We start from the raw sequence: 115343 nt of genomic DNA on the forward strand, positions 1-115343 counted from the left end.
GTCGTCCCGGAAGGCGAAGCGCTTGGTGAACTTGCGGAACAGGTCCCAGCATTCGTCGGCGTCGTTGCGGGTCAGCAGCGCGTGCACGGTGTCGTTCACGGCTTCGATGGAGTCGCCGTACTCCAGATACGCGGTGGTGTCCGAGTGCATCAGCAGATGCCCGTCCTCCTCCTCGATCGCGTCGAGGCGGGACATCCACTGCAGATGGACGTCCTGGAGGCGGTCCATGTCGGCCTTCTGACCGCCGTTGAGCAGCCAGGCGGCCTGGAAGGTGGCGGTGCCCGCCCCGGAGTTGACCGGGGTGTCACCGAAGCGCTTGGCGCCGATCAGCAGCAGCTCGTGGTTGCCCATGAGGGCCTTGCAGTAGCCGCCGGCGGCCGCGGCCTCGGCGGACAGCCGCATCACCAGGTCGATGACGCCGATGCCGTCGGGACCGCGGTCGGTGAAGTCGCCGAGGAACCAGAGGCGGGCGTTGCCCGCGGCCCAGTTGCCGTCGACGTCGATCAGCCCCTGTTCGCGCAGGGCGGCCAGGAGTTCGTCGAGGTAGCCGTGGACGTCGCCGACGACGAAGAGCGGGCCGAGGCCGTCCGGCAGGGGTGCCGGAGCGGGGTCGCTCTCCACCCGGACCTGCACGGTGTCCCCCCGGTTGATCACCGGGAGGTCGCGTGCCGTCGGGGTGTAGCCCTCGGGAGGCTCGTCGTCCGGGAAGACGTTCCCCGGGTGGATCTCCGCGGGCGCCTCCGCCGGGTGCGCGGTCACGGGAGGGTGTGGGGGCTGCGGCGGTGGCGGAGGCATCTCGACAGGTGGGGGCGGCGGGGGGACCGGCGCGGACTGTGCGGGAGCCTGCGCGTACGGAGGCACCCGGAAGTCACGCAACGTCTCCGTCCGCTCGGGTCCCTGACCGGCCCCCTGAGTCATCGACCCCTCCACCACCGTCGCGCCGCCGTACACCGTGGGACCCCCCTGGTCGGGCGGGGATCCGTGGTGTCGTGCGCCCATCATAGGAATGCGGCTCGTGCTGTGTGACGCACCAGGGGTGGTGAATCCCGGCGCGGCCCTGGTTCACCGGTGGTTATGTCCCCAATGTGTTGGTCTAGTCCTTGTCGGCATCGCTGTCGGGGCTCCTGTCGGGCACGTTGGGATCCTGGCCGAGTCCCCTGCGCGGTTCCGCGACGGGGGAGCGCGGGGGACTGACGGTCGTCCGCGGCGACCGACGCTGCGACGACGTGCGGACGATGAGTTCGGTCGGTATCACCTGCTCGATCGGGTGACCGTGGTCAATGCCTTCGATGGCGTCGATGAGCAGTTGGACCACGGCCGTGCCGATGCGCCGCGGCTTGAGCGAGAGGGTGGTGATGGGCGGTTCGGTGGTCGCGTACACGGTGGACTCGCTGCAGCAGACGAGCAGCAGGTCCTCGGGCACCCGCAGTCCGTATCTGCGGGCGGCCGCCAGCAGATCGGTGCCGTTGGGGTCGAACAGTCCGTACACGGCGTCCGGACGGTCCGGGCGGGCGAGCAGCCGGTCGGCCGCGACGGCGCCCGCGCACGGATCGTGGGCGGGGTAGGACTCGTAGACGGGGTCCTGCCCGACCCGCTCGCACCAGCTCAGATACGCCTCGGTGGAGAGCCGGGTGTAGGTGTCGGTGGTGGTTCCGGTGAGGAGGCCGATCCGGCGGGCGCCGGCGTCGGCGAGATGGTCGAGCAGTTCGAGGACGGCGGCCTCGTGGTCGTTGTCGACCCAGGCGGTCACCGGCAGCGAACCCGCCGGACGGCCGTCGGAGACCACCGGGAGGCCCTGGCGGACCAGCTCGGTGACCACGGGGTCCTGGTCGGAGGGGTCGATCACGACGGTGCCGTCGAGAGCGACGTTCGACCAGACGTCCGCGGGGCTGCGGCGTGAGGTGGCGGGGAGGATGACGAGGGCGTACCCGCGCGCGAGTGCGGCGGATGTCGCTGCCCTCGCCATCTCGGCGAAATAGGCGAACTCGGTGAAGGTGAAAGGTTCATCCCCGTACGTCGTGACGGTCAGGCCGATGAGGCCCGACTTTCCGGTACGGAGCGTGCGGGCCGCTGCGGATGGGCGATAGCCCAGCCGGTCTGCGACCTCGCGGACGTGGCGGCGGGTGGCGTCGGGGAGCCGGCCCTTGCCGTTGAGCGCGTCGGAGACGGTCGTGATGGAGACACCGGCGGCGGCGGCCACGTCCCGAATGCCCGCCCGCCCCAGCCGGCGACCGGTCGACCGGCTCACCTGGTGCTTCCCTGCTGCTGTCATGGCGAGCCGATAGTAGGGCGAGGGGAGACAGTTGGCCCGGGTGCATATGCACGCGTTGACAGACACGTTTCTGCATGGTCATTAGCGGCTAATGGCCTTGGTTCGCAAGGAAGTTGGAGGCAGTAGCGTTCTGGTGACGGTCATCGATCGGTGGGCAGCTGGCGAATGCCCGATGTTTCGAAGAGGTCTCAACTCACCTGCACGAGGGATGCGCGCCACGGCGCGAGCCACCGGCGCACGGCTTCAACAGGGAGCGCTCCCCCTGCCGTGTGCCGACGTTTCCCGGGGCCCGGCGGACGCGGCCGCCCGCCCCCGGAGGATGCCCACGGCTCTTCGCAGGGGCGCCGAATCCTCATAAGGTGAGCAGTATTCGTACGGACGGACTGGTCGAGGAGGACCTGCGGTGAGCGAGACGAGCCCCAAGCTGCGCGCCGAGCTGGACGGCATCCCCACCTACAAGCCCGGCAGGCCCGCGGCCGCCGGCGGTCCGGTCGCGTACAAGCTGTCCTCCAACGAGAACCCGTACCCGCCGCTGCCGGGTGTGATGGAGAGCGCCGTCGCCGCCGCCGGGAGCTTCAACCGCTACCCCGACATGGCGTGCACCGGTCTGATGAACGAGCTGGCGGACCGCTTCGGCGTGCCGCTCACCCACCTCGCCACCGGCACTGGCTCGGTCGGGGTCGCCCAGCAGCTGCTCCAGGCCACCTCCGGCCCCGGGGACGAGGTCATCTACGCCTGGCGTTCCTTCGAGGCGTACCCGATCATCACCCAGATCAGCGGAGCGACGTCCGTACAGGTGCCGCTGACCTCCGGTGATGTGCACGATCTGGACGCCATGGCCGAGGCGGTCACCGACCGGACTCGGCTGATCTTCGTCTGCAACCCGAACAACCCGACCGGCACCGTGGTCCGCCGTGCGGAGCTGGAACGATTCCTCGACCGGGTGCCCTCCGACGTGCTGGTGGTCCTGGACGAGGCGTACAAGGAGTTCGTCCGCGACGTCGAGGTGCCGGACGGGCTGGAGATCTACCGCGACCGGCCGAACGTGGCGGTGCTGCGCACCTTCTCCAAGGCGTACGGGCTCGCCGGGCTGCGGATCGGCTTCGCCGTCGCCCATGAGCCGGTGGCCGCGGCGCTGCGCAAGACGGCCGTCCCCTTCGGTGTCAGCCAGCTCGCCCAGGACGCCGCGGTCGCCTCGCTGCGCGCCGAGGACGAACTGCTCGGCCGGGTGGGCGCGCTGGTCGGCGAGCGCGCCCGGGTGTACGAGGGTCTGGTCGGCCAGGGCTGGACCGTGCCGGAGACGCAGGCGAACTTCGTCTGGCTGCGCCTGGGCGAGCGGACGGTGGAGTTCGCGCAGGCATGTGAGGCGGCGGGCGTGGTGGTCCGGCCGTTCGCGGGCGAGGGCGTGCGGGTCACGATCGGCGAGACCGAGGCCAACGACCTTTTCCTGAAGGTGGCCGAGGGCTTCCGCAAGGCGTCCTAGGACTGCCCCGCCCTTCCGGCCGGGGAGCCGCAGACGCCGTCAGCCCCGGATCAGGTCCGCGTGGCCTCCGGGTCCCCGGCCGGGTCCTGGAGGCGGTCCACGCGGATGCGGTCGCCGGTGCGGACCGTCGCGAGCAGTCGGGGATCCCCGTCGACGCGACCGACGATGTTGCACGCGTTCGCCAGACGGCATTCGTCAGCGCGTGAGACCGGTGTCGGGCCGTAGGGCAGCGCCAGCGCGCCCCCCTCGGTCCAGAACGCGACCGTGCCCGGCTCGACGACCTCGCGTGCGCCGGCCTCCAGCGCGGGGGAGAGCGGGGTCTCGAAGTAGACCTCCTCACCCCAGGTCCTGGCGGTGGAGACGAGCGGGAGCGCCCCCGCGAGCGCCGCGCTCGTGGGGGTTTCGTCGATGGTGGCGGTGAGCTGCCCGCCGGGCCATGAGATCCGTATCCGCATGAGCTGAGATTCAACAAGATGTTGAATTCGCCGGGAAGAGGCGTCTCACCAGGCGTCGCCGCGAGCCTCGCCCGCGCAGGGGTACCCCCGATTGAAGATCCCGGACGCGTGTGCGACATAATGCTTGTGAATGTGAACGCGTTCACAAGCGTGTCCCGCTTCATCCCGTAATCGGTGGGATCAGAGGGGCAAAGCGCCGCTGTGATCACGGCGATGTAAGGAGATGACGTTGTGAATCTGGCTCTGGCGCCGGAAACACTGGCGCGATGGCAGTTCGGCATCACCACCGTCTACCACTTCCTCTTCGTCCCGCTCACGATCTCGCTCGCCGCGCTCACCGCGGGGCTGCAGACCGCGTGGGTGCGGACCGAGAACGAGAAGTACCTCAGGGCGACGAAGTTCTGGGGCAAGCTCTTCCTGATCAACATCGCGATGGGTGTCGTCACCGGCATCGTCCAGGAGTTCCAGTTCGGCATGAACTGGTCCGACTACTCGCGGTTCGTGGGTGACATCTTCGGCGCCCCCCTCGCCTTCGAGGCGCTCATCGCCTTCTTCTTCGAGTCGACCTTCATCGGGCTGTGGATCTTCGGCTGGGACAAGCTGCCGAAGAAGATCCACCTCGCCTGCATCTGGATGGTCTCAATCGGCACCATCCTCTCCTCGTACTTCATCCTGGCGGCCAACTCCTGGATGCAGCACCCGGTCGGCTACAGGATCAACAAGGCCAGCGGGCGCGCGGAGCTCACCGACTTCTGGCAGGTGCTGACGCAGGACACCACCCTGGTCGTCGTCTTCCACACGCTCACCGCGGCCTTCCTCACCGGCGGCGCATTCATGGTCGGCATCTCCGCCATCCACCTGCGCCGCAAGAAGCACATCCCGGTGATGCGCACCTCGCTGCGGCTCGGCCTGGTCACGCTGGTGGTGGGCGGACTGCTCACAGCCGTCAGCGGCGACCAGCTCGGCAAGGTCATGTTCAAGCAGCAGCCCATGAAGATGGCCGCCGCCGAGGCGCTCTGGGACGGCGAGAAGTCGGCGCCCTTCTCGATATTCGCCTACGGGGACGTGGCCAAGGGGCACAACAGCGTCGAGATCTCGGTCCCGGGCGTGCTCTCCTTCCTCGCCGACAACAACTTCTCCTCCTACGTCCCCGGCATCAACGACGTGAACAAGCAGGAGCAGCAGAAGTACGGCCCCGGTGACTACCGGCCCAACATCCCGGTCACCTTCTGGGGCTTCCGCTGGATGATCGGCTTCGGGATGGCGTCCTTCACCATCGGCGCTCTCGGCCTCTGGCTCACCCGCAGGAAGTTCCTGCTGGCACCCGGGCTGCGGACCGGTGACGACGAGGTCCCGCACCTGGTCCTCTTCCGGAACAAGGCGCTCGGCACCCGGCTGACCGGCTGGTACTGGTTCATCGCCATCTGGACCCTCGGCTTCCCGCTGATCGCCAACTCCTGGGGCTGGATCTTCACCGAGATGGGCCGCCAGCCCTGGGTGGTCTACGGCGTGCTGCGCACCAGGGACGCGGTCTCCCCCGGTGTCTCCCAGGGGGAGGTCCTCACCTCGATGATCGTCTTCACCCTGCTCTACGCCGTGCTCGCGGTGATCGAGGTGCGGTTGCTCGTGAAGTACGTCAAGGCCGGACCGCCCGAGCTCACCGAGTCCGACCTGAACCCGCCCACCAGGATCGGCGGGGACGACCGTGACCCCGACCGGCCGATGGCCTTCTCGTACTGAGGCTGAGGAGACAGAGGCATGGAACTCCACGACGTCTGGTTCGTACTCATCGCCGTCCTGTGGACCGGCTACTTCTTCCTGGAGGGCTTCGACTTCGGAGTCGGCGTCCTCACGAAGCTGCTGGCCCGTGACCGCCCCGAGAAGCGGGTCCTGATCAACACGATCGGGCCGGTCTGGGACGGAAACGAGGTGTGGCTGCTCACCGCCGGCGGCGCGACCTTCGCCGCCTTCCCCGAGTGGTACGCCACGCTCTTCTCGGGCTTCTACCTGCCGCTGCTGATCATCCTCGTGTGCCTGATCGTGCGCGGTGTGGGCTTCGAGTACCGGGCGAAGCGGCCCGAGGAGAAGTGGCAGCGCAACTGGGAGGAGGCCATCTTCTGGACCTCGCTCATCCCGGCGTTCCTGTGGGGCGTGGCCTTCGGCAACATCGTGCGCGGAGTGAAGATCGACGCCCACAAGGAGTACGTGGGCACCTTCTGGGACCTGCTCAACGGGTACTCGATCCTCGGCGGGCTGGTGACACTGTTCCTGTTCACCTTCCACGGCTCGGTCTTCACCTCCCTGAAGACCGTCGGAGAGATCCGCGAGCGGTCGCGGGCGCTGGCACTGAAGCTGGGACTGGTAACCGCCGTGCTGGCGCTCGCCTTCCTTCTCTGGACGCAGGCCTCGCGCGGTGACGCCAAGAGCATGGTCGCGATGGTGATCGCGGTCCTCGCCCTGCTCGGGGCGATCGCAGCGATCAAGGCCGGCCGTGAAGGATGGTCGTTCGCCCTGTCCGGCATCACCATCGCGGCGGCCGTCGCGATGCTCTTCCTGTCGCTCTTCCCGAACGTCATGCCGTCCTCGCTGCACGACGAGTGGAACCTCACGGTCTCCAACGCCTCGTCCACCCCGTACACGCTGAAGATCATGACCTGGTGCGCGGGTATCGCGACCCCGGTGGTGCTGCTCTACCAGAGCTGGACGTACTGGGTCTTCCGCAAGCGGATCGGCACCCAGCACATCGCCGACGCGCACTGAGCCCGCCCGGAGGCGGTGTTTCACGTGAAACACCGCCCCTACGGAGGGTGTGTTTCACGTGAAACACACCCCCTCCCCCGGCCCCCTGACCCTGCGAGGGGATGTTTCACGTGAAACCGATCGACCCACGACTGTTCCGATACGCCCGGGCCACCCGTGCCTTCCTCGCTGCCGTGGTCGTTCTCGGCCTGATCGGCGCGGGGCTGGTCATCGCCCAGGCGATGCTCATCGCCGAGATCGTGGTGGGGGCGTTCCAGGACGAGCTCGGTGCCGGGGGGTTGCGGACGCCCCTGCTGCTGCTCGGAGCGGTCGCGGCCGGACGGGGGCTGGTGTCCTGGCTGACCGAGCTCGCGGCCCACCGGGCGAGCGCGGCGGTCAAGTCGGAGCTGCGGGGGAGGCTGCTGGAGCGAGCCGCACGGCTGGGTCCGGAGTGGCTGGGCGGGCAGCGGACCGGGTCACTGGTCACGCTCGCCACGCGCGGGGTGGACGCGCTCGACGACTACTTCTCGCGCTATCTGCCGCAGTTGGGGCTTGCCGTCGTGGTGCCCGTGGCGGTGCTTGCCAGGATCGTCACCGAGGACTGGGTGTCGGCGGCGACCATCGTCGTCACCCTGCCGCTCATCCCGCTGTTCATGGCGCTCATCGGCTGGGCGACCCAGGCGCAGACGGACCGCCAGTGGCAGCTTCTCTCCCGGCTGTCGGGGCACTTCCTGGACGTGGTCGCCGGGCTGCCCACGCTGAAGGTGTTCGGGCGGGCCAAGGCGCAGGCCGAGTCGATCCGGAAGATCACCTCCGAGTACCGCCTGGCCACGCTGAAGACCCTGCGGCTCGCGTTCCTGTCGTCGTTCGCCCTGGAACTCCTGGCGACGCTCTCGGTGGCGCTGGTGGCCGTCGGCATCGGTATGCGCCTGGTCCATGGCGACATGGACCTCTACACCGGACTGGTGATCCTGGTCCTCGCACCCGAGGCGTATCTGCCGCTGCGGCAGGTGGGCGCGCAGTACCACGCGGCGGCCGAGGGGCTGTCGGCCGCGGAGGAGATCTTCGCGGTCCTGGAGACGCCGGTGCCCGAGGGCGGGACGGGTGCGGTGCCGTCCGGGCCGGTGCGGATCGAGGTCGACGGCGTGACGGTCCGCCACCAGGGCCGCGTCGAGCCGTCGTTGGCGGCTGCCTCGCTGACCGTGGAGCCGGGCCGCACGGTGGCGCTGACCGGGCCGAGCGGGGCCGGGAAGTCGACCCTCCTCGGCGCGATCCTGGGGTTCGTGGCGCCGGACGAGGGGCGGATCCGGATCTCCGGCACCGATCTGGGCGCGCTCTCTCTGGAGCAGTGGCGCGAGCGGGTCGCCTGGGTGCCGCAGCGGCCGCATCTGTTCGCGGGGACGATCGCGGAGAACGTCCGTGTCGCCCGGCCGGACGCGGACGACACGGCGGTACGGGACGCCCTGCGGGACGCGGGAGCCCTGGAGTTCGTGACCTCGCTGCCCGAAGGTCTGGCCACCGAGCTCGGGGAAGGCGGCGCGGGCCTCTCGGCCGGGCAGCGCCAGCGGCTGGCACTGGCCAGGGCGTTCCTCGCGGACCGGCCGGTGCTGCTGCTCGACGAGCCCACGGCCGCGCTGGACGGCGCGACCGAGGCGGGCATCGTGGACGCGGTACGGCGACTGTCGGCGGGCCGCACCGTGCTGCTGGTGGTCCACCGCCCCGCCCTCCTCGCGCTCGCGGACCATGTGGTGGAGCTGCGGCCCGGCACAGGCGCCCGGGCGGTGGCAGGGGATGCGACGGGCGGACGGCGTGACGCGGTCGCCACGGCCTCCCCCGTCGACGTCCCCGAACCGGCCGCCGAGGCTTCCGCCCCTGCCTCCGCCGCCTCCCACGACGTGCTCGCGCGCGTACGCGCCGCCGCCGGGGGACTGCGGGGGCGCCTGGCCCTGGCACTGGTGCTGGGCGCGTTGGCTCTCGGGTCGGCCGTCGGCCTGATGGGCGTGTCCGGGTGGCTCATCTCGCGCGCCTCCGAGCAGCCGCCGGTGCTGTATCTGATGGTGGCCGTGACGGCGACCCGGGCGTTCGGCATCGGTCGTGCGGTGGTCCGGTACGCCGAGCGGCTGGTCTCGCACGACGCCGTCCTGCGGATGCTCGCGGAGGTGCGCGTCGCGGTCTACCGCGGGCTGGAGCGGATCGCCCCGGCGGGGCTGCGCTCGGCTCGGCGCGGCGATCTGCTGTCCCGGCTGGTGGCCGATGTGGACGAACTGCAGGACTACTGGCTGCGCTGGGCGCTGCCCGCCGCCGTGGCCGTGCTGGTCTCGGCGGTCAGTGCCGGATTCACCGCCTGGCTGCTTCCCGAGGCCGGGCTGGTACTGGCGATCGGACTGCTGGTCGCCGGGGTGGCCGTACCGGTGGTCAGCGGCGCCTGCGCACGCCGCGCCGAGCGCCAACTGGCCGCCGCGCGCGGCATGCTGGCCACCCGGGTGGCCGATCTGCTCACCGGCACGGGGGAGTTGACGGTGGCCGGCGTCCTCGGCCGCCGCACCCGGGAGGTGAAGGACGCCGACTCGGTGCTCACCCGGATCGCGTCGAGGACCGCTGCCGCCACCGCGCTCGGCGGCGGTCTCTCCGCGCTGACCTGCGGACTCACCGTGGTGGCCGCCGCCCTCGTCGGAGTGCACGCGGTCGCCGCCGGTCGGCTGGACGGGGTGCGGCTCGCCGTCGTGGTCCTGGTTCCGCTGGCCGCCTTCGAGGCCGTCAGCGGGTTGCCGCTCGCCGTACAGGCCCGCGGGCGGGTGCGGCGGAGCGCGGAGCGGGTGTACGAGGTGCTGGACGCTCCCGTACCGGTACGGGAGCCGGAACACCCGGCCCCCGCGCCCGCGTCGCCCTTCCCCGTGGAGGTGCGGGGACTGGCCGCCCGCTACGAAGGACAGACCCGGGACGCGCTGAGCGACTTCACACTGACGCTCACCCCGGGCAGGCGTGTCGCCGTCGTCGGGACCTCCGGGTCCGGCAAGACCACGCTCGCCCAGGTCCTGCTGCGCTTCCTGGACGCGCGCGAGGGCACCTACCGGATCGGCGGAACGGACGCTTCGGCCCTCGCGGGTGACGATGTCCGCCGGCTGGTCGGACTATGCGCGCAGGACGCACACATCTTCGACAGCTCCGTACGCGAGAACCTGCGGCTCGCCCGTACCGGCGCGGACGAGGACGCGATGCGCGACGCGCTGGCCGCGGCCCGGCTGCTCGACTGGGTGGACTCCCTGCCCGATGGCCTCGACACACTTGTGGGGGAGCACGGCGCCCGGCTCTCGGGCGGCCAGCGTCAGCGGCTCGCGCTGGCCCGTGCGCTTCTGGCCGACTTCCCGGTGCTCGTCCTGGACGAGCCGGCCGAGCATTTGGACCTGGCGACGGCCGACGCGCTCACGGCGGATCTGCTGCGGGCCACGGAGGGCCGGACGACCGTGCTGATCACCCACCGGCTGCGCGGCCTCGACGCCGTGGACGAGGTGGTGGTCCTCTCCGAGGGCCGGGTCGTGCAGCGGGGAGCGTACGACGAACTCGCCCTGGTCGACGGCGAGCTGCGGCGGATGCTGGAGCGCGAGCGCGCCGGTGACCTCCTTCAGCAGGCGCGACCGTCCTGACTCCGTTCACGGCTCCACGCCTCCGCCCGACAACTCGACTTTCCTCGCGAAATGGGACTAACTAGGCTCAGGGCATGCCAGTGCCGGATCCGAAGGACTCCCAGGACCGCCAGGACGCCAGGGGCATCGAGGACACCACCCAGGACATCGAGGGCGACGAACTGGAGGCGGCGACCCTGGCCACCCGAAGCCTTCAGGGGCTGTCCACCGAGCTCACCGCGCGCGTACCGCAATTGCTGGAGGCGATGCGTTCCGTCGGTACCGGCCTGGAACTGCGCTCGACCCTCGACCGGATCTGCGAGACCGCCGCCGAGCTGGCCGACGCCAGGTACGCGGCGATCGGGGTCGTCGACGAGACCGGCACGGGGCTCTCCGACTTCGTGACGTACGGCGTCGGCTTCGAGGAGGCCGCTGCCATCGGGCGGCGCCCGGACGGCCACCGGGGGCTGCTCGGCCGGCTGATCGAGCACCCCGAGCCGCTGCGGCTCAAGGACCTCTCCGCCCACCCGCACGCGGCCGGGTTCCCCGCGCACCACCCGCCGATGCGGACGTTCCTCGGGGTACCCATCCAGGTGCAGGGCGAGGTCTTCGGGAACCTGTACCTCGCCGAGAAGAGAGGCGGGGCCGAGTTCAACGACTACGACCTGCACATGGTCCGGGTGCTGGCCACCGAGGCGGGGATCGCCATCGGCAACGCCCGGCTGTACGAGGCGGCGCGGCAGCGTGAGCGGTGGATCGACGGATCGGTCGCCGTCACCACCGCGCTGCTCTCGGGGGGTGACGCCGACGACGCCCTGGAGGTCGTCGCGGAGCAGGCCCGCCACCTCGCGGACTCCGCCGCCGGAATCGTGCTGCTGCCCGCCGAGGAGGGCGGCCTGGAGATCGTCGCGGTCTCCACCGACGACCCCGGCTCGGTGCTCGGCGTGGTGATCCCACCGGAGAGTCCGGTGGTCGCCACGCTCCTGGAGGGCGAGGCGGTCTTCATGGACGACGCGGCGACCGACGACCGGATGATCACCAAGCTCGCCGAGCGGTACGGCCCGAGCATGATGCTTCCGCTGCACAGTGGTGGCCGGGTGCTGGGCGCGCTCGCCACCCCGCGCGCACGGGGAGGCCGCCCGTTCAGCGAAGTGGAACGGACACTGGCGACCCAGTTCGCCTCGCAGGCGGCGCTCGCGCTGATGATGGCCGAGGCGCAGCGCGACCGGGAGCGGCTCGCCGTGTACGAGGACCGCGACCGGATCGCCCGGGACCTCCACGACCTGGTCATCCAACGGCTGTTCGCCACCGGGATGATGCTGGAGGGCGCCCAGCGCAAGTCGGTCGTCCCCGAGGTGCAGCGCGGCGTCGGCAAGGCCGTCGACGAGCTGGACGTGACGATCCAGGAGATCCGCACGGCGATCTTCGCGCTCCAGCAGGGACCCGCTGAGGTGCCGTCCGGGCTGCGTACCCGGGTCCTGCGGGAGATCAACATGGCGGCGGTGCCGCTCGGGTTCAAGCCCGCGCACCGCTTCGTCGGCCCGGTGGACGCACTCGTCGGCGAGGTGACCGGCAAAAACCTCATCGCCTCCCTGCGCGAGGTGCTGTCCAACGCCTTCCGTCACGCCGAGGCCTCGTCCATCGAGGTCGTCGTGGACGCCACCGTGCAGCTCCCGGACGGGAGTCCGGGCGTGCGGCTCACCGTCGCGGACAACGGCGTCGGCATCCCCGAGGACGGCCGCCGCAGCGGTCTGCGCAACCTCCGGCGGCGGGCGGAAGCGCTGGGCGGGTCCAGTACGTACGGACCGGGCACCGGGAAGGACGGTCGCGGGACGACAGTGGTGTGGGAGGCGCCGCTCTAGGGGCGGGACAAGGTCCGTCTCACCTCCGCTACCGAGGGGCTGAGAGCCGCTTCCTTGTCGCGTCTGTACGCCAGTCGGGGGGAGCGGTCCCCGGGCCAGAGGTGTGTTTCACGTGAAACACACCTCGGCCGCGCGACGATCCGGACATGCGTCTCGGACATCTGTGCAGGGCTCTCGCGCTGGTCCTGTGTGCGCTCGCCGGGCCGCTCACCTCTGCCGCCAGGGCCGCCGACGAGCCCGATGTGCCCCGTACCAGCGCGACGGTGGCGCGGCTCTTTCTGGATGCCGCTCATGTGACCACCGCGTATGAGCAGGGCAGACGCGCGGCGGAGGAGCAGCGGACCAAGGCCGAGCGGCTCGACCGGCTGCTCGCCGACCGGCGGCGTGATCTCGTACGGCTCCACGACGACATGGGCCGGGTGGCCCGTGCGCAGTACCGCACCGGCGGGGACATCGCCTACACCGCACAGCTGTTGCTCGCCGACGATCCGGAGGAGCTGATGCGAGGTCAGCGGCTCGCCTGGCAGGCGGACATGGCGGTGACCCGGCTGTATGGGAAGGCGCGCCGCGCGGAAGGGCGGCTCACGTCCGCCCAGCGCCGGGCCCAGAACGCCTGGCGTGACCTCGCGGACCGCAGGGATCAGCTGGAACACATCAAGAAGTCCCTCTCCGGGCGCCTGGAGGAGGCGCGCTGGGAGCTCCAGGGGGAGGCCGACCGGAGCGTCGCGGCGGGTCAGTGCCGTGGTGCGGTACGCCTGGAGGAGCCGTCCGGCTCGCGCCCCACGAGCGCGTGGACGGCCCCCGTGGAGACGTACCGGCTGTCGGCGGGCTTCGACAGCGCGGGCGAGCACTGGGCCCAGCGGCACACGGGCCAGGACTTCGCGGTGGACATCGGTACCCCGGTACGGGCCGTCGGCGCGGGCCGGGTCGTCTCCGTGTCGTGCGGCGGCGGCTTCGGGATCGAGGTGGTCATCGGGCACCCCGGCGGCTACTACTCGCAGTACGCGCATCTGGCGGCGGCCGCGGTGGACCAGGGAGAGCGCGTGAGCACCGGACAGTGGATCGGCCAGGCCGGCACCACCGGCAACTCGACCGGTCCTCACCTGCACTTCGAGATCCGGCTCACTCCGGAGATGGGCTCGGCGGTCGATCCGGTGCGCTGGCTGAGCGAGCGCGGGGTGCCCCTGGGCAGCAACGCCGCCGAGCCGGATCCGGACGGGTCGTGACACCGGCGGACGGGTCGTGACACCGGCGGTCCGGGTCGTGGCAGCGACGCTCAGAGCGAGGCGAGGATCCGCTCGATGACGACCGCCACACCGTCGTCGTTGTTGGCGACCGTGTGACCGGAGGCAGCGGCCACCACGTCGGGGTGGGCGTTGCCCATGGCGTACGAGGTGCCCGCCCAGGTGAGCATCTCGACGTCGTTGGGCATGTCACCGAAGGCGACAACCTCGGAGGGGAGGATGCCGCGCTCGGCGCAGCAGAGTTCGAGCGTGGAGGCCTTGGAGACGCCGGGGCCGCTGATCTCCAGAAGTGCGGTGGGGCTGGAACGGGTGATCTCGGCGCACGCGCCGACGGCCTTGCGGGCCAGGGCCAGGAAGTCGTCGGGCGGCAGCTCGGGGTGGTGGGCGAGCAGCTTCAGGATGGGCTCGGCGGCCGTGTCGGCGTCGTCGGCCAGCAGTTCCTCGGCGGGCGCGATGCTGCCGGCGGCGTTCATCAGCATCGGCGGGTAGGCGAGCTCGTGGTGGAGTCCGCCGGTCTGCTCGACGGCGAAGGAGGTGCCGGGGACGGCGGCGCGGAGGATCTCGACGACCTCCATGGCGGCCGCGCGCTCCAGCGGACGGACCTTGACGAACCGGTGCTCCCCGATGCCGTCGTGCAGATCGACCACGACGGCGCCGTTGCCACAGATGGCCAGGCCGTGACCCTGGACATGATCGCTGACGACGTCCATCCAGCGGACCGGGCGGCCGGTGACGAAGAAGACCTCGATGCCCGCCTCCTCGGCGGCCGCGAGCGCCGCGACCGTACGCTCCGAGACGGATTTGTCGTCGCGCAGCAGCGTGCCGTCCAGGTCGGTCGCGATGAGCCGGGGGACGGCGGGGGCGTCATGCCCGGCGCGGGCGGGCTCGATAGCTGAGGTCACAGATCCCATTCTCCTGTACACGGGTGCACGGGCGTGCGGGGGAGCGCACATGTGAGTGGGTGCTCTGGGGCGTGCGGGGCGCAGGAGGCGCAGGAGACGTCGGAAGGCCCGGAGCTCTCCGCCCACCCTCTGCCGTTCCTCTGCGGCCCTTGTGCCGGGCCTGTAGGCCCGCCGACGCGCTGCCTCGGCGCTGCCTGCGGCCCTCCCCGCCTCCACCCGGTGAGCGTGTGTGACCAAAGGGGCGCCTGCGGGACGCCGGGAGTGTCAGAGCCAGCCGTTAGTGTCGTAGGCATGCGTCTGAGCACTGTGATTCTTCCGGTACGCCGCTGGCACGACGGCGGTCGCGACGAGTGGCTGCGCGCCGAGGAGCTGGGCTTCCACACCGCGTACACCTACGATCACCTGTCCTGGCGGACCTTCCGCGACGGCCCGTGGTTCGGCGCGGTGCCCACGCTGACCGCCGCGGCCGCCGCCACCACGCGGATGCGGCTCGGCACACTGGTCACCTCGCCGAACTTCCGGCATCCGGTGACCCTCGCCAAGGACCTGATAACCCTCGACGACGTCTCGAACGGCCGGATCACGCTCGGGATCGGCGCCGGTGGCAACGGCTTCGACGCCACCGCTCTGGGCCAGCAGGCGTGGACGCCGCGCGAGCGGGCCGACCGTTTCGCCGAGTTCGTGCCGCTGCTCGACCGTCTGCTGACCGAGGAAGCGGTGACATCCGAGGGCGCTGTGTACGCGGCGGTCGAGGCACGCAACATCCCCGGCTGTGTGCAGCGGCCGCGACTGCCGTTCGCCGTGGCGGCGACCGGCCCGCGCGGGCTGAAGCTGGCGGCGCGCCACGGGCAGGCGTGGGTGACCACCGGTGACCCCAAGCTCTTCGAGTCCGGCACGCCCGAGCAGTCGGTGGAGGCGATCCGGGGCCAGATCAAGAAGCTCGGCGAGGCCTGTGACGCCATCGGCCGCGATGTGGACGAGCTGGACAAGATCCTGCTCACCGGTTTCACACCGGAGCCCCGGCGGGTGCTGGAGTCGCTCGACGCCTTTGTGGACTTCGCCGGCCGGCACTTCGAGCTCGGCGTGACGGAGATCGTCCTGCACGCCCCGATCCCGGACTCGGTCTTCGCGGCGGACCGTAAGGTGTTCGAGCAGATCGCCATGGAGGGGCTGGCACAACTGCGCTGAGGCGACGGCGGGGGCGTTGGCGCCGCTCCCTCGTATCGTCTCCCGCTCCTGTGCCCGCAGGGCTTCCGGTGGCTCAGCTCTTGGCGCGTACGCGGCTGCTCAGCCAGGACGAGAGCGTGCCGCCGAGGACCAGTTCCTTGTACGTCTCGTCGCCGGGCAACGGCACCACCAGCCACCACCCGGGCGGGAAGAAGCGGCCCTTGACGTACGCCAGGTCGCCGTAGACCGACCGGAGGAAGGCGGGCACGGCGTCGCGCGGCACGTCGTGGAACTCGACTCCGTCGACGGTGATCTTCGCGTCGTCCTCCGCGAAGAGCTGCACGGCGACGGCGGGTGAGCCGCCCAGCTCGACGAAGGCCTCGTGCGGAAGAGAGCCGTCCGGGTCCTGGACGGTGAACGCCCCGGCCGATGTGCGGCGCGAGGACCGGTCGGCGCCTATGTCGTGGGAGACCTCCACGGCGAGGTGGTGGGCGCGGGCGACCTCGTGGATCGCGGCGACGGCGCTCTCGGTGCTGGGAAGACGCGGGTGTGCCATGCCGTCGATCATCTCAGCCGAGGGGCCCGGCACGGCCGGTTTCCGTCGCCGGGCAGCCCGGCACGTACCTCGCGGCGGGGCCCTCAGGACGCGTCGCCCTCATGACGTGTCCCTCCACCAGACCGTGTCGACACGTCTTTGCGTACGGCTCTGACGACAGAGTGACGACAGAGCCGTCCGGGGAGACGTTCACTCAGGAAGGCGCAGGTACGCGGGCGGTACGGCGTCGGTGAGCCACACCCCGTTGGCGCTGAGGTGGAAGACGTGGCCGTCGCGCCGCATCGCCGCCGCGTCGACGCTCAGGACGACGGGACGGCCGCGCCGGGCGCCGACCCGGGTCGCCGTCTCGCGGTCGGCGGAGAGATGTACGTGGTGGCGGGCCATCGGCCGCAGCCCTTCGGCCCGGATCGCGTCCAGGCTGCGGGCGACGGTGCCGTGGTAGAGGTACGCGGGCGGTTCGGCGGCCGGGAGGCCCAGGTCGACGGCGATCGTGTGGCCCTGACTGGCCCGGATCCGGTCGCCCTCGATCGCGAAGCGGCGCTTGTCATTGACGGCGACCACGTGGTCGAGCTCGGCGCGGGAGATGGGGAAGTGGTGCGCTGCCGCCGCCCGCAGCAGGAGGTCGATCTCGACCCAGCCGTGCGGATCGAGGGTGAGCCCGAGGCGTTCGGGCTGGTGGCGCAGGTGTTTCGACAGGTACTTGGACACCTTCACGGTGCGTCTGTCGTCCGGTGTTTCGGCCATGCCGTCAGAGTGCCGGGCGCGAAGCGCCCCGGCACCCCAATTTTTCCCATCGGCTTCCCGTCGGACTTTTACTGCCTGCCTTTCCCGTCGGCGTGACGGCGGCCCCGCCGTCACGCCTTGAGCTGCTCCGCCGCCCAACGGGCCCACTCCTCGTGCATCGCGCTGAGCCTCTTGCCGTACTCCAGGGCCAGGCGGCCGTGAACGGAGAGCGGGTCGTCGTCCCACTCGATCGAGGCCTCCGCCTCCTCCAGGCCGGCCCGCTGGCGGGAGGCGCGCTCGGCCTCGGTCAGCAGGTACGTCCTCGCCTCCAGTGGGGTGAGAAGGCCCAGGAAGAAGACCCGCAGGAGGGAGTCGCTGCGGCGGCTGCGGGAGGGCTCGGTCTCGGTGAGCCAGTGACGCAGCTCGGCCCGGCCCGGATCGGTGATCGCGTACTCCTTGCGGCCCCTGGGGCCCTCGGCCGCCACCTCGACCAACCCTGAGTCGGCGAGCTTGCCCAGCTCGCCGTACACCTGGCTCTGGGTCGCCGACCAGACGTGGGAGAGCGAGGTCTCGAACAGTTTCATCAGGTCGTAGCCGCTGGCCGGACGTTCGGCCAGCAGCCCCAGGACCGCGTGACGAAGACTCATGGCCCCCACTCTACATTCCACTCTTGACACGTCAATTTAGGAACCTCTACCTTTGACGTGTCGAAGTTGGAATGTGGAGCGGGTGGAAGCCCGATGAAGGGGGACTCCCATGAACTACCTGCGCGGATTCATCCCGTGGATCGTTTTCGCCGCCGTCGGCAGCGAGCACTGGCAGTGGGGCGCGGTCGCCGCCCTCGTCGCGGGAGCCTGGTTGTTCTCCGTCGACCGCAAGCGCGGCGCGACGTCCGACTCGCTGATCCTGGAACAGTCGACCATCGCCTTCTTCGCGGTGCTGGGCATCGTGGCGTTCGCGGCACCGGACAGTGGCCTGCGGGAGTACGGCGGGGCGCTGGCCACCGGGTGGCTGGCTCTCACCGCGTGGGCGACGCTGGCCGTCCGGCGGCCCTTCACCACCGGTATAGCCAAGCGGCAGGCGCCGCGCGAGCTGTGGAACAACCCGGTGTTCCTCCGCGTCAACGTGGTGCTGACCGCCGCATGGGCCGCCGCCTTCACCGTTACCGCTGTCGCGCTCGCGCTCGTCCACGCCGAGTCGCTGGGGAGCGCCGCCGCGATAGCCGTGCAGGTTGCCGGGTTCGCCATACCCGCCCTCTTCACCGCCAAGTACCCGGAGCGCGCCCGGCGTGCCGCCCAGGCCCTCAAAGTGAGCACGATCACGTCATGACGACGGTCAGTGAGGTTTGATCCACAGACAAGTGCGGTTATCCACAGGGCTTGTGACTATTCTGTGGACAACTGGGCGCCCGCGAGGGCGTCCAACGTACGGGACTGAACCTCTCGTTCGGCCGCCGCGGCGATGAACGCGGCGACGTTCTCCGGACCGACCAATGCCCGCACGGCCCGGACGGTGTGGGCGGGCAGGGTGACCGGCCCGGGATCGGGGTCGGCCGGGACTGCCGGGTCCGTGGCACCGAGATGGAGCTGGAGGTGCCGGGTGGCGAACAGGCGCATGGCCCGCGCCAGTTCGGCGTCCACGGTCTGCTGGGCGAGCGGGCGCAGCCGGCGCACCAGACCGGCGGCCTCCGCGGCATCCGCGTCGGTGGGCGGACGGTGGCCCAGATAGCGGGCGAAGACGTGCTCGGTGGTGAAGTCGAGGAAACGGGCCGCGATGTGCTCCACCTGGCCGCGCAGCTCCCGCAGATGCCCGGAGATGGCGTCCAGGGGGACTCCGGCGGCGTGCAGCTCGGCGGCGACCGCCAGCTCCTGAGGGCTGGGGACCAGGAACTCGTGGTCATTGCCGGGAATGCGCTCCAGGATGCCCAGCTCGACCGCCTCCGCGACGGCCTCGTCATCGGGTTCACCGCCGAATGTGGCGTCGAGATCGTCCCGGGAGATGCGGGCGGCCTCCTCGTCGGTCCAGGGGCCGTTGACCTCGGCGACCAGGCCGAGGACACCGCCGAGGCCGCGGCCTGCGTCCCAGGCCTCCAGAAGCTCCTTGATGGAGGCGAGGGTGTAACCGCGGTCGAGCAGATCGGCGATCTGGCGCAGCCGGGCCAGATGGGCCTCGCCGTACACATTGGAACGGCCGCGCCGTTCGGGCCTGGGCAGCAGGCCGCGGTCCTGGTAGGCGCGGATCGTGCGGACCGTGGCGCCGCTCGCATGGGCCAGGTCCTCGATGCGGTACTCACAGGACGAGGGAAGGGGGTGCGACACGGCTTGCTGCGGCGCGTGCAGAGCGGACTGCTGGACCGGCACGGAGGTGGGCCCCGCGGCGCGGGGCACCTCCCCGGCCGCACCCGGCCCCGTAGACCCGCCCGGGCCCGTCGACCCGCCCGGGCCCGTCGACCCGCCCGGGCCCGTCGACCCGCCCGTATCCGGCGCCCCCGACCCGCCCGTACCTGGCCCCCGCGACCCGCCCGGTCCCGTCGACCCACCCGGTGCCGGTGGCGTGCCCCGTGCCGCCGATGGCTCTGTTGCTGGCTGCCCGGACAAAACCGTCTCCCTCTACCCCAGGGCGGCGCGGCCCACCGCACCCGCTGCCGCACGGGCCGCCGGCGAGGTCGCGAGATATTCGACGGCCTTGCGCAGGGAGCCCTCCTGCGAGGGATGGTACGACCGACGGAAGTAACGGGGTATGGCCGCGCCGAGCTCCTTCCAGCTGGGCAGCAGTCCGCGCCGTACCGCCCGGTTGTGCTCGCGCAGCGAGTAGCGAAGACGACCGGCCAGCTGGGGATCGTGCCGGATCAGATAGGAGGTGCCCCACGCCCACAGCCAGAGCAGCACCGGTGCGACCACCGCCATGCCCTCCAGCCGGCGGACGTAGCGGGACAGGCCCTCGCCGCCGCAGTGCTGGTACATGTCGAACGCGACGGCGCGGTGCTCGACTTCCTCGGCGCCGTGCCAGCGGAGCAGGTCGAGCATGACCGGGTCCGACCCGGCCCGGTCCAGGGCCTCGGCGTGCAGCACCCAGTCCCCCAGGACCGCGGTGAACTGCTCGATGGCGGCGATCAGCGAGAGCCGGAAGCGCAGCCACTCCCGGGCCGGTATCGGCGCGCCGAAAGGAGGGCGCTCACCGAGGAGCCCGTCGAAGAGGAAGTCGACGTGGCGGGTGTAGGCCCCGGTGTCGAGGCGCTGCTCGGCGAGGTGGTCCAGGACATGGGCGTGCTGGACGCTGTGAGTGGCCTCCTGGCCCATGAACCCCTTGACGTCCCTCAGCAGCACCGGGTCGGTGACCAGCGGAAGGGCTTCCTTGAAGACCTTCACGAACCACCGCTCGCCCGCCGGAAGGAGCAGATGCAGGACGTTGATGACATGGGTGGCGGTGGGCTCGTCCGGTATCCAGTGCAGGGGAGTCTTGTGCCAGTCGAACGAGACCCGTCGCGGGGTGATCCCATAGTGCTCCTTCGCGCCGTCCAGGTGCTCCGTGCTCACAGCGGGGGCTCCAGCCGGGCGATGGCCCGCAGGGTGCGGGGCGCGAAGCGGGACATGAGGTGGGCGCCGCGGGCCTCGGGCGTCACCGGCACCACGGCCTGGTTCTTCGCCACCGCGCGCAGGATCGCCGTGGCGACCTTCTCCGGCGGGTAGTTGCGCAGGCCGTACAGCCGGGCGGACTTCTTCTGGCGGCGCTTCTCCTCGGTCTCGTCGACCCCGGCGAAGCGGGCGGTGGAGGTGATGTTGGTGTTGACGAAGCCGGGGCAGATGGCGCTGACGCCGATGCCCTGGCCGGCGAGCTCGGCGCGCAGGCACTCGCTGAGCATCAGCACCGCCGCCTTGGTGGTGGAGTAGGCGGGGAGCGCCTTGGAGGGCTGGAAGGCGGCGGCCGAGGCGGTGTTGACGATGTGGCCGCCCTGGCCGCGGTCGGCCATCTGCTTGCCGAAGATCCGGCAGCCGTGGATGACGCCCCACAGATTGACGTCGAGGACCTTCTTCCAGTCCTCGGTGGTGGTGTCGAAGAACGAGCCGGAGAGGCCGATGCCGGCGTTGTTCACCAGGACGTCGACGACGCCGTACTCGGCGGCGACCTTCTCGGCGAGCTTCTCCATGGCCTGCTCGTCGCTGACGTCGACCGTCTCGGCCCAGGCCTGGGGGGCGCCGATGAGCCGGGACAGGTCGGCGGTCCGGGCCGCCCCCTCCGCGTCGCGGTCCACGGCGACGATCCGCGCCCCGGCCTCCGCGAACGCGAAGGCGGTGGCCCGGCCGATGCCGCTGGCGGCGCCGGTGACCAGGACCAGCTGGCCGCCGAAGCGGTCCGCGTACGGGCCGGTGGCCACGGCGTCCTTGGCCGGGACGCCGTCCTCGTTGGCGGTGACGAACTCGGTGATCCAGGCGGCCAGCCGGTCGGGGCGGGTCCGCGGGACCCAGTGCTTGGCGGGCAGCGTGCGGCGGACCAGCTGGGGCGCCCACCGCTCCAGGTCGTCGTAGAGCCGCTCGGAGAGAAAGGCGTCGCCGGTCGGGGTGATCAGCTGCACCGGCACGTGCGCGTACGCGTCGGCGCGGGGGCGGCGCAGCCGGGCGCGGATGTTGTCCCGGTAGAGCCATGCACCGTGCGCCGCGTCCTGGGCCAGGGAGGCCGTGGGGTAGTCGCCGGTCGGGACCTTCTCCACCCGTGCGAGGATCGCCGGCCACCGCTTGCCGAGCGGGCCGCGCCAGGCGAGCTCCGGGAGCACGGGCGTGTGCAGCATGTACACGTACCAGGACTTGGCGCCCTGGCCGAGGAGCTGGCCGACCCGGCGCGGGGTGGGCCGCGTCATCCGGCGCTTGATCCAGTGGCCGAAGTGGTCGAGGGACGGGCCGGACATCGAGGTGAAGGAGGCGATCCTGCCCTCGGTGCGCTTGACCGTGGCGAACTCCCACGCCTGTACGGACCCCCAGTCGTGGCCGACCAGGTGCACCGGCCGGTCCGGGCTCACCGCGTCGGCGACCGCCAGGAAGTCGTCGGTGAGCTTCTCCAGGGTGAAGCCGCCGCGCAGTGGGACCGGAGCGGTCGAGCGGCCATGGCCCCGTACGTCGTACAGCACGACGTGGAAGCGCTCCGCCAGCCGGACGGCGACCTGCGACCACACCTCCTTGCTGTCCGGATAGCCGTGGACGAGCACCACGGTCGGCTGCTCCGGGTCGCCGAGTTCGGCGACGCACAGCTCGATCCCTCCGGTGCGCACCCAGCGCTCGCGCGCGCCCTCCATGCCGTTGTCCGCCCGCTCTCCCACGCTCACGCCGCCTTCTCCTCGGCCCAGCGCCGCACATGCGGCAGATCGTCGTCCAGCCAGAACGCGCTCTGTTCGGGGTCCTTGGAGTCGGTGACGACCAGGATCTCCTCGAACTTCGCGCCCGTACCCCGGAATCCCAGGTGCGGCTCGACCGCCCACAGCCCCGGCCGGGGCGGGTGGTCGGAGAACCTGTAGGGGCTCCACAGCGGCGACCAGCCGTCGCGGTGGCCGTGCAGCGCGTCGCTCGCCAGGCCCTTGAGGGACTGGGTGCCGAACCCGAAGAGGTGCGGCGACCAGCGGCGCTCCTTGACCTGGTCGACCTTGTGGGCGATCACGCCGAAGGGATAGGCGCGGTGGCGGTTGGCGTAGCCCTGGCGGACCATGAGCCGGTCCACGTCCTCGTAGATCTCCCGCAGCGGCCGCCGTTCGCGCACCTCGCGCAGGATGAGCGCGCGATGCGCCTCCAGATCCGCGAGGAGCCGGTCGTGCACGGGGTTGAGGCCCAGACAGCCCGAATAGCCGATGTCGGCCGTGAAGCCCTTGTAGACCGGGGCCATGTCGAGGATGAACGGCATCCCCGCCTCCAGCCTCCGGTTGGTGGGGAAGAACTGGAGCGGGACACGGAAGTTCACGAACGCCGTGCGGTCCCCGAACCAGGCGAACGGCAGGTGGAACCAGTCCCGTACACCGCGCTCGCGCAGCCACTCCCGCTGCATCCGGGCCGCCTCGCGCTCGGTGACACCCGGCTTGAGCTGGGCCGCGACGGCCTCCGCGCACTCATAGGCGAGCCGCTGCACTTCCCTGAACCCGCTGAGCCGCCCGTCGGGTTCCGTTCTGACCGCCGTTGGCATCGCTCCCACACCCCTGTCGCCGTACGCGTGCGTAACTTGACATTGATGAATGTGACAATGCCCGGCGGCTACGTCAAGGGTTTCTGCCCCCGCCTGTGGACGACGGAGGCGTTGTGGACAACTCCGTCCCCCGTTCGTCGGCGAGCCCCTGATGCCCGTCCCTCTTCCGTAGGGGACACCCGGGTGCGCGTACCTCTGGAGTCGGACATGGATCCAGCCGCCTGGTCTGACGATCGGTGTGGCCTGCGCCACTACCGTCGAAGTGTGAATGTGATCGCGACCGAAAGCCTGAGCAAGCGGTTCCCCCGGGTGACCGCGCTTGACCGGCTCTCCCTGGACATCGGACCCGGTGTGACCGGCCTGGTGGGTTCCAACGGAGCCGGCAAGTCGACGTTGATCAAGATCCTCCTCGGCCTCTCCCCGGCTACGGAGGGCACCGCCGCGGTGCTCGGCCTCGACGTCGCCACCAGCGGCGGGGCGATCCGCGAACGCGTCGGCTACATGCCGGAGCACGACTGTCTGCCGCCCGACGTCTCGGCGACCGAATTCGTCGTGCACATGGCGCGGATGTCGGGGCTGCCGGTGACCGCCGCCCGTGAGCGCACCGCCGACACCCTGCGCCACGTCGGCCTCTACGAGGAGCGGTACCGCCCCATCGGCGGCTACTCGACCGGGATGAAGCAGCGCGTCAAACTCGCGCAGGCGCTCGTCCACGACCCCCAGCTGGTCCTGCTGGACGAGCCGACCAACGGGCTCGACCCGGTCGGCCGCGACGAGATGCTCGGCCTGATCCGCCGCATCCACACCGACTTCGGCATCTCCGTCCTGGTCACCTCGCACCTCCTGGGTGAGCTGGAGCGCACCTGCGACCACGTGGTGGTCATCGACGGCGGCAAACTGCTGCGGTCCAGCTCCACCAGCGACTTCACCCAGACCACCACCACCCTCGCCGTCGAGGTCACCGACTCCGACGCGCACCCGGACGGCACCGAGGCCGTGCGCGCTGCGCTCGCCGCGGCCGGTGTCACCCTCCACGCGGGCGTGGAGGAGGGCCTGCCGGGCGCCGGACACATCCTGCTGGTGGAGGCGGCGGGCGAGGAGACGTACGACGTGGTGCGCGACACCGTCGCCGGGCTCGGCCTCGGGCTCGTGCGGATGGAGCAGCGCCGCCACCACATCGCGGAGGTCTTCAAGACCCCGGCGCAGGCCACGGAGCCGGCCCCCGAGCGCGCCGCCGCCCGGGCGACGACCGCCGCCGGACAGCAGAACGGAGGCGGCAGCCATGGCAGCTGAGACCGCAGGGACGCGGATGACACAGAACCAGCCTGGCCAGAACCGGCCGGGCCAAGACCAGCCGGGCCAGAACCGGACGGCCCAGACCCAGATCCACAACATCGGCTACCGCGGTTACGACGGCCCACGGCTGGGCCGGGCGTACGCACGGCGCTCGCTCTTCTCGCAGTCGCTGCGCGGGGCGTACGGACTGGGCCGCAGCGCCAAGTCCAAGGTGCTGCCGATGTTGCTCTTCGCGGTGATGTGCCTGCCCGCGGCCATCATGGTCGCGGTCGCCGTCGCCACCAAGGCCAACGACCTGCCGGTGGACTACACCCGCAACGCGATCCTGATGCAGGCCGTCATCGGCCTGTTCATCGCCGCGCAGGCACCCCAGACCGTCTCGCGCGACCTGCGCTTCCGCACTGTGCCGCTGTACTTCTCACGCCCCATCGAGCGCGTGGACTACGTGCTCGCCAAGTTCGCGGCGATGGCCTCGGCGCTGTTCATCCTGACGGCGGCACCGCTCGTCGTGCTCTACGTGGGCGCGCTGCTCGCCAAACTCGACTTCGCGGACCAGACCAAGGGGTTCGCCCAAGGACTGGTCTCCGTGGCACTGCTCTCGCTCCTGTTCGCCGGCATCGGCCTGGTGGTCTCCGCGCTCACCCCCCGCCGCGGCTTCGGCGTCGCCGCCGTCATCGCGGTGCTGACCATCACCTACGGGGCGGTCTCCGCGGTCCAGGGCGTCGCCTTCGACCAGCAGTCCACCGGGGCCATCAAGTGGTTCGGCCTCTTCTCCCCCATCACGCTCATCGACGGGGTGCAGACCGCCTTCCTCGGCGCGACCTCGGCCTTCCCGGGGCGTGAGGGACCGGGCACCGGGGCAGGTGCGGTCTATCTCCTCGTCGTCCTCGCGCTGATCGCCGGCTCGTACGCCGTCCTGATGCGCCGCTACCGGAAGGTCGGACTGTGACGACCATCGACATCGACCACACCTCGCGCTGGTTCGGCAACGTGGTGGCCGTCAACGACGTCACCATGTCGATCGGCCCCGGCGTGACCGGACTGCTCGGCCCCAACGGTGCCGGGAAGTCCACGCTCATCAACATGATGGGCGGCTTCCTCGCCCCCTCGACGGGAAGCGTGACGCTCGACGGGCGCCCCATCTGGCGCAACGAGGAGGTCTACCGGCGGATCGGCATCGTCCCCGAGCGGGAGGCGATGTACGACTTCCTGACCGGCCGCGAGTTCGTCGTCGCCAACGCCGAACTGCACGGACTCGGGGCGAAGGAGGCCCAGCGGGCGCTCGCCACGGTCGAGATGGAGTACGCGCAGGACCGCAAGATCCAGACGTACAGCAAGGGCATGCGCCAGCGCGTGAAGATGGCGTCCGCGCTGGTCCACGACCCGTCGGTGCTGCTGCTCGACGAGCCGTTCAACGGCATGGACCCGCGCCAGCGCATGCAGCTGATGGACCTGCTGCGGCGGATGGGCGCCGAGGGCCGTACGGTCCTGTTCTCCTCGCACATCCTCGAAGAGGTCGAGCAGCTCGCCGCGCACATCGAGGTGATCGTGGCCGGACGGCACGCGGCGAGCGGCGACTTCCGCAGGATCCGCCGGCTGATGACCGACCGGCCGCACCGCTATCTCATCCGCTCCAGCGACGACCGCGCGCTCGCCGCCGCGCTGATCGCCGACCCCTCGACGGCCGGGATCGAGGTGGACCTCAAGGAGGGCGCGCTGCGCGTCCAGGCGGTCGACTTCGGGCGGTTCACGACGCTGCTCCCGCAGGTCGCGCAGGCGCACGGCATCCGTCTGCTGACGGTCTCGCCGTCCGACGAGTCGCTCGAATCCGTCTTCTCCTACCTCGTAGCGGCCTGAAAGGAGCTGTGAGCGTCATGTACAACCCCACAGTCGCCCGGCTCACCTACCGGGCCCTGCTCGGCCGCCGCCGGGCCGCCATCCTCTGCGTGCTGCCGGTGCTGCTGATCGTCATCGCGGCGGCGGTACGGTCCTTCAGCGGCGCCGACGACCAGGTCGCGGCCAACCTCCTGGGCGGCTTCGCGCTGGCCACGATGGTCCCGCTGATCGGCGTCATCGCGGGCACCGGAGCCATCGGGCCCGAGATCGACGACGGCTCGATCGTCTATCTGCTGGCCAAGCCGGTGAAACGGCCGACGATCATCTTCACCAAGCTGATCGTGGCGGTCGCGGTGACCATGGTCTTCTCGGCCGTCCCCACCTTCGTCGCCGGAATGATCCTCAACGGCAACGGCCAGCAGATCGCCGTCGCCTACACCGTCGCGGCCCTGGTCGCCTCGATCGCGTACGCGGCGGTCTTCCTGCTGCTCGGCACGGTCACCCGGCACGCGGTGGTCTTCGGCCTGGTCTACGCGCTGGTCTGGGAGAGCCTGTTCGGCAATCTGGTGCCGGGCGCGCGCACCCTGAGCGTCCAGCAGTGGTCGCTCGCCCTCGCGGAGCGGATCGGCACGAACGGCTTCATCACCTCGGACGTGGGCCTGCCCGCCGCGGTCGTCCTGCTGAGCGCGGCCACGGTCCTGGCGACCTGGTACGCGGGCCAGAAGCTGCGGACGCTGAAGCTGGCCGGGGAGGAGTGAGCCACGCCGGACGCGGGGGTCCGGGGCGGCGCCCGGCCGGACAGGGCCCCCGTGGGTCTCCGGCCGGGCGACGCTCCGTTCGTCCACCCGCCTCGCTGTCGCGCCCTCTCGGGCCGGTTCGGGCCATCATCGAGGGATGACGACGCTCCGCGGTCCCGGCACGCGACGGCCTCCCGAGCCGGCCCGGCCGGTGCGGGCCTGGGCGCGCTCCTCGCCGGGGACGCACATCTGGCTGCTGGTCATCGCGATCACCAGCGTCGTCCTCGAACTCTCCAGCCGGGACGTCGGGCACTATCTGCTGCACCGCAACAGCAGCAACATCCACGAGCTCACCCGGCACCCCGCCCAGTCGCTGTTCACCAGTGCCTTCTGGATTGAGAACCCGTCCTCGTTCCTGCTGTACCTCGCCCTCTTCGAGCTCGTGCACGCGCCCGTGGAGCGCTGGATCGGTACGTTGCGGTGGGTGGCGGCGGTCGCGGGCGCGCATGTCGCCGCCACGCTGATCAGCCAGCAGATGGTGCTGTGGAGCATCCGCAACCACGAGGTGCCCAGGCGGATGGTGCACGTCGTGGACATCGGGGTCAGCTACGGGCTCGCCGCCTCGGCCGGGCTGCTGGTGTACCGGCTGCCGCGGCCGTGGCGGTGGTTCTATCTCGCGTGCGTGGTCGCGTTCTTCGGTGTTCCGCTGCTGACCGGGGGCACCTACACGGACATCGGCCACGCGGTCTCGCTGGCCATCGGACTGGCCTGCTGGCCGCTGACCCGAGGTAAATCAGTGGCTTCGAACGGGCGTGCGGTGCACAGTGGTTGAGGGCCCCAGGGCGACCACTTCGAGCGCGCTACGGCGCGGGTCACCTTGGGGTACGGGGATCGGTAAGGGGCGTCCACCCATGGTGGACGCCCCTTACTTCTGCGCGTTACCTCAGCGAGTTGCTTCCGCGAGCCCCTCCGGGCGAGCTGCCCCACACGAGCCGCGCCCGCGCGTCGCGACGGCGAGCTCACGCGCCCAGCAACTGCTCCAGTACCACCGCGATCCCGTCGTCGTCGTTGGACGCCGTGATCTCGTGCGCGACGGCCTTCAGCTCGTCGTGGGCGTTGGCCATGGCGACCCCGTGCTCGGCCCAGGCGAACATCGGGATGTCGTTGGGCATGTCGCCGAAGGCGATGGTGTCCGTCTTGCGGCAGCCCAGCCGGCGTGCCGCGAGCGACAGGCCCGTCGCCTTGCTCAGACCCAGCGGAAGCAGCTCCACCACGCCCTCGCCCGCCATCACCACGTCGACCAGGCTGCCGACCACCTGGCGGGCGGTCCGCGCCAGCTCGTCGTCGCCGAGCCGCGGGTGCTGGATGTAGACCTTGTTCAGCGGCGCCGACCACAACTCGCCGATCCGGTCGAAGGCGACGACCGGCAGCGGGCCCTCCTGGACCCGGTAGCCGGGGCCGACCAGCACCTCGCCGTCGAGCCCGTCCCGGCTCGCGGCCAGCGCCAGCGGGCCCACCTCGGCCTCTATCTTCGACAGCGCGAGCCCCGCCAGCTGGCGGTCGAGCGTCACCGAGGTGAGCAGCCGGTGCTCGCCCGCGTGGTAGACCTGCGCGCCCTGGCCGCACACCGCGAGGCCCTGGTAGCCCAGGTCGTCCAGGATGTGCCGGGTCCAGGGCACCGCTCGGCCGGTCACCACGATGTGGGCCGCGCCCGCCGCGGTGGCCGCGGCGAGCGCCTCACGGGTGCGCCGGGAGACCGTCCCGTCGGAGCGCAGCAGCGTCCCGTCCAGATCGGTCGCGATCAGCTTGTACGGGAGGGGCTTTCCCGGGGCGGTGCTCACTTGGCGAGGGGCTCCAGCACCTCGCGGCCGCCCAGGTACGGGCGGAGCACGGCCGGGACCCGCACCGAGCCGTCGGCCTGCTGGTGATTCTCCAGGATCGCCACGATCGTGCGCGGCACCGCGCAGAGCGTGCCGTTCAGCGTGGCCAGCGGCTGGACCTTGTTCTTGCCGTCGCTGGTGTCGCGCATGCGCACCGACAGGCGCCGGGCCTGGAAGCCGTCGCAGTTGGAGGCCGAGGTCAGCTCGCGGTACTTGCCCTGGGTGGGGATCCACGCCTCGCAGTCGTACTTGCGCGAGGCCGAGGCACCGAGGTCACCGGTGGCCACGTCGATCACCTGGAAGGGCAGTTCGAGGCCGGTCAGCCACTGCTTCTCCCAGTCCAGGAGGCGCTTGTGCTCGTTCTGGGCGTCCTCGGGGTGGACGTACGAGAACATCTCGACCTTGTCGAACTGGTGGACGCGGAAGATGCCCCGGGTGTCCTTGCCGTACGTACCGGCCTCGCGGCGGAAGCACGGCGAGAAGCCCGCGTAGCGCAGCGGCAGCTTCTCCGCGTCGATGATCTCGTCCATGTGGTACGCGGCGAGCGGGACCTCGGAGGTGCCGACCAGGTAGTAGTCGTCCTTCTCCAGGTGGTACACGTTCTCCGCGGCCTGGCCGAGGAAGCCGGTGCCCTCCATGGCGCGCGGGCGGACCAGCGCCGGGGTGAGCATCGGGATGAAGCCGGCCTCGGTGGCCTGGGCGATCGCCGCGTTGACGAGGGCGAGCTCCAGGAGCGCGCCGACGCCCGTCAGGTAGTAGAAGCGCGAGCCGGAGACCTTCGCGCCGCGCTCGACGTCGATGGCGCCGAGCGCCTCGCCGAGCTCCAGGTGGTCCTTGGGCGTGAAGCCCTCGGCCGCGAAGTCGCGGATGGTGCCATGCGTCTCCAGGACGACGAAGTCCTCCTCGCCGCCGACCGGCACGTCCTCGTGGACGATGTTGCCCAGCTGGAGCAGGAGCTGCTTGGCCGCCTCGTCCGCCTCGTTCTGCTCGGCCTCGGCGCTCCGGACGTCGGTCTTGAGCTGCTCGGCCTTCCGCAGGAGTTCGGCGCGCTCATCGGGCGAGGCCTTGGGGATGAGCTTGCCGAGCGCCTTCTGCTCGGAGCGCAGCTCGTCGAAGCGGACGCCGGACGACCTGCGCCGCTCGTCGGCTGAGAGCAGGGCGTCGACGAGCGCGACGTCCTCTCCACGGGCGCGCTGGGAGGCGCGAACACGGTCGGGGTCCTCACGGAGCAGGCGAAGGTCAATCACCCCTCAAGGCTACCGGTGCGGATCCCTGGCACCCCACCGGATATCCCCGCCACGCCCGCCCCGCGCATCGGTTTGCCCCAATTGACCGTATTGAGAATTCTGGGGAGAAATTCAGCTGCGCCGTCAATAAAGCCTGCCCTTTTCCCTGGAAAGGGGTTCTTTACGGACTTGGGTTGACCGGATTCCCTTGCACCCCAAGGAACTTGTCCACAGCGGTACGCGGGACGGAAAAGTTATCCACAGGGTGTGGGGAGCCACTGTGGATCAGCGGCGAAGTCTCCTCCCGGGCCGGGCGTGCGCCCAAGGATTCCCGGTTCAACCCTTCCTCACACACTCTTTCGGGTGGGAATTGCTCGCCCTAAAGAGTTGATCAATGGAATTGGGGTGACATCGCCCGCCCTGGTCTTCTGTGGACGGATGCGTCATCGCTAGAGGGATTTGTCGACTCTGTCCGATTGTGTTGTCGACTTACCCACAGGTCGAGAAGAAAGCCTGTGGATAACTTTGTGGACAGTGAAAATCAGCAGGTAGGACCGGCCGGGCAGGGCTCAGGCCCGCCCGTCCTGGCTGCGCGCCAGCCACTCCGCCGCCGCCACGAACTCGGCGTCCGACGTACCCGGCCGCAGGGCCCGCGTCTCGTCCGCCGTGACGCCCGCGCGCGGGTACGAGCCGAGGAAGCGCACCTTCGGACAGATCCGCTTCAGCCCCATCAGCGCCTCGCCCACGCGCCGGTCGGAGATGTGGCCCTCGGCATCCACCGCGAAGCAGTAGTTGCCGATGCCAGCGCCGGTCGGCCGGGACTGGATGAGCATCAGGTTGACCCCGCGCACCGCGAACTCCTGGAGCAGTTCGAGCAGCGCGCCAGGGCGGTCGTCGCCCAGCCAGATCACCACCGACGTCTTGTCCGCCCCGGTCGGCGCCGCGGGCCGGGCCGGGCGGCCCACCAGGACGAACCGGGTCTCGGCGTTCTCCGCGTCGTGGATCTCGGTGACCAGCGGCTCCAGGCCGTACGTCGCCGCCGCGAACTCACCCGCGAACGCCGCGTCGAAGCGGCCCTCCTGGACCAGCCGGGCGCCGTCCGCGTTGGACGCGGCCGACTCCCACAGCGCCTCGGGCAGGTGCCCGCGCAGCCAGTTGCGCACCTGCGGCTGGGCCACCGGGTGCCCGGTCACCGTCTTGATGTCGGACAGTTTCGTCCCCGGCCGCACGAGCAGCGCGAACGCGATCGGCAGCAGCACCTCGCGGTAGATCATCAGCGGCTCGCCGGAAGCCAGCTCGTCCAGGGTCGCGGTGACCCCGCCCTCCACCGAGTTCTCGATCGGCACGAGCGCGGCGGCGGCCTCCCCGTTGCGTACCGCGTCCAGCGCGGCGGGCACGGACACCATCGGCACCAGCTCCCGGGTCGCCGCCTCCGGCAGCGTGCGCAGGGCGGCCTCGGTGAAGGTGCCTTCGGGACCCAGATAGGTGTATCGCGTGGCGGACATACCCGTCACCCTAATGGCCCGCCGTCACCGGCGAGGGCCCTGTGCCGAGGTCAGGACTCCAGCAGCAGCTGGCCCACGTACTCGCCCGCGCGCGGGCCGCCGGGCACCGCGAACAGGCCGCTCGCCTCGTGCCGGATGAACGCCGACAGCGCGTCGCCCCGGTCGAGCTTGCGCTGTACGGGTACGAAGCCGCGCAGCGGATCGGCCTGCCAGGCGATGAACAGCAGGCCCGCGTCCGGTACGCCGTCCGCCGAGATCCCGTCGTGGTAGGAGAAGGCGCGCCGCAGCATCGCGGCGCCGCCGTTCTGCTCGGGGGCGGAGATCCGGGCGTGCGCGTTGTCCGGGATGACGAGCTTGCCGTCCGGGCCGAACTTGTCGAGCTGCAGCGGGGTCGTCTCGGTACCCCCCGAAAGAGGGGCGCCGTCCGCCTTCCTGCGGCCGATCACCTGCTCCTGCTGGGCGAGCGGCACCTTCTCCCAGTCGTCGAGCAGCATCCTGATCCTGCGCACCACCGCGTAACTGCCGTTCGCCATCCAGGCCGGGTTCCCGCCTTCGGGGACGAAGATCCGTTTCTCGAAGTCGGGGTCGGAGGGCTTCGGATTGCCGGTGCCGTCGATCTGGCCCATCAGATTGCGGGCCGTCATCGGCTTCTTCGTGGCGCCGGGGGTGCGGTTGAAGCCGGTCATCTGCCAGCGCACCCGGGCCGCGGCCCCCGCGTCCTTCTGGAGCGCGCGCAGCGCGTGAAAGGCCACCAGGGCGTCGTCCGCGCCGATCTGCACCCACAGATCGCCGTTGGAGCGCTTGGCGTCCAGCCGGTCGGAGGAGAAGTCCGGCAGCGGGTCCAGCTCGGCCGGGCGCTGTGCCACCAGGCCCGTACGGTCGAAGAAGGTGCGGCCGAAGCCGAACGTGACGGTGAGCGAGGAGGGGCCGGCGTCCAGCGCGATCGCCGTGTCCGCGCCCGTCGGCTCGCCCGCCATCAGCGCCTTCGCCGTCGTCGACCAGCGCCGCAGCAGTGCCGCCGCCTCCTTGCGCCCGGCGCCGGGGGCGAGGTCGAAGGCGATCAGCTGGCCGCACGCCTGAACCGGAGTGGCGATCCCCGCTTGATGTTTCACGTGAAACGCGACCTCGGCGGTACCGACCGAGGACAGCTCGGGGGCCCCCGGCCCGTCCGACGCGACCGCGGCGTGGACGAGCGCGCCGCCCGTCGCGCCCAGCGCGACACCGGCCGCACCCGCCGCGCCCACCGTGCCGAGGAGACGCCGCCGGGTCATCACGGCGGATGCGTCGGCGCTGCGGGCGAGGTCGTTGATCTGGTCCGACACGGGGTCGGTCATGTGGTCGGTCATGTGATCCGTACTCAGCCGATCTTGATGTTCTTGTCGACGGTGACCTGGTCGATGTCGGAGGTCCGCACGGTCACGGACACCTTCCAGTCGCCCGCCATCGGGAGCTGCACCGCGCTCGCGCTCCAGTGTCCCCGGGTGACGCGCTCGGGCGCGACGGGCAGCGGGCCGATCGCCTTCGCGGTGAGGGTGAACGCGACCTTCAGCTCGGCCGCGTCCAGCGGCCTGGCCCCGGCGTCGTCCGTCCACACATGCAGCTCGTTGGCACCGGTGCGGCCCGGGTCGAGGGTGAGGCGGATCGTGCCCTTGCCGTTCTTGCCGCCGGTGTCGAAGGGGATGCGGATGCTGATCGGCCGGTCCGGCACGGCCACCTGGCTCGTCGCCTGGGCGGCGGCCGCCGTCTCCTGGGTACGCCCCGGCTCGGTCGACGACAGGAGCGTCGCCACGGCGAGCACCGCCACCGCGACCGCGGCCTCGGTGAGCACCGAGCGCCGCAGCCCCGAGCGCTGCGGGTCGGCGTCGCGGATGCGCTTCCGGCGCGCGACCGTGATGGCCGCCCGCTGGCGGGCCAGCTGCTGGGCGCGCGTGCGGTCGGCCGGCGCGGCGTCGTCCGGCACGGTCACCGGCTCGGGCTCCTCGGCGGAACCGGCCAGCTCCTCGACGACCGTGGCCGCCTCGGCCTCGGGGGCCGCGTGCTCGGTGAGCTGCCCGGTCCAGCGCCGCGAGACGTACGCCGCGGACAGGAGTACGGCGATCAGCCCGCCCTTGACGAGCAGCAACTGGCCGTAGCCGGTCCCGGTCAGCGCGGACCAGGAGCCGACCTGCCGCCACGCCTGGTAGAGGCCGGTCGCGACCAGCACGGTCACGCTCCAGAAGGCGATCCGGGAGAACCGCCGCACGGCCGTGCGCTCCACCGCGGGCGTCAGATGCAGCGCCACCAGCAGGGTCGCGAGGCCGCCCAGCCAGGTCGCCACGGACAGCAGGTGCAGCACGGCGACGGGCATCGCCAGCGAGGTCTGGATGCCGGTCGAGGCGTGCTCGGCGAGCGCCCAGGTGGCGGCGATGCCGGCGGCCACCACGAAGCCGCCGACGGCGAGCCCGAAGGTGAGGTCCTTCTTCTCCTCGTCCTCGCGCTTGGCGAAGGCCCCGAAGAGTACGGAGATGAAGAGGGCGGCGGCGCTGAGCAGCAGCAGCCGGGAGCTGAGCGCGGCGCCCGACTTGGTCTGCAGGACCGCCTTGAGCCCGTCGAGGTCGAAGGCGTCCCCGAGCTGCCCGGAGCCGGTGTAGGGGGTGCGCAGGAGCAGCAGCGCGATGGTGGCCGCGGTCATCGTCAGCCAGCCGCCGACGACGAGGCGCTGCACCGGGCGCACCGAGGCGCCGCGCTGCCAGCAGGCGAGGACGAAGGCGCCGCCGCCGGTGAAGAGGATGAAGCCGGCGTACGCGGCATAGCGCATGGTGTCGTACAGCGCGCCGACCAGGCCGCCGCCGACGTCCGGGGAGGACAGCGAGACGGTGGTCCTGGACGGCGCGCCGATGGAGAACGTGAAGGCGCCCGCGACCGGGTGGCTGTCGGCCGAGACCGCCTGCCAGGCCACGGTGTAGGTGCCCTTGGGCAGCCCTTCGCGCAGGTTCACTCCGTACTTCACGACGGAGCCGCTGCACAGGTTGAGCAGTTCACCGGTGTCGGCGCGCTTGCCGTTCGGGTCGAGGACCCGGATGGACTTGTCGTCCATGGCGACCTGCTCGGAGAACGTGATGTCGACGTCCTCGGGGGCGGTGGCGACCACCGACCCGTCCTTCGGGTTGGTCGCGGTGACCGCGGCGTGCGCCGAGGCGGGGGCCGCGGTCGCGAACACCGCGCCGAGCAGGGCGGCCGCGACGAGCAGCAGCCGGGCCAGGGCGGTTCCGAAGCGTGGGGCGGTGGCCGTCATCGTCTGTTCAGTCCCTCATCCCTCAGTGGTGCTTCGGGTTGTAGGTGGGTTCCTTGACCGGCAGTTCGACCTTGACCGGGCCGGCCTTCTCGAAGTGCAGCTCGATGGAGACCTTCTCGCCCTGCTTCGGCTTCTTCTTCAGACCCATGAACATGATGTGGCTGCCACCGCGTTCGAGGTCCAGCTCGCCGCCCGCGGGGACGTCGAAGGACTTCACCTCCCGCATCTTCTGGTTCTTCGTCTCGTGGATCGTGATGTCGTCGGCGAGGGAACTGGTGACCTTGGTGAGCTTGTCGGCCGCCTTGCCCTCGTTCTTCACGACGAGGAAGCCGCCGGCCATGTCCGTGTTCACCGGCTCCGGCATGAACGCCTGGCCGATCTTCAGCTCCGATCCGGCGTCGGAGCTGTCGGAGGAGCAGCCCGCCAGCGCGAGCCCCGCGGTGAGGGCTGTCGCGATGGCGAGGGTGGTGCGGCGGTTCACGGGTTCTCTCCAAGAATGATCTTCGGCAGGTCCTTGGTGTAGTCCTCGGCGGTGGTGGTGTCGCCGTACAGGACGTACCCCTGGTCGGTCTTCGGCGAGAAGGCGATGACCTGGGCGCCGTGCATGGACACGGGCTTGCCGTTCTCGTCCTTCGTCGCCGGTTCGATACCGATGCCGATCGAGCGGGCCCCGGCCTGGATGGTCGGGAAGTCACCGGTCAGACCGATGAACGACGGGTCCTGCGCCTTCAGCCACTTACCGAGGGAGTCGGGGGTGTCCCGCTCGGGGTCGGTGGTGACGAAGACGACCTGGAGCTTGTCCTGGTCGGCCTTGGGCAGGCGCTTCTTGGCGATGGCGATGTTGCTCATCGTCAGCGGGCACACGTCGGGGCAGTGGGTGTAGCCGAAGTAGATGAGGGTCGGCCTGCCCTTGGTCCGCTCCCGGAAGTCGAACTTCTCGCCCTGGGTGTCGGTCAGGACGAAGTCCGGCTTGGTGAACGGCCGGTCGAGCACGGTGCCGGCCTTCTTGCTGGTGTTGGCGGAGACATCGGTGACGGGGCTCGTGGCCTTGTCGTCGCTGCCGCCGCACGCGGTCAGGGTGAGCGCCGCCGCCACCGCGAACGCGATGGCGGACGGCACGTACTTGGTGCGCATGGGGAGAGTTTCCGGTCGCAGGGAGGGGCTTGGCGGGATTACGCGGCCCGGCGGCGCACCGCGAACGCGGCGAAGGCCACCCCGAGCACGCCGATGGCGATGCCCACGATGCCCAGGGCGCGCGCGGTGTTGTCGCTGTCCTTGGAGTCCGAGGCGTCCGAGGAGGCCTCCGCCTTCTTGTCGTCGTGCCCGGCCATGTCGTCCTTCTTGTCGTCGGACGCGGGCGCGGCACCGCCGTGGTGGTCGGCGGAGGCGGCGGAGAGCGTGAGCACCGGCGCCGGGTTCGCCGGCTCCTCGGCGCCCTGCTTCTGCTCCTCGATCCAGCGGACGGTCTCACCGTTGCTGTACGTCTGGACGGCCTTGAAGACGAGCTTGTCGGTGTCGGTGGGCAGCGGGCCGACGGAGAGCGGGAACTTCTGGAAGTAGCCGGACTCGATCTTGCCGCCGCTCCAGGTCACCTTGGTGACGGCCTCGTTGATCTGCTTGCCGTGCACGGTCAGCGGCTTGTCGAGCTTGGACTTGGTGACCTCGACGGTCCAGCCGGGCAGCGCCTCGGGCTGGACGGACGCCAGCGGGTGGTCGGCCGGGAAGCTGACCTCCAGCTTCACGGTCTGGGCGTCGTCGCGCTCGTTGGGCACCTTGAAGTCCACGACGGCGTAGCCGCCCTTCGCGGCCGCGCCCTCGGGCTGCACGCTGACGTGCGCGAGGGCCGGGCCGGCCAGCATCAGGACGGACGAGGCGGCGACGGCACCGGCGACGGCGACACGGCGGGAAACGTTCATGGCTGGGACACTCCAGTCAGGGAAGGTGGGTGACGACGGTCCGGCGCGCGGATGCGCGCGGACCCCGCGGACCACTCCTGGGACGGGTGTCGTCTCCGTGACGAAAGTGGGCCGCGTCAGACTGCGAGGGCGTACGCCGAGGGCGGCCCGCGCCTGATCACCGAGTGCTGGAGTGCCTCCCCGGCCGGTGGCAGCGGGGTGGCGAGCCGGGCCGGCGGAAGGCCGGGGCCGTTGCCGGGAGCCCCGGGCAGACCGGCCAGCAGGGCCCGTACGAACGCGACGGCGGAGCGCAGCGAGCGGACGCAGGCCCCCTCGGCCGCCGCGGTGGCGGCCTGGGCGGAGAGCCGCGCCAGAGCGAAGAGCGCGGCCTCGCCGCGCCGCAGCAGCCAGCCCGTGAGCAGCGCGGCCAGCAGGTGGCCGAGCAGCATGGGCAGCGAGGGAAGCAGCCCGGCCAGGACGCCGTGCGTCGAGGCGGAACCGGTCATCCCGGGCATCTGAGTCATGCCCGTCACGGAGTCGTGCGGGACGGGGGCGGCCCCCGAAGGCGGGCGCAGACCCGCCTCGGTGACGATCCGTCGCGCGTCCGAGGCCGTCAGCCGGGCCGTCGCGGCCGGGCCGCAGACCAGCTTGGCGGCGAGCCGCAGCAGCGGGACGTCCCCGGCCGGACGGGCGGTGGAGGCAGCGGCGGTGTGCTGGCCGATGCCGAACAGGGCGTGCAGGGCGAGCTGTCCGGCGGCCAGGGCGCCCGCGATGGACGGCAGCGCGCGCTCCCGGCCGGCGAGCGTCGCGGCGACGGCGAAGACCCCGAGGAACCCGGCGAGCAGCGTCCACCACGGGACGGTCGCACAGGCGGCCAGGACGTGCCCGAGCGCGGACAGCACGACGCAGACCGCGGCGAAGAGCGCGGCCCTCAGCAGCCGGAGACCGGCGCCTGCGTCGGTGTGTCGGGCGTGTCGGGCAGACATGGCGGAGCCATCATCGCACCAGCCCTGCCCGTCCCGTACGGCAGGTCCACAAGGTGCCGAATTCCTGTGATGATCACATCCGTCCCCGGCTGTCCGGAAACCGGACGGGTGAGCGAGAGCCGCGTCCATACACCGGCGGCGGGAGCGCACACATCCGCCGAATGAGCGCTATCTGGTCAAGTCCGTGCTTACGGAGCGGGGGTTACGGCAATACGTAGGGGTATGTCGAGCCGCAACCAGGAGGCCGGAGCATGAGCATCTGGTGGTCACTCCATTTGCGGCGCGAGGCCGCGAGCGTCCCGCTCGCACGTCGTCTACTGCTCGGCACCATGGAGACCGCGGGCGTCGATCCGGACATCTCCTACGACCTCTCGGTCGCACTCGGCGAAGCGTGTGCGAACGCGGTCGAACACGGAGGGGACGAAGGATCCGGCACCTCGGCGGCGTACCGGGTGACCGCGTATCTGGATGGCGAGAAATGCCGTATCGAGGTCGCCGACTCGGGGCCGGGCTTTCCCGTACGACGAGGCCGTCGCACCGCAGCACGGATGAACAGCACGTTGGGCTCCACCATGGCGGAACACGGCAGGGGGCTCTGCCTGATCGAACAGCTCGCCGACCACGTCCACTTCGGCAACCGTCCGGGCAGAGGGGCCGTGGTGAGCTTCGACAAGATCCTGAAGTGGCGTGAAGGCGCTCTCCTCCACGCCTAGGGCGCCCCGGCGGCGGTGGACGCGGCGCGGCCGCTCCCCGCGCACGGGGGAGCGACCGGTTCCGCCGCGGCGCTCACGCATACCGCGCCACGTCCGCATACGCGGGCAGGCGCGGTGACGCACTCGCGCGTACTACGTACGTAGTGAGGCTCCGGGCGTCAGCCCTGCTTGACGCGCGCCATCCACGCCTCGACCTCGTCGGACCGGCGGGGCAGCGCGGCCGAGAGGTTCTCGTTGCCGTCCTCGGTCACGAGGATGTCGTCCTCGATGCGCACACCGATGCCCCGGTACTCCTCGGGCACGGTCAGGTCGTCGGCCTGGAAGTACAGGCCCGGCTCGACGGTCAGGCACATCCCGGGCTCCAGGTCGCCCGCGACGTACGTCTCGGTGCGCGCGGCGGCGCAGTCGTGGACGTCCATGCCGAGCATGTGGCCGGTGCCGTGCAGGGTCCAGCGGCGCTGCAGGCCGAGCTCCAGGACCTTCTCCACGTCCAGGTCGCCGCACAGGCCCCACTCCACGAGCTTCTCGGCCAGCACGCGCTGGGCCGCGTCGTGGAAGGCGCGGTACGGAGCGCCCGGCTTGACCGCGGCGATACCGGCCTCCTGGGCCTCGTACACCGCGTCGTAGATCTTCCGCTGGAGCGGCGAGAACGTGCCGTTGATGGGCAGCGTGCGCGTCACGTCCGCGGTGTAGAGCTCATTGGTCTCGACACCGGCGTCGAGCAGGAGCAGCTCGCCCGCGCGCACGGCGCCGTCGTTGCGCACCCAGTGCAGGGTGGTGGCGTGCGGGCCGGCCGCGCAGATCGAGCCGTAGCCGATGTCGTTGCCCTCGACGCGGGCGCGCAGGAAGAACGTTCCCTCGATGTAGCGCTCGCTGGTCGCCTCGGCCTTGTCGAGCACCTTGACCACGTCCTCGAAGCCGCGCGCGGTGGCCTCGCAGGCCCTGCGCAGCTCGGCGATCTCGAAGGCGTCCTTCACCAGGCGTGCCTCCGAGAGGTACACCCGCAGTTCCTCGTCGCGCTCGGCGGTGACCTTGTCGGTGAGCGCGGCCTCGATGCCGGCGTCGTGGCCGCGCACCACGCGGACCGGGCCGGTGGCCTCCTTCAGCGCGGCGGCCAGCTCGCGGACGTCCTTGGCCGGGATGCCGAGCAGTTGCTCGGCCTCGCCCAGCGAGTGGCGCCGGCCGACCCACAGCTCGCCCTGGCCGTCCAGCCAGAACTCGCCGTTCTCCCGGTCGGAGCGCGGCAGCAGGTAGACGGTCGCCTCGTGGCCGTCGCCCCTGGGCTCCAGGACCAGCACGCCGTCCTGGGTCTGGTCGCCGGTGAGGTACGCGTACTCGGTGGAGGCGCGGAAGCTGTACTCGGTGTCGTTCGAGCGGGTCTTCAGGTTGCCCGCGGGGATCACCAGGCGCTCGCCGGGGAAGCGCGCGGACAGCGCGGCGCGGCGGTCGGCGGTGTGCGCGGCCTGGGCGATCGGCTCCAGTCCGTGCAGCTCGGTGTCGGCCCAGCCGGACTTCATGTTCTCGGCCAGCTCGTCGGACACGCCCGGGTACAGGCCGTTCTTGCGCTGCTTGATCGGCTGCTCTTCCGACTCTTCCGGGGTCTCCGGGGTGAGCTGCTCGGCCACGGTCTGCCTCCACTTAGTACGACATTGGACCTCCGTCCATCGTACGGGCGGGTGGGAAGGGGTCCAGGGCCCTAGGGCCTGTTACACCCCGTAGGCGGCCGCTACGCGAAACGGGCCGCGAGCAGCACCACGTCCTCGCCGCCGTCCGAGGCGTCGAGCCCGTCCGGCAGCACGGTCCGCAGCACATGGTCGGCGATCGCGCCCGGATCGTCGCGGGCCGCCCTCGGGACGCTCGCCGCCGCCGCGTGGAGACGGGCGAAGGCCCGGTCCATCGGATCGCCGGTGCGGTGGAGCAGCCCGTCGGTGTACAGCAGCACCGTTTCTCCGGCCGCGGGCTGGATCTCCACGCTCGGCGCCTCCCAGCACGCGAGCATCCCCAGCGGCGCGGAGAGCGAGGTCTCCACGTACTCCGTGCGGCGCTCGCCGACGATCAGCGGTGGCGCGTGCCCGGCCCCGGCGAGGACGATCTTGCCGCGCGCGGGCTCGCAGTAAGCGAAGAGGGCGGTCGCCGAACGGGCCGGCTCGGTCAGCCGCAGCAGCAGTTCCAGATCGGAGAGGACGGCGACCGGGTCCTCGCCCTCCATCACCGCGTACGCCCGCAGGCTGGCGCGCAGCCGGCCCATCGCGGCGACGGCGCCCGGCCCGGAGCCGGTGACGGAGCCGACCGCGAGGCCGAGCGCGCCCTCGGGCAGCGGGAGCGCGTCGTACCAGTCGCCGCCGCCGCGCGGGCCGGTGCGGTGGCGGGCGGCGAGCTGCACCCGGGCCACCCGGGGGAGTCTGCTGGGCAGCAGCTCCTCGGTGACGGTGGCGAGCCGGGCGCGGGCGCGGTCCAGTTCGACCAGCCGGTCCACGTGCTCGGCGGCCTGGCCGAGGTAGAGCCCGATGAGATGGCGGCGCCGCTCAGCCGGCTCTGCGGGTTCGTCGTAGAGCCAGACCACCGCGCCGAGACGGGCGCCGGCGTCGGTGGTGAGGGGCAGTGCGTAGCTGGCCGCGTAGCCGATCCGGGTGGCGACCTCGTGGTGGCGCGGGTCGGGGCCGGGTGCGCCGCCCGCCCCACCGACCAGGTCCGAGCCGCCGTCGGCGCCGGGGAGGCCGTCGAGGATCCTGCCGTACGGGGTGGCGCTGCGCGGGACCGTCTCGATGTGGCCGAGGTCGGCGTGGGCGAGGCCGAGGCCGGTGGTGACGGCCGGGCCGAGTCCGTCGGCGGGCTCCAGGACGACCAGTCCGCGGCGCGCGCCGACCAGCGCGGCACCGGCCCGCAGCAGCTCGTCGAGAGCGTCGTCGAGGACGCAGGTGCGGGCGAGGCGCTCGGTCAGTTCGTGCAGCGTGGTCAGGTCGGAGACCCAACCGGCCAGCCGGTCCTGGATCACCGCGCCGGGAGCGGCGGAGGCGGCGGGGACGGCGGAGACGGATGGGGGCAGAGGCGCGGAAGTGTGCGCGGGAGGCGGAACTGATGGATCGATTCCAGCCACTTTCGGCAGGTGAGGGGCGCTCATGGCAGTCGGCTTTCCGACCGGTCGGTTTCGCTCAATAGCATCGCAAACCCCCATGTCAATCTGCGCCGCCATCAATGCATCCAGATGTACACGCACAAGTAAGGGGATGTCCAGCATTGTCATGGCGGGATTATTGGTGTCCAGGGGGTGTTCAACTTGGCGGAAAATTGCCCCCTGTGGCCCCTCTCTGGGGTCGACTGAGGGCGTTCAAGAGCGCGTCATATCGAGCGGGCTGGGTACGTACTCGGTGATGGCCAGGGGCAGTTGACGGTGTCCCGGAACCCGGCGGCGGGCCACGGCGTCTTAGCAACCGACGGCCGCGCCCCATCCCCGAGTGGCGGGGTTTTTTGCACAAGGGACAGCAAGCGCCACGCGCACGCCACCCCTCGCCATGCTTTTAATGGTCACAGCCCCCGCTCGGTCCTGACGGGTTACCCGTACCGCAGGCTCGCAGAGCTCAATGATCATGTACGCGCAGTGACAGTGATGCACACATGGTGTGATGTGGACCTCGGCGTTCAACGGAAAGGAACGAGCGCTCATGCGCGAGATCCTCGGAAGGCGACGCAGGCTCCGGTTCCGGCGCAGTGAAAGGGCTGCTCGGCTTGGTGCCGCGCTGACCTGCGCGACCGAGTGGAAATGGCCCGTACTTCCAGGTGTGGGACTCAAGACGGCCCCGGGCCGCGGCGACCGGGACCGCGGCTGTGCCTGCCCCGACCCCGAGTGCGCCGTCCCGGGGGCGCACCCCTTCGACCCCGGGCTCCTGGCGGCGTCGACCGACGAGCGCCTGGTGCGCTGGTGGTGGACCAACCGCCCGACCGCTCCGGTGCTCCTCGCCACGGGCGGCAGAGCGCCGTGCGCGGTGAGCCTCCCGGCCGTCGCCGGGGCGCGGGCGCTCACGGTCCTCGACGGCATGGGCATCCGGCTCGGCCCGGTGGTGGCGACGCCCACCCGGTGGTCGCTGCTGGTCGCTCCGTACTCGCTGGAACGGCTGGGTGACCTCCTCTACTCCAAGGACTGGGTGCCCAGTTCTCTCCGCTTCCACGGAGAGGGCGGATATCTGGTGCTGCCCCCGTCCGAGACGGGCACGGGGCAGGTGCGCTGGGAGCGGGCCCCGCTGCCGGGGTCGGCCAGGCCCTGGCTGCCGGACGTGGAAGCGGTGGTGGACGCGCTGGTGACGGCGGCGACCAGCGCACCGGACGGCGGGTCCCGGCTCGCGTACTGAGTCGGGGGCCCCGGTCCGCTCACCAGGACAGCGAACAGGAAGGGCGCCGGGTTCCCGTCGGGACCCGGTGTCACTCGTTCGGGTGCGAGAGCGCCCCAGTTGTACGGGAAACGGGCGCGCGGACGACCGGGCGCCCGCTTTCCGTCGCTATCTTCGGCCCACCGCAGGAATTCCTTGGGATGGGTGGGCCGCCGTGAACCTCCGCATGATCGGTATCGGGGCCGTGGTGGTGTTCGCGGTGCTGCTGCCGCTGGCGGCTTCGGCCGGCCAGGTCGAAGAACCCGAGTCGGCGGGCACCGGGTCGGCGGGTGGCGATCCCGCCCTGTCCGACGCCACCCGTCCCGATCCGCGTTCCATGCCCCGTTCCGCGCCGGACGACGCCAAGCCCTCCCCCCACGCGCGCGTGGCCGGCGGGTCCGCCGAACCGGCCGCCCACTGCGGGCCGGAACTCGTCTCGCCCGACGGCGTCGAGGCGCAGACCTGTGTGCTGACCGAGGGGCGCGATACGTGGGCGCGCACCTACTACCGCAATGCCACGGGCGGACGGTTGCGCTCAGTGCTCACCCTGATGGGGCCGAGCGGCCACACCGTGCAGATGAACTGCGCCGTCGGCACGGGAGATCAGCCGGGAGTGTGCGAGACCCCGAGGGAACCGGCGAGGGGAAAACCTGGCGCGTACTCGGCGGTCGCGGAGTTCGCCGGAACAAGCGAGGACGCGCCTCTGCTGCTGCGTTCCGGGTCCAATGCGCCCGACGGTGGGGCGGTCAACTCCTCGGCACCCACGGCTCGTTGAGTGGTAAGCGGCCACGTGGGCGCATACGGCGAACCGGAAGAGGAAATGGAAGGGCCCGGTCGCTGGCGACGGGGGATGCACCAGCGACCGGGCTCTTAGAACGGTAACAAGAGATCTGTCATTCGCAAATTCGATCTCGGTTATTCGGACACCGATTTATCTGCGGCTGGCGGGAGTTGTGACGCGGGTCACCCGTCCCGTGACAGACATCGTCACGCTCAGCTCAACGTCACCTGGCGGTTGGTGAGCCCGCCCCGCGCCCGGCGCTCCTCCGGCGTGAGCGGAGCGTCGTCGGCCAGCGCCACCGCCAGCCGCTCGGCGAACGCGGCGGCCGGCTTCTCGCACTCCTCGGCCGTCATCGCGCTCGGCAGGTCCCAGACCGGAACCGTCAGACCGTGCGCGCGGAACGAGCCCACCAGGCGGGTGCCCTCGCCGAGCGAGGAGGTGCCGGCCGCGTGCAGCCGGGCGAGCGCGTCCAGAAGGCGCTCCTCCGGATGCGGCATGACCCACCGCAGGTGGTTCTTCTCGGGCGTCTCGCACCAGTAGGACGAGTCGATCGACGTGAGCCGTACGGTCGGAATGGCGGCGGCGTTGGCGCGCTCCAGGGAGGCGGTCACCTCGGGGGTGGCGTTCTCCGTGCCTTCTTCGCCCCGCACCCAGAATTCGAACCCGCTGTGCACGGCGGGCTCGAACGCGGCGGCCGGGTCCAGCAGGTCCTGGAGCCGGGGGCCCTGGGGGTCGACGCGCTGGGCGGCGACCGGAGTGCCCGGCTGCGCCGTCAGCGCGCGCGTGAGCGTGTCCGCGAGGTCGCGGCTGATGTCGCCGGACGGCGTGTCGTTCTGCAGGCCGAGCAGCACCGAACCGTCGTCGCGGCGCAGCGCGGGCCACGCCATCGGCAGCACGGTCGCGAGCGTCACCGACGGCACGCCCTCGGGCAGGCCGTCCTTGAGGGTGAGTTCGACGGTCGCGGCGGGCACCAGCTCGCGCAGCGCGACCCAGTCGCACTCGCCCGTCAGGCCCTCGAACGGGCGCTGGACCAGTTCGGTCACGGCATGCGAGGCGGCCCGGCCGTGGCAGGCCTTGTAGCGGCGGCCGGAGCCGCACGGGCAGGGCTCACGGGCTCCGACGACCGGAACCTCTTCGGCAGCGCCTGCGGCGCCGGCCCCGTTCTTGCGCTGTGGCGCTGCGGCCTTCGTCTGGGGGCGCTTCTTGGCCATGGTGTGGCTCTCCCGACTGCGGTGGTGCGGTGTCGCTGGGTCGGGCGCGAGCCTAGTCGTACCGGTCGGGATACGACGTACGGCTCGGTGCAAGTCGCGCCGGGCGGCGCGGGGACCGCCCGCTGCCTCAGTCCAGTTCGCCTCAGTCCAGTTCGCCTCAGTCCACTTCGTCGAAGACGTCCGCGAACTCCAGGCTAGGAAGCGCCACGCGCGCGACGAAGTCGTCCGGGACGGGTCCCAGGCCGTTGTCACGCCCCTGCGCACGGTCGTACCCGGCGGTGATGATCACCCAGACGGTGACCTCGCCGGACGCGCTGTCGCGTACGCCCCAGTCCTGGGCCAGCGCGCTGATGATGTTCAGCCCGCGCCCCCCGCGCGCGGTGACGGACGGTGTGGCCGGAATCGGCCGGGTCGGGCCGCCGCCGTCGGTCACCTCGACCGTCAGCCGCCCCGCCTTGTCGACACGCCAGGCGGCGCGCACGTCCCCGTCGCCCACGTCCGCGCGCCCCAGCGGTCTGCCGTGCCGGCACGCGTTGCTGAGCAGTTCGGACAGGACCAGTACGGCATCGTCCACGACCGGCTCGGACACGCCGCTGCCGAGCAGCTGCTCACGCATCCGGTGTCTTGCCCTGCCCACGCCCGCAGGGCCGTGGGGCACGGCCATGCTCGACGACGTGGGCACCTCCTGTGCCACCACCAACGCCACCCCCGAGACCTCCTTCACCCCACGCCACGGTGTGAATGCCCCAATGGACTGGACCGGAAACCGGCCAGTCGGCGCCCGGTGACGCACTCGTCACGCCCGCACACGGACCGAACGCGCCGGTGCACTCCCTGTCACCGGTCTTCCTGGTGTTTCGGATGAGGAGGGCGGCTACGGAAGGGGCGCCCGGCCGAGGACCCGGCGCCCCCGGAAGGGGGTCTCAGAGGCGGCCCAGCTGGTGCAGCACCTGCTTGGGACGGTTGGTGATGATGGCCTCGACCCCCAGGCGTACGCACAGTTCGACGTCCTCCGGTTCGTTCACCGTCCAGACGTGGACCTGGTGGCCCGCCGCGTGCAACCGGTCGATGTAGCCGGGGTGATTGCGGACGATCCGCATGCCGGGTCCCGCGATTCGCGCGCCCGCGGGCAGTCGTCCGTCGCGCAGACGGGGCGACAGGAACTGCATCAGGTAGACGGTCGGAATGCCGGGCGCGGCGGCGGCGACGCGGTGCAGGGAGCGCGCGGAGAAGCTCATGATCCGTACCGGCGAGGTCTCCCCGTCCGGTGGCGGGTCCGCGAGACCGAACCGCTTCAGCAGCTGGAGCAGCCGCTCCTCGACCTGCCCCGCCCAGCGGGTGGGGTGCTTGGTCTCGATGGCCAGCTCGACGCGTCGGCCCGCGTCGGCGACGAGCGCGAGGAGCCGTTCCAGGGTGAGGACGGAGGTGAAGGACGGGTCGCCCCAGTCCGGGCTCTCCTCGCTGTCCTTCCAGGAGCCGAAGTCGAGGGCCGAGAGTTCGGAGAGCTCCAGGGCGGAGACGGCGCCGCGGCCGTTGGAGGTCCGGTTGACGCGGCGGTCGTGGACGCAGACGAGATGGCCGTCGGCGGTGAGCCGGACGTCGCACTCGAGGGCGTCCGCGCCGTCCTCGATCGCCTTCGTGTACGCGGCGAGGGTGTGCTCGGGCGCGTCCTCGGAGGCGCCGCGGTGGGCGACCACCCGGACGGAGGCCCGGTGGGGCGTATGACTGTCGTGCTGCCGTGCTTGGGTCACCGCGTCATCGTGCCACTGCGGCGGGGCACAGGGGCGGCTGGCGGGTGGGAGCACGAATACACAGCTCCTGCTTACAGTGGCCTGACAGCTTGTGGGAAAAGCTGAGCGCTGACATGTGCACACGTCCACACCGCGGGATACGCGATTGTCGGACCCCTGACGCACCATGGTCGGTGTCGCGTCCCCAACCGAACCATACCGACCCCGAGACTGAGTGGAACCGAGGAGAGAGAGCTGTGAGCACCGAGAACGAGGGCACCGCGGTCCCGGCCGTCCCGCCTGCCCCGTCGTCAGCACCGCCCGCGCCTCCCGCCCCTCCCGTGATCTCCGAGGAGCCCGCGACGCCGTCCCCGGCCTCCGGACCCGAACACGCCGGCGCGCCGCGGACCCGCCCGGCGCCGCCGACCACCGAGCCCACGGCCACGCACGCGACGCCGGAGTCCGCCGCCCACACCGGGACCGCGGCCACGCACGCGACGCCGCAGCCCGGGGCAGCGCCGGAGACGGCGAGCGGGCAGGATCCGGCCGCCGCGCACGGGGCCGCGTCCGATCCAGCCACCGCGCGACTGCCCGGCCCGGTCCCGGCCGAGCCGCCGCACGGCGGGGCGCCCGCCGCGCACCCGCAGGGCGCCGGTGGCTGGCCCACGCCCCCGCCCGCGCTGCCCGCGTACGGCGGCGGAGGCGGCGGCCCCGCCTGGGGCGCGCCCGCGCCCGAGCCGCAGCGCCCGCGTCGCCGCGGCGGTCTGGTCGCCGCCGTCCTGGTGGCCGCGCTGGTCGCGGGTGGCGTCGGAGGCGCCATCGGCTACTGGGCGGCGGACCGCGAGGACGGCTCCGACGGGTCGACGACGGTCTCGGCGTCCGACGCCCCCAAGGACTTCAAGCGTGAACCGGGCACGGTCGCGGCGGTCGCCGCCAAGGCCCTGCCGAGTGTGGTGACGATCGAGGCGCAGGGCGGTGACGGCGAGGGCGGCACCGGCACCGGCTTCGTCTACGACAGGGAAGGCCACATCGTCACCAACAACCACGTGGTGGCATCGGCCGCCAACAGCGGCAAGCTGTCGGCGACCTTCTCCAACGGCAAGAAGTACGACGCCGAGGTGGTCGGCCGCGCGCAGGGCTACGACGTGGCGGTCATCAAGCTCAAGAACGCCCCCTCCAACCTGGTTCCGCTCGCCCTCGGCAACTCCGACCAGGTCGCCGTCGGCGACTCCACGATCGCGATCGGCGCGCCCTTCGGGCTCTCCAACACGGTCACCACGGGCATCATCAGCGCCAAGAACCGCCCGGTGTCCTCCAGCGACGGCGCCAACTCCAAGGCGTCGTACATGAGCGCCCTCCAGACCGACGCCTCCATCAACCCGGGCAACTCGGGCGGCCCACTGCTCGACGCACGCGGTGCCGTGATCGGCATCAACTCGGCCATCCAGTCGGCCGGCAGCGGCGGCTTCGGCCAGTCGCAGGCGGGCTCCATCGGGCTGGGCTTCGCGATCCCGGTCAACCAGGCCAAGAACGTGGCGGAGCAGCTCATCAAGACCGGCAAGCCGGTCTACCCGGTGATCGGCGCGACCGTCGCCATGGACCAGAAGGGCCAGGGCGCCAAGATCTCCCCGCAGGCGTCCGGCGGGAGCGCGGCCGTGGTGGCCGGCGGCCCGGCGGACAAGGCGGGTCTCAAGCCCGGTGATGTCATCACCAAGTTCGGCGACACGGTGATCGACAGCGGCCCGACCCTGATCAGCGAGATCTGGACGCACAAGCCGGGCGACCAGGTCCAGCTCACGTACCAGCGCGACGGCAAGGAGGCGACGGTCACGGTCACCCTGGGCGAGCGCATGGGCGACAGCTGACCCCGCCGCCCGCCCGGCGAACCCAACACCGCTCAAGGAGGCCCGGCCATCCCCCGGCCGGGCCTCCGCACCACCAGGGCCCCTCCGCTAGGCTGTAGCAGCCCCTCCGCCGGTCGGCACGGGGCGAGGGTGGGTTGCCCGAGCGGCCTAAGGGAACGGTCTTGAAAACCGTCGTGGCAGCGATGTCACCGTGGGTTCAAATCCCACACCCACCGCAGCAGGTCAGCGTATGTGCTGGTCAGAAGGGGTACCCCGATGCCGGGGTGCCCCTTCTCCTTGATCGCTGTCTCACCTTGATCCGCCCCTGTCACGTCGTTGACCAGTGGCTGTGGATCGGAAGTCCGCATACAGACGGTGTAGGGGACGACGACCGTCAAGGTCGAGCCAATCCCTCCCAGAAGCCGTTCCACGGCTATCTATGTGCCAGGCTCATCATGCACAGCACAGACCACAAGTGGGCCCGACCGCCTCAGTGGTCTCGCCCGCCTGACTTCTGGGGGAAAGCTCGTGCACATGAGCCGAAAGGCCGTGATGGGCGGCGCTGCCGTTGTCTGCCTCACGGCACTGCTCTTACCGGGTACGGCGTCTGCCACGGAGGACCACAGGGGCGACGCCGACGTCCCCGTGGACACGCAGATCCTCTCCAACGATGAGTATGTAGCGCAGTTCGGCGTACAGCGGGCGATCACCGAAGGGGTGCCGCTTCCGGCAGACGTGGGCGCCCCCATCTCTCCGCCCGACCCGTCCATTCCTTGGTACCGGGTCAACTGGTCCGCACTCGACTGGGACTACAACGACATCCCCACTCGCCAAGGGAACAACGACTTCGGTGCCCACCACGCGGCCACCAAGCACAACATGCGCGGCAAGAAGGCCATCAACGCCCCGTACAACGGCAAGGCCGACCGTGTCCGTGGGACCCGCGCTGAGTACGACGGTGTGGTGACCAGCGGCGGCAGCGTGCGCATGACCATCACGAGCGTTGCCGAACGAAATGAGACGGGCCCTGGAGGGGTGACAACCCCCGATGTGCGGCCCATCGGTACCGTGACTGCCTTCTGCCGAGGCCAGACGCTGTGCCCTGACTGGATCAACAACGTCAAGTAGCAAGTCGCGGTCAACGGACGCGGGATCGGGTGGATTCTATGGGCATGGACGACTTCCCGACCCGCGTCTTGTTGACCCTTCGCCGTTTCATCGGGGTTCCGCTTCCTGCGACGGATTACTCGATTCACGCCGCATATCAGGCCAACGGCACTCGCTACCGGGTGCGTCTGGCGAGCCCAACGTCCGCATCGATCAACGTCGACTTGCCCAAGCATGGGGCGGACGGTGAACCGATCGGTACGTGGTGGTACGTCGAAGCCCTGCGGCGGACGGCGCGAATGGCATGCGATGGCACTCTTCCGTATGTGCGGGATGATCACGGGCACGGCGTCGTCGAGGTCGCAGACCTGATTGCCTCGGGGAAACTGTCAGGGGAGGTCGAAGTCACAGACCAGGACGCGCTGGACTACGTAATCGGCGATCTCGCCGGAGACCCGCTCTGGCACGAAGCCGGCGCGTCCGCCGCACCGGATCTATACCGTTTGGTCGGCTTCGACCGACGCACCCACGCTGTCCTTCGCGTCTACTTGTCGTGCGACTACGGAACGATCGGTGTGGACCTGGCCATGTACGACGTGGACACTGGGCGTCCTCGCAACGTGGGCTGGTGGGCTGCCACCAAGCTCATTGCCATCCTGAATCCTGACGATCGCGAGACCCTTGCCGCACACCGCGTTTACGTGACCACCGACCCGGTGTGCGACGACATTTACGACCTGACGAATTGGGCTTGAGGCCACTGCTGCCCGACCAGCCGAAGACGCGAGAGGCGCCACTCTCTGCCCGGTACGGGCGAGGGTAGCGCCTCTCGCGTCTTCGTAGGTCTCGTCAGGGGCGCGGCTGCGACCGGCCCCCTACGCCTCGTCAACCGCCTCCAACGCCTGCTGGATCTGCTGGTTCGAGCGTTCCTGGTTGCGGTGGATGGCCTTGGCGTAGAAGCGGTACAGAACGGCGATGCTGTGTCCGGCGCGACGGGCGACCTCGGCGGGGGACACCCCGGAGTCGAGCCGGAGTGAGACGCCCGCGTGCCGCAGCGAGTACGGCACGTCGGCCAGCGGAGAAGCGGCCTCGGAGTCCGTCAGCACGGCGCGGCGGGCAGCCCCGCGGCGCAGCGCCTGAAGCACGTCCACCTGCGGAAACACTCGGGGAATTTCCTCGGCCGCCTGCTCGATGAGCAGTTCCAGCACGCCGGGCGCTGCGCTGTGCATCACCTCGTACAGATACGCATCAAGACCGGCCGGGTTCTCCGGCAACTTCAGCTCCACTGCGAACGGGATGCCGTCGGTCTTGTACCGGCCAGGCGGCAGCCCCACCTTGTGCGGGTGCACGCACACCGGGACGCTGGCCGTTACCGGTGACCATCCAGCGGGTCGAACGGGCAGCCGGCAGACGGCCGTTCGAACACATCGAACTCGCCCATCGGGAATCGGCGCGAGGGGCAGATGCCACATGACGGATGCTCGCCACCAGTGACGAAAGCGTCAGCCATGCGCGGCAGCGTAGCGTTATCCAGAGCTCGGAATGAACGCCCGGAACGAGAGCGTTGCATCCGGGGCCAGTGGACCAGGGGTGGACCGCCAGAGGCCGCGAGTGGCGCGGACACAAGGGAACACGCAGGTCATCGGCACCGTAGGCGCTTCCCGCAGCACCCTCTTGAAAACCGTCGTGGCAGCGATGTCACCGTGGGTCCAAATCCCACACCCACCGCGTGTGTGCCGGCCGTACGGCCCGTGAACCCGTGAAAAAGAGGTGCCCCGGAGATCCGGGGCACCTCTTTCTCGTTCCGGGGCGCCCCGTCAGGGTGAGGCGCCACGAGCCGTGCGGGGTCAGATACGACCCGCGGCGCGGCGGCGGCGCAGCAGGGTGAAGCCGGCCGCTCCCAGGGCCGCGGTGCCCGTGCCGCCCGCGTACAGCGCGGTCTTGTCGGTGTCCTCGCCCTTGATCTCGGCACCGGCGGCGACCGCGCCCTTGGGGACGGTGACGGTCTGGCTGCCCGCCGTCTGGGCGGACGCGGCCGGGGCGGGGGTGGTGGCGGTCGTGGCCGGGGTCGTCGTCCGCGCCGTCGCGCAGCCCTTGGGCAGGGACGGGAACGCGGTCATGGTGTACGGGACATTGACGCCGCCCTGGGTGCGCTGGCCCAGCGTGGGCGTCGTGGTGCGCGCACCGACGATCTTGATGCCGGAGCCGCGGTTGTCCGGGTGCGCGCGGTCCACGCTGCTGACCACCTTGAGGCCGCCGTCGCGCAGCTGGGCCTTCGGTCCCGCCGGGCTGTTGGTCAGCTTCACCGAGAGGCCCCGGCCGAAGACGCTGGGGACGATCCGGGTCACGGTGCAGCCGGAGCGCGTGGCGCTGAACTCCGAGAGGAGCTTGCCGGTGGAGCTGTTGAGGACCACGTGCATCCCGTGGACGTACGCGTCGGCGTCGTCGCCCACCGCCACGGTCTCCAGGATCTTCTCCACGTGCCCCTTGGAGCCGAACTCCGCGCGGTAGTGCCCGCGGGAGAACTTGTGGACGGTGACCTTCTCGCCGTTGACCATCGTGTACGAGGCGTCGCCGCCCAGGTCGGCGCCGCAGCCCGCGGGAAGTTTGGGGAACGGGGTGTTCTTCGCCGCGTGCGCACCGCCCTCGACCCACTGGGAGAACGTCGGCACGGCCGTGCTGGTTCCCGTGATGGCGATACCGGCCGCCAGGTCCTTCGTACGGGACTTGTCGACCGTGGCGACGATCTTGCCCTTGCCGTCCTTGAGTTCGGCCTTCGGCCCCGCCTGGACGCGGTTGGTGAGGGTGACCGACAGGCCCGTACGCACTGAGGGGATGGTCGTGACCGACGTGCACTTCTCGGCGGCGGTCGTCGCCGAGCCGTTCGGGGTGGTGGCGAACGCGGCGGAGGGGGTGAGGAGGGCCCCGGCGAGTGCGGCGGTGGCGATCGCGGCGTGGACGGTGACGCGGCGGGAGGTGTAGGTCGACATGAACGACTCCATGAAGCTGATCGGCCATCTGGGCCGGAGTGAGTGAGGAGGGTGGAGAGTCGCAATGCCGCCCCCTCTGTCGGGTGGGGCCGTTGAGGCTGGGCGGTGGCTGCATAAGGAATCTATGCAGGGGCTGTGCGGGAAGCGTCCGGTCCATGTCACGGACGCGTGACAGGGGATCAGTTTCCGGATCCGCCGCGCTGTTGGGCACTGGTCGCCGAGTCTCCGAAGGCGCGCGACGTGCGGCGTGTGGTGGATACGGGGTGCGGGGCCCGTCACGGGGGGCGGTCGCGTAAGGGGCGCCGGCCCATGGGCAGCGCCCCTTACACGTACGTACCTCGCCACCGCCGCACCCTCAGTACGCCGTCGTCAGCCGCGCCGCCGACGCGATCGTCGCCCGCGCCTCCCTCTCCGTGAGGCCGGTGCGGACCGCGGCGGCCGTGAGGGGGGCGGCCAGGGCGTCGCCGATCCCGTTCTCGTAAGCGCGGCAGGCGGCCCAGAAGAGGCGGGTGTTGCGCTGGCCCTCGTGGGCGGCGAGGACGAACTGGACCAGCCCGTGGCCCCGGTCCGGGCCGTGCGCCCGGGAGTGGTGGGCGCGCGCCGGGGGCGTGAGGAGGTCGAGGAGTGCGCCGGGGCAGGGGGCCGGTGCGAGATGGGCCGTGCCCGGAGCGAGCCGGTACACGCCGTTGCTGGTCAGCGAGCCGGGTCCGACCAGGTAGCCGCCCGCGCCGCGCACGTCGATCCCGGGCGCGAGTCGGCTCGCGGAGTTCGGGACGACCCGGTCGGGCGGCCCCGTGAGCCAGATGTGCCGCCCCCCGCTCGGCGTGATCACGACGACGGTCTCCGGGATCGTGAACAGGTGCCGCAGCGCGAGGTGTTGCAGGGCCGCGACGGACTCGGGCGGCGGGTCGGCCGTGAGTGGCATGAAGGGCGACGGCGGTGCAGGCCGCACCGCCCGCCGGTCGCGCTGGGGCGGGACCGAAGCCCCTTCCGCCGCCCCTACGCGTGCGTCCACGACAGCCCCCGGAACCGAGCCACGAGCCGAGCCGGGAGCCGGACTCGGGGACGAGTGCGGAGCCGAGCCCGGGATCGTATCCGGAGACGGTCCCGCCGCCCCTCCCCCCGCCGCGTCGGCCGGCCCCGGCTCCGTCTGTCCCGGCTTCGTCGTGTCCAGGTCGATGCCGATGAGGTGGTGCGGCGGGCGGCCGCAGGCGATGCCGTACCCGGTGGCCCAGGGCGCGGCCGCGAACAGGGCTCGTACGGCCGCCGGGTCCGTGGTCGCGTCGTGCACCCCGTGTCCCGGCAGCCCGCACTCGCCCCGGCAGAGCGCGGGCTCCGGCTCGTCGTGATGCGGCGAGCGCAGCGCGGGGAGCTTCGAACGGGAGAGCGGGATGACGGGAAGCCCGCGTTCGGCGACGGAGAGAGCGTGGGCGAGGGCCAGGGTGGAGGCATGCCGGTCGATGGTGGCCATGGGTTCTATGTTCGTACGCATGTTCGAAAAAGGGAAGCGGAAAACGATGCGGGTTCGGGTGATGGCGGAGAGTGATCGAGAAGTGAGCGGGATGGGATGGTGAGGGGATCGCCGCGCGACCGGAAATGAGGGCTTGGGCTGGGCGGATGGCGACTCGGACGGGGCGGGTGGTGGGCTTGTGGCCTACGGGGCCGGGTGTCTGGTACCTCGGCGGCAGCGAGGTGGCGGAGAAGTTTGGCCGAAAGTGTGCTGAAACGCTTCTCCTCCCTGGTGGGCCGGTGCTGGGCGTGATGCGCCTGAGGCGGCAGATGCCTTCTGGGGGTTTTTAAAAGCAAGTTGGTGGTTTATCGACAAGTCCTCACGCTTGCGGGCGAAACGCGCCGACTGGGCTGGTTCGCCGGGGATTCGGTGGGCAACTCTGATGACGCGACGTCGCAGCAGCGTCCAGGTCGGTCGGCCAACTGCCCTGGAACAAGCCGTACTTCTGGTTCCTGGAGGAAAAGACATGGCAAGCATCCGCACCGCCCGCGTCATCGCCGCCGCCGCCGCCCTGCCTCTCGCCGTGGGGCTCTTCACCGGAGTCGCCACCGCGGACAACGGCTCCTTTGCGGACCACGGATCCAACGCGGCAGTGGCGACCATCAGCGGGAGCGGGGTCGGACACGACAACAACGGGAACTCGTCCACCACACAGCAGCAGGCCGTGGGGTCGGGCGCCTCGAACCAGAGCAATACCGCCCAGGTGAACGGCTCCGCCTTCACGGCGATCCGCCAGGACAACGTGTCGGTCAACTTCACCAACCTCTGGTGAGCCGGGGCCCCTCGGGGTCGGGGTCGGGGTCAGTGGGGTGACGACTGCCCGGGTGGCGGCGCTGCGGCGCGGCTGCCCGGGCGGTCGCGCGTCCGGGGCGTAGCGCATGGGGGCGGCCGGAGTGGGTGCGTCCGCGCGCGCGTGGGCGACGTTGCGGCGGTGGAGGCGAGCGGGCGGGTGACCGCACGTCGCCCACGCGCGCGTGGGCGACGTGCGCGTACAGCCAGTCTCTGGTGGCGCGGGCATTGACAGCCCGCCTTACCTGACGGACAGTCAGAAACCCCGACTCGTACGTGTACGTCCGGACCCCCGGAGGCCGCCGCCGTGCACCTCGCCCCGACCGAACGCCAGCAAAGTCTGCGTGCCGAACTCCGTGCGTACTTCCGCGCCGTCATGGCGGAAGATGCGGGCAGTGCGGGAGGGGCGCGGAGCGACGGTCCGCAGGACGGCGAACCCGCAGCGCAACGCGCCCTGCTCCGCCGTATCGGTGCCGACGGGATGCTGGGGCTCGGCTGGCCCGTCGAGTACGGCGGCCAGGGGCGCGGTCCCGACGAGCAGTTCGTCTTCTTCGACGAGGCGTACCGCGCGGGCGTCCCTCTCTCGATGGTCACGCTCAACACGGTCGGGCCGACGCTGATGCGTTACGGGACCGAGGAGCAGAAAGCGTTCTTCCTGCCCCGGATCCTCGCCGGCGAGCTCGTCTTCGCCATCGGCTACAGCGAACCGGGAGCCGGAACGGACCTCGCCTCACTGCGGACCCGGGCCGTACGGGACGGGGACGACTGGCTGATCGACGGCCAGAAGATCTTCACCTCGAACGCCCAGAACGCCGACTGGATCTGGCTCGCCTGCCGTACGGACCCGGCGGCGCCCAGGCACCGGGGCATTTCGATCATCCTGGTCCCGACCGACGCGCCCGGTTTCTCCTGGACCCCGATCCACACCGTGGGCGGTCTGACGACGACCGCCACGTACTACGACGGGATGCGCGTTCCGGCCGCGAACCTGGTCGGGGAGGAGAACGGCGGATGGGGCCTGATCACCAGCCAGCTCAACCACGAGCGGGTCGCGCTCGCCGCGATCGGCATGCAGGCCGAGGCGTTCTTCGAGGCGGCGCTGGCCCGGGCCCGTACCCCCGATCCGGTGACCGGGCGGCGCAGGGTTGACGCGCCGTGGGTGCGTTCCAGGATCGCCGAGACGCATGCGCGGCTCGCGGCGAATCGCCTGCTCAACTGGCGTTTGGTGGGGGCTGTGGGGGCCGGTTCACCGGCCCCCGGGGACGCCGCGGGGGTGAAGTTCGCGGGAACGGAATCGGCGGTCGAGACGTATCGAATGTGCCAGGAGATCTCGGGGGAGACGGCGCTGGTGCGGGGAGGGTCACCGGGCGCCGTGGGGGACGGGGAGCTGGAGCGGATGAACCGCGCGGCACAGATCAATACGTTCGGGGGCGGGGTGAGCGAGGTGCAGCGGGAGATCGTCGCGACGATGCGGCTCGGGATGAAGAGGGGGCGGAGGTAGATGGGCGAGGACGTGTCCGCGCGCTCGCGGGGGCGCATCGCGGACGGGGACGAGCGGACCGCGCCCCCGGGCCCGGGCGGGGACGAGCGGACCGCGCCCCCGGGCCTGGACGGGCTGTACGGACGGCTGAAGGCGTACGAGGGGCGGTCGGCGGCGCGCGAGGGCGTCGGCAAGGACCTGGTCAACGAGCCGATGATCAGGCACTGGTGCGAGGCGATGGGCGACACCAACCCGGCCTACCGGGGGCCGGACGCGATCGCCCCGCCCACCATGCTCCAGGCCTGGACGATGGGTGGCCTCTCGGGGCACACGGACCGCTCGGGCGCCCACGAGGAGCTGTTCGCGCTGCTCGACGGCGCCGGTTTCACCTCGGTGGTGGCGACCGACTGCGAGCAGGAGTACGTAAGGGAGCTGCGCCCGGGCGACCGGATCACCTATGACGCGGTGATCGAGGCGGTCTCGGAGCAGAAGACCACGAAGCTGGGAACGGGCCACTTCGTCACCACGCGGATGGACGTCCGGGCGAACGGCGAGCTCGCGGGCACGCACCGCTTCCGGATCCTCAAGTACGCCCCGGCGCGGCGCGCCTCCCAGGGGCGGCGCCCCAGACCCGTCGTCAACCGGGACAACGCCGGATTCTGGGACGGCGTCGCCGCCCGCAAGCTGCTGATCCAGCGCTGCACCGGCTGCGGCGAGCTGCGCTTCCCCTGGCTGCCGGGGTGCAACGGCTGCGGGGCGGCGGAGTGGGACACGGTGGAGGCGAGCGGCACCGGGAGGGTGTTCTCGTACGTCGTGATGCACCACCCCCGCTTCCCCGGGTTCGCCGAGCCCGGCACCGGCGGGGCCGACGGGACGGGCCCGTACGCGGTCGGGCTGATCGAGCTGACCGAGGGTGTACGGATGATCAGCAACGTGGTGGGGGTGCCGTACGACAAGGTGCGCATCGGGATGCCCGTGCGGCTGGAGTTCCCGCAGGTGGACGAGGAGCTGCGACTGCCGGTGTTCCGAGGGGGTGAGGGCGGGTGATGGACTTCACCCCCACCGAGGAGGAGGCGGCGGTCCGAGAGCTGGCCGGGGAGATCTTCGCGGACCTCTCCACCCACGAACGCCTCACCGCCGCCGGGACCGGGACGGACACCGGGCTGTGGAAGGCCCTGTGCGGCGCCGGGCTGCCCGCGGCCGTGGAGGAGACGGGGCTGCTCGGGCTGGTCCTCGCCCTGGAGGAGCAGGGCCGGACCACCGCCCAGGTGCCGTTCGCGGCGAGCTGCGTCTACGGGGTCCTGGCGCTGGCCGCCCACGCCCGCGCGGACCAGCGCGACCGGCTGCTCCCGTCCTTGAGGGACGGCACGGCGGTCGCGGCCGGCGCCTTCCCCGCGCGCGCCGCGGTGCGGGCCTCGACCGACGGCGGCCCGACGGGGGAGCTGACCGGAGTGGTGCCGGTGGTCCCCTGGCTGCGGGACGCCACGCACGTCCTGGTGGCGGACGGGGACCGGGCGCTGTGGTGGATACGGACGGGAGCACCCGGGGCGGCGACGGAACCGGTCGAGACGACGGCGCCGTGGTCGGCCGGCCGGCTCACGCTCTCGGGAGCGCGGGGTGAGCGGGTCGGCGGGCCGGGCCCCGGCGCCTACGAGGACGTGCTGGCGACCGCCCGTACCGCCTTCGCCGGACTGCAGACAGGGGTGTGCGCGGGGTCGCTGGCCCGCGCGGTGGAGCACACCGGCACCCGGGAGCAGTTCGGACGGCCGCTCGCCACCAACCAGGCGGTCCAGCTGAGGGCGGCCGACGCGTACATGGACACCGAGGCGATACGGGTGACCTCGTACGAGGCGGCCTGGCGGCGCGACCGGGCGCTGCCGTACCGCACGCACGCGCTGACGGCCGCCTGGTGGGCGTCGGAGGCGGGCAGGAGGGTCGTCCACGCGGGCCAGCATCTGCACGGCGGCATCGGCGCGGACCTGGAGCACCCGGTGCACCGGCACTTCCTCTGGGGACGCCAGATCGACGCGTATCTGGGGTGCGGCGCCGAACTGCTGGAGGAGCTGGGCGGGCTGATCGTCGAGGAAGAGGAGGGTGCGGCATGAGGGCGGGAGACGAGCTGCCACCGCTGGAGATCCCGGTCACCCGGACACTGATCGTCGCCGGGGCCGTGGCCTCCCGCGACTACCAGGACGTGCACCACGACGCGGTGCTCGCCCGGGAGAAGGGGGCCCCGGACATCTTCATGAACATCCTGACCACCAACGGCCTGGTCGGGCGGTACATCACCGACCACTTCGGCCCCGAGGCGCGGTTGCGCGCGGTGCGGATACGGCTGGGGGCGCCCAACCATCCCGGCGACACCATGACGTTGACGGGCACCGTCACCGCCGTCGAGGACGGCACGGCGGAGGTGCGGGTGGTGGGGGCGAACGGGCTGGGCCACCACGTCACCGGGACCGTCACGGTCACCCTCCCCCGGGCCGGGGCGGGCGGCGCGGGAGAGGCGGCGGTATGAGCGTACGGCGGGCCGATTCGCTCGGGGGGAAGGCGGCGATCGTCGGGATAGGGGCCACCGAGTTCTCCAAGGACTCCGGGCGCAGTGAGCTGAAGCTCGCCGTGGAGGCGGTGCGGGCCGCCCTCGACGACGCTGGCCTCACCCCTGGCGACGTCGACGGCATGGTCACCTTCACCATGGACACCAGCCCGGAGATCACCGTGGCGCAGGCGGCCGGCATCGGCGAGCTGTCGTTCTTCTCGCGGATCCACTACGGCGGCGGAGCCGCGTGCGCGACCGTCCAGCAGGCCGCGCTGGCGGTGGCGGCGGGGGTGGCGGACGTGGTCGTCTGCTACCGGGCGTTCAACGAGCGCTCGGGGCGGCGGTTCGGGTCGGGGGTGCGGCAACGGGAGCCGTCCGCCGAGGGTGCGGCGCTCGGCTGGTCGCTGCCGTTCGGGCTGCTCACCCCGGCCTCCTGGGTCGCCATGGCCGCCCAGCGCTATCTGTACGCCTACGGCCTGACACCGGAGGCGTTCGGGCAGGTGGCCGTCGTCGACCGGCGCCACGCGGCGACCAACCCGGCGGCGTACTTCTACGGAAGGCCGATCACGCTCACCGACCACGCCGCCTCGCGGTGGATCGTGGAGCCGCTGCGGCTGCTGGACTGCTGTCAGGAGACGGACGGCGGCCAGGCGCTCGTCGTCACCACGGCCGAGCGTGCCCGGGACCTGCGCCGCCCGCCCGCCGTGATCACCGCGGCCGCGCAGGGGGCGGGCCGCCGACAGGAGGGGATGACGAGTTTCTACCGGGACGACCTGACCGGGCTGCCCGAGATGGGAGTGGTGGCGCGCCAGCTGTGGCGGACGTCCGGGCTGACTCCGGCGGAGATCGACGTGGCGATCCTGTACGACCACTTCACCCCGTTCGTCCTGATGCAACTGGAGGAGTTCGGGTTCTGCGGGCCGGGGGAGGCGGCGGACTTCGTGGCGGCGGACACCCTGCCGCTGAACACGCACGGAGGACAGCTGGGCGAGGCATACCTGCACGGAATGAACGGGATAGCGGAGGGCGTCCGGCAGGTCAGGGGGATGGCGGTCAATCAGATACCGGACGCCGGACGCGTGCTGGTGACGGCGGGAACAGGTGTACCCACCTCCGGTCTTGTCCTGAGCGCGGACGGCTGAACCTCCGTACCCGGAAGGATGATCTCCTCCCCGGACGGCCGCGACACGGGGCCGAGCGGTGGCCGGGGTGAGCTGACGGCCTTTCACTCACCCTATGCGCAGCCTTACATCGATCCGGCCCTGGTACCTGGGCATCGTCACGCCACCGCTCGCCGTGGCCACCACGCTCGCCGCTCTGCTCACGCTGAGCCCGTCCGCGTCGGCCGCGCCGACACCCGACGTCCCGGTTGTCACCGCCCCTGCGGCGGCGGCCCCGGACACCGACGCGGCCGACATCGCCGAGGCCGCCTTCGCTCCGGCGGACTCGGTGGACAGCCCGGCGGTGCTGGCGCGTGCCGTGCACTACAAGGGGGCGGCGTTCGACACCTGCCAGGCGCCGCCGCTGGCGACGATGAAGGCCTGGCGGTCCTCGTCGCCGTACGCGGGGGTCGGCGTCTACTTCGCGGGGCGCGGACGCGGCTGCCCCGACCAGCACCACCTCAACCGGAACTGGCTGACGGACGTGGACCGGATGGGCTGGCGGGTGCTTCCGATCTTCGTCGGCTCGCAGTCGCCGTGCGTACGGTCGCAGGCGAAGCGGAAGGTGCGGATGAGCGCCGACTCGGCCCCCCAGGGCCGGGCGGAGGGGAGGCAGGCGGCGGAGGCGGCCGAGAAGCTGGGCATCCGGCAGGGCAGTGCGCTCTACCTGGACATGGAGGCGTACGACGCGAACAACGCGGCGTGCGCCCGGACGACACTGGCGTTCGTGCGGGCCTGGAACCGCGAGGTGCGCGGCCGGGGCTTCCTGCCCGGGTTCTACAGCAGCGCGGCCTCCGGTGTGCGGCACATGGAGCAGGCCCGACGCGCCGGGCAGTCCGACCTGCCGTCGGTGATGTGGTTCGCGCGATGGGGTTCGGGGCCCTCCCTGTACGGGGAGCCGACCCTGCACGCGGACGCGTGGCGCCCGCACCGGCGCATCCACCAGTACGCCGGGAACGTGACCGAGACGCACGGCGGGCGCCGCCTCGTGGTGGACCGGAACACGGTGGATGCCCCGGTCGCCCGGTTCCGACCCTGAGGAGCCCCGGGTCCTCCTCCACCTTCAGGAGGTCCAGCCACCCCTACCCGTACAACCTGAGAGGGACCCCGCTTCGCGACCTGGGGCCGATCCGTGGCGGAGCGGGCGCTCCTAGCGTGGAGGTATGACCACGCCTGTCTGCAACAGCGCCTCCCGGGCGGCGGCGCCGTACCCGTCGTTCGCCTCGTACATGAGGGCCCGAGGCCCCGTGCTGCTGCGTACCGCACGCTCGCTGACCGCGAACCCGAGCGACGCCGAGGACCTGTTGCAGACGGCCCTCACCAAGACGTACGTCGCCTGGGACCGGATCGAGGACCACCGCGCCCTCGACGGCTATGTGCGCCGTGCGCTCCTGAACACCCGGACCTCGCAGTGGCGCAAGCGCAAGGTGGACGAGTTCGCCTGCGACGAGCTGCCCGAGCCGGAGACGGTGCCGGAGCCCGACCCGGCCGACCAGCAGGTCCTGCACGACGCGATGTGGCGCGCCGTGATGAAGCTGCCGGACCGGCAGCGGGCGATGGTCGTGCTGCGGTACTACGAAGACCTCAGCGAGGCGCAGACCGCCGAGGTCCTCGGGGTCTCGGTCGGCACGGTGAAGAGCGCCGTCTCGCGGGCGCTGGGCAAGCTCCGCGAGGACCCGGAGCTCGCCCCCGTCCGCTGACCGGGACCCCGGCGGCCGATAGCGGGCGCAGGGGGCCGCAGAACCCACGTGACCTTGGTCTCGTGGGTGATTCCTTACCGCCGGGTAGTGACATACCGCGCGGTACGTGAGCAGAATCGGCACACCCTTATCGCCACGTGGCGCACCGTAGCGCCCCCGGGAGGCCGCCGTGCTGAGCACCATGCAGGACGTACCGCTGCTGATCTCGCGGATCCTGACCCACGGGTCGACGATCCACGGCAAGTCGCAGGTCACGACCTGGACCGGCGAGGCGGAGCCACGGCGCCGCAGCTTCGCCGAGATCGGCGGCCGGGCCGCGCAGCTGGCACACGGCCTGCGCGAGCTCGGCGTCGAGGACGGCCAGGCGACCGCCACCTTGATGTGGAACAACGCCGAGCACGTCGAGGCGTACTTCGCGATCCCCTCCATGGGCGCGGTCCTGCACACGCTGAACCTGCGGCTCCCGGCCGAACAGCTGATCTGGATCGTCAACCACGCGGCCGACCGCGTCATCATCGTCAACGGTTCGCTGCTGCCGCTGCTCGCCCCGCTGCTGCCGCATCTGCCGACCGTCGAGCACATCGTGGTCTCCGGGCCCGGCGACCGTTCGCTGCTCGACGACATCGACGGCGCGGGGCCGCAGGTGCACGAGTACGAGGAGCTGCTCGCGGGCCGCCCGACGACGTACGCGTGGCCGCAGCTGGACGAGCGCACCGCCGCCGCCATGTGCTACACCTCCGGCACCACCGGCGACCCCAAGGGCGTCGTCTACTCGCACCGGTCGGTCTATCTGCACTCGATGCAGGTCAACATGGCCGAGTCGATGGGGCTCACCGACAAGGACACGACTCTCATCGTGGTGCCGCAGTTCCATGTGAACGCCTGGGGGCTGCCGCACGCGACCTTCATGACCGGCATCAACATGCTGATGCCGGACCGCTTCCTCCAGCCCTCCCCGCTCGCCGAGATGATCGAGCGCGAGAAGCCCACGCACGCCGCCGCCGTACCGACCATCTGGCAGGGCCTGCTCGCCGAGGTCACCGCGCGCCCCAAGGACCTCTCCTCGATGGTGAAGGTGACCATCGGGGGCGCCGCCTGTCCGCCCTCGCTGATGGAGGCGTACGACAAGCTGGGCGTCCGGCTCTGCCACGCGTGGGGCATGACCGAGACGTCGCCGCTGGGCACCATGGCCAACCCGCCGGCCGGGCTCTCGGCCGAGGAGGAGTGGCCCTACCGGGTCACCCAGGGCCGCTTCCCGGCGGGCGTCGAGGCGCGGCTGACCGGCCCCGGCGGGGAGCTGCTGCCCTGGGACAACGCGTCGGCCGGTGAACTGGAGGTCCGGGGCAACTGGATCGCGGGTGCGTACTACGGCGGCGCGGGCGGCGAGGTCTTCCGCCCCGCCGACAAGTTCAGCGAGGACGGCTGGCTGAAGACGGGCGACGTCGGCGTGATCAGCCCGGAGGGCTATCTGACGCTCACCGACCGCGCCAAGGACGTCATCAAGTCGGGCGGGGAGTGGATCTCCTCGGTCGACCTGGAGAACGCCCTGATGGCGCACCCCGAGGTCGCCGAGGCGGCGGTCGTCGCCGTCCCCGACGAGAAGTGGGGCGAGCGCCCGCTGGCCACGGTCGTCCTGAAGCCGGGGGCGAGCGCCGACTACGCGGCCCTCAAGGACTTCCTCGCCCGGTCGGTCGCCAAGTGGCAGCTGCCGGAGCGGTGGACGATCGTCGAGTCGGTACCGAAGACGAGCGTGGGGAAGTTCGACAAGAAGGTGATCCGCAAGCAGTACGCGGACGGGGAGCTGGACATCACCGAGCTGCGCTGAGGCGTGGACCGGTGAGCTGGGCCCGGGCATGTTTCACGTGAAACATGCCCCGCGCACGGCCTCGGGGATTCCCGGCGAGCCGCGAGGAGGCGCAGCGAGGTGGGGGCCGGTGGACGTTTCACGTGAAACATCCGCCGGCCCCCACCTCCGTTTGTACCGGCGCTAGTTGGTGCCGATCTTCGCCAGCAGGTCGACGATCCGGCCCTGTACCTCGGCGCTCGTCGAGCGCTCGGCCAGGAAGAGCACCGTCTCCCCCGCCGACAGCTTCGGCAGCTCGGGCTGGTTGAGCCCCGCCGAGGTGTAGACGACGAGCGGAGTGTGGTTCAACTGCCCGTTCGCCCGCAGCCAGTCGACGATCCCGGCGCGGCGGCGGCGTACCTGCATCAGGTCCATCACGACCAGGTTCGGGCGCATCTGGCCCGCCAGCGTCACGGCCTCGGTGTCGGTGGCGGCGCGCGCGACCTGCATACCGCGCCGCTCCAAAGTGGCCGTCAGGGCGAGCGCGATCTCCTCGTGCTCCTCGATGAGCAGGACCCGGGGCGGATGCTGCTCGCTGTCGCGGGGGGCGAGGGCCTTGAGGAGGACGGCCGGATCGGCGCCGTACGCGGCCTCGCGCGTCGCCTGTCCCAGACCGGCCGTCACCAGCACCGGCACCTCGGCGGCCACCGCCGCCTGCCTCAGCGACTGGAGCGCGGTACGGGTGATGGGCCCGGTCAGCGGGTCGACGAAGAGCGCGGCGGGGAACGCCGCGATCTGCGCGTCGACCTCCTCGCGGGAGTGCACCACCACGGGCCGGTAGCCGCGGTCGCTCAGCGCCTGCTGGGTGGAGACGTCCGGCGCGGGCCAGACGAGCAGCCGGCGCGGATTGTCGAGCGGCTCGGGCGGCAGTTCGTCGTCGACGGGCTGCGGGTGCGGCCGGTTGGCGACCTCCACGGCTCCCCCGGGCCCGTCCAGCGGCTCGGGCCCTTCGGCGCCCTCGTCCGGCGCCCCTATGGCGTACGCCCGTCCCTGCCCCTCCGAGGGCGGCGAGAGCAGTGACGTGGGGGACGGGCCGGGGCGCTCGGCCTCAACGGTCCCGGCGGGCCGTTCCCCCTCGGGAGGCGTACCGAGCTTGCGGCGCCGCCCCGAGCCGGAGGGCCCGGAGGTCTGCTGGGCGAAGGGCACGCCCTGGCCGAGGGTGCGCACGCTGAACGCGCGGCCCTGGGAGGCGTCGTCGGGCAGGGGCGCCGTTTCGGCGGGCAGCGGCTGGTGGGCGGGCCGCGGTGCGGCGCCGCCCGTCGTCTCCGGTCCGTTCGCCGGGACGGCCCCGCCGACCGCCCACGCGGGCGGCTGCTCGACGGGGTGCGGCTGCGGCGGAGTGTGCTCGTCCACGTCGTCGTTGTGTACGGCGCCGTGGTGCGGGCGACCGGCGGGACGGCCCTGCGCGGGCCCGTCCGCCAACGGCCGGTGGGCGGGGGCGGTGGGACCGGCGCTCTGGCCGGGCCCGTTCGCCAGCGGGCGGTGGGCCGGTGCCGACGGGGCCGGGAGGGGCTGGTGCGGGTCGGGGACTCCGGGGCGGTTCGGGTCCACGGGGATGCCGGTGCCCTGGCCGGGCGCCGTTCCGGGGAGCCCGAGCGGCCTGCCGGGACCGCCCGCACGGGAGCGGTCGGCGTCGGCCGGGCCGGCGGGCCGTGCGGCGTCCGGGCCATGCGGAGCGAAGCCCTCGGGCGGGACCGGGCGGTCGGCGTCGGCGGGCGGGAGGGCGAACGCCGTGCGTACGGCCCCCTCGTCGGTCTCCGGGGCGGCCGCGAGAGCCCTGCGGGCACGACGGCCGCCGGGGCCCGCGTCGGCGGCGCGCGCGTCACCTGGGTGCGCGTCCGCGTCGGCGGCCGCCTCGCCGGGCAGGGCGCGACGGGCGCGGCGGCCCGAGGCAGTGCCCGGGTCGGTCGCCATGCCCTGCGGCGGAACGGTCTCGCTCAGCGCGGCCGGTCGCCCGGCGCCGGGCTGGCGGGCGCTCTCCGCGGCGGTGACGACCGAGCCCTCGGAGGGCGCGGCGCCCCCCTCGGCGGGGCTGGGGCGCCCACGCCGCCGCCCCGTCCCGGAGGCGCCGCCCGCCTCACCGGAGGACCCGGCCGGGTCGGTCGAAGTCCCGTCGCCGGGGCCGCCGGTGGGGGCGGTGCCGGGGGTGTACGGGGACGCGGCCCCCGGGGCGGCCTCGGTGCCGGGCATGCCGACGGCCGGGCCGTTCGGAGTGCCGCCGGACGGGCCACCGGGGCCGAAGGGGTGGGCGCCGGGGGCGCCTTCCGGCGTACCACCGGAGGAGGCGGCGGGAACGGGGCCGTGGGGCGCGGCGCCGACCGGCCCGGCACCGGGCGCGCCCGGCACACCCGGAGCCCCGGGGACACCCGGGGCACCCGGAACACCCGGAGCGCCCGGCACGATCGGCCCCCCCGGCACGCCTGGAGCACCCGGAGCGACCGGTACGCCACCGGCTCCCGGGCCGCCGGACGGGCCCCCGCCCGGGGCCCCCCGTCCGGTACCGGAAACCGCGCCGGGGCCCTCACCGGAACCCGGGGCGCCGCCGCCCTCGCCCGCCTGCTGCGCGGGGATGCGTTCGAGCGCGGCCGGGGACGCGGCGGACGGGTCGGGCCGCTGGTCCTCCGGGGCACGTGCCCGGCGGCGGCCGGTCGGGGACTTCTCCTCCTCGACGGGGCTCGCCAGGAACGCGTCCGTGGAGGCCCGCCGGGCGCGGCGGCGGCCCGAGCCGCTCGGCTGGGCCGGCTCCGGCGCGGCGACGAGGGCGACCTCGGCCGTGGCGGGCTCCGGTACCGAGCCCGCGCCCTCCCCCAGCGGCACCTCCAGCACGTACGCGCTGCCGCTCATCCCCGGCACCTCGACCGTCTGGAGCACACCGTCGTGGGCGCGCACGATGCCCCGGACGATGGGCTCGTGGACGGGATCGCCACCGGCGTAGGGGCCGCGCACCTCGATGCGTACGACGTCACCTCGGACCGCCGCCGCGACGACGACCGTGGAGTCCATGTAGCCGCCGGGGGCGACCGGGGCGTTGCCCGTGGCGTCGACGCCCGCCACGTCCGCCACCAGGTGCGCCAGCGCCGTGGAGAGCCGTACGGGGTCGATCTCGGCCTCGATCGGCGGCGCGTGGACGGCGAACTGCGCCCGGCCGGGCCCGATCAGCTCGACGGCGCCCTCGACGCCCGCCGCGACCACATTCCCGACCAGCACCTTCGCCTTCTTCAGCTCCTCCGTACCGGAGTCGAGCCGCTGGAAGGCCAGGACGTTGTCGACAAGGGTGGTCATCCGGGCGTATCCGGCGGCCAGATGGTGCAGCACCTGGTTGGCCTCGGGCCACAGCTGGCCCGCGTCGTCGGCGGCCAGCGTGGACAGCTCGCGGCGCAGCTCGTCCAGCGGCCCGCGCAGCGAACCGCCGAGCACCGAGAGCAGTTGCTGATGGCGCGCGGAGAGGGCGTCGTAGCGGGAGGTCTCGCGCTCCAGGACCTCCGCGTGCTTCTTGGCCTGCTCCTCGTACGGGCGGCGGTCGGTGAACGTCATCACCGCGCCGACCAGCAGATCCCCGTCCCGTACGGGCGCGGTCGTCAGGTCGACGGGCACGGCGGCGCCGCTCTTCGCCCACAGCACCTGGTTGCGCACCCGGTGCTTGCGGCCGGACTTCAGGGTGTCGGCGAGCGGACTCCCCTCGTACGGGAACGGCTCGCCGTCGGCGCGCGAGTGCAGCACCAGCGGGTGCAGCTCCTGACCGCCGAGGTCGCTGGCGCGGTAGCCGAGGATCTGCGCGGCGGCCGGGTTGACCAGGACGACACGGCCCTCGGTGTCGGTGCCGACCACGCCCTCCGCCGCCGCGCGCAGGATCATCTCGGTCTGCCGCTGCGAACGGGCGAGCTCCGCCTCGGTGTCGACGGTGCCGGAGAGGTCGCGGACGACGATCATGAGGAGCTCGTCGCCGGAGTAGTGCGCGCCACCGCTTCCGTAGGAGGAGGAAGGTGAGGCGTACGCGTCGCGTCCGTCCTCCAGGTTGGCGCTGGTCACCTCGACGGGGAACTCACTGCCGTCGGTGCGCCGGGCCACCATCCGGGTCGGCTTCGTACGGCCCTGCTCGTCCTCGGAGTCGGGGCGGCGCATCGAACCCGGGATGAGCTTGGAGTCGAAGGAGGGCAGCAGGTCGAGCACCCCCCGCCCCACCAGCCCGGTCCCCGGGGACTCGAACATCTCCAGGGCGATGGTGTTGGCGTTGACGACCGTGCCGTTGCAATTGACGAGCACGAGCCCGTCCGGGAGGGCGTCAAGTATGGCTGCGAGGCGAGCAGCGCCTCGGGATGGCCTGCTGCTCACGACGACGCTTCCTCCCTGAACCACTGCACCTTGCGGCCTGTCACTGGGAGGGAGTCTAAAGGCAGGGGATGGCCGCGCGACGGCGGATGAGGGGGAGCTCTCACCAATCTTCTGTGACCACGGCGTATGCCGGGAGATCGCGTGGACGGTGGGGGGCGCGTCCGGCCCGGGTGCCGGGGCCGCGTGCTTCGGGCGCCCCGTCGGCGCGCTCACCGCGTCGCCGTCCGGGCCCTCACGGAACCTTCACCGGGTGCCCACCGCCGCCCTCACCGGGTACTCGCCGGGACGCTCACCGGGCACCCACCGGGACGGGTCTTCGCCGGGCACCCACCAGGACGGGTGTCCAGGCGGGTGCCCAGCGGGCACTCACCCGCCGGTTCGGCCAGTGGCCTCACCGGCCGCTCACCGGGGCCCGGGCAGAACCGGCACCAGGGTCTTCCACCGACTGATCTCGCACCCGTTGTGCAGGGTGTACTTGGCCTCCACCCGCCGTCCGGCCCAGGTGCCGGTGACCCAGGCGGTGGCGTTGCCACCGTCGATCATCGTGCAGCGCGCGTCCGGGGAGACGGGCGCGAACGGGTCCTTGCCCCACCGGGTGAGCTTCTCCAGCCGGTCGCACGCCTGAAGGATCTGCGGGTGGTTGCCCCCGGCCGGGTGGCACTCCAGCTCGTACGTGCCGTCGGTCTCCCCGTTGTGCGCGACCTCCACCGTGAGGTGGTCCGGGGCGGGCTCCTGGTCCTGGCCGCCGAGGAGGGGGAGCGAGGGCAGCGGCAGGGGGGCGGCGGCCAGGGCCGGGGACGCGGTGGCGAGCGCGGCCGTGGCGGCGGTGGCGAGCGCGGTGACGACGAGGCGACGCAGCATGCGGGCTCCACGGGGTGGGCGGGGGTCCGGCCCCACCGGGGCTGAACGGATTCGGCATGCCTAACGCGCCGGAGCCCCGGGCGTTGCGCCCGGCCCGTGAGCCGGCGACACGGCCGCCCCGCGAGACCCGGCGGAACCCGCGCCCCTTCCGCCCCCGATCCCGGGACCGACCGCAGGTCGGCCGCACCCCCGCGCCCCCACACCCCGGAAAACGTGGGTCCCCTAACGCTTTGCCCTGGCGCCCACCTGCCTAGTACCGTGGGGTCCGATTGGTGACGCGGAGCAAGGCTGTGTCATCATCTGCACGCACCACTCGCGTACGCGAGAGGGTGTGCTGGAGGCGTCGCCTAGTCCGGTCTATGGCGCCGCACTGCTAATGCGGTTTGGGTTTTAAAGCCCATCGAGGGTTCAAATCCCTCCGCCTCCGCCAGCCCAACCCGAAGCCCCGGCCCCACGGCCGGGGCTTCGGTCGTTTCCGGGCGGGGCCGCGAGGGTCCCCCGATGGGGCTGCCGCCGTTTCCGGTGGGGGAAGGCTCGCCTGCGCCGCCCCTCTGACCCCTGCCTTCTGCCGGTCCGCCGCCCGCCCCATGCGACCGCGACGCCCGACCTCCGCGCTCCAGCCCACTCGATCCGGTGACCCCGGTCACATTTCCCCTGTTACAGGCACATCGCGCCAGCCGGGCCTGCTCTGCCGCCCGTACCTCAGTAAGGGTGTTTCCGCAGGTCAGAGGGGGTGTGGTCAATGGATTTCGCGTGACGGCGCAGGTCATGTAATGTTGTTCCCGCAACGCCGACCGGGAAGAAAAAAACCGGGAAGCAACGCAACAAGCACTCGTAGCTTAACGGATAGAGCATCTGACTACGGATCAGAAGGTTGCAGGTTCGAATCCTGCCGAGTGCACAGCCGGAAGGCCCCCTGGAGAGATCCAGGGGGCCTTTCTCGTATGTCCGTCGGTCTGTCTGTCCACAGGCCAGGACCGTTGTCAGTGCCCCCGGCTACCGTCGATGACATGGCTGGGGTCTGGCGTAGTGGTGGGGTTCGGTGGGGGGACGGGGGGCCTGGGCTTGTGTGGGTGGGGGAGCAGGGGGGTCGGCGGGTTGGGCGGGTTGTGGTCGGGGGGGAGGTCGCGTTTCGGGTTGTCGGGGAGCGGCGCTGTGTCGGGGCGCGGGGGAATGCGTGCCCGGGAGGGGTGGTGGTCGCGCGGGGGAGTGCTCAGGCTCGGTGTGCCGAGTGTGCTCGGCTCGACCGGGTCGGGTCCGTCGCCGCCGATGGGGTGCCTGATGATCCTCAGGTCTACCGGGTCTATCTGGCGTGGTTCGGGGGCGGGCTCGTCAAGGTGGGGATCACCGCCGAGGAGCGGGAGGGCGCGCGGCTGCGGGAGCAGGGGGCCGTCTGCTTCTCCTGGCTGGGGCGCGGGCCCCTGATGGCGGCCCGGCGGTGCGAGGAGTTGCTGCGGGCCGCGCTGGGGGTGCCCGATCGTGTCTCGTACGAGCAGAAGCGGGTCGTACGGGCCTCGCTTCCCGGGGTCGGGGAGCGCGCGGAGGAGGTGCGGGCGCTGCATGGCCGGGCCGTCGCGCTCGGGGGGTGGCCCGAGTCGCTGGAAGCGCTGGCGTGCCGCGTTGTCGACCACGGGGCGCTGTTCGGGCTCGACTCCCTCGTGCCAGCCCACGGCGTCGTGCGTGAGCTGGCACCCGACGGGGTCGTCGGCGGGCGGGTGCTCGCCGCCGCCGGGCCCGATCTCCATCTGGAGGCGCCCGGAGGGCGCGTCGTCGTCCTCGACACCCGGCTCATGAGCGGGTGGGGGATCGTGGCCGCGCCGGGGAGCCGGGACACCACCGTGCCCGTGCGAGCCCTGCGCCCCCCTGACGTGCAGGACCAGCTCTTCTGACCTTCCGGGTCAAGACTTGGATCCCCCTGGGGTTCCTTTGAGTAAGGAGTATGGACATGTTCACCGATGACAGCGGAGGGTGGGGCGCATGAGTGATCACCTTGTGGCCGGTCTCGTCGCCGGCATCGAACCGCCCTACTACACCGTCGTGTTCACCTCCCTGCGCACCGAAGGCGACCGGGGGTACGGCGAGACCGCCGACCTCATGGAGAAGCTCGTCGCGGAGATACCGGGCTATCTGGGATACGAGTCCGCCCGCAGCCCGGGCGGCCTCGGCATCACCGTGGGGTACTTCCGCGACGAGGAGGCCATCGCCGCCTGGCGGTCGCGCCTGGAGCACCAGCGCGCGCAGCGGCGCGGGCGCTCCGAGTGGTACGAGAGCTACAGCGTCCATGTCGCCAAGGTCGAGCGGAGCTACAGCTTCCAGCGCGACAGCGCCGAGGTCCGACCCGAAGGTGACAGCCTTGCCGGTCGCTGAAGCCGAAGGCGTTCTCGTACGGGAGTTCTCCGCCCGGCTCGGCCTGCCCGGGCTCGTCGACGTGCACACCCACTTCATGCCCGACCGCGTCCTGAAGAAGGTGTGGGCCTACTTCGACTCGGCCGGGCCCCTCACCGGCGTGGAGTGGCCCATCGCGTACCGCGAGGAGGAGGCGCGGCGCATCGAGCTCCTCGGGGAGTTCGGGGTGCGCGCCTTCACCTCGATGCTCTATCCGCACAAGGCGGACATGGCCCGGTGGCTCAATGGCTGGGCCGTCGACTTCGCACGGCGCACACCCGGCTGTCTGCACACCGCCACCTTCTTCCCGGAGGAGGGGGCCGGTACGTACGTCGAGGAGGCGCTCGGTGACGGGGCGCGGGTCTTCAAGGCGCATGTCCAGGTGGGAGGTTACGACCCCAACGACCCCCTGCTCGACCCGGTGTGGGGCGTGCTCGCCGAGGCCGCCGTGCCCGTCGTCGTGCACTGCGGCTCCGGGCCCGCGCCCGGCAGGCACACCGGGCCCGAGCCCATCGCGCGGCTGCTCGCCCGGCACTCCCGGCTGCGGCTGGTCGTGGCGCACATGGGGATGCCGGAGTACGGGGAGTTCCTGGCGCTCGCCGACGCGTACGAGGGGGTCATGCTGGACACGACCATGGCGTTCACCGACTTCGGCGAGCGGTTCGCGCCCTTTCCGGCGGACGCGCTGCCCCGGCTGCGCGACCTGGGCGACCGGGTGCTGCTCGGGTCGGACTTCCCCAACATCCCGTACGGCTATCTCCACCAGCTCGAATCGCTCGAACGGCTCGGGCTCGGGGAGGAGTGGCTGCGGGGCGTCTGCCACGACAACGGCGCGCGCCTCTTCGGGCTCACAGGCATCGGACATCCCAGCCATCCCGTCCCCGGCTCCCGCGGTCCTGCCCCCGCTCCCGCCCCCTGAACGCCCCTCTTTCTCAGGGGATTCACAGGAACGCGCAAGGGCGTTCTCAGGGGACGCTCACAGGGTGGTGAGCATGACCATCACCTCCCCGCAGGGGCGTTCCGAATTGCTGAGGCCGGACGGGACCGCCGTCCGGGTGCTCGTCGTGGACGACGAGGCTCCGCTCAGCGAGCTGCTGTCCATGGCGCTGCGTTACGAGGGGTGGGAGGTGCGCAGCGCCGGGGACGGGGCCGGTGCGGTGCGGTCCGCCCGGGAGTTCCGGCCCGACGCGGTCATCCTCGACATCATGCTGCCCGACATGGACGGACTCGCCGTGCTCGGGCGGCTGCGGCGCGAACTCCCCGATGTGCCGGTGCTGTTCCTCACCGCCAAGGACGCCGTCGAGGACCGGATCGCCGGGCTGACGGCCGGCGGGGACGACTACGTCACCAAGCCGTTCTCGCTGGAGGAGGTGGTGGCCCGCCTGCGGGGGCTCATCCGCCGCTCCGGCAGCGCGGCCGTCAAGAGCGAGTCGCTGCTCGTCGTCGGGGACCTCACCCTCGACGAGGACAGCCACGACGTGACCCGGGGCGGCGTCAACATCCACCTCACCGCCACCGAGTTCGAGCTGCTGCGCTATCTGATGCGCAACCCCCGCCGCGTGCTCAGCAAGGCGCAGATCCTCGACCGGGTCTGGTCGTACGACTTCGGCGGCCAGGCCAACGTGGTGGAGCTGTACATCTCGTATCTGCGGCGGAAGATCGACGCGGGGCGGACGCCGATGATCCACACCCGGCGCGGGGCCGGGTACCTCATCAAGCCCGGTGAGTGAGCGCCACCGCCCCCGGCTCAGCGCCCGGATCCCCACGGCCGCCCACCGGGCCTCCCGGTCCACCCGCCGCCGCACCTCGCGGCCCTGGACCCTCCGTACCCGCCTCGTCGTCTCCGCCGTCGCGCTGATCGCGGTCGTCGCCGCCGTGATCGGTACGGTCACGGTCATCGGGATGCGCTCCAACCTCCAGCGCCAACTGGATGACGCGCTGCGGCCGGCCGTCGAGCGCACGCACCACGTCCTGCCCAGCGACGCGGGCACCGGCGCGGGCTTCGTCTCCGCGCCCGGCCAGCCCTTCGGCACGGTCGGGCTGCGTACCGGCCCCGACGGGCGGAGCGCCGCCGGGGCCATCAGCGTCCGGGGCGAGCCCGGTTCGGCGCGGCCGGACCCGAAGGCGCTCACGGCCGCGCAGATCGCCGCGCTGGCGGCGGTGCCCGGGGACGACCGCGTCCACACCGTCTCCGTGCCCGGCCTCGGCTCGTACCGGGCGCAGTGGGCGAGGGACGGGTCGGCCCTGCTCGGATTCCCGCTGAAGGACGTCGAGTCGACCGTCAACACGCTGATCCTGGTCGTCGTCTCGGTGACCGCCGCCGGTCTGGTCGCCGCCGGGATCGCGGGCGCCGCGATCGTCGGTGTGGCCCTGCGCCCGCTGCGCCGGGTCGCCGCGACCGCCACCCGGGTCTCCGAACTGCCGCTCCACAGCGGAGAGGTGGCCCTGCACGAGCGCGTCCCCGACGCCCAGGCCGACCCTCGCACCGAGGTCGGACAGGTCGGGGCGGCGCTCAACCGGATGCTGGGGCACGTCGGCTCGGCGCTGTCGGCGCGGCAGGAGAGCGAGACGCGTGTACGGCAGTTCGTCGCCGACGCAAGCCATGAGCTGCGCACTCCGCTCGCCTCCATCCGGGGGTACGCGGAGCTCACCCGGCGCGGTACGGAGGAGGTCGGGCCCGCGACCCGGCACGCTCTAGGGCGCGTCGAGGCGGAGGCGCGGCGGATGACCGGCCTGGTGGAAGATCTGCTGCTGCTCGCCCGGCTCGACGCCGGACGCCCGCTCTCGTACGAGAGCACTGATCTCTCGCTGCTGGTCGTGGACGCGGTGAGCGACGCCCGGGCGGCCGGGCAGGGGCACCACTGGCGCCTGGAGCTGCCGGACCCGCCCGCCGACCACACCCCGGCGCCGCACAGCCCCCTCCCCCTGTCCGGAGGCCCCGAATCGCCGCCCGGCGCCCCCGTCTCCGTCCTCGGCGACGCCCCCCGGCTCCACCAGGTGCTGGTCAACCTGCTCGGCAACGCCCGCACCCACACACCCGAGGGCACGACCGTCACCGCGCGCGTGGCGCGCCGGGGCGCCTGGGCCGTGCTGGACGTCGAGGACGACGGGCCCGGCATCCCGCCCGCCCTCCTCCCGCACGTCTTCGAGCGGTTCGCGCGCGGCGACGCCTCCCGCTCCCGCGCACACGGCTCCACCGGACTCGGACTCGCCATCGTGCAGGCGGTGGTGACCGCGCACGGCGGCACGGTCGCGGTGCGCTCGGCCCCCGGTCGCACAATCTTCACCGTATGTCTGCCGGCGCACGACGACCCGGAGCACCATCCGGGCCACAACCTGGCCCCCAACCCGGGCCACAACCTGACCCCCCACCCGGGCCCCCACCCCGCCCCGCGCACCCCGCGCCACTCACAGCCCCCCCACAGCCGCACCACACAGGTGTGACAGCCCTCCCCGCGAGGGTCGGTGGCATGCGAACCGACATCTCCGTGGGCACCTTGCCGGCCCGTGAGCATCTGCCCGTCGGCGCGGCCGGTGGGCCCGTCCTCGACGTGGTGGTCCCCGTCTACAACGAGGAGAGGGACCTGGAGCCGTGTGTGCGCCGGCTCGGCGACCACCTCGCCCGCACCTTCCCGTACGCGTTCCGGATCACCGTCGCCGACAACGCCTCCACCGACCGCACCCCCGAGGTCGCTGCGCGTCTGGCCCGGGAGATCGCGGGCGTACGCCATGTGCGGCTGGAGCAGAAGGGGCGCGGGCGGGCGCTGCGGGCCGTGTGGTCGGCCTCGGACGCGCCCGTGCTGGCGTACATGGACGTCGACCTCTCGACGGATCTGAACGCGCTGCTCCCGCTGGTGGCCCCCCTCATCTCGGGCCACTCCGACCTGGCGATCGGCTCCCGGCTCAGCCGGGCCTCGCGGGTGGTGCGCGGGCCGAAGCGGGAGTTCATCTCGCGCGCGTACAACCTCATCCTCAAGTCCTCGCTCGCGGCGCGCTTCTCGGACGCCCAGTGCGGGTTCAAGGCGATACGCCGCGAGGTGGCGGAGCGGCTGCTGCCGATGGTGGAGGACACCGGCTGGTTCTTCGACACCGAACTCCTCGTGCTGGCCGAACGGGCCGGGCTGCGGATCCACGAGGTGCCGGTGGACTGGGTCGACGACCCGGACTCCACTGTCCACCTGGTGAGGACGGCGGCGGACGACCTCAAGGGCGTGTGGCGGGTGGGGCGCGCCCTCGCCGTCGGCGCGCTCCCCCTGGACCGGCTCGCGCGCCCGTTCGGGGACGACCCGCGCGACCGCGCCCTCAGCGGCGTTCCGGGCGGCCTCGCCCGTCAGCTCGTCGGCTTCTGTGTGGTCGGCGCGCTCTCCACCCTCTTCTACCTCGGCCTCTACTCGCTCTTCCGGGCGGGCACCGGGCCCCAAGTGGCCAACGCGGCCGCCCTGTTGGTTGCCGCCGTCGCCAACACCGCCGCCAACCGGAGGCTCACCTTCGGCGTACGGGGACGGGAGCGGGCGATGCGCCACCAGGCGCAGGGGCTCGTCGTGTTCGCGATCGGGCTCGCCCTCACCAGCGGCTCGCTGGCGGCCCTGGGCGCGGCGGGCGGCGACCCCTCGCACTCAACCGAGCTGGCCGTCCTGGTGGCGGCGAACCTGGCGGCCACCGTGCTGCGCTTCCTGCTCTTCCGCGCCTGGGTCTTCCCGGACCGCGCCACTCCGCTCCCCCACCAGAAGGACGCCCCCCGATGACCACGACCTCGTATCCGGCCGACGCGCACGAGGGGGTCGCCGCGGCCCGGCCCGGGCCCGCCGCCGCCCGGCTGTGGCGCGGGCGCGCCACCGACCCGGCCTGGGTGCGCCCCGCCTTCCTCGGCCTCCTCCTGCTCACCCTCCTCGCCTACCTCTGGAACCTCAGCGCCTCCGGTTACGCCAACTCCTTCTACTCGGCGGCCGTCCAGGCGGGCGGCGAGAGCTGGAAGGCGATGTTCTTCGGCTCGCTGGACTCCGCGAACGCCATCACCGTCGACAAGCCCCCGGCCGCGCTGTGGCCGATGGCGCTGTCGGTGCGGCTCTTCGGCCTCGGCTCCTGGCAGATCCTGCTGCCCGAGGTCCTGATGGGTGTCGGCACGGTGGCGGTGCTGTACGCGGCGGTGCGGCGCCGGTTCAGCGCGGCGGCGGGTCTGATCGCGGGGGCGGTGCTCGCCCTCACCCCGGTCGCCGCGCTGATGTTCCGCTTCAACAACCCGGACGCGCTGCTCGCCCTGCTGATGACCGTCACCGTCCACTGCGTGCTGCGGGCGCTGGAGGACGGGCGAACGAAGTGGCTGGTGTGGGCGGGGGTGGCCGTGGGGTTCGCGTTCCTGACCAAGACGCTCCAGGCGTTCCTGATCCTGCCGCCGCTCGCCCTGCTGTACGCGGTGTGCGCGCCGGCGCCGCTGCGCGGGCGGCTCGGACAGCTCGCCCTGGCCGGACTGGCGGCCGTGGTGTCCGGCGGCTGGTGGGTGGCGGCCGTGGAGCTGTGGCCCGCGTCCTCGCGTCCGTACATCGGCGGCTCACAGCACAACTCCTTCCTGGAGCTGACCTTCGGCTACAACGGCCTCGGCCGGATCAACGGCGACGAGACCGGCAGTGTGGGCGGCGGGGGCGGCGGCCGGGGAGGCGGCGGCTGGGGCTCGACCGGTCTGGACCGGATGTTCGGCGCCGAGGTGGGCGGCCAGATCTCCTGGCTGCTGCCGGCCGCGCTGCTGCTGCTCGTCGCGGGCCTGGTGGTCACCTGGCGCGGCGGGCGCACGGACACCGCCCGGGCGGCGTTCCTGGCCTGGGGCGGGGCGCTGCTGACGACGGCCGGGATCTTCAGCTTCATGGCGGGGATCTTCCACCAGTACTACACGGTCGCCCTCGCCCCCTGCATCGCCGCGCTGGTCGGCATGGGGGTCACGGTGCTCTGGGAGGAGCGGAGCCGGATCGCCGCGGCCTCGGCGCTGGGCGCCACGGTGGCGCTCACGGCGTGGTGGGCGTACGTGCTGCTCGGCCGGACACCGGACTATCTGCCGTGGCTGCGCCGGGCGGTGCTGGTCGCGGGTCTGGCCGCCGCCGTCGGGCTCGTGCTTGCGGGACGGCTCGACCGCAGGCTGGCGCTGGGGGCGGCGGGGGTGGGGCTCGCGGCCTCGCTGGCCGGGCCCTTCGCGTACACGATGAGCACCCTGGACACCGGCCACACCGGCTCGATCGTCACGGCGGGCCCGCCCGGCGCGTCGAGGGGCGGCGGGCCCGGCGGCGGCCGGTTCGGGGTGGGGCCGGACGGCCGGGACGGGCGCCCGGGAGCGCGGGCCGCCGGTCGGGGGCAGGGCCCGTGGGGCGACGGAGCGCCTCCCACGGGCGGCACCCCGCAGGGCGCCCCCCAGGGCACCTCTCAGGGTGGCCCGAACGGCATGCCGTCCCAGCTCCCCGGCGGCGGCCAGGCCCCCGGTACGGCCGGTCGCGCCGAGCGCGGCGGACCCGGTGGGATGGGCGGACTGCTCGACGGCGCCCAGGTGGGCGCCCGGGCGAAGTCCCTGCTGAAGGCGGACGCGGACGACTACACCTGGGCCGCCGCCGCGATCGGCGCCCAGAACGCCGCCAGCTACCAGCTGGCCACCGGCAAACCCGTGATGGCCATCGGCGGTTTCAACGGCAGCGACCCGTCCCCGACGCTCGCGCAGTTCAAGACGTACGTGGCCGAGGGGAGGATCCACTACTTCATCGCGGGCGGCGGCATGGGCGGTCCCGGCGGCAGGGCCGGGAGCAGTGCCATCACCACCTGGGTGGAGGCGTCCTTCCAGAAGGTGACGGCAGGCTCCGCCACGTTCTACGACCTGACGGCACCCGTGCAGTAGGAGGGCGCGGCACGGAGAACGGCCGGTGGCCCGGGGTGTGAACCCCGGGCCACCGGCCGTCTCGCGCCCGGGGAGGGGTCCGGGGTTCCCCGGACCCACCGGCGTTCCCGTGTCCGGGGAGGGGCCCGGCGCCCCGGGCCCACCGGCCTCCCGCGTCCGGGGCAGCACCCCAGCGCCCCCGGCCTCCCGGGGGCCTCCCCGCGCCCGAGGCAGCAACCCGGCGCCCCCAACCCCGCAAAACCCCTTTACGCCGTACAACGCTCTCCCTTACGGTGTACGACAACGCCCCCATACGCTGTACAACACCTCCTAGGAGCCCCGCATGACGGCCCCGGTCGCCGAGACATCGGCCGCCCCCACCAGGCATCCGCAGCGCTGGCTGATCCTGGGTGTCATCTGTCTGGCGCAGCTCACCGTGCTGCTCGACAACACCGTCCTGAACGTCGCGATCCCCTCCCTCACCACCTCGGTCGGTGCCTCCACCGCCGACATCCAGTGGATGATCAACGCGTATTCGCTCGTCCAGTCCGGGCTGCTGCTCACCGCGGGCAGCGCCTCCGACCGGTACGGCCGCAAGAAGATGCTGGCGGCCGGGCTCGCGCTCTTCGGCATCGGCTCGCTGGCCGCCGGACTCTCCCAGAGCGCCGGGCAGTTGATCGCCGCCCGCGCGGGCATGGGTGTCGGCGGTGCGCTCCTGATGACCACCACCCTCGCCGTCGTCGTGCAGATCTTCGACGACGAGGAGCGGGTGAAGGCCATCGGGCTGTGGGCCACGGTCAACTCCCTCGGCTTCGCCGCCGGACCGCTGATCGGCGGCGTCATGCTCGACCACTTCTGGTGGGGTGCCATCTTCCTGATCAACATCCCCGTGGCGGCGATCGGCCTGGTGGCCGTGCTCGCGCTGGTCCCGGAGTCCAAGAACCCGCTGGGCGACCGGCCGGACCTGCTGGGCGCGCTGCTCTCCACGGTCGGGATGACCGGAGTGGTGTACGCGATCATCTCCGGCCCCGGCCACGGCTGGACCTCGGCGCACGTGCTCGTCCCGGCCGCGGTGGGCCTGGTCTTCCTGGCCGCGTTCGCCCGCTGGGAGCTGTCGATCCCGTACCCGATGCTGGACATGCACTTCTTCCGCAACCAGAAGTTCACCGGCGCGGTCGCGGGCTCCATCCTGGTCGCCTTCGGCATGGGCGGCTCGCTCTTCCTGCTCACCCAGCACCTCCAGTTCGTGCTCGGCTACGGGCCGTTGGAGGCGGGGCTGCGCACGGCGCCGCTGGCGCTGAGCGTGATCGCGCTGAACGTGGCGGGGGTGGGCGCGCGGCTGCTGCCCAGGCTGGGCACGCCCCGCACGATCGCGGTGGGCATGGCGGCGAACGCGGCGGGCCTCGCGGCGATAGCGCTGCTCGGCCGTGAGCACTACAGCGGGATGCTGCTGGGCCTGGTGGTGATGGGCGCGGGCATCGCCGTCTCGATGCCCGCCATGGCCAACACCCTGATGGGCGCGATCCCGCCGGAGAAGGCGGGCGTGGGCGCGGGCGTCAACGGCACCCTGGCGGAGTTCGGCAACGGGCTCGGCGTGGCCGTGCTCGGCGCGGTCCTCAACTCGCGCTTCGCCGCGCTGGTCCCGTCCGTGGTGGGCGCGGCCTCGCTCCCGGCGGCGCTGGCGGCGGCGGACGGCGACGCCGAGCGCGCCCGGATCTCGGACGCGTTCGCCTCGGGCCTCCAGACCAGCCAACTGGTCGGCGCGGCGGCCGTCCTGGCGGGCGGACTGCTCGCCGCGGCCCTCCTCGCCCGGGCGGAGCGCGGGGGCGGCGCCGGGGCCGAGGCTCCCGCACCGCAGGCCGCACCCGCGGCATAGCATCGGAGCGGCGGTCGGCGGAGGGCGGTATTCCGCTGACCGCCGTGGCTGAGCGCCGTGCCTGACGGCCGTGGCTGAGGGCCGTTGCTGACCGCTGTGGCTGTCCGCCGTGGCTGTTCGCTGTGGCCGATGCCGCACGAACGGCGTACGACAGGTGTTACGTACAGTCCGACGACCCGACGAGGAGGGCACGCCATGGTGTCGGCAGCCGAGCGCGCGAAGAACCCGACGCGTACCAGCGTGTGGCTGGAGGCCGGCCGGGCCGCGGGCCGGACCCGGCGGGCCGGACAGCCGGCCGCCGCGCTCGACCGGGACAGGATCATCACGGAGTCGGTCCGCCTCCTAGACAGCGAGGGCGCGGCGAAGTTCTCCATGCGCCGCCTGGCGGGCGAACTCGGAGTCACCGCGATGTCCCTGTACTGGTACGTGGACACCAAGGACGACCTGCTGGAACTCGCCATGGACGCGGTCGCCGCCGAGGTGCCGGTCCCGGACGTCACCCAGGAGGACGCCGACTGGCGCGAGCAGATCCGCGCCCTGGCCGTCGGCTACCGGGCGATGCTCGTCCGCCACCCCTGGGTGTCCCCCCTGATGGGCCGCTATCTGAACATCGGCCCGAACTTCCTGGCCTTCTCCGTCGCCGCCCAGACGGTCATGGCCCGCAGCGGACTGCCGCCGCACGGGGTGACCGGCGGCCTGTCGGCGGTGTTCCAGTTCGTGTACGGGTTCGGCACCATCGAGGGCCAGTTCGTCGCGCGGTGCGCGGAGGCCGGGGTCACCGAGGACGAGTACTTCGCGCAGGCGATGGGCACCGTACGCGAACGCCCCGAACTCCACGAGCAGTTCGCGATGGCGGAGGAGCTCATGGAGGCCCGGGGCGGGGACACGGTGGCGGAGATGCGCGAGCGGGACTTCGTCTTCGCGCTGGACCTGCTGATCGCGGGGATCGAGGCGAAGCGGGAGCGGTAGCGGGGAGAAGCGGGAGGGGCAGCCGGGCGATCACCGGCCGGCCGTCGCCCTCCCCGACGCGGCCGAGCCGCCGCCCTCCCCGAACCGGCCGAGCGGGAGGAGCGGCGAGGCCGGGCGTGAGGGGTGGCACGAAGGGGCCCACGCGATGCGCGTGGGCCCCTTCGCGGGGGAGTGGGGCGGTGGGCCGTCCCCTGCCCGCCGCCCCGGTATCGGGTGCCTCCGCTCGGGACACCCGAGCTTTTAGGAGGCCGGGGCCTTCTGCTGCTCCGCGGGCTCGGCCGGGGCCGCCGCGCGGGACTTCAGCGCGACCTCCTTGATGAACAGCGTCACGAAGAAGGCGAGCAGGGCGCACGGCGCCGCGTAGAGGAAGACGTCCGCCACACCGTGGCCGTACGCGCTCTCCACCACCGTCCGCAGCGGCGCGGGCATCCTGTCCAGGTCCGGGATGCCGCCGCCGCCACCGCCCTGGGCGAGGGACGCGCCCTTGGGGCCGAGGTCGGCCAGGCCGTCCTTGACGTAGTGGGTGACCCGGTTCGCCATCACGGCGCCCAGGGCGGAGACGCCGACCGCGCCGCCCAGCGAGCGGAAGAACGTCACCACGGACGAGGCCGAGCCGAGGTCGGCAGCCGAGACCTGGTTCTGCGTGCACAGCACCAGGTTCTGCATCATCATGCCGATGCCCAGGCCCATCAGCCCCATGTAGATCGCCAGCTGCCAGTACGCGGTGTCGTACCGCATCGTGCCGAGCAGCGCGAGCCCGGCCGTCACCAGCACACCACCGCTGACCAGCCATGCCTTCCAGCGCCCGGTCTTGGTGATGACCTGGCCGGAGACCGTGGAGGAGACGAACAGACCGGCGATCATCGGGATGGTCAGGACCCCGGACATGGTCGGGGACTCGCCGCGGGCCAGCTGGAAGTACTGGCTGAAGAAGACCGTGCCGGAGAACATCGCCACACCCACGAAGAGCGAGGCCAGCGACGCCAGGGTGATCGTCCGGTTGCGGAACAGCCGCAGCGGGATGATCGGCTCGGACGCCCTCGACTCCACGTACACGAAGACCGCGCCCAGCAGCACCGAGCCGCCGACCATCGCCGCCGTCTGCCAGGAGATCCAGTCGTACTTGTCGCCCGCGAACGTCACCCACACCAGCAGCAGCGATACCGAAGCGCTGATGAAGAGCGCGCCCGCCCAGTCGACCTTGACCTCGCGCCGGACCACCGGGAGCTTCAGCGTCTTCTGGAGCACGATGAGGGCGATGACCGCGAAGGGCACACCGACGTAGAAGCACCAGCGCCAGCCGAGCCACTCGGTGTCGGTGATCACGCCGCCGAGCAGCGGTCCGCCGACCGTCGCGACCGCGAACGTGGCACCGAGGTAACCGCTGTACCGGCCGCGCTCACGCGGCGCGATCATCGCGGCCATGATGATCTGGGCGAGCGCGGAGAGACCGCCGACGCCGATGCCCTGGACGACGCGGCAGGCGATCAGCATGCCCGCGTTCTGCGAGAGCCCGGCGACCACCGAACCGCTGACATAGATGACCAGGGCTATCTGGACCAGCAGCTTCTTGCTGAAGAGGTCGGAGAGCTTGCCCCACAGCGGGGTGGTCGCGGTCATCGCCAGGAGCGAGGCCGTGACGACCCAGGTGTACGCGGACTGGCCGCCGCCCAGGTCGCCGATGATCTGCGGCAGGGCGTTGGAGACGATCGTCGAGGACAGGATGGCGACGAACATGCCGAGCAGCAGCCCGGACAGCGCCTCCATGATCTGCCGGTGGGTCATCGGCGCGCCGCCGTCGGGCCCCTGGTGGGGGTGCCCGCCCAGGGCGGTGCTGCCGTCCCGCACACCGGCCGGTGTGGATGTAGCCATGAACTTCCTTCTCCTGTACGTCTGGTGGGCCGTTACGCCTGTTGCGCGGCGGGTGTACGGGTGAGCGGCGCGGGGTGGATCAAACGTTCCTCGCGGCAGTCGAAGCTCTCTCTGAGCCGCGCGAGCATGACGGTCAGCTGCCCGACCTCGTCGTCGGACCAGTCCCGCAGGGTCCGGGCGAACATGTCCGCGGTGCGCCGCCCGAGCTCGTCGAGCATGTCCCGGCCGGCCGGGGTGAGCCGCAGGATGCGGGAGCGCTTGTCCAGCGGGTCCGGATCGCGCTCGATCCAGCCGCGCGCGGCCACATGGGTGACATGGCGGCTGGTCACGGACATGTCCACGTCGAGCAGTTCGGCGAGCCTGCTGATGCGCATCTCGCCGTGGCGGCCGAGGAGGGTGAGCACGGCGGCGGAGCCGGCCGGGCACTCGGCCGGCAGGATCCGCCCGAGCCCGCGCCTGACGGCCCCGATGGCGCTGAGCTGTCGGGCGAGCTCCTCGTAGTGGCTCTGCGCGGCCATCGGCTCCTCCGGTCCGGACGACACTGCACGGGTGATCTTGTTGCTTAGGGCAACCATAGAGCTGGTTGGTTGCTGAAGGCAAGTGAATGGGGCGGGGGCCGGGCAAAGTAACCGCAAAGGGTTCGCATGTGGGAAGTCAATGCGCAGGTCAGGGCGGGGCCGGGGCCGGGCTGGGGCGAGGCGGGGGTGGCGGGGGTCGTTCTACGGGGGCGGGCGGCCGGTGTGCGGGCGCGGTGAGCGCGGGGTGTGCGTGCCCGCGTGCGCGGGGGCGGGGGTTGGGCGGAACCCGGGACTTCGCTAGGGTCCGGTGCATGGCACACAACACCCCGGGCCCCGAGGGCAACTACGACCCCGCGGGCAGCACGCAGATGTTCCGCGCCTTCGTCGACGAGGGCGCGCCGCAGGGCCGCCAGGCGGCCACCCCCGCCGCGACGCCGGCCGGTCCGCGCGTCGGCCTGATCGTGGGCGTCGTCCTCGTCCTCGCCGTCCTTGCGGGCGTCGCCTGGCTCGCGCTGGGCTGAGCACGCGTCGGCCGAGCCCGCTCTTCCGTTACTCCTTCGAGGCCCGTTCGGTCACCGCCAGTCGGCGGTCACCGAGCGGGTCTCGATGTGCATGCCCACCGGTACGCGCCAGGCGTCCACGCAGACCTTGTACGTACGTGAGGTCGCCGCGCCGGCGGGGACGGGGGCGAGGAGCTGGGTGGAGGTGAGGGTGGCCCAGTCGACCCCGAGCAGCCCGATGACGTGCGTGGCGAAGGTGAGCGTGCCCGAGGTCACGGGGGTGCCGCCGGTGTTGCGGAGGGGGACGGTGACGGATTCGCACCAGCGGGTGGGGGTGGGGGTTCGGGTGGGGGTGCCGAGGGTGAGGGTGGCGGGGGTGGGGGTTGGGGGGCTGCCCGTGCCGCCCGGGGTGCCGCCCGTGCCGCCGGAGGCTCCCCCGTCGCTGGTGCTGCTGCCGCCCGAGGTGCCGCCGGTGGCGCCGCCCGAGGTCCCGCTGGTTCCGGCAGTGCCGCCGCCACCGCCGGAAGTCCCGCCGGCCCTGCCGCTGCCGCCGGAGGTGCCGCCAGTTCCGCCGCCCGGGGCTCCGCCGGTTCCGGCACTGCTGCCCGACGCCGGGCCGCCTGTGTTGGCGCCGGGGCCGTTTCCTCCCGCACTGCCGCTGCTACCGGCGCCCGCTGTGCCGGCTGCGCCGTCTGTGGTGGCTCTGCCCGGGGTGGCCCCTGCGGGTGTACTGCCTCCGCCGCTGCGGGCGGTTGTGCCGCCGGGGGCGGCACGGGTGGGCGCGGCGGCACCCCCGTCCCGCCGGGCCGCGTCCCCCGCCCCGCCCGCCCCGTCCAGCGGAACCAGCTCCACCTTGCCGTGGGGCGGAACAGCTCCGCTCGCGGTGGCGTCCGGGCCCGAACCGGCCGCGTCCACGGCCACATAGGGCTTCCCGCCCTCCCCGCCGCAGGCGGCCAGGGCGCCCCCCAGGGCGAGGGTGGCCGCCGCCGATACACCGATCAACGCAGCACGTCGCATCGCGCCAGTGTTGCTGACGGGCCGTCACTTGTGAACCCCGGAACGGGGCTGGGGCCAGGGAGGGGGCGCGCCCAGCGCTGAAAGGGTGCCGCCGCGCCCACCCGTGCCGCCCTGGCGGCACGATTGCCCGCAGCGGGGGGGGGAGAGGAGGAGGGCGCGGGAGGCGAGGGGGCCCGCGCCGCGGAAAGGTTTCCGCGCGAGCGGCCCCGGGCAACCGGGAGACCTGGGCTGCGGACGGGCCTCCGCACAAGCGGCCCCAGGCAACCGTGGAGTTCGGGCAACCGGGAGGTTCGGGTAACCGGGAGGTTCGGGCTGCGGACGGGCCTCCGCGCAAGCTGCCCCGGGCAGTCAGGAGGCCCGGGCAACCGGAGGCCCGGGCGCCTGGGACACCCAGGAGTTGGCCCGGCCCCGGGCGACCGAGTGGCCCGGGACCCCCAGGAGTCGCCCCCTAGTCCGCGATCAACCCCTCCCGCAGTTGCGCCAGCGTCCTCGTCAGGAGGCGGGAGACGTGCATCTGGGAGATGCCGACCTCCTCGCCGATCTGGGACTGGGTCATGTTCGCGAAGAAGCGGAGCATGATGATCTGGCGTTCGCGCGGGGGGAGTTTGGCCAGGAGCGGCTTGAGGGACTCGCGGTACTCCACGCCCTCGAGTGCCGCGTCCTCGTAGCCGAGGCGGTCCGCGAGGGAGCCCTCGCCGCCGTCGTCCTCGGGGGAGGGGGAGTCGAGCGAGGAGGCCGTGTACGCGTTGCCGACCGCGAGGCCGTCCACCACGTCCTCTTCCGAGACGCCGAGGACCGCCGCCAGCTCCGGCACCGTCGGGGAGCGGTCGAGCTTCTGGGCCAGCTCGTCGCTGGCCTTGGTCAGGGCCAGGCGCAGCTCCTGGAGGCGGCGCGGGACCCGTACCGACCACGAGGTGTCGCGGAAGAAGCGCTTGATCTCACCGACCACCGTCGGCATCGCGAAGGTCGGGAACTCCACGCCCCGCTCGCAGTCGAAGCGGTCGATCGCCTTGATCAGGCCGATCGTGCCGACCTGGACGATGTCCTCCATCGGCTCGTTGCGCGAGCGGAACCGGGCCGCCGCGTAGCGCACCAGGGGCAGGTTGAGCTCGATCAGGGTGTCGCGTACGTATGTACGCTCCGGGCTCTCCGCGCTGCCCAGCGCGGCCAGCCGCAGGAACAGGGAGCGGGACAGCGTGCGGGTGTCCAGCGGTTCGGGGGAGCCCGTCGTGCCCGCTGCCTCCCGCCGGGGGGCGGTGAGGGGGGCCGTGGGGCCCGCGGAGTCGAGCGCCTCGGGGGAGCCGGGCACGGCGCAGATGTCGATGATTTCCGAGCTCATCGGCACATCGGGCGCGGGCACGCTCTTCATGAGCGTCAGTACCTGCACCTTTGAGCTGCCCTGTTCTGCGGACATGCCACCCCCTTGAGGTCGCGGACGGTCGCGGTGGCCACGACCATCGGAGGAACGCAGCCTCCACCTGAATACCGGAGGCGGAGCTGCGGCAAACGCGGTTCCAGCAGAATGTCACATGTCGGCAACACGCTGTAGTGACATGTCGACAAGTGCGGGGCGGATACGCGCAGTTAGCAGGGGGTGTGCGGTTTTCACCCTCGGATTGTTCACCCAAAGGTGGATCACCCGATCCGGTTACGCCTCGATTCGATTTGCGGATCGCAACCGGGCGAAGCTCCTGGCCAGCAGCCTGGAGACGTGCATCTGGGACACCCCCAGCTCCTGGCTGATCTGGGACTGCGTCAGATTGCTGTAGTAGCGCAGCATCAGGATCCGCTGCTCGCGTTCGGGCAGCTGTACGAGGAGGTGGCGGACCAGGTCCCGGTGCTCCACGCCCGCCAGCGCCGGGTCCTCGTACCCCAAGCGGTCGAGCAGGCCCGGCAGGCCGTCGCCCTCCTGGGCCGCCTCCAGGGAAGTCGCGTGGTACGAGCGGCCGGCCTCGATGCAGGCGAGCACCTCGTCCTCGCCGATCTTCAGCCGGTCGGCGATCTCGGCGGTCGTGGGCGAGCGGCCGTGCAGGGTCGTCAGGTCCTCGGTGGCCCCGTTGACCTGCACCCACAGCTCGTGGAGGCGGCGCGGGACGTGGACGGTGCGGACGTTGTCGCGGAAGTACCGCTTGATCTCGCCCACCACCGTCGGCATGGCGAAGGTGGGGAACTGCACCCCGCGCTCCGGGTCGAAGCGGTCGATGGCGTTGATCAGACCGATCGTGCCGACCTGGACCACGTCCTCCATCGGCTCGTTGCGGGAGCGGAACCGCGCCGCCGCGTACCGCACCAGCGGCAGGTTCGCCTCGATCAGTGCCCCGCGCACCCGGTGGTGCTCCGGCGTGCCCGGCTCCAGGCCCTTGAGCTGCCCGAAGAGCACCTGGGTGAGCGCCCGGGTGTCCGCGCCCCGGGTGCTGGTGCGTACGGGGGCCCGGTGGCCCTCGGCGGCCTCGTGGGGCTCGTTCTGGGGCGGCACTTGAGGTGCGGTACTGGCCGGCACGGTCAACGCCACCCCTTTGAGGTCACTGCGTGGTCAAGGTCGCGGTCAACTTCGGTCGAACCATCGTCGACTCATCCGTCAAAAGCGGTCATAGCATCACAAGACATGTCCACTGTGTGCAAGCACCGTATAACCACGTGTTGGGGGCAAGTTGGGCATAAACCCCACCCGGCGCCCGTCCCGGGGCATGCGAAAGGCCCCGCGCCCGGTGGTGCGGGGCCCTGTCGCGCGACCGGTCAGAACGGGTAGTCGGCGATCACCCACGTGGCGAACTCGCGCCACTGCGCGGCCGCCGCCTGGTGGGCCGGGTGCTCCAGGTAGCGCTTCAGCGCCTCCGCGTCCTCGACCGCCGAGTTGATGGCGAAGTCGTACGCGATGGGCCGGTCGGTGATGTTCCAGGCGCACTCCCAGAACCGCAGCTCGGGGACGAGCCCGTCCAGTTCCTCGAACGCCTTCACGCCGGCGGCCACCCGCGCCTCGTCGCGGGCCACGCCCTCGTTGAGCTTGAAGAGGACCAGATGGCGGATCATGTGTGCTCCTTGCCGTACGTACGTGTCAGCGCCCGCGCCGATCGTACGAGGGTGCGGTGCGGCTCAGCGGACCAGTTCGGTCATGAACTCGCCGATGCCCTTGGCGGCGGACGAGATCCCCACGAACCCCGTCTGGACCATCCCCGCGGCCTCCACGGGCGAGGTGATGATCGTGTACAGGACGAAGACGACCGCGCAGTAGAGCAGCACCTTCTTCACGTCCACGTGCGTGCACCCTCCCCCGGATCCCCTGTGCTCCCCTGTGCGCTCGCGTGAGTCTAACCAACACCTGTTCCCCCGTCCCCACCTTGTTCGCACGGACCCGCACGGCCCACGGGCACCACGGCCCACGGGCGTCGCGGCCTCCTGGGGACGCAAGAAGGGCCCCGACGATGCCGGGGCCCTTCCAAGAGCGGTAGCGGAGGGATTTGAACCCTCGGTGACTTGCGCCACACTCGCTTTCGAGGCGAGCTCCTTCGGCCGCTCGGACACGCTACCGAGAGAGAGCTTAGCCCAAGGTGGGCCGTGGTTTGAAATCCGTGTGCGGCGACCGGGGTGAGACGTGGGTCACGGGCCTTCCGGAGCCCTGCCCGGGACCCGTCCGGGCCCGGCCGACGGCCCCTCAGCGCTCCCGGAAGAACGCCGTCAGCTGACGGGAGCACTCCTCTTCCAGGACGCCCTGGATCACCTCGGGGCGGTGGTTGAGGCGCCGGTCGCGCACCAGGTCCCAGAGGGACCCGGCCGCGCCCGCCTTCTCGTCGCGCGCCCCGTACACGACCCGTTCGACCCGGGACTGCACCAGCGCGCCCGCGCACATGACGCACGGCTCCAGGGTCACCACGAGCGTGCACCCGGTCAGCCGCCACGCGCCGGTCCTGTGGGCCGCCCGCCGCAGCGCGAGGATCTCCGCGTGCCCGGTGGGGTCGCCGGTGATCTCGCGCTCGTTGTGGGCGGTGGCGAGCACCTCGCCGGCCGCGGACAGCACGACGGCGCCGACCGGCACGTCACCGGCCAGCGCGGCCCGCCCGGCCTCCCCAAGGGCGGTGCGCATGGGCTCCGCCCAGGGGTCGCGTACGGGATCGTGCGCCCGGACCACTAGCGCACGGCCTCCAGCACCTCGGCCGCTCCGAGCACGTCGGCGATCTCCACCAGCGCGTCCGAGTCGAGCGTGAGCAGCTGGCCCTCGCTCACGCCGAGGTCGGCGAGGATCGCGGTGTCCCCGACCGGGCCCGCGGGCACCGGGTCGAGGGCCTCCACGGCTTCGTCGTCCGGGTCCTCCTGTTCTTCGAGGTCGCCGTCCTCCGTGCCGTCGAGGTCCAGCGCGTCCAGATCGGCGGCGCTGTCCTCGGCGGCCGGATCCCGGCCGAGCAGTTCGTCGGTGAGGAGGATCTCCCCGTACGAGGAACGGGCGGCGGCTGCGGCGTTGGAGACGTAGATGCGCGGGTCCTCCTCACCGTCCACCCGGACGACGCCGAACCAGACGTCCTCCTGCTCGATGAAGACGAGCACCGTGTCGTCGGCCCCGTCGGCCGTGGCCTCCCGGGCCAGGTCGGCGAGATCGGCGAGGGTCTCCACATCGTCGAGCTCCGTATCGCTCGCTTCCCACCCGTCTTCGGTGCGCGCGAGCAGTGCGGCGAAGTACACCGTGACTCTCCCACTGGTCATAGGCGTGCCGGTTGGGGGTCCCCCCGGCCGTGGCTTCCCTGGAATCGTTGCAGAAACAACGCCGTTGCGAGAGTTCTTCCGCGGTTGCGTTTCTCCCGGCGCTCCACTGGTCCGGTTCTCGGGTCACCAGCGGAAGGTTCGCATGCGCATGGCCTGGCGCATACGGGCCGCGCGGGCGCGGCGGGGCTGGACGCGGTCGCGCAGGGCCTTGGCCTCGTGCAGCTCGCGCAGGAACTGGGCGCGCCGGCGCCGCCGCTCGGCGTCGGTCTCGGGCCGCTCGCCGGCCTTTTCGTCCCTGTCGTGCTGCTTGTCCGTCATGAGTGGGCACCGCCCCGGGTGTGTCAGTCCCTCCCACCTTCCCCCGGGTGGGTGGTTTGATGCCAGCGCTCGCGGCGCGGGCGGGCCTTCGGCCCGGTTACTGTGGGGTTATGCGTCTCCACGTCGTCGACCACCCCCTGGTCGCCCACAAGCTCACCACCCTGCGCGACAAGCGCACCGACTCGCCGACCTTCCGGCGCCTCGCCGACGAGCTGGTCACCCTGCTCGCGTACGAGGCCACGCGCGACGTGCGCACCGAGCAGGTCGACATCGAGACCCCGGTGACCCCGACGACGGGCGTGAAGCTGTCGTATCCGCGCCCGCTGGTCGTCCCGATCCTGCGGGCGGGCCTCGGCATGCTGGACGGCATGGTGCGTCTGCTGCCGACCGCCGAGGTGGGCTTCCTCGGCATGATCCGCAACGAGGAGACCCTGGAGGCCTCCACGTACGCGACGCGCATGCCGGAGGACCTCTCGGGCCGCCAGGTGTACGTCCTGGACCCGATGCTGGCCACCGGCGGCACGCTGGTCGCCGCGATCAAGGAGCTCATCCGGCGCGGCGCGGACGACGTGACGGCGGTCGTCCTGCTGGCGGCGCCCGAGGGCGTCGAGGTCATGGAGCGGGAGCTGGCGGGGACGCCGGTGACGGTGGTGACGGCGTCGGTGGACGAGCGGCTCAACGAGCACGGCTACATCGTGCCGGGGCTGGGGGACGCGGGGGACCGCATGTACGGCACGGCCGACTAGCCGAACGAGATGTGCCCGGGGCGACCCGGGAGGCCCCCCGGGTTGTCCCGGGGGGCCTTCTGCTTGTACGCGCACGCCGTGGCGCCCGGCCACGGCGTGTCGCTCGACGTGGGAGCCCGCTCTAACACTTCGTGGGGGCCGGCAGCGGCTTGCCCAGGGCCGACAGGGCCGTCGCCGCCTGCGGGGCGGGGTCCAGCGCCTGGAAGGTGGAGCCCAGGATGAGGTCGACGTCCGGCGTCGTCCGCGCGTCCGTCTTCTGGGCCGCGCCCTTCAGCTGCGTGCCGAGGACGGAGAAGGCACCCCGGGTCGCCCCGGGCGCGCCCAGCAGTATCCCGTTCCCGGTGACCTTCTTGTCGTACTCGGCCGGTGCATTGCCCACCTTGCCGATGGCGAAGCCGCGCTTCTTCAGCTCGTCCGCCGTGTCCTTGGCCAGCCCGCCCCGTGGCGTCGCGTTGTAGACGTTCACGGTGATCTGGGCGGGTTTGGGCAGCGCGGCGGCCGCAGCGGGGGCGGCGGAGGGGGAGGGCGAGGGGGATGGACTGGGCGCGCAGTCGTGCTTCGCGCCCGCCGTCTTCTTCTTCGCGCTGTCCGACCCACCGAAGACGTCGATGAGCTGGACCGTCCCCCAGCCGATCAGCCCGAGGACCACGACGGCGGCGACGGCCGCGAGCAGAAGCCGGCCGCGTCGGCGGGGGCGACGCATCCGCGGGTACTTGTCGCCCGTGATGCGGTACTTTCCGCCCATGCCGGGGGGAGTGAGCATGCTCATGTGCGCAGCGTAGTGCGGCCCGGTGGCGATGCCTACTAAATGATCAATGGATAGCGCCCGTATGAGCGGTAAAGAGCCCGAAAGGATCAGTACGGCTCGGTCCGTACGAGGTGTCCGGGCCCTTGAGGGGTGTCCGGGCCGGGCCCGTCAGTCCATTTCCAGGACGCGCGCGTGCAGCACCTGGCGCTGCTGGAGCGCCGCCCGTACCGCCCGGTGCAGGCCGTCCTCCAGGTAGAGGTCGCCCTGCCACTTGACGACGTGCGCGAAGAGGTCGCCGTAGAACGTGGAGTCCTCCGCGAGGAGGGTCTCCAGGTCGAGCTGGCCCTTCGTGGTGACGAGCTGATCGAGCCGGACCGGGCGCGGCGCGACGTCCGCCCACTGCCGGGTGCTTTCCCGGCCGTGGTCGGGGTACGGCCGCCCGCTTCCGATGCGCTTGAAGATCACACGGAAAGCCTACCGGGCAAGCGGCTCCGGGCGCAGCCATGGTGCGTGAGTGCGATCCTTGGGCAAGTGCCGCATTCCCGACATTGGGGGCTCGCCATGACCGACAGCGACGACGCCGCCGCGGGCTCCGAAGCTCCCTCCGGCGCCGCCTCTCCGGGCGCTCCCTCTCCCGGCGCCGCCTCGCCGGGCTCCGCCCCGCCCCCTCCCGGTGACGCCTCCTCCGTCGCCCTGCCTCCCCCCGTCGCCGAGATCGCCACCGGGTACTCCTTCACCGGCCCCGCCCTGGAGCTCGGCGCCGCGCTCTGGGAGGGGCACTGCCACCCGGGCGCGCCGGTCCGTATCCCGCTCGCCGTGCTCAACCGGCACGGCCTGGTCGCCGGGGCCACCGGCACCGGCAAGACCAAGACGCTCCAGCTCATCACCGAGCAGCTGTCCGCCAACGGCGTGCCGGTCTTCCTCGCCGATGTGAAGGGCGATGTCTCCGGGATCTCCGCGCCCGGCCAGGACAACGAGAGGGTGCGCCGGCGGGCGGCGGAGGTGGGCCAGGAGTGGGAGGCGGCCGGCTTCCCCTGCGAGTTCTACGCGCTCGGCGGGATCGGCACCGGCGTCCCGGTGCGCGCCACCGTCACCGGCTTCGGGCCGGTGCTGCTGTCCAAGGTGCTCCAGCTCAACCAGACCCAGGAGCAGTCGCTCGGCCTGATCTTCCACTACGCCGACTCCAAGGGCCTCGAGCTGTACGACCTCAAGGACCTCAAGGCGGTCGCCGCCTTCCTCGTCTCCGACGCGGGCAAGCCGGAGCTGAAGGGGATCGGCGGGCTGTCGTCGGTGACCGCCGGGGTGATCCTGCGGGCGATCACGGCGTTCGAGCAGCAGGGCGCGAACCAGTTCTTCGGCGAGCCGGAGTTCGACGTGAGCGAGCTGCTGCGGCTCGCGCCGGACGGGCGGGGGCTGGTGTCCGTACTGGAGCTGCCGGCCGTCCAGGACAAGCCCCAGCTCTTCTCGACCTTCCTGATGTGGCTGCTGGCGGAGCTCTTCAACGGGCTGCCGGAGGTGGGGGACGTGGACCGGCCCAAGCTGGTCTTCTTCTTCGACGAGGCGCATCTGCTGTTCAGCGGGGCGTCGAAGGCGTTCCTGGAGTCGATCACCCAGACGGTGCGGCTGATCCGTTCCAAGGGGGTCGGGGTCTTCTTTGTGACGCAGACGCCGAAGGACGTGCCCTCCGATGTGCTGGCCCAGCTCGGCAACCGGGTGCAGCACGCGCTGCGGGCGTTCACTCCGGACGACGAGAAGGCGCTGCGGGCGACGGTACGGACGTTTCCGAAGTCGCCGTACGACCTGGAGGAGGTGCTCACCGGGCTCGGTACGGGCGAGGCGGTGATCACGGTCCTGAGCGAGAAGGGCGCGCCGACACCGGTGGCGGCCACGCGGTTGCGGGCGCCGGGGTCGCTGATGGGGCCGGTGCCGACGGAGGAGCTCGACCGGGTGGTGCGGGCTTCGCCGCTGTACGGGAGGTACGGGGAGGCGGTGGATCGGGAGTCGGCGTTCGAGAAGTTGGGGGCGGGGGCGGGGGCGCCGGAGGTGGTGCGGGGGAAGGGGGAGAAGGGGGAGAAGTCGGTGGCTGAGCAGGTGGTGGGGAGTGGGGTGTTTCGGTCGTTGGCGCGGTCTGTGGGGGCGCAGTTGGGGCGGGAGATCACGCGCTCGCTGTTCGGGACGCGGCGACGTCGCTGACCGGCGGGGATCCCCCACCCCGCCCCTTCCCCAAACCCTCCGGGGGCGGGGGACACCCCACACCCCAGCGGGACTGCGCCCCGACCCCGGCCCGTCACCTGCGGCCCGGCGGGGGGCCGGTCGCGCAGTTCCCCGCGCCCCTACCGGGCCCGGTCTTCGTCTGCGGACCGTGGTGGGCTGGTCGCGCAGTTCCCCGCGCCCCCAACACCCTGTTCGTCTGCGGACCGTGCTGGGTTGCTCGCGCAGTTCCCCGCGCCCCTAGGCAGTCAGGGGCGCGGGGAACTGCGTGCTCGGCCACAGACAACCCGCAGACGACCACCGGGCCCTGAAGGGGCGCGGGGAACGGCGCGAGCAACCGCCCACCGTCCCGCAGACGGCATCCGGGCCCGACAGGGGCGCGGGGAGCTGCGCGAGCAACCCATCACCCACCCGCAGACGAACCCCGGGCTCAAACCCCGCACCCGGGACGGGTGTTCGCGGTTCGGGGGGAAGTCACACGTTCGTATGACCTCGGCCGTCCCCCGGACTGACTGACCGCCCCCCGGGTAGTGCTGGCCCGACCAACTGGTGGCAGCAGAAGGGGAACCCGTGACGCAGCCGTTCGTTCTGCCGGACTTCTACATGCCGTATCCGGCCCGGCTCAACCCCCATCTGGAGGCCGCCCGCACCCACTCCCGCGCGTGGGCCCGTGAGCAGGGCATGCTGGAGGGATCCGGGGTCTGGGAGCAGAGCGACCTCGACGCCCACGACTACGCCCTGCTGTGCTCGTACACCCACCCCGACTGCGACGCCGAGGCCCTCTCCCTCGTCACCGACTGGTACGTATGGGTGTTCTTCTTCGACGACCACTTCCTGGAGGAGTTCAAGCGCACCCAGGACCTCAAGGGGGCGCGCGCGTATCTGGACCGGCTGCCGGCGTTCATGCCGATGGACCTCGCGGACGGCTTCCCCGAGCCCCGCAACCCGGTGGAGGCGGGCCTCGCCGACCTGTGGGCGCGGACCGTGCCGGGGATGTCCTACGGCTGGCGGGAACGGTTCGCCGAGTCCACCCGCAACCTCCTCGACGAGTCGATGTGGGAGCTCGTCAACATCGACGAAGGGCGGATCGCCAACCCCGTCGAGTACATCGAGATGCGCCGGAAAGTCGGCGGCGCCCCCTGGTCGGCGGGGATCGTCGAGTACGCGGCGAGCGCCGAACTCCCCGCCTCCGTGGCCTCCTCCCGCCCCCTGCGCGTGCTCACCGACGCGTTCGCGGACGGTGTCCATCTGCGCAACGACCTCTTCTCCTACCAGCGGGAGGTGGAGGACGAGGGCGAGCTGAGCAACGGCGTCCTCGTCCTGGAGACGTTCCTGGGGTGCACCACCCAGGAGGCCGCCGAGACCGTCAACGACCTGCTCACCTCCCGGCTCCAGCAGTTCGAGAACACCGCGATCACCGAGGTCCCGGCGCTCTGCCTGGACCAGGGGCTCGGCCCCGAGGAGTGCGCGCGGATCGCCGCGTACGTGAAGGGCCTCCAGGACTGGCAGTCCGGCGGCCACGAGTGGCACATGCGCTCCAGCCGGTACATGAACGAGGAGGCGCGCGGGCGCGGTCCGAGGGCCGACGGGGTGCTGGGCACCTCCGCGCTGGACATCAGGAACCTCTTCGGGCGCCCCGCGGCGGCCCGGCTGCGCAGCCACACCCATGCGCCGTTCCAGCGCGTCGGACCGTCCCTGCTCCCCGACTTCGACATCCCCTTCGCGCTGACGCTCAGCCCGCACTGGAAGGACGCCCAACGACGGTCCGTCGCCTGGGCGGCCCGGCACGGCTTGCTCGACGACATCTGGGACGAGCAGAAACTCCTCGGCTACGACTTCGCGCTCTGCTCGGCCGGCCTCGACCCCGACGCCACCCCCGAGGAGCTGGAACTGCACGCCGAGTGGCTGACCTGGGGGACGTACGGGGACGACTACTACCCGCTGCGGTACGGGCGTTCGGGCGACCTCGCCGGGGCGCGCCTGGCGCATGAGCGGCTGCTGCGGGTGATGGACCCGGTGGATCCGGCGGCCGGGGCGGCGGACGCGGTGACCCCGATGGAACGGTCGCTCGCCGATCTGTGGGAGCGCACGGCGCGCCCGATGTCGCCTCGGGGACGGCAGGGTTTCCGGAACGCGGTGGAGGCGATGCTGGAGAGCTGGCTGTGGGAGCTGCTGAACCAGCTCCAGCACCGGGTCCCCGACCCCGTCGACTACCTGGAGATGCGCCGGTTCACCTTCGGCTCCCACCTCACCGCCGCCCTGGGCAGGATGCGGCACGCCGACGCGCTGCCCGAGGCGCTGTTCCGGTCGAGCACGATGACGGCCCTGGAGAACGCCGTCATGGACTACGGGATGCTGATCAACGACTTCTTCTCGTACCAGAAGGAGATCGAGTTCGAGGGTGAGGTGCACAACCTGCTGCTGGTGACGCAGCGCTTCTTCGACTGCGACTACCCGGCGGCCGTACGCGTCGTCGACGACCTCGTGCGCTCCCGGCTGCGCCAGTTCCAGCACCTGAGGGAGCACGCGATCCCGCTGCTGTACGAGGAGTTCGCGCTCGACGCGGACGGCCGGGGGGCGCTGGAGGCGTACCTCGGGGAGTGGGAGGACTGGATCGCCGGGATCCTCCACTGGCACCGGGGCACGCGCCGCTACGGCGAGGAGGCGCTGCGGGGCGGGTCGCTGCCGAACACGGTCCCCTCGGCGCTCTCCGCCACCGGCCCCGGCACCGCCGCGCTCCGGCTGGCCCAGCGCGTGGCGCGGCCCTCCGCGGCTCCGGTGGCGGGGCCGCCGGGGGCGTGACCGACTCGGCCGTACGGGCCCATGACCACGGACCGGGGCCCTCGGCCGCGGGCAGCCATGTGGTGGTCGCCGACGAGACGCCGGCGAACGGGTACGGCGACCTGCCCCGCCGCCTCCGGGCGCGCGCCGGCGACCACCTCGACGTGGCCCGTTCGACCGTCCGGCCGGAGCCCGAGGGGCGCTCCGAGACACCCGGTGCACTGCACAGTCAGCCGGACGTCTGCTTTCGGACTCAAGGGCCGGTACGCCCTTGTCACATCCGGGCCCGGCGCGTCGTCCTAGGGACATGGACATCGCCATTGCGGGAGGGACGGGGACGCTGGGAAGCCGCGTCGCCGAGGAGCTGCGTACGCGGGGGCACCGCGTACGGGTGCTGAGCCGCAGGTCCCGGGAGTACCCGGTCGACCTGACCACCGGGGAGGGGCTGATCGACGCCCTTGCGGGGTGCGACGTCGTGGTGGACGCCTCCAACGCCCACGGGTCGTCCAAGGGGGCGTCCCGCACGCTCGTGGACGGGACGCGGCGGCTGCTCGCCGCCGCGCGGGCCGTGGGCGTCCAGCACCACGTCTGCGTCTCGATCGTGGGCTGCGACATGGTGCCGATGGGATATTTGCAGGTCAAGGCCGAACAGGAGTGGGTCGTACGGGAGGGCAGGGTGCCCTGGACGATCGTGCGGGCCACCCAGTTCCACGAACTGCTCGCCTCGGCGCTGGCGTCGGCCGCCAAGTGGGGGGTGGTGCCGGTGCCCCGGGCGCGGTTGCGCACGGTCGCCTGTATGGAGGCCGCGTGGGTGGTCGCGGACGTGGCCGAGGGGGTGCCGCACCGGGGGCGGATCGAGATCTGCGGGCCGGAGGACACCGATGTGCGCGAGATGGCCCGGGTGTGGCGGGCGGTCACCGGGCGCAGGGCCGTCCTGATGCCGGTGCCGCTGCCCGGCCGGACGGGGCAGGCGCTGCGGGCGGGCGCGCTCACCATCGAGCGGCCGGACGTGCGCGGCACCATGTCGTTCGGGGAGTGGCTGCGGACCGAGCAGGTCTGGGCGAGCGTCGCGGGGTCGCGGTGAGCGCGGTGACCGGGCGCGGTCCGCTGTCCGGGGAGGACGGACTGGCCCGGGCCTTCGAGCGGGAGCGGCCCCGGCTGCTGCGGGTCGCCTATACGACGACGGGGTGCCTGGCGGAGGCGGAGGACTGCGTCCAGGAGGCGTGGCTGCGGCTGCGGGGCCTTGAGGACCCCGGCGCGGTCCGCGATCTGCGCGCCTGGCTGACCACGACCGTGGGCCGGCTCGCCCTGGACGCGCTGGGCAGCGCGCGCGTGCGGCGCGAGCGGTACGTCGGCACCTGGCTGCCCGAGCCGCTGGTGGAGCACGCGCCGGAGGAGCAGGATCCGGCCGACCGGGTGACGCTGGACGAGTCGGTGTCGATGGCCCTGATGATCGTCCTGGACGAGCTGTCACCCGCCCAGCGCACCGCGTTCCTGCTGCACGACGTGTTCGGGCTGCCGTTCGAGGAGGTCGCGGGCGTGGTGGGCCGCACCCCGGCGGCCGTACGGCAGCTGGCCTCCCGGGCCCGGCGCCACGTCGACGCCAGCCGCCCGCACCACCCCGCCGGGTACGCCCGCCAGCGCGAGCTGGTCAGCGCCTTCGGCAAGGCGTGCCAGGAAGGGGATCTGGAGCGGCTGGTCTCGCTGCTCGACCCCGAGGTGGTCTGGCGCGGCGACGGCGGCGGCAAGGTGACGGCGCTGCACGGGATCGTGCGCGGCGCGGACAGCGTGGCGCGCGGCATCGTCGCCCTCACCCGCGCGCACGTCCCGCCGGACGGCCTGCGGCTCGCCCACGTCAACGGGGCGCCGGGGCTGGCCCTGCACCACTGGGACGGGGCCCGCACGATCGTGGCGATCACCGTGGACGGCGGCCGGATCACGTCGGTGGACGCGATCCGCAACCCGGACAAGCTGATGCACGTACCGGAGGCGTGACCTCTCCGGCCCTGGGGGAAGCCCGCTCGTGCCATGACGACCGGTGGGCCGCCTCACACCCGAGCCGCTCCGAGGGTGGGGGCCACGCACCTCGGGGCGGCTCTTCGGGCTCACATGTCGTCGGTGTCGTCCGCTGGATCGTCGCTGTCGTCCGGCTTCTCGGCGCTCCCCGCGTCGATCGGGATCGGCTTGCCCATCGCGTTCGAGATGCTGCGGAGCAGCGCCGCTCTCCGGGCATCGAAGAATCCGTCGAAGTCGTCCGTGACCATGAGCTCCGGTTCCGTCAGATGGGAACGGATACGTTCCGCGACACCCTCGTGAGGGGTCTCCGCTGCCTTGACCAAGCGGGTCAGGTACTCGGACGGGGCCGCACCTCCGAGAATCCTGTTGGTGCGGGCGGTCAACGGGGTCTTGTTGATGATCGAGTTGTAGACGGCCGGGGAGTGCCCGGCTTTTTCGCACCACGCCTTGGGGAAGATGTGGTGGATGTCGATGGACTCGTCGAAGTAGCCGTCGACCTCCGCTTTCTCCCCGGTACGCCAGTCCATGGCGCCCGCCTTGAGCAGGAGGGCGTAGATGCCCTTGTAGGCCGCGCTGTTGCGGGTGCGGAGCGTCAGAAGGCGCCCGGGGGCGAACTGTGCCGTGGTGACGGTCCGGGGCTCCGCCGCGTCCTCGCGGATCCAGTCGACGACGTCCGGCAGATCCTGGCTGAAGCGGGTTTCGGTCGAGCCGCCGTACAGCTCCCCGAACACACCGCACCAGTACCAGCGGGCGAGCTTGTCCTGTGCCCCGGCGCTCTGCGCGGCGTCCCCGGCCAGGGCGAAGATCGCGGCGAGCGGGATCAGCTGGGTCCCGTAGGGCAGGAACTTCGTGTCGAAGAGGAACTGCCGGTGCAGGAACTTCGCCGCGGCCTTGAATCCGGCGATGACGGACGGTGCGAACCGTACGTAGTCTTCGAGAGAGAGGGCCAGCATGTCCCTGCGCTTGCAGCCGATGCGCGGCAGCCGCTCCTCCTCAGTCCCGCGCTCGGCTTCGTGCCGTCGTCGCTCGGCAGTGGCCAGCAAGGTGACCGCCTGGAGGAAGTCGGTGTTCGAAACCTCGCGCAGGATGCGGTACTTCGGTGCCTTCCAGGCGGGGCGGCACTCCCGCTCCCAGTGGTTGCGCAGATCGAACTCGTCCGCCGCGTAGGTGGCGGTCAGCAGCTCGAAGACGGTCAGGGTGACACCGCCGGTGTTGACCTTCTCGAACACCTGGCACACCGCCTGGCGCGGGGTCGCCTGCCCGAGTTCGATGACCGGTACGTGGTAGCGGTCGAAGGGGCGGACGAACGCGTCGTTGAAGTCGCGCCACAGCTTGAACTTGTCCGGATCGCTCTGCCAGTGGGCGATGAAGGCGTAGCCCCAGTCGCCGCCGTCGAAGACCGCGTGCAGCGGGAAGAGAAGCGACTCGTATTCACGCTCGGGAGTCGAGTAGTCCTCGACGACCTGGCCCCGGAAGTTGCGGACCTGGCGTGTTTCGGGCAGAAACCTGATCGCGTCCTCGCGGTCGCTGTTCTCGTCGAGAGCCTGGACCATGTCGACGTAGAACCAGCCCGAGACCTGTTGCCTGCGCGCGTCCTGGGTCACCACCGGACCCCTCAGCTTCAGGGACTGGAACAGCGACGTCAGCCGCTGCTGTCCGTCGAGCACCAGCGAATCGGGCTCGGGCTCCCCGACCGGTGTGGCTCCCTCGATCGGCCGGTACTTGAACCGGACGTCGCCGCCCGCCTTGAGCAACATGACGGTGCCGACGGGATAGCTCAGCGAGATCGACGCGAGGAGACTGGCGATGTTCGGGTACGGCCACACCCATCCCCGCTGGAACTCCGGGAGTTGAGCCTTCCCGACGGCGACCTGTTGCAGCAGGTCCCTCAACGGTCGCTTGTCGATGCTGAACGCTTCATCGGCCATATTGGCTCCTTGGGGGCTGCCGGTCACCAGCGGGGCGCCCGAGGGCGGCCGTTCCGTGTCACCCGAAAACTACTGTGTGCCACGACGACAGGTGCCTGATCGGCAAAACAGCGGCCACCACCGCCGGGACACGATCGCGGTGCAGCGGCGACAGCACTCAGGTCAGGTGGCCCTCGGAGGACCACTCCCCAGCAGCCCCCGAGCCCGCGCAAGCCCGTACGCGACGATCTGTACTACGCGCGCGTCGATACGGGCGGCTTCCGCGATCACGGGGGCCTGGCGCGCTGGAGGAGGGCATCGGGAGGTGCCGGGCCCTGTCCCTGGAGGCGTTCGAGCACATGCTGGTCGGCGGCCGCATCTCCGACGCCTACACGCTGGCCCGGCGTACCCGCTCGATGTCGATGGCGCTCACCCCCTGCCCGTCTTCGGGACGCCTGCCGAGGAAGCCCGCTGACCCGCTGGGCGGAACACCGGTACGAGCCGGAGACAGGAGGGGCCCTCGGTGTTCGACGTGTAGGGCTCCGCTGCCTGTGCGTGACGGGAACTCCGGACATTGGCCAACGGACCGACGAAGAAGGGCCCCACCGCGAATGGTGGGGCCCTTCGACATCGCGCCCGGTGAGGCACTGGCGCCTACTTGCCGTGCTCCGGGCCGTACCACTGAAGGGCTTGCCCGGTCACTGCGGCGATGCACTCGAAGTCGTGATCGCGATGGAGCAGGGTGAGCCCCTGCAACTCAGCGGTCGCGGCGACGACCAGGTCGACCGCTCCGGCGCTCCGGTGCTTGCCCTGCCTGGTGAGGGCGTCCTGGACCTGCCAGGCGCGGTCGTAGGCGCGGTCGTCGACGGCAACCCAGCCGAAGATCAGCCGCATGTCCTCGATGCCGCGCGCCCGGTCGGCGGTGGACCGGGCGCTGTAGAAGAACTCGAGCTCGGTGATCGGGCAGGTCGCGATGAGTCCCGCCGCGGCGGCCCGGTCCCACCCGTACTGCTCAGCGTCCCCGCGCATGAACCGCGCGAGCGCGCTGGTGTCGATCAGGAACTGGGCCGCGTTCACCGCCGGTAGTTCTCCTTGTTCTCGAACAGTTCCAGATCGAACGCACCCTCGCCCGCGGCGGACCGCAGCCGGGCCAGCGCCAGAGCGCGACGCCGACTCTCCAGCACCTCGCGAAGAGCGGTGTTGACGGTCTCCTTCTTCGTGGTCGTCCCGAGAGCTTTCGCCACGTCCGCGACCAGATCGTCGTCCAGGTCGATGACTGTCCGGCTCATATGCGACTCCCTGATATCAAATGTGGGATCAAGTATATCTCGCAAGGTGCTTCCGCAGGGGCATCCGGGACCCCGGCCCCGCCTGGTCACCGGCTGGTCTTCGCGGGCACGACGTCGTCACGGCGTAGAAGAAGAGGGGAGGCGCTCCGCTTGGCGCGGGCGGCACCGGGCGCCGAGGCAGGGCGGGTCGGCTGCGGAACGAAGAAGGGCCCCACCGCAAGCGGTGGGGCCCTTCGACATCGTGCCCGGTGAGGCACTGGCGGAGGATACGAGATTCGAACTCGTGAGGGGTTGCCCCCAACACGCTTTCCAAGCGTGCGCCCTAGGCCACTAGGCGAATCCTCCGCCGCAAACAATACAAGACGCTGAGGGGTGCTCGCGAACTCGTCCCCCGGTCAGGGATCGGGTACCCTGTGCGGAGCCCCTCACGTGGCGCTATCTGACTGAACTCCCCCAGGGCCGGAAGGCAGCAAGGGTAGGTCGGCTCTGGCGGGTGCGTGAGGGGCGCTTGCGTGTACGGGCAGGCCAGGATCCGGCGGAGGGAACCCTGGAGTGCGGGCCCCCGCCGGACGCGTCCTGCCGCGGCCGGAGCGTCGGCGGCCGCTTCGCGGGACCGGTTGTCGGTCCGCCCCGATAACCTCGTAGGTGTGTCGTCCCTTGCGCTGTACCGCCGCTACCGCCCGGAGTCCTTCGCCGAGGTCATCGGGCAGGAGCATGTCACCGACCCGCTGCAGCAGGCGCTGCGGAACAACCGGGTCAATCACGCGTACCTGTTCAGCGGGCCGCGTGGCTGTGGAAAGACGACCAGCGCGCGCATCCTCGCCCGGTGCCTGAACTGCGAGCAGGGGCCGACGCCGACGCCGTGCGGTGAGTGCCAGTCCTGCCGGGACCTCGCGCGCAACGGGCCGGGGTCCATCGACGTCATCGAGATCGACGCCGCGTCCCACGGTGGCGTGGACGACGCCCGTGAGCTGCGCGAGAAGGCCTTCTTCGGCCCCGCCGGCAGCCGGTACAAGATCTACATCATCGACGAGGCCCACATGGTCACCTCGGCGGGCTTCAACGCCCTGCTGAAGGTCGTCGAGGAGCCGCCGGAGCACCTGAAGTTCATCTTCGCCACCACCGAGCCCGAGAAGGTCATCGGGACGATCCGGTCGCGGACCCACCACTACCCCTTCCGGCTCGTACCGCCCGGGACGCTCCGCGAGTACCTGGGCGAGGTCTGCGGGCAGGAGGGCATCCCCGTCGAGGACGGTGTGCTGCCGCTCGTCGTGCGCGCGGGGGCCGGCTCCGTGCGTGACTCCATGTCCGTCATGGACCAGCTCCTCGCCGGCGCCGCCGAAGACGGTGTGACGTATGCCATGGCCACCGCCCTCCTCGGCTATACGGACGGCTCCCTGCTCGACTCCGTGGTGGACGCCTTCGCCTCCGGGGACGGCGCCGCCGCCTTCGAGGTCGTGGACCGGGTCATCGAGGGCGGCAACGACCCCCGCCGGTTCGTCGCCGACCTGCTGGAGCGGCTGCGGGACCTCGTCATCCTGGCCGCCGTGCCGGACGCCGGGGAGAAGGGGCTGATCGACGCGCCCGCCGATGTCGTCGAGCGCATGCAGGCCCAGGCCTCCGTCTTCGGCGCCGCCGAGCTCAGCCGCGCCGCCGACCTCGTCAACACGGGGCTGACGGAGATGCGCGGCGCCACCTCGCCCCGGCTCCAGCTGGAGCTGATCTGCGCGCGCGTGCTGCTGCCCGCCGCGTACGACGACGAGCGCTCGGTCCAGGCCCGGCTCGACCGGCTGGAGCGCGGCGCCCACTTCCAGGCGGGAGCGGGAACCGGCCCCACGATGGGGTACGTGCCGGGGGCCGACGCCCATCCGCCGATGCCGCCCACGGTCCAGACGGGTTCCGGGCCCGCTGTCGGAGGCGGTTTCGGACCCGGTGCCGGAGGCGGTGTCGGACCCGGTGCCGGTGTCGGAGGCGCCGAGGCCGCCCGCGCCGCCGCGCGCGCCCCGCAGGCGCCTGCTCCGGCCGCCCCGCCGGTCCAGGTCCCACCGGTCCGGGCCCAGCCGCCCGCGCCCGCCGCCCCGCAGGCCCAGCCGCAGGCCGCACCCGCTCCCGCCGCCGAGCCCGCCCCCCAGGCCCCCGCCCCGGGCGCCTGGCCCGGTGCCGCCGCTCTCGGTGGCGGCGGCCGGAGCGGTGGTAGTCAGGGCGGTGGTGGCGGCCAGAGCGGTGGCGGGGCCCAGCGTCCCGGTGCCTGGCCCGGCGCCGGAGGCTCCGGTTCCGGCAGTGCGGCCCCGGCCCCCTCCGCCCCCGCGTCCGCGCAGACCCCCGCCCCGGCCCCCGCGGCCGCCCCCGCCGCCAACCCCGGCAGCGCCGTCCACGTACGCAACATGTGGCCGGACATCCTGGAGGCCGTGAAGAACAAGCGCCGCTTCACCTGGATCCTGCTGAGCCAGAACGCGCAGGTGGCCGGATTCGACGGCACCACCCTCCAGCTCGGGTTCATCAACGCCGGGGCCCGGGACAACTTCGCCAGCAGCGGCAGCGAGGAAGTCCTGCGCGGGGTGCTCGGCGAGCGCTTCGGGGTGCAGTGGAAGGTCGAGGCCATCATCGACCCGTCCGGCGGCTCCCAGCCCCCGGCCGCGGCGGGCAACTTCGGCGGCTCGGGCGGCGGCAGCCCCGGTGGGTCCGGCAGCCCCGGCGGCTCCGGTGGATACGGTGGATACGGTGGATACGGGACGCAGGCCGGAGGGGGCTCCGGAGCCCCCTCCGGTCCCTCCCGTCCGCAGCCCCAGGCCCCCGCCCCGGCCGTCCCCGCTTCCGTACAGCAGTCGCCGCAGACCTCCCCGCCTCCGAGACCGCAGGGGGCGCAGGGGTCCCAGGCGTCGCACGCCTCCCACTCCGCCCCCATGGCCCAGGAACCCCCGCCGGTGCGCCCGGAGGACGACGTTCCGGAGGACGACGACCCGGACCTGGTGGACAACGCCCTCTCCGGCCACGACCTCATCGTCCGCGAGCTCGGCGCGACGGTGGTGGAGGAATATACGAACGAGTAGCGGTACGGGGTTCGGTGACCCGTACGAGGGAGAACCCGCCACGGCGGCTAGGCTGGCTGCCGTGAAGGTCCTTGTCATCGGCGGCGGCGCCCGCGAACACGCCCTGTGCCGTTCCCTGTCCCTCGACCCCGACGTGACGGCGCTGCACTGCGCCCCCGGCAACGCCGGGATCGCGGAGGTCGCCGAGCTCCACCCCGTGGACCAGCTGGACGGCGAGGCGGTCGCCCGCCTCGCGGCCTCGCTCCACGCCGACCTGGTCGTCGTCGGCCCGGAGGCGCCGCTGGTCGCCGGGGTCGCCGACGCCGTACGGGCGGTGGGCATCCCCTGCTTCGGCCCCTCGCGCGAGGCGGCCCTGCTGGAGGGCTCCAAGGCGTTCGCGAAGGACGTCATGGCCGCCGCGGGCGTGCCGACCGCGCGCAGCTATGTGTGCACCACCCCGGCCGAGATCGACGAGGCACTGGACGCGTTCGGCGCCCCGTACGTCGTCAAGGACGACGGTCTCGCGGCCGGCAAGGGCGTCGTCGTCACCGACGACGTCGAGGTGGCCCGGGCGCACGCGCTCGTCTGCGACCGGGTCGTCATCGAGGAGTTCCTCGACGGCCCCGAGGTCTCGCTCTTCGCCATCACCGACGGCGTCACCGTGCTGCCGCTCCAGCCCGCGCAGGACTTCAAGCGCGCGCTCGACGGCGACGAGGGCCCCAACACCGGCGGCATGGGCGCGTACTCGCCGCTGCCCTGGGCCGACCCCAAGCTCGTCGATGAGGTCATGGCGAGCGTGCTCCAGCCGACCGTCGACGAACTGCGCCGCCGTGGCACGCCGTTCTCCGGTCTGCTGTACGCGGGCCTGGCGATCACCTCGCGCGGGGTGCGCGTGATCGAGTTCAACGCCCGCTTCGGCGACCCCGAGACCCAGGTCGTGCTCGCCCGGCTGAAGACGCCGCTCGCGGGGGTGCTGCTGCACTCGGCCAACGGGACGCTGGAGGCGCAGCCCCCGCTGGCCTGGCGCGACGACGCCGCCGTCACGGTCGTCGTGGCCTCGCACAACTACCCCGGTACGCCCAGGACCGGCGACCCGATCGAGGGCCTGGACGAGGTCGCGGAGGCGGACGCGCCGCACGCGTACGTCCTGCACGCGGGGACGCGGCGCGAGGGCGACGCGGTGGTGAGCGCGGGCGGCCGGGTCCTCTCGGTCACCGCGACCGGAGCGGACCTGGCGCAGGCCCGGGAGCGGGCGTACGCGGCGGTCGGGCGTATCCGGCTGGACGGGTCGCAGCACCGTGGGGACATCGCCCGGAAGGCGGCCGACGCGCAGGCGTGAGGCGTTGACCGCCCCGGCCCCGGCCCGGGGCGCGGCCCCCGCCGGGGCCGCGCCCCGGGCTTCTTCGTCAGCGGCTCGCGCCGCCGATCGGCCGCCCCCGGACCCCGACCCCACCCCAAAGCCATTCCATCGAGTGACGGGTGGGCCATCCGGATGACGGGTGGCGGGGGCGCAACTAGGGTGCGGCGGGAGCGGTCCGGCACTTGGGTCACCGGCATTGCGATGTCGGTGGGTGGTGCCACAGTGGGGGAGTGAGCAACGCCGACGCAGAGCAGAGGGGGTGACGTCCGGTCGTGTCCGGTTCCGGGATGGGTGATGAGGCGGGCGCGCGGTCCGCGCGCTCGCGGGCGCTGGCCGTGCTGCGGGTTCGCAGCCGGGCGCTGGCCCTGGCGCTGCTGCCGGCCGCCGTCGCCGTGGTGCTGCTCGTCGCGGACGCGCAGGGCCGGATCGACGGCCGCGGCTGGGACACGGCCCGCTGGGCGGTGACGGGTGTGGCGGCCGTGGTGCTGCTGGCCGCCGCCGTGGTCACGGCCGTGATCGTCCGGGCGAGGCCCGCCCTCTCTCCGACGGTCGAGCTCGCCGAGTCCTCGGCGCCGGATCTGTACCGGCTGGTGCGGGACCTGGCGGACCGGCTCGACGTGCCCGCGCCCTCGGCCATAGCGCTGACGCCCGACTGCGACAGCTGGCTGGAGGACCGCACACATCCGGCCCATTCCGTACGGGGCGGTCGCGGCGGCACCGGTGGGCGCGGCCGGGGCATCCGGGGCGTTCTGCGGGGCATACCGGGTGTGCGGCGCCGCACCGACGCCGCACCGGTCCTCGTCATCGGGTCGCCGTTCCTGTGGTGGATGCGGGTCGGAGAGCTGCGGGCCGTCCTGGCGCCCGTGGTGGCCGGGACGGGGCCGTCCGCGCAGCCCGACATAGCCTCCGCCCGCCGCTTCGTCCGGGGCCTGGACGCGGCGGTCGCCGTGACCAGCGGGTCCGGCGCGCGGCGGGGGGCGCGGCTGGTGCTCTGCTTCGTCGGGCCGGTCGCCCGGCTGCTGCTGCGCGGTTGCCGGACGCATGCCGCAGAGATGGAGCGGGGGGTCGCCGCGGCCGCCTCCGAGCGGGCCCAGGACGTGGACTACGGACTGCGGATCGTCGCCCAGGAGCAGGTCGGGCTCGCCTACGCGGGCTGGGACCGGCTGCTCACCCGGGTGGCGGTGCCGGCCTGGCGGATGGGGCGCTGGCCCTCCCGGCTGGACGCCGGGGTGGTCTCGGCGCTGACCGAGCTGTCGAGGCGGGACCGGCTGGCGGAGGGGTTCGCGTCCCGGCTGGGGGAGCGGCCCGCGTGCGATCTCCTGGAGGAGCCCGGGGCGGCCGACGAGGCGGCGTCGCTGCTGGCGGCCCGGCTCTTCCACGGCGGTCCGGCCGAGCCCGGGCCCGACTGGTCGCCGGTGGAGTGGCAGCACTACCCCGAGGAAGTCGTCGACCGGAAGTGGCGCGCGGAGGCGGCCCGGTTGCACCGGGTCCTGGACGGGATGGGTACGGCGCCGGGCGCGGAGCCCGCCGCGCCCGCCGCGCCGACGCTGGCGCGGGTCCTGGAGCATCTGACCGATGCCGGGCAGGACGGGTCGGCGCTGGCGGCCGGGATCGAGGCCGAGGTCGCCGGGGAGGCGGCGGCGGCCGCTCCGCCGATGCCCTCGGCGGACCTGTGGGGCGACTGCGTCCCGCTCTTTCCGCTCCAGCCGCCGCGTACGGGACGGGAGTTGCTGGCCGACCACGTCACGGCGATGGTGTGCTGCGCGGCGGTCGACACGGCCGGGGCGGCGCCCGGGCTGGACTGGCTGGACGGCCCGGCGCTGCTGGTGGACGGGGAGCGCAGGGGGGATCTGGGGGCGCGGGTGCTGGCGCTGCTGGAGGAGGGGGATGCGGAGCCGTTGCGGCAGTGGTTGGTGGGAGTGGGGGTTCGGGCGGAGAAGCCGGTGCGGCTGGTGTGACCCTCCGGGGAAGACGTGTTTTCCCGGGGGCTCCGCCCCCGGGCCCCCGTGGAGGCGCCGCCCCTGCACCCCGGTCGGGGCTGTGCCCCCCCGCCCCCTCGGCCCCCGTCCCCTCGGGCTCCGCCCCCTCGGCCCCCGTCCCCTCGGGCTCCGCCCCCTCGGCCCCCGTCCCCTCGGGCTCCGCCCCCTCGGCCCCCGTCCCCTCGGGGCCCCGCCCCGACCCCCCTCCCCCAAAGCGGAACCCCTAATTCCCCATCCCACCAACCGCCAATTCGCGACGAACAGTGACGGAGTGCGTGCGTTATGTGATGTGCTGGAGACCGGCCGCTTACCGGTGGCGTCGGGGGAGTGAGGAGGCAAGTGGTATGGGGGCGGAGCAGATCCGGCGGTGGGAGTCGGGGGCGCTCGCGCATGCGGTCTCCGATCCCTTCGGGCAGGGGCCGTTGCCCTGGCTGCGCGGTGGGGAGCACTACTTCGACGACACCGGGCACGTCGTGCCCTGGTACGTCGAGCCCGCCCGGCTCGGGCTCGGCCGGGCGTCCGGGCCCCGTACCGCCGACGACGTACGGAAGCAGATCAAGGGATTCGCCTCCACGGGGGCCGTCGCGCCCGGCGAGGCGATCGATTTCCACATCACGGTCGATCCACCGCAGCAGTTCTCGGTCGACATCTATCGCATCGGGCACTACGGAGGCGACGGGGCCGCCCACGTCGCCACCAGCCCCCGGCTCGCAGGGATCGTGCAGCCCGCGCCGCTCACCGCCAACCGGACCGTCTCCTGCCACCACTGGTGGCTCTCCTGGCGCTACCAGGTCCCGGCGTCCGCCGCGATCGGCGCGTACGTGGCCGTGCTCACCACCCTCGACGGATACCGGTCGCACATCCCGTTCACCGTGCGCGACAACCACCCGGCCGATCTGCTGCTCCTGCTCCCCGACATCACCTGGCAGGCCTACAACCTCTTCCCCGAGGACGGCCGCACCGGCGCCTCGCTCTACCACGCGTGGGACGGCGAGGGGCGGCTCCTCGGGGAGGAGGACGCCGCCGTCACGGTCTCCTTCGACCGGCCCTACGCGGGCGCGGGCCTGCCGCTGCACGTGGGCCACGCGTACGACTTCATCCGCTGGGCCGAGCGGTACGGATACGACCTCGCCTACGCCGACACCCGCGACCTGCACGCCGGCCGCGTCGACCCCACCCGCTACCGGGGCCTGGTCTTCCCCGGCCACGACGAGTACTGGTCGGCCCCCATGCGCCGCACGGTCGAACTCGCCCGCGAGCACGGCACCTCCCTGGTGTTCCTCTCCGCCAACACCCTCTACTGGCAGGTCGACCTCGCCCCCTCGCCCTCCGGCGTGCCCGACCGGCTGCTGACCTGCCGCAAGCGGCGCGGGCCCGGCCGCCCGGCGCTGTGGCGCGAAGTCGCCCGGGCCGAACAGCAGTTGCTGGGGATCCAGTACGCGGGGCGGGTGCCCGAGCCGTCCCCGCTGGTCGTACGGAACGCCACGCACTGGCTCTGGGAGGCCACCGGCGCGGGCGAGGGCGACGAGATCGAGGGGCTGGTGGCGGGCGAGGCCGACCGCTACTTCCCGCGCACCGCGCTCCCCGAGCACCAGGACCGCATCCTGCTCGCCCACTCGCCGTACCGCGACAGCGAGGGAACCGTCCGGCACCAGGAGACCTCGCTCTACCGGGCCCCCTCCGGCGCGCTCGTCTTCGCCTCCGGCACCTTCGCCTGGTCCCCGGCGCTCGACCGGCCCGGCCACACCGACCCCCGCATCCAGCGCGCCACCGCCAATCTCCTCGACCGGATCTGCAAGCGGGACTGACGAGCGGGACTGGCGGCGGGAGCGGCGAGCGGAGGCGGCGGCGGGAGGAACCCCCGTCGCCGGGTACTCGTCGCGTGCGAGAGAATCGGAAGCGCTCCTGGATCAATCTACGCGGAGGAACCGTGTCCGGATTTGTAGAAAAGCCCGAGCCGATTCAGGTTCCGGGCCTCACCCACCTCCACACGGGCAAGGTCCGCGACCTCTACCGGAACGAGGCCGGCGACCTGGTGATGGTCGCCAGCGACCGGATGTCCGCGTACGACTGGGTGCTGCCGACCGAGATCCCCGACAAGGGCCGGGTGCTCACCCAGCTCTCGCTGTGGTGGTTCGACCGGCTGGCCGACCTCGTCCCCCACCACGTCCTCTCCACCGACCTCCCCGAGGGCGCCCCCGCCGACTGGGCCGGGCGCACCCTGGTCTGCAAGTCGCTGCGAATGGTCCCGGTCGAGTGCGTGGCGCGCGGCTACCTCACCGGCTCCGGGCTGATCGAGTACGACGAGTCCCGTACGGTCTGCGGGCTCGCGCTGCCCGAGGGGCTGGCCAACGGCTCCGAGCTGCCCGCGCCGATCTTCACGCCCGCCACCAAGGCCGCCGTCGGCGACCACGACGAGAACGTCAGCTACGAGGAGGTCGCCCGCCAGGTCGGCGCGGAGACCGCCGCGCTGCTGCGCCAGACGACTCTCGCCGTCTACGGCCGCGCCCGCGACATCGCCCGCGAGCGCGGGATCGTCCTGGCCGACACCAAGTTCGAGTTCGGCTTCGAGACCGTCGACGGCGAGGAGCGGCTCGTCCTGGCCGACGAGGTCCTCACCCCCGACTCCTCGCGGTTCTGGCCGGCCGAGACCTGGGAGCCGGGCCGCGCGCAGCCGTCGTACGACAAGCAGTTCGTGCGCGACTGGCTGACCTCCGAGGCCTCCGGCTGGGACCGCCACGGCGAGCAGCCGCCGCCCCCGCTGCCGCAGGAGGTCGTGGACGCCACCCGGGCCAAGTACCTGGAGGCGTACGAGCAGCTGACCGGCCTCAGCTGGAGCTGAACGCACGAAGAAGCCCCCGGTCACCAGACCGGGGGCTTCTTCTCACTGAGCGGACGACGAGATTCGAACTCGCGACCCTCACCTTGGCAAGGTGATGCTCTACCAACTGAGCCACGTCCGCATGCGCCGTAGCGCGCAGCTAACTATACCCAACCGCGGCGGCGCGCGAGACGCACCGCCGTGTGACGGTTCTCCGCACCGAGCTTCGAGGCGGCGGAGGAGAGGTAGTTCCGGACGGTTCCCTGGGAGAGTCCGGCCCGCTCGGCGATCTCCGCGACGGGCGCCCCGTCGGCCGCGAGTTCCAGGACCTCGGCCTCGCGGGCGGTGAGCGGGGAGTCCCCGGCGGAGATCGCGTCGGCCGCCAACTCCGGGTCCACATAGCGGTTTCCGGCGTGCACGGATCTGATGATCTCCGCCAGGCCGCGGGCGCTGACCGTCTTCGGTACGAACCCGCGCACCCCGGCCGCGAGCGCCCGCTTGAGGTGGCCGGGCCGCCCGTGGCTCGTCACGATCATGACGCGGCAGCCGGGCAGTTCGGCCCGCAGGGATGTGGCGACACTCACACCGTCCGCCCCCGGCATCTGGAGGTCGAGGACGGCCACATCGGGCCGGTGGGCGCGTGCCATCGCCAGCGCCTCGGGCCCGGAGGCGGCCTCGGCGACCACGGTGAGGTCGTCCTCCAGGCCGAGCAGCGCGGCGAGCGCGCCCCGGATCAGATGCTCGTCGTCGGCGAGCAGGACACGGACGGGCACCGCCGCCCGCCCTTCGGAGGTCGTCATACGGTCAGCCCCCTCGGAGGTCGTCATACGGTCAGCTCCTCGGCCGGTTCCGCCGCGCCGCACAGCGGCACGGTCGCGGTGAGCAGGAAGCGCGTCCCCGAGCGGGCGGCCTCCAGTGTGCCGCCCATCGGGGCGAGCCGTTCGCGCAGCCCCGCCAGGCCCGAGCCGGGGGTGGCGGGGGCGGGGCCGGACACGCCGTCGTTCTCCACGACCAGCGTGACGGCGGGGCCGTCGGCCGCGAGCCGGATGGCGCAGCCGCGCGCGTTGCCGTGCCGCAGCACATTGGTGGTGGCCTCGCGCACCACCCAGCCGAGCGCCGACTGCACCCCGGCGGCCAGCCCGTCGGCCGTGCCGGTGACCGTGCAGTCGATCCCGGCCGCCTCCAGCACGCTCCGGGCGCCGTCGAGTTCGACGCCCAGGTCCGCCTCGCGGTATCCGCGCACCACTTCCCGTACCTCGCGCTGCGACTCGCGCGCGATGCGCTGCACCTCGATCATCTGGTCCACCGCCTCGGGCCGGCCGCGCTCGGCCAGTTGCACGGCGAGCTCGCTCTTGAGGGCGATCACCGCGAGGTTGCGGCCGAGCACATCGTGCATGTCCCGTCCGAAGCGCAGCCGTTCCTCGGCGACGGCGAGCCGCGCCTGGACGTCCCTGGCCTCCTCGGCCTGCCACATGTTGCGCAGCCCCCAGGCGCCGGGCCGGACCGTGACCAGCATCAGGGCGCCCGCGATCACCACCGTGGGCAGCGGCGCGGCCAGTTCCGCGCCCCGCACCCCGGCGGCCGCGAAGGAGGCGGCGACCAGCAGCCCGTATCCCAGGCAGTGCAGCAGGAAGGTGCGGACCGGGACCAGCAGCGCGTACGGGATCATCAGCGCGATCGGCAGATCGGCCAGGAGCAGCGGGAAGACACTGCGCGCGTCCGTGGCGGCGACCGCCGTGAGCAGCGCGGTGCCGATGCCGAGCAGGACCGCCGGGGCGGCCAGCAGACGGCGGGGGAAGGCGCTGTGGCCCAGGTAGTCGTCGTAGGCCGGGCCGATCCCGCGGGTGCCCACCACGCACTGCGTGACGTTCACGGCGAGCAGCGCCGCGCCCAGCGCCGTGTTCAGCGCACCGCGCGGACCGGCCGCGAGCAGGGGAAGGACGCCCCAGGTCAGCAGGAAGAACCAGAGCATCGCCTTCATGGTGTAACGCGTGTACAGGTCCATCTTCTGGATCCTGCTGCGCTCCTGCCAGCGCCGTCGCCAGCCGCAGATCCGGCGTATCCGACCGAGCACCCCGTCCGTCCCCCCGTGTCAGCGCCGCGGTTCCCAGCGGAACCGCTGGTGTACAGCAAACACGCCGAGCAGCGTCCAGGCCACCGAGGTGGCGAGTCGACCGAGGACGTCGGCGGTGTCGAGCCTGCCGGTCCACCCCCCTCTGACGAGGTCGATCACCGGGGAGAGCGGCAGCAGTTCGCAGACCGACGCCATCGCGTCGGGCATGAGGTCCACCGGTACGACCATGCCGGAGCCGGCCATCGACACGAGCAGCATCGGCATGACGGAGATCTGCGCGCCCTCCGCGGAGCGGGTGAAGGCCGCGGTCGCCGCTGCCAGGACGCACATCAGCACCGCGCCGAGCAGCAGTCCGGCCACCGCGAGCCACACGGCCCGGGGCGCGGCGACGTCGAGGACCACCGTGCAGCCGGCCGCCAGCAGCACGCACTGGATCAGCGCCAGTGTGAGGGCCGGGAGCGAGGCACCGGCCAGGATCTCCAGATCGCGGGCTTCGCCGGTGCGCAGCCGCTTGAGGACGAGCTCCTCACGGCGTACGACGAAGACGCCGGTCAGCGCCGAGTAGACGGCGAAGAGCAGGACGTAGCCGAGCGAGCCGGGCAGCAGGACCGTGCCGACGGTCAGACCGCTGTCCTGGAGGTCCATGCCGTCGACGGCCGAGCTCATGGAGAAGGTGAGCGTCGCGGGCAGGGCCAGGGCGGTGAACATCGCCGCCTTGTTGCGGCCGAGCAGGGTGAGTTCGGCGCGGGCGAGCGCCTTCATCCGCGAGGCGGGGGTGCTCGCCGGGGCCGTGCGCGGACGCGGACGGGCCAGGTCGGTGGTGCTCATCGGGTCGGCTCCTGTTCCCGGGCGATGTGCAGGAAGGCCTCTTCGAGGGTGGCCGAGCGGATGTCGAGGCCGCCCAGCTCGACTCGGTTCTCACGGGCCCACAGCAGCAGTTCGGTGGCGGCGTGCTGGAGGGCGGTGGTCCGCAGCCGTACGGTCCGGCCCTCGCTCTCCTGGGCGCTGACGCCGAGCCGGGCCAGCGGGGGAAGGTCGCCCAGGTGGTAGCCGTCGGGCAGGTCGAAGCAGAGGTGCGAGGGCTGTGCGGCGACCACGTCGGCCACCCGCCCGGCGGCGGCGATGCGTCCCTCGTGCAGGATCGCGAGCCGCTCGGCGAGCGCCTCGGCCTCCTCCAGATAGTGCGTGGTCAGCAGCACGGTGGTGCCCGCGTCCCGCAGTTCGCGGACCAGCTCCCAGGTGGTGTGGCGGCCCTCGGCGTCCAGGCCGGTGGTCGGCTCGTCGAGGAAGAGCACCTCGGGCCTGGCCAGCAGGGCGAGGGCGAGGTCGAGCCGGCGCTTCTCGCCGCCGGAGAGCTGCTTGACGCGGACGTCCGCGCGCCGGGCGAGCCCGACCAGCTCCAGCGCCTCGCCCACCGGCCGGGCCCCGCTGGTGCAGCCCGCCCACATCCGTACCGTCTCGGCGACCGTCAGCTCGGACGGGAAGCCGCCTTCCTGGAGCATCACCCCGGTGCGGGGGCGCACGGCGGCGCGTTCGGTGTACGGGTCGTGGCCGAGCACCCGGACGGTTCCGGCGCTCGGAGGGCTGAGGCCTTCGAGCAGTTCGACGGTGGACGTCTTGCCGGCGCCGTTGGTGCCGAGCAGCGCGAAGAGCTCACCGCGCGCCACGGAGAAGGAGATTCCACGAACGGCCTCGAAGCCCCCGGCGTAGGTCCGCCGCAGCTCCTCGACCTCGATCACATCTGGCATGCGTCCAGCGTTCCGCGGGAGCGGGCCCGGGGGCAGTGCGCGGTGTCACCGCCTCCCATGACAAATGTCAGCGGGCCCTCGTGCCGATACGGGCGCCGGTGTGCCGACACGACGAAGGCCCCGGTCTGATGACCGGGGCCTTCGCCTTCTGAGCGGACGACGAGATTCGAACTCGCGACCCTCACCTTGGCAAGGTGATGCTCTACCAACTGAGCCACGTCCGCATTGCTGCCGCTCGGCTTCCACCGGGCGGTGCGAACACCACTCTACCTGATCCACAACCGTGGTCGGTAAGCGATGCAGAGCGGGTGACAGGAATTGCACACTGCGCCTTCCCCCTGGAAGGGGGATGTTCTACTACTGAACTACACCCGCACGCTCCGGTGGACCGGGCCTGTCGGCCTTGCCCCTCGGCGTGCTCCAGACTCTAGCCGATCACCCCGGGTGCCGTGCAACTCGGTTGCCGGGGCCCGCAGTCCGAGGGCCCCGGCGCCGCTCTCCGTCCGGTGGCTCAGCCGGCCGCGCCGAACGCCTCGTAGACCTTCTTCGGGATGCGCCCCCGGGCCGGCACCTCCATGTGGTGCGACCGGGCCCAGGCGCGGACCGCCGCCGGGTCGGGGGCGACATCGGTGTGCCGGAAGGCCTTCCCGGACCTCGACTGCTTGCGCCCGGCCTTCACATAGGGCGCGAGAGCCTTCCGCAGTTTCTTCGCATTGACGAGATTGAGATCGATCTCATAGGCCTTCCCGTCCAGGCCGAACGTGACTGTTTCCGCCGCTTCTCCGCCGTCCAGGTCGTCGGAGAGCGTGACCACTACGCGCTGAGCCACGATATCGGTTCCTTCCTGTGGTCCGCCG

The 115343-nt window shown here is 72.0% G+C and carries 98 protein-coding genes, 8 tRNA genes and 1 other RNA gene (1 of these 107 running past the window's edge); 52 read left to right on the forward strand and 55 right to left on the reverse strand.

Going from position 1 to position 115343, the window contains the following annotated elements; genetic code table 11:
• Together ACZ4MU_RS03380 and ACZ4MU_RS03385 are read right to left on the reverse strand one after the other, a co-directional pair.
• On the reverse strand, positions 1-933 hold the 5' portion of the coding sequence (locus ACZ4MU_RS03380; protein ID WP_467870633.1) for a metallophosphoesterase. 237 nt of this gene lie to the left of the window's left edge; 933 of the gene's 1170 nt are visible here — the first part of the coding sequence; the start codon lies at positions 931-933; its stop codon lies beyond the left edge, outside the window.
• Between the two features lie 160 nt (positions 934-1093).
• Positions 1094-2272 carry a LacI family DNA-binding transcriptional regulator gene (locus tag ACZ4MU_RS03385; RefSeq protein WP_467870265.1) on the reverse strand — a complete coding sequence of 393 codons (1179 nt, stop codon included), beginning with the start codon at positions 2270-2272 and terminating at the stop codon, positions 1094-1096.
• 403 nt (positions 2273-2675) lie between these two features.
• Between ACZ4MU_RS03385 and hisC the strand changes: the two genes are divergently transcribed.
• Positions 2676-3755, forward strand: coding sequence for a histidinol-phosphate transaminase (gene hisC, locus ACZ4MU_RS03390; protein ID WP_467870267.1), 1080 nt, complete (start codon positions 2676-2678; stop codon positions 3753-3755).
• 50 nt (positions 3756-3805) lie between these two features.
• On the opposite strand, the gene ACZ4MU_RS03395 is transcribed toward hisC, so the two are convergent.
• Complete coding sequence (locus tag ACZ4MU_RS03395) at positions 3806-4210, reverse strand: cyclophilin-like fold protein (RefSeq protein WP_467870270.1); 405 nt, start codon at positions 4208-4210, stop codon at positions 3806-3808.
• Between the two features lie 231 nt (positions 4211-4441).
• Between ACZ4MU_RS03395 and ACZ4MU_RS03400 the strand changes: the two genes are divergently transcribed.
• From ACZ4MU_RS03400 to ACZ4MU_RS03420, 5 genes are all read left to right on the forward strand, one after another.
• On the forward strand, positions 4442-5950 hold the full coding sequence (locus ACZ4MU_RS03400) for a cytochrome ubiquinol oxidase subunit I (RefSeq protein ID WP_467870273.1): 1509 nt from the start codon (positions 4442-4444) through the stop codon (positions 5948-5950).
• An 18-nt stretch (positions 5951-5968) separates the two neighbouring features.
• A complete protein-coding gene (gene cydB, locus ACZ4MU_RS03405) occupies positions 5969-6970 on the forward strand; it encodes a cytochrome d ubiquinol oxidase subunit II (protein WP_467870276.1) in 1002 nt (333 codons plus the stop codon).
• A gap of 110 nt (positions 6971-7080) precedes the next feature.
• Positions 7081-10593: a thiol reductant ABC exporter subunit CydD gene (gene cydD / locus ACZ4MU_RS03410; RefSeq protein WP_467870279.1), complete on the forward strand. Its 3513-nt coding sequence runs from the start codon at positions 7081-7083 to the stop codon at positions 10591-10593.
• Positions 10594-10667: 74 nt separating this feature from the next.
• A complete protein-coding gene (locus ACZ4MU_RS03415; protein ID WP_467870282.1) occupies positions 10668-12434 on the forward strand; it encodes a GAF domain-containing sensor histidine kinase in 1767 nt (588 codons plus the stop codon).
• 146 nt (positions 12435-12580) lie between these two features.
• Positions 12581-13660, forward strand: coding sequence for a M23 family metallopeptidase (locus ACZ4MU_RS03420; RefSeq protein ID WP_467870285.1), 1080 nt, complete (start codon positions 12581-12583; stop codon positions 13658-13660).
• Between the two features lie 50 nt (positions 13661-13710).
• On the opposite strand, the gene ACZ4MU_RS03425 is transcribed toward ACZ4MU_RS03420, so the two are convergent.
• A complete protein-coding gene (locus ACZ4MU_RS03425; protein ID WP_467870287.1) occupies positions 13711-14589 on the reverse strand; it encodes an HAD family hydrolase in 879 nt (292 codons plus the stop codon).
• Positions 14590-14871: 282 nt separating this feature from the next.
• Between ACZ4MU_RS03425 and ACZ4MU_RS03430 the strand changes: the two genes are divergently transcribed.
• Positions 14872-15768, forward strand: coding sequence for an LLM class flavin-dependent oxidoreductase (locus tag ACZ4MU_RS03430; RefSeq protein WP_467870290.1), 897 nt, complete (start codon positions 14872-14874; stop codon positions 15766-15768).
• Positions 15769-15841: 73 nt separating this feature from the next.
• Here ACZ4MU_RS03430 and ACZ4MU_RS03435 read toward each other — a convergent pair whose 3' ends face one another.
• From ACZ4MU_RS03435 to ACZ4MU_RS03445, 3 genes are all read right to left on the reverse strand, one after another.
• Positions 15842-16303, reverse strand: a complete 462-nt coding sequence (locus ACZ4MU_RS03435) for a hypothetical protein (RefSeq protein ID WP_467870292.1) — start codon at positions 16301-16303, stop codon at positions 15842-15844.
• Between the two features lie 189 nt (positions 16304-16492).
• Positions 16493-17047, reverse strand: coding sequence for an RNA 2'-phosphotransferase (locus ACZ4MU_RS03440; RefSeq protein ID WP_467870294.1), 555 nt, complete (start codon positions 17045-17047; stop codon positions 16493-16495).
• A gap of 110 nt (positions 17048-17157) precedes the next feature.
• Entirely contained in the window at positions 17158-17673 is a 516-nt protein-coding gene (locus ACZ4MU_RS03445) for a PadR family transcriptional regulator (RefSeq protein ID WP_467870296.1), read from the reverse strand.
• Positions 17674-17782: 109 nt separating this feature from the next.
• Between ACZ4MU_RS03445 and ACZ4MU_RS03450 the strand changes: the two genes are divergently transcribed.
• Positions 17783-18355: a hypothetical protein gene (locus ACZ4MU_RS03450; RefSeq protein WP_467870298.1), complete on the forward strand. Its 573-nt coding sequence runs from the start codon at positions 17783-17785 to the stop codon at positions 18353-18355.
• Between the two features lie 56 nt (positions 18356-18411).
• Here the strand turns inward: ACZ4MU_RS03450 and ACZ4MU_RS03455 are convergent, their stop codons facing one another.
• From ACZ4MU_RS03455 to ACZ4MU_RS03470, 4 genes are all read right to left on the reverse strand, one after another.
• A complete protein-coding gene (locus ACZ4MU_RS03455; protein ID WP_467870636.1) occupies positions 18412-19344 on the reverse strand; it encodes a MerR family transcriptional regulator in 933 nt (310 codons plus the stop codon).
• 291 nt (positions 19345-19635) lie between these two features.
• A complete protein-coding gene (locus ACZ4MU_RS03460) occupies positions 19636-20562 on the reverse strand; it encodes a metal-dependent hydrolase (protein WP_467870301.1) in 927 nt (308 codons plus the stop codon).
• Positions 20559-22313, reverse strand: a complete 1755-nt coding sequence (locus ACZ4MU_RS03465; protein ID WP_467870638.1) for an SDR family oxidoreductase — start codon at positions 22311-22313, stop codon at positions 20559-20561. Before ACZ4MU_RS03465 ends, ACZ4MU_RS03460 begins: the two co-directional genes overlap by 4 nt.
• Before the next feature lie 26 nt (positions 22314-22339).
• Positions 22340-23188: a M24 family metallopeptidase gene (locus ACZ4MU_RS03470; protein ID WP_467870304.1), complete on the reverse strand. Its 849-nt coding sequence runs from the start codon at positions 23186-23188 to the stop codon at positions 22340-22342.
• 270 nt (positions 23189-23458) lie between these two features.
• On the opposite strand from ACZ4MU_RS03470, the gene ACZ4MU_RS03475 reads away from it, so the two are divergent.
• The 5 genes from ACZ4MU_RS03475 to ACZ4MU_RS03495 all read left to right on the forward strand — a co-directional run bounded on the left by ACZ4MU_RS03475 (position 23459) and on the right by ACZ4MU_RS03495 (position 27889).
• A complete protein-coding gene (locus ACZ4MU_RS03475) occupies positions 23459-24481 on the forward strand; it encodes an ABC transporter ATP-binding protein (protein ID WP_467870640.1) in 1023 nt (340 codons plus the stop codon).
• 16 nt (positions 24482-24497) lie between these two features.
• Positions 24498-25433: an ABC transporter permease gene (locus ACZ4MU_RS03480; protein WP_467870307.1), complete on the forward strand. Its 936-nt coding sequence runs from the start codon at positions 24498-24500 to the stop codon at positions 25431-25433.
• Entirely contained in the window at positions 25430-26341 is a 912-nt protein-coding gene (locus ACZ4MU_RS03485; RefSeq protein ID WP_467870309.1) for an ABC transporter ATP-binding protein, read from the forward strand. The genes ACZ4MU_RS03480 and ACZ4MU_RS03485 overlap by 4 nt, the downstream gene beginning before the upstream one ends.
• Before the next feature lie 17 nt (positions 26342-26358).
• On the forward strand, positions 26359-27078 hold the full coding sequence (locus ACZ4MU_RS03490; protein WP_467870312.1) for an ABC transporter permease: 720 nt from the start codon (positions 26359-26361) through the stop codon (positions 27076-27078).
• Positions 27079-27214: 136 nt separating this feature from the next.
• The gene (locus ACZ4MU_RS03495; protein ID WP_467870315.1) at positions 27215-27889 is read left to right on the forward strand and encodes a rhomboid-like protein; all 675 of its coding nucleotides are present in this window, start codon (positions 27215-27217) and stop codon (positions 27887-27889) included.
• A 187-nt stretch (positions 27890-28076) separates the two neighbouring features.
• On the opposite strand, the gene ACZ4MU_RS03500 is transcribed toward ACZ4MU_RS03495, so the two are convergent.
• The 9 genes from ACZ4MU_RS03500 to ACZ4MU_RS03540 form a co-directional block, all read right to left on the reverse strand.
• Positions 28077-28898 (reverse strand): HAD family hydrolase, encoded by an 822-nt coding sequence (locus ACZ4MU_RS03500; RefSeq protein WP_467870318.1) that lies wholly within the window; start codon positions 28896-28898, stop codon positions 28077-28079.
• Entirely contained in the window at positions 28895-30184 is a 1290-nt protein-coding gene (serS, locus tag ACZ4MU_RS03505; protein ID WP_467870320.1) for a serine--tRNA ligase, read from the reverse strand. Before serS ends, ACZ4MU_RS03500 begins: the two co-directional genes overlap by 4 nt.
• 548 nt (positions 30185-30732) lie before the next feature.
• On the reverse strand, positions 30733-31668 hold the full coding sequence (gene pheA / locus ACZ4MU_RS03510; protein ID WP_467870322.1) for a prephenate dehydratase: 936 nt from the start codon (positions 31666-31668) through the stop codon (positions 30733-30735).
• A 50-nt stretch (positions 31669-31718) separates the two neighbouring features.
• Positions 31719-32939, reverse strand: a complete 1221-nt coding sequence (gene efeB / locus ACZ4MU_RS03515; protein WP_467870643.1) for an iron uptake transporter deferrochelatase/peroxidase subunit — start codon at positions 32937-32939, stop codon at positions 31719-31721.
• Positions 32940-33025: 86 nt separating this feature from the next.
• Positions 33026-34942: a copper resistance CopC/CopD family protein gene (locus ACZ4MU_RS03520; RefSeq protein WP_467870324.1), complete on the reverse strand. Its 1917-nt coding sequence runs from the start codon at positions 34940-34942 to the stop codon at positions 33026-33028.
• A gap of 22 nt (positions 34943-34964) precedes the next feature.
• Positions 34965-35423 carry a copper chaperone PCu(A)C gene (locus tag ACZ4MU_RS03525; protein WP_467870327.1) on the reverse strand — a complete coding sequence of 153 codons (459 nt, stop codon included), beginning with the start codon at positions 35421-35423 and terminating at the stop codon, positions 34965-34967.
• The gene (locus ACZ4MU_RS03530; RefSeq protein WP_467870330.1) at positions 35420-36076 is read right to left on the reverse strand and encodes an SCO family protein; all 657 of its coding nucleotides are present in this window, start codon (positions 36074-36076) and stop codon (positions 35420-35422) included. Before ACZ4MU_RS03530 ends, ACZ4MU_RS03525 begins: the two co-directional genes overlap by 4 nt.
• Before the next feature lie 38 nt (positions 36077-36114).
• Positions 36115-36858, reverse strand: a complete 744-nt coding sequence (locus tag ACZ4MU_RS03535; RefSeq protein WP_467870333.1) for a YcnI family copper-binding membrane protein — start codon at positions 36856-36858, stop codon at positions 36115-36117.
• A gap of 116 nt (positions 36859-36974) precedes the next feature.
• Positions 36975-37823 (reverse strand): hypothetical protein, encoded by an 849-nt coding sequence (locus tag ACZ4MU_RS03540; RefSeq protein WP_467870334.1) that lies wholly within the window; start codon positions 37821-37823, stop codon positions 36975-36977.
• Between the two features lie 251 nt (positions 37824-38074).
• Here ACZ4MU_RS03540 and ACZ4MU_RS03545 point away from each other — a divergent pair, with 251 nt between their 5' ends.
• The gene (locus ACZ4MU_RS03545; RefSeq protein ID WP_467870337.1) at positions 38075-38536 is read left to right on the forward strand and encodes an ATP-binding protein; all 462 of its coding nucleotides are present in this window, start codon (positions 38075-38077) and stop codon (positions 38534-38536) included.
• 158 nt (positions 38537-38694) lie between these two features.
• Here ACZ4MU_RS03545 and ACZ4MU_RS03550 read toward each other — a convergent pair whose 3' ends face one another.
• Both ACZ4MU_RS03550 and ACZ4MU_RS03555 read right to left on the reverse strand, forming a co-directional pair.
• Positions 38695-40161, reverse strand: a complete 1467-nt coding sequence (locus tag ACZ4MU_RS03550; protein WP_467870340.1) for an aminopeptidase P family protein — start codon at positions 40159-40161, stop codon at positions 38695-38697.
• Positions 40162-40262: 101 nt separating this feature from the next.
• Complete coding sequence (locus tag ACZ4MU_RS03555) at positions 40263-41774, reverse strand: PP2C family protein-serine/threonine phosphatase (RefSeq protein ID WP_467870645.1); 1512 nt, start codon at positions 41772-41774, stop codon at positions 40263-40265.
• Positions 41775-42198: 424 nt separating this feature from the next.
• Here ACZ4MU_RS03555 and ACZ4MU_RS03560 point away from each other — a divergent pair, with 424 nt between their 5' ends.
• Entirely contained in the window at positions 42199-42882 is a 684-nt protein-coding gene (locus ACZ4MU_RS03560) for a bifunctional DNA primase/polymerase (RefSeq protein ID WP_467870342.1), read from the forward strand.
• Between the two features lie 193 nt (positions 42883-43075).
• Positions 43076-43675: a hypothetical protein gene (locus ACZ4MU_RS03565; RefSeq protein ID WP_467870345.1), complete on the forward strand. Its 600-nt coding sequence runs from the start codon at positions 43076-43078 to the stop codon at positions 43673-43675.
• Between the two features lie 218 nt (positions 43676-43893).
• Here the strand turns inward: ACZ4MU_RS03565 and ACZ4MU_RS03570 are convergent, their stop codons facing one another.
• From ACZ4MU_RS03570 to ACZ4MU_RS03580, 3 genes are all read right to left on the reverse strand, one after another.
• Positions 43894-44892 (reverse strand): DUF5926 family protein, encoded by a 999-nt coding sequence (locus ACZ4MU_RS03570; protein WP_467870347.1) that lies wholly within the window; start codon positions 44890-44892, stop codon positions 43894-43896.
• A 157-nt stretch (positions 44893-45049) separates the two neighbouring features.
• Complete coding sequence (locus ACZ4MU_RS03575; RefSeq protein ID WP_467870350.1) at positions 45050-45685, reverse strand: ATP-binding protein; 636 nt, start codon at positions 45683-45685, stop codon at positions 45050-45052.
• 130 nt (positions 45686-45815) lie between these two features.
• Positions 45816-46643: a glycerophosphodiester phosphodiesterase gene (locus ACZ4MU_RS03580; RefSeq protein WP_467870353.1), complete on the reverse strand. Its 828-nt coding sequence runs from the start codon at positions 46641-46643 to the stop codon at positions 45816-45818.
• A 236-nt stretch (positions 46644-46879) separates the two neighbouring features.
• Between ACZ4MU_RS03580 and ACZ4MU_RS03585 the strand changes: the two genes are divergently transcribed.
• The 4 genes from ACZ4MU_RS03585 to ACZ4MU_RS03600 all read left to right on the forward strand — a co-directional run bounded on the left by ACZ4MU_RS03585 (position 46880) and on the right by ACZ4MU_RS03600 (position 50328).
• A complete protein-coding gene (locus ACZ4MU_RS03585; protein ID WP_467870355.1) occupies positions 46880-48487 on the forward strand; it encodes a S1C family serine protease in 1608 nt (535 codons plus the stop codon).
• A gap of 128 nt (positions 48488-48615) precedes the next feature.
• A tRNA-Ser gene (locus ACZ4MU_RS03590) sits at positions 48616-48702 on the forward strand.
• Between the two features lie 298 nt (positions 48703-49000).
• A complete protein-coding gene (locus ACZ4MU_RS03595; protein ID WP_467870357.1) occupies positions 49001-49594 on the forward strand; it encodes a hypothetical protein in 594 nt (197 codons plus the stop codon).
• A 44-nt stretch (positions 49595-49638) separates the two neighbouring features.
• Positions 49639-50328 (forward strand): hypothetical protein, encoded by a 690-nt coding sequence (locus tag ACZ4MU_RS03600; protein WP_467870359.1) that lies wholly within the window; start codon positions 49639-49641, stop codon positions 50326-50328.
• Positions 50329-50448: 120 nt separating this feature from the next.
• Here the strand turns inward: ACZ4MU_RS03600 and ACZ4MU_RS03605 are convergent, their stop codons facing one another.
• The 3 genes from ACZ4MU_RS03605 to ACZ4MU_RS03615 form a co-directional block, all read right to left on the reverse strand.
• The gene (locus ACZ4MU_RS03605) at positions 50449-50922 is read right to left on the reverse strand and encodes a hypothetical protein (RefSeq protein WP_467870362.1); all 474 of its coding nucleotides are present in this window, start codon (positions 50920-50922) and stop codon (positions 50449-50451) included.
• A gap of 498 nt (positions 50923-51420) precedes the next feature.
• Positions 51421-52563 carry a hypothetical protein gene (locus ACZ4MU_RS03610; protein ID WP_467870365.1) on the reverse strand — a complete coding sequence of 381 codons (1143 nt, stop codon included), beginning with the start codon at positions 52561-52563 and terminating at the stop codon, positions 51421-51423.
• A 355-nt stretch (positions 52564-52918) separates the two neighbouring features.
• Positions 52919-54034 (reverse strand): bifunctional DNA primase/polymerase, encoded by a 1116-nt coding sequence (locus ACZ4MU_RS03615; RefSeq protein ID WP_467870368.1) that lies wholly within the window; start codon positions 54032-54034, stop codon positions 52919-52921.
• Positions 54035-54539: 505 nt separating this feature from the next.
• Here ACZ4MU_RS03615 and ACZ4MU_RS03620 point away from each other — a divergent pair.
• The 9 genes from ACZ4MU_RS03620 to ACZ4MU_RS03660 all read left to right on the forward strand — a co-directional run bounded on the left by ACZ4MU_RS03620 (position 54540) and on the right by ACZ4MU_RS03660 (position 63566).
• On the forward strand, positions 54540-54845 hold the full coding sequence (locus ACZ4MU_RS03620) for a hypothetical protein (RefSeq protein WP_467870371.1): 306 nt from the start codon (positions 54540-54542) through the stop codon (positions 54843-54845).
• Between the two features lie 324 nt (positions 54846-55169).
• Positions 55170-56363: an acyl-CoA dehydrogenase family protein gene (locus ACZ4MU_RS03625; RefSeq protein WP_467870374.1), complete on the forward strand. Its 1194-nt coding sequence runs from the start codon at positions 55170-55172 to the stop codon at positions 56361-56363.
• A complete protein-coding gene (locus ACZ4MU_RS03630) occupies positions 56364-57389 on the forward strand; it encodes a bifunctional MaoC family dehydratase N-terminal/OB-fold nucleic acid binding domain-containing protein (protein ID WP_467870377.1) in 1026 nt (341 codons plus the stop codon).
• Positions 57389-58447, forward strand: coding sequence for an acyl-CoA dehydrogenase family protein (locus ACZ4MU_RS03635; protein ID WP_467870379.1), 1059 nt, complete (start codon positions 57389-57391; stop codon positions 58445-58447). The genes ACZ4MU_RS03630 and ACZ4MU_RS03635 overlap by 1 nt, the downstream gene beginning before the upstream one ends.
• Positions 58444-58860, forward strand: a complete 417-nt coding sequence (locus ACZ4MU_RS03640; RefSeq protein WP_467870381.1) for a MaoC family dehydratase — start codon at positions 58444-58446, stop codon at positions 58858-58860. Before ACZ4MU_RS03635 ends, ACZ4MU_RS03640 begins: the two co-directional genes overlap by 4 nt.
• Entirely contained in the window at positions 58857-60023 is a 1167-nt protein-coding gene (locus ACZ4MU_RS03645; RefSeq protein ID WP_467870383.1) for a lipid-transfer protein, read from the forward strand. Before ACZ4MU_RS03640 ends, ACZ4MU_RS03645 begins: the two co-directional genes overlap by 4 nt.
• Before the next feature lie 94 nt (positions 60024-60117).
• A complete protein-coding gene (locus ACZ4MU_RS03650; RefSeq protein ID WP_467870385.1) occupies positions 60118-61080 on the forward strand; it encodes a DUF1906 domain-containing protein in 963 nt (320 codons plus the stop codon).
• A 124-nt stretch (positions 61081-61204) separates the two neighbouring features.
• Positions 61205-61741 carry a SigE family RNA polymerase sigma factor gene (locus tag ACZ4MU_RS03655; protein ID WP_467870388.1) on the forward strand — a complete coding sequence of 179 codons (537 nt, stop codon included), beginning with the start codon at positions 61205-61207 and terminating at the stop codon, positions 61739-61741.
• 169 nt (positions 61742-61910) lie between these two features.
• A complete protein-coding gene (locus ACZ4MU_RS03660; RefSeq protein ID WP_467870390.1) occupies positions 61911-63566 on the forward strand; it encodes a long-chain fatty acid--CoA ligase in 1656 nt (551 codons plus the stop codon).
• Between the two features lie 162 nt (positions 63567-63728).
• Here the strand turns inward: ACZ4MU_RS03660 and ACZ4MU_RS03665 are convergent, their stop codons facing one another.
• Both ACZ4MU_RS03665 and ACZ4MU_RS03670 read right to left on the reverse strand, forming a co-directional pair.
• Positions 63729-67916 carry a PAS domain S-box protein gene (locus ACZ4MU_RS03665; RefSeq protein WP_467870392.1) on the reverse strand — a complete coding sequence of 1396 codons (4188 nt, stop codon included), beginning with the start codon at positions 67914-67916 and terminating at the stop codon, positions 63729-63731.
• A gap of 402 nt (positions 67917-68318) precedes the next feature.
• Positions 68319-68777: an SSI family serine proteinase inhibitor gene (locus tag ACZ4MU_RS03670; RefSeq protein WP_467870393.1), complete on the reverse strand. Its 459-nt coding sequence runs from the start codon at positions 68775-68777 to the stop codon at positions 68319-68321.
• A gap of 336 nt (positions 68778-69113) precedes the next feature.
• Between ACZ4MU_RS03670 and ACZ4MU_RS03675 the strand changes: the two genes are divergently transcribed.
• From ACZ4MU_RS03675 to ACZ4MU_RS03725, 11 genes are all read left to right on the forward strand, one after another.
• Positions 69114-69207 (forward strand) — tRNA-Ser (locus ACZ4MU_RS03675).
• 398 nt (positions 69208-69605) lie between these two features.
• Positions 69606-69678, forward strand: a tRNA-Arg gene (locus ACZ4MU_RS03680).
• Positions 69679-69787: 109 nt separating this feature from the next.
• A complete protein-coding gene (locus ACZ4MU_RS03685; RefSeq protein ID WP_467870395.1) occupies positions 69788-70666 on the forward strand; it encodes a DUF2797 domain-containing protein in 879 nt (292 codons plus the stop codon).
• An 88-nt stretch (positions 70667-70754) separates the two neighbouring features.
• Entirely contained in the window at positions 70755-71144 is a 390-nt protein-coding gene (locus tag ACZ4MU_RS03690; RefSeq protein WP_467870398.1) for an antibiotic biosynthesis monooxygenase family protein, read from the forward strand.
• Positions 71059-72081 carry an amidohydrolase family protein gene (locus ACZ4MU_RS03695; protein ID WP_467870400.1) on the forward strand — a complete coding sequence of 341 codons (1023 nt, stop codon included), beginning with the start codon at positions 71059-71061 and terminating at the stop codon, positions 72079-72081. Before ACZ4MU_RS03690 ends, ACZ4MU_RS03695 begins: the two co-directional genes overlap by 86 nt.
• Before the next feature lie 73 nt (positions 72082-72154).
• Positions 72155-72892, forward strand: coding sequence for a response regulator transcription factor (locus ACZ4MU_RS03700; protein ID WP_467870403.1), 738 nt, complete (start codon positions 72155-72157; stop codon positions 72890-72892).
• Positions 72893-72920: 28 nt separating this feature from the next.
• A complete protein-coding gene (locus ACZ4MU_RS03705) occupies positions 72921-74606 on the forward strand; it encodes a sensor histidine kinase (protein ID WP_467870648.1) in 1686 nt (561 codons plus the stop codon).
• A gap of 26 nt (positions 74607-74632) precedes the next feature.
• Positions 74633-75907, forward strand: coding sequence for a bifunctional glycosyltransferase family 2/GtrA family protein (locus ACZ4MU_RS03710; protein WP_467870405.1), 1275 nt, complete (start codon positions 74633-74635; stop codon positions 75905-75907).
• Complete coding sequence (locus tag ACZ4MU_RS03715) at positions 75904-78033, forward strand: ArnT family glycosyltransferase (RefSeq protein ID WP_467870407.1); 2130 nt, start codon at positions 75904-75906, stop codon at positions 78031-78033. Before ACZ4MU_RS03710 ends, ACZ4MU_RS03715 begins: the two co-directional genes overlap by 4 nt.
• 322 nt (positions 78034-78355) lie before the next feature.
• Positions 78356-79888 carry an MFS transporter gene (locus ACZ4MU_RS03720; RefSeq protein WP_467870409.1) on the forward strand — a complete coding sequence of 511 codons (1533 nt, stop codon included), beginning with the start codon at positions 78356-78358 and terminating at the stop codon, positions 79886-79888.
• A gap of 195 nt (positions 79889-80083) precedes the next feature.
• Entirely contained in the window at positions 80084-80857 is a 774-nt protein-coding gene (locus ACZ4MU_RS03725; protein WP_467870411.1) for a TetR/AcrR family transcriptional regulator, read from the forward strand.
• A gap of 240 nt (positions 80858-81097) precedes the next feature.
• Here the strand turns inward: ACZ4MU_RS03725 and ACZ4MU_RS03730 are convergent, their stop codons facing one another.
• Complete coding sequence (locus tag ACZ4MU_RS03730) at positions 81098-82642, reverse strand: MDR family MFS transporter (RefSeq protein WP_467870651.1); 1545 nt, start codon at positions 82640-82642, stop codon at positions 81098-81100.
• 119 nt (positions 82643-82761) lie between these two features.
• Entirely contained in the window at positions 82762-83247 is a 486-nt protein-coding gene (locus ACZ4MU_RS03735; protein WP_467870413.1) for a MarR family winged helix-turn-helix transcriptional regulator, read from the reverse strand.
• A gap of 311 nt (positions 83248-83558) precedes the next feature.
• On the opposite strand from ACZ4MU_RS03735, the gene ACZ4MU_RS03740 reads away from it, so the two are divergent.
• Entirely contained in the window at positions 83559-83768 is a 210-nt protein-coding gene (locus ACZ4MU_RS03740) for a hypothetical protein (protein WP_358834851.1), read from the forward strand.
• 51 nt (positions 83769-83819) lie between these two features.
• Here ACZ4MU_RS03740 and ACZ4MU_RS03745 read toward each other — a convergent pair whose 3' ends face one another.
• The 9 genes from ACZ4MU_RS03745 to ACZ4MU_RS03785 form a co-directional block, all read right to left on the reverse strand.
• Positions 83820-84764 carry a hypothetical protein gene (locus tag ACZ4MU_RS03745; protein WP_467870416.1) on the reverse strand — a complete coding sequence of 315 codons (945 nt, stop codon included), beginning with the start codon at positions 84762-84764 and terminating at the stop codon, positions 83820-83822.
• A gap of 448 nt (positions 84765-85212) precedes the next feature.
• The gene (locus ACZ4MU_RS03750) at positions 85213-86178 is read right to left on the reverse strand and encodes an RNA polymerase sigma factor SigF (protein ID WP_467870418.1); all 966 of its coding nucleotides are present in this window, start codon (positions 86176-86178) and stop codon (positions 85213-85215) included.
• A 234-nt stretch (positions 86179-86412) separates the two neighbouring features.
• Positions 86413-87264, reverse strand: coding sequence for an RNA polymerase sigma factor SigF (locus ACZ4MU_RS03755; RefSeq protein ID WP_467870420.1), 852 nt, complete (start codon positions 87262-87264; stop codon positions 86413-86415).
• 236 nt (positions 87265-87500) lie between these two features.
• On the reverse strand, positions 87501-87794 hold the full coding sequence (locus ACZ4MU_RS03760) for a Dabb family protein (protein ID WP_467870423.1): 294 nt from the start codon (positions 87792-87794) through the stop codon (positions 87501-87503).
• Positions 87795-87857: 63 nt separating this feature from the next.
• A complete protein-coding gene (locus tag ACZ4MU_RS03765) occupies positions 87858-88019 on the reverse strand; it encodes a hypothetical protein (protein WP_467870425.1) in 162 nt (53 codons plus the stop codon).
• A gap of 188 nt (positions 88020-88207) precedes the next feature.
• Positions 88208-88292: transfer RNA gene (locus ACZ4MU_RS03770), tRNA-Ser, on the reverse strand.
• Between the two features lie 124 nt (positions 88293-88416).
• Entirely contained in the window at positions 88417-88845 is a 429-nt protein-coding gene (gene tadA / locus ACZ4MU_RS03775) for a tRNA adenosine(34) deaminase TadA (protein WP_467870428.1), read from the reverse strand.
• 44 nt (positions 88846-88889) lie between these two features.
• Entirely contained in the window at positions 88890-89459 is a 570-nt protein-coding gene (locus ACZ4MU_RS03780; RefSeq protein ID WP_467870430.1) for a tRNA adenosine deaminase-associated protein, read from the reverse strand.
• 123 nt (positions 89460-89582) lie between these two features.
• Positions 89583-89777 carry a hypothetical protein gene (locus ACZ4MU_RS03785; RefSeq protein ID WP_467870432.1) on the reverse strand — a complete coding sequence of 65 codons (195 nt, stop codon included), beginning with the start codon at positions 89775-89777 and terminating at the stop codon, positions 89583-89585.
• A gap of 110 nt (positions 89778-89887) precedes the next feature.
• On the opposite strand from ACZ4MU_RS03785, the gene upp reads away from it, so the two are divergent.
• Positions 89888-90523 (forward strand): uracil phosphoribosyltransferase, encoded by a 636-nt coding sequence (upp, locus tag ACZ4MU_RS03790; RefSeq protein WP_358836658.1) that lies wholly within the window; start codon positions 89888-89890, stop codon positions 90521-90523.
• A 121-nt stretch (positions 90524-90644) separates the two neighbouring features.
• On the opposite strand, the gene ACZ4MU_RS03795 is transcribed toward upp, so the two are convergent.
• Complete coding sequence (locus tag ACZ4MU_RS03795) at positions 90645-91292, reverse strand: LytR C-terminal domain-containing protein (protein WP_467870435.1); 648 nt, start codon at positions 91290-91292, stop codon at positions 90645-90647.
• 147 nt (positions 91293-91439) lie between these two features.
• A complete protein-coding gene (locus ACZ4MU_RS03800) occupies positions 91440-91736 on the reverse strand; it encodes a type II toxin-antitoxin system VapB family antitoxin (RefSeq protein ID WP_053725882.1) in 297 nt (98 codons plus the stop codon).
• A gap of 96 nt (positions 91737-91832) precedes the next feature.
• Between ACZ4MU_RS03800 and ACZ4MU_RS03805 the strand changes: the two genes are divergently transcribed.
• The 4 genes from ACZ4MU_RS03805 (at position 91833) to sigJ (ending at position 98258) form a co-directional block, all read left to right on the forward strand.
• A complete protein-coding gene (locus ACZ4MU_RS03805; RefSeq protein WP_467870437.1) occupies positions 91833-93464 on the forward strand; it encodes a helicase HerA-like domain-containing protein in 1632 nt (543 codons plus the stop codon).
• A 588-nt stretch (positions 93465-94052) separates the two neighbouring features.
• Positions 94053-96284 carry a terpene synthase family protein gene (locus tag ACZ4MU_RS03810; protein WP_467870439.1) on the forward strand — a complete coding sequence of 744 codons (2232 nt, stop codon included), beginning with the start codon at positions 94053-94055 and terminating at the stop codon, positions 96282-96284.
• Between the two features lie 286 nt (positions 96285-96570).
• Positions 96571-97347, forward strand: coding sequence for an SDR family oxidoreductase (locus ACZ4MU_RS03815; RefSeq protein ID WP_467870441.1), 777 nt, complete (start codon positions 96571-96573; stop codon positions 97345-97347).
• Between the two features lie 5 nt (positions 97348-97352).
• The gene (sigJ, locus tag ACZ4MU_RS03820) at positions 97353-98258 is read left to right on the forward strand and encodes an RNA polymerase sigma factor SigJ (RefSeq protein ID WP_467870653.1); all 906 of its coding nucleotides are present in this window, start codon (positions 97353-97355) and stop codon (positions 98256-98258) included.
• A 110-nt stretch (positions 98259-98368) separates the two neighbouring features.
• On the opposite strand, the gene ACZ4MU_RS03825 is transcribed toward sigJ, so the two are convergent.
• The 4 genes from ACZ4MU_RS03825 to ACZ4MU_RS03840 all read right to left on the reverse strand — a co-directional run bounded on the left by ACZ4MU_RS03825 (position 98369) and on the right by ACZ4MU_RS03840 (position 101820).
• A complete protein-coding gene (locus ACZ4MU_RS03825) occupies positions 98369-100207 on the reverse strand; it encodes a GmrSD restriction endonuclease domain-containing protein (RefSeq protein ID WP_467870444.1) in 1839 nt (612 codons plus the stop codon).
• A gap of 633 nt (positions 100208-100840) precedes the next feature.
• On the reverse strand, positions 100841-101263 hold the full coding sequence (locus tag ACZ4MU_RS03830; protein ID WP_467870446.1) for a PIN domain-containing protein: 423 nt from the start codon (positions 101261-101263) through the stop codon (positions 100841-100843).
• A complete protein-coding gene (locus tag ACZ4MU_RS03835) occupies positions 101260-101475 on the reverse strand; it encodes a type II toxin-antitoxin system VapB family antitoxin (protein WP_467870448.1) in 216 nt (71 codons plus the stop codon). Before ACZ4MU_RS03835 ends, ACZ4MU_RS03830 begins: the two co-directional genes overlap by 4 nt.
• A 257-nt stretch (positions 101476-101732) precedes the next feature.
• Positions 101733-101820 (reverse strand) — tRNA-Ser (locus ACZ4MU_RS03840).
• A gap of 72 nt (positions 101821-101892) precedes the next feature.
• Between ACZ4MU_RS03840 and ffs the strand changes: the two genes are divergently transcribed.
• The 6 genes from ffs (at position 101893) to ACZ4MU_RS03870 (ending at position 110685) form a co-directional block, all read left to right on the forward strand.
• Positions 101893-101987: signal recognition particle sRNA small type (gene ffs / locus ACZ4MU_RS03845), an RNA gene on the forward strand.
• Between the two features lie 135 nt (positions 101988-102122).
• Positions 102123-104525, forward strand: coding sequence for a DNA polymerase III subunit gamma and tau (locus ACZ4MU_RS03850; RefSeq protein ID WP_467870451.1), 2403 nt, complete (start codon positions 102123-102125; stop codon positions 104523-104525).
• A gap of 61 nt (positions 104526-104586) precedes the next feature.
• A complete protein-coding gene (gene purD, locus ACZ4MU_RS03855; RefSeq protein ID WP_467870453.1) occupies positions 104587-105843 on the forward strand; it encodes a phosphoribosylamine--glycine ligase in 1257 nt (418 codons plus the stop codon).
• 293 nt (positions 105844-106136) lie between these two features.
• Positions 106137-107822, forward strand: coding sequence for a M48 family metalloprotease (locus tag ACZ4MU_RS03860; RefSeq protein WP_467870455.1), 1686 nt, complete (start codon positions 106137-106139; stop codon positions 107820-107822).
• Between the two features lie 365 nt (positions 107823-108187).
• Entirely contained in the window at positions 108188-109651 is a 1464-nt protein-coding gene (locus ACZ4MU_RS03865; protein WP_467870457.1) for a N,N-dimethylformamidase beta subunit family domain-containing protein, read from the forward strand.
• 122 nt (positions 109652-109773) lie between these two features.
• Complete coding sequence (locus ACZ4MU_RS03870; protein ID WP_467870459.1) at positions 109774-110685, forward strand: phosphoribosylaminoimidazolesuccinocarboxamide synthase; 912 nt, start codon at positions 109774-109776, stop codon at positions 110683-110685.
• Between the two features lie 48 nt (positions 110686-110733).
• On the opposite strand, the gene ACZ4MU_RS03875 is transcribed toward ACZ4MU_RS03870, so the two are convergent.
• The 8 genes from ACZ4MU_RS03875 to ACZ4MU_RS03910 all read right to left on the reverse strand — a co-directional run bounded on the left by ACZ4MU_RS03875 (position 110734) and on the right by ACZ4MU_RS03910 (position 115315).
• Positions 110734-110806, reverse strand: a tRNA-Gly gene (locus ACZ4MU_RS03875).
• A gap of 22 nt (positions 110807-110828) precedes the next feature.
• Positions 110829-111491: a response regulator gene (locus ACZ4MU_RS03880; protein ID WP_467870462.1), complete on the reverse strand. Its 663-nt coding sequence runs from the start codon at positions 111489-111491 to the stop codon at positions 110829-110831.
• Complete coding sequence (locus ACZ4MU_RS03885) at positions 111488-112669, reverse strand: sensor histidine kinase (RefSeq protein ID WP_467870464.1); 1182 nt, start codon at positions 112667-112669, stop codon at positions 111488-111490. The genes ACZ4MU_RS03880 and ACZ4MU_RS03885 overlap by 4 nt, the downstream gene beginning before the upstream one ends.
• A gap of 87 nt (positions 112670-112756) precedes the next feature.
• Complete coding sequence (locus ACZ4MU_RS03890) at positions 112757-113566, reverse strand: ABC transporter permease (RefSeq protein ID WP_467870467.1); 810 nt, start codon at positions 113564-113566, stop codon at positions 112757-112759.
• Positions 113563-114486, reverse strand: a complete 924-nt coding sequence (locus tag ACZ4MU_RS03895; protein ID WP_467870469.1) for an ABC transporter ATP-binding protein — start codon at positions 114484-114486, stop codon at positions 113563-113565. The genes ACZ4MU_RS03890 and ACZ4MU_RS03895 overlap by 4 nt, the downstream gene beginning before the upstream one ends.
• Before the next feature lie 151 nt (positions 114487-114637).
• Positions 114638-114710: transfer RNA gene (locus tag ACZ4MU_RS03900), tRNA-Gly, on the reverse strand.
• A gap of 79 nt (positions 114711-114789) precedes the next feature.
• Positions 114790-114861: transfer RNA gene (locus ACZ4MU_RS03905), tRNA-Gly, on the reverse strand.
• 136 nt (positions 114862-114997) lie between these two features.
• Entirely contained in the window at positions 114998-115315 is a 318-nt protein-coding gene (locus ACZ4MU_RS03910; protein WP_467870471.1) for a histone-like nucleoid-structuring protein Lsr2, read from the reverse strand.
• Positions 115316-115343: the final 28 nt, after the last annotated feature.

The organism is Streptomyces sp. NPDC026377 (assembly GCF_055567715.1).

Bases quoted from the DNA above. Each gene is read 5' to 3' on its own strand.
- ACZ4MU_RS03385 (WP_467870265.1), bottom strand. From the start codon at position 2,272: ATGACAGCAGCAGGGAAGCACCAGGTGAGCCGGTCGACCGGTCGCCGG.
- ACZ4MU_RS03395 (WP_467870270.1), bottom strand. From the start codon at position 4,210: ATGCGGATACGGATCTCATGGCCCGGCGGGCAGCTCACCGCCACCATC.
- cydB (WP_467870276.1), top strand. From the start codon at position 5,969: ATGGAACTCCACGACGTCTGGTTCGTACTCATCGCCGTCCTGTGGACC.
- ACZ4MU_RS03415 (WP_467870282.1), top strand. From the start codon at position 10,668: ATGCCAGTGCCGGATCCGAAGGACTCCCAGGACCGCCAGGACGCCAGG.
- ACZ4MU_RS03420 (WP_467870285.1), top strand. From the start codon at position 12,581: ATGCGTCTCGGACATCTGTGCAGGGCTCTCGCGCTGGTCCTGTGTGCG.
- ACZ4MU_RS03425 (WP_467870287.1), bottom strand. From the start codon at position 14,589: ATGGGATCTGTGACCTCAGCTATCGAGCCCGCCCGCGCCGGGCATGAC.
- ACZ4MU_RS03430 (WP_467870290.1), top strand. From the start codon at position 14,872: ATGCGTCTGAGCACTGTGATTCTTCCGGTACGCCGCTGGCACGACGGC.
- ACZ4MU_RS03435 (WP_467870292.1), bottom strand. From the start codon at position 16,303: ATGGCACACCCGCGTCTTCCCAGCACCGAGAGCGCCGTCGCCGCGATC.
- ACZ4MU_RS03440 (WP_467870294.1), bottom strand. From the start codon at position 17,047: ATGGCCGAAACACCGGACGACAGACGCACCGTGAAGGTGTCCAAGTAC.
- ACZ4MU_RS03445 (WP_467870296.1), bottom strand. From the start codon at position 17,673: ATGAGTCTTCGTCACGCGGTCCTGGGGCTGCTGGCCGAACGTCCGGCC.
- ACZ4MU_RS03450 (WP_467870298.1), top strand. From the start codon at position 17,783: ATGAACTACCTGCGCGGATTCATCCCGTGGATCGTTTTCGCCGCCGTC.
- ACZ4MU_RS03465 (WP_467870638.1), bottom strand. From the start codon at position 22,313: ATGGAGGGCGCGCGCGAGCGCTGGGTGCGCACCGGAGGGATCGAGCTG.
- ACZ4MU_RS03470 (WP_467870304.1), bottom strand. From the start codon at position 23,188: ATGCCAACGGCGGTCAGAACGGAACCCGACGGGCGGCTCAGCGGGTTC.
- ACZ4MU_RS03480 (WP_467870307.1), top strand. From the start codon at position 24,498: ATGACACAGAACCAGCCTGGCCAGAACCGGCCGGGCCAAGACCAGCCG.
- ACZ4MU_RS03490 (WP_467870312.1), top strand. From the start codon at position 26,359: ATGTACAACCCCACAGTCGCCCGGCTCACCTACCGGGCCCTGCTCGGC.
- ACZ4MU_RS03495 (WP_467870315.1), top strand. From the start codon at position 27,215: ATGACGACGCTCCGCGGTCCCGGCACGCGACGGCCTCCCGAGCCGGCC.
- pheA (WP_467870322.1), bottom strand. From the start codon at position 31,668: ATGTCCGCCACGCGATACACCTATCTGGGTCCCGAAGGCACCTTCACC.
- efeB (WP_467870643.1), bottom strand. From the start codon at position 32,939: ATGACCCGGCGGCGTCTCCTCGGCACGGTGGGCGCGGCGGGTGCGGCC.
- ACZ4MU_RS03520 (WP_467870324.1), bottom strand. From the start codon at position 34,942: ATGACGGCCACCGCCCCACGCTTCGGAACCGCCCTGGCCCGGCTGCTG.
- ACZ4MU_RS03530 (WP_467870330.1), bottom strand. From the start codon at position 36,076: ATGCGCACCAAGTACGTGCCGTCCGCCATCGCGTTCGCGGTGGCGGCG.
- ACZ4MU_RS03535 (WP_467870333.1), bottom strand. From the start codon at position 36,858: ATGAACGTTTCCCGCCGTGTCGCCGTCGCCGGTGCCGTCGCCGCCTCG.
- ACZ4MU_RS03540 (WP_467870334.1), bottom strand. From the start codon at position 37,823: ATGTCTGCCCGACACGCCCGACACACCGACGCAGGCGCCGGTCTCCGG.
- ACZ4MU_RS03545 (WP_467870337.1), top strand. From the start codon at position 38,075: ATGAGCATCTGGTGGTCACTCCATTTGCGGCGCGAGGCCGCGAGCGTC.
- ACZ4MU_RS03555 (WP_467870645.1), bottom strand. From the start codon at position 41,774: ATGCTGGACATCCCCTTACTTGTGCGTGTACATCTGGATGCATTGATG.
- ACZ4MU_RS03560 (WP_467870342.1), top strand. From the start codon at position 42,199: ATGCGCGAGATCCTCGGAAGGCGACGCAGGCTCCGGTTCCGGCGCAGT.
- ACZ4MU_RS03570 (WP_467870347.1), bottom strand. From the start codon at position 44,892: ATGGCCAAGAAGCGCCCCCAGACGAAGGCCGCAGCGCCACAGCGCAAG.
- ACZ4MU_RS03595 (WP_467870357.1), top strand. From the start codon at position 49,001: ATGAGCCGAAAGGCCGTGATGGGCGGCGCTGCCGTTGTCTGCCTCACG.
- ACZ4MU_RS03600 (WP_467870359.1), top strand. From the start codon at position 49,639: ATGGACGACTTCCCGACCCGCGTCTTGTTGACCCTTCGCCGTTTCATC.
- ACZ4MU_RS03610 (WP_467870365.1), bottom strand. From the start codon at position 52,563: ATGTCGACCTACACCTCCCGCCGCGTCACCGTCCACGCCGCGATCGCC.
- ACZ4MU_RS03615 (WP_467870368.1), bottom strand. From the start codon at position 54,034: ATGGCCACCATCGACCGGCATGCCTCCACCCTGGCCCTCGCCCACGCT.
- ACZ4MU_RS03620 (WP_467870371.1), top strand. From the start codon at position 54,540: ATGGCAAGCATCCGCACCGCCCGCGTCATCGCCGCCGCCGCCGCCCTG.
- ACZ4MU_RS03630 (WP_467870377.1), top strand. From the start codon at position 56,364: ATGGGCGAGGACGTGTCCGCGCGCTCGCGGGGGCGCATCGCGGACGGG.
- ACZ4MU_RS03635 (WP_467870379.1), top strand. From the start codon at position 57,389: ATGGACTTCACCCCCACCGAGGAGGAGGCGGCGGTCCGAGAGCTGGCC.
- ACZ4MU_RS03640 (WP_467870381.1), top strand. From the start codon at position 58,444: ATGAGGGCGGGAGACGAGCTGCCACCGCTGGAGATCCCGGTCACCCGG.
- ACZ4MU_RS03645 (WP_467870383.1), top strand. From the start codon at position 58,857: ATGAGCGTACGGCGGGCCGATTCGCTCGGGGGGAAGGCGGCGATCGTC.
- ACZ4MU_RS03650 (WP_467870385.1), top strand. From the start codon at position 60,118: ATGCGCAGCCTTACATCGATCCGGCCCTGGTACCTGGGCATCGTCACG.
- ACZ4MU_RS03655 (WP_467870388.1), top strand. From the start codon at position 61,205: ATGACCACGCCTGTCTGCAACAGCGCCTCCCGGGCGGCGGCGCCGTAC.
- ACZ4MU_RS03670 (WP_467870393.1), bottom strand. From the start codon at position 68,777: ATGCTGCGTCGCCTCGTCGTCACCGCGCTCGCCACCGCCGCCACGGCC.
- ACZ4MU_RS03685 (WP_467870395.1), top strand. From the start codon at position 69,788: ATGGCTGGGGTCTGGCGTAGTGGTGGGGTTCGGTGGGGGGACGGGGGG.
- ACZ4MU_RS03690 (WP_467870398.1), top strand. From the start codon at position 70,755: ATGAGTGATCACCTTGTGGCCGGTCTCGTCGCCGGCATCGAACCGCCC.
- ACZ4MU_RS03695 (WP_467870400.1), top strand. From the start codon at position 71,059: ATGTCGCCAAGGTCGAGCGGAGCTACAGCTTCCAGCGCGACAGCGCCG.
- ACZ4MU_RS03700 (WP_467870403.1), top strand. From the start codon at position 72,155: ATGACCATCACCTCCCCGCAGGGGCGTTCCGAATTGCTGAGGCCGGAC.
- ACZ4MU_RS03710 (WP_467870405.1), top strand. From the start codon at position 74,633: ATGCGAACCGACATCTCCGTGGGCACCTTGCCGGCCCGTGAGCATCTG.
- ACZ4MU_RS03715 (WP_467870407.1), top strand. From the start codon at position 75,904: ATGACCACGACCTCGTATCCGGCCGACGCGCACGAGGGGGTCGCCGCG.
- ACZ4MU_RS03720 (WP_467870409.1), top strand. From the start codon at position 78,356: ATGACGGCCCCGGTCGCCGAGACATCGGCCGCCCCCACCAGGCATCCG.
- ACZ4MU_RS03725 (WP_467870411.1), top strand. From the start codon at position 80,084: ATGGTGTCGGCAGCCGAGCGCGCGAAGAACCCGACGCGTACCAGCGTG.
- ACZ4MU_RS03730 (WP_467870651.1), bottom strand. From the start codon at position 82,642: ATGACCCACCGGCAGATCATGGAGGCGCTGTCCGGGCTGCTGCTCGGC.
- ACZ4MU_RS03735 (WP_467870413.1), bottom strand. From the start codon at position 83,247: ATGGCCGCGCAGAGCCACTACGAGGAGCTCGCCCGACAGCTCAGCGCC.
- ACZ4MU_RS03740 (WP_358834851.1), top strand. From the start codon at position 83,559: ATGGCACACAACACCCCGGGCCCCGAGGGCAACTACGACCCCGCGGGC.
- ACZ4MU_RS03745 (WP_467870416.1), bottom strand. From the start codon at position 84,764: ATGCGACGTGCTGCGTTGATCGGTGTATCGGCGGCGGCCACCCTCGCC.
- ACZ4MU_RS03750 (WP_467870418.1), bottom strand. From the start codon at position 86,178: ATGTCCGCAGAACAGGGCAGCTCAAAGGTGCAGGTACTGACGCTCATG.
- ACZ4MU_RS03760 (WP_467870423.1), bottom strand. From the start codon at position 87,794: ATGATCCGCCATCTGGTCCTCTTCAAGCTCAACGAGGGCGTGGCCCGC.
- tadA (WP_467870428.1), bottom strand. From the start codon at position 88,845: ATGCGCACCGCCCTTGGGGAGGCCGGGCGGGCCGCGCTGGCCGGTGAC.
- ACZ4MU_RS03780 (WP_467870430.1), bottom strand. From the start codon at position 89,459: ATGACCAGTGGGAGAGTCACGGTGTACTTCGCCGCACTGCTCGCGCGC.
- ACZ4MU_RS03785 (WP_467870432.1), bottom strand. From the start codon at position 89,777: ATGACGGACAAGCAGCACGACAGGGACGAAAAGGCCGGCGAGCGGCCC.
- upp (WP_358836658.1), top strand. From the start codon at position 89,888: ATGCGTCTCCACGTCGTCGACCACCCCCTGGTCGCCCACAAGCTCACC.
- ACZ4MU_RS03795 (WP_467870435.1), bottom strand. From the start codon at position 91,292: ATGAGCATGCTCACTCCCCCCGGCATGGGCGGAAAGTACCGCATCACG.
- ACZ4MU_RS03805 (WP_467870437.1), top strand. From the start codon at position 91,833: ATGACCGACAGCGACGACGCCGCCGCGGGCTCCGAAGCTCCCTCCGGC.
- ACZ4MU_RS03815 (WP_467870441.1), top strand. From the start codon at position 96,571: ATGGACATCGCCATTGCGGGAGGGACGGGGACGCTGGGAAGCCGCGTC.
- ACZ4MU_RS03825 (WP_467870444.1), bottom strand. From the start codon at position 100,207: ATGGCCGATGAAGCGTTCAGCATCGACAAGCGACCGTTGAGGGACCTG.
- ACZ4MU_RS03835 (WP_467870448.1), bottom strand. From the start codon at position 101,475: ATGAGCCGGACAGTCATCGACCTGGACGACGATCTGGTCGCGGACGTG.
- ACZ4MU_RS03865 (WP_467870457.1), top strand. From the start codon at position 108,188: ATGGGGGCGGAGCAGATCCGGCGGTGGGAGTCGGGGGCGCTCGCGCAT.
- ACZ4MU_RS03880 (WP_467870462.1), bottom strand. From the start codon at position 111,491: ATGACGACCTCCGAGGGGGCTGACCGTATGACGACCTCCGAAGGGCGG.
- ACZ4MU_RS03885 (WP_467870464.1), bottom strand. From the start codon at position 112,669: ATGGACCTGTACACGCGTTACACCATGAAGGCGATGCTCTGGTTCTTC.
- ACZ4MU_RS03890 (WP_467870467.1), bottom strand. From the start codon at position 113,566: ATGAGCACCACCGACCTGGCCCGTCCGCGTCCGCGCACGGCCCCGGCG.
- ACZ4MU_RS03895 (WP_467870469.1), bottom strand. From the start codon at position 114,486: ATGCCAGATGTGATCGAGGTCGAGGAGCTGCGGCGGACCTACGCCGGG.